At 45.9% G+C, this 115,343-nt stretch carries 99 protein-coding genes (1 of these 99 running past the window's edge); 56 read left to right on the top strand and 43 right to left on the bottom strand.

Translation table 11 applies throughout. From position 1 onward, the window contains the following. On the bottom strand, positions 1 to 805 hold the 5' portion of the coding sequence (locus E2R66_RS14915; RefSeq protein WP_133231985.1) for a helix-turn-helix transcriptional regulator. The gene continues 137 nt to the left of window position 1, outside the view; 805 of the gene's 942 nt are visible here — the first part of the coding sequence; it begins with the start codon at positions 803 to 805; the stop codon falls past the left edge of the window. 53 nt (positions 806 to 858) lie between these two features. Between E2R66_RS14915 and E2R66_RS14910 the strand changes: the two genes are divergently transcribed. The 3 genes from E2R66_RS14910 to E2R66_RS14900 all read left to right on the top strand — a co-directional run bounded on the left by E2R66_RS14910 (position 859) and on the right by E2R66_RS14900 (position 3,375). Then, a complete protein-coding gene (locus E2R66_RS14910; protein WP_133231987.1) occupies positions 859 to 1,095 on the top strand; it encodes a putative signal transducing protein in 237 nt (78 codons plus the stop codon). A gap of 396 nt (positions 1,096 to 1,491) precedes the next feature. Then, entirely contained in the window at positions 1,492 to 2,526 is a 1,035-nt protein-coding gene (locus tag E2R66_RS14905) for a N(4)-(beta-N-acetylglucosaminyl)-L-asparaginase (RefSeq protein ID WP_133231989.1), read from the top strand. 105 nt (positions 2,527 to 2,631) lie between these two features. Next, entirely contained in the window at positions 2,632 to 3,375 is a 744-nt protein-coding gene (locus E2R66_RS14900; RefSeq protein WP_133231991.1) for a copper homeostasis protein CutC, read from the top strand. Between the two features lie 236 nt (positions 3,376 to 3,611). Here E2R66_RS14900 and E2R66_RS14895 read toward each other — a convergent pair whose 3' ends face one another. Further along, the gene (locus E2R66_RS14895) at positions 3,612 to 6,437 is read right to left on the bottom strand and encodes a TolB family protein (protein ID WP_133231993.1); all 2,826 of its coding nucleotides are present in this window, start codon (positions 6,435 to 6,437) and stop codon (positions 3,612 to 3,614) included. A gap of 180 nt (positions 6,438 to 6,617) precedes the next feature. Between E2R66_RS14895 and hscA the strand changes: the two genes are divergently transcribed. The 10 genes from hscA (at position 6,618) to E2R66_RS14845 (ending at position 20,039) form a co-directional block, all read left to right on the top strand. Next, on the top strand, positions 6,618 to 8,474 hold the full coding sequence (gene hscA / locus E2R66_RS14890) for a Fe-S protein assembly chaperone HscA (protein ID WP_133231995.1): 1,857 nt from the start codon (positions 6,618 to 6,620) through the stop codon (positions 8,472 to 8,474). 365 nt (positions 8,475 to 8,839) lie between these two features. Beyond that, positions 8,840 to 9,841 (top strand): hypothetical protein, encoded by a 1,002-nt coding sequence (locus E2R66_RS14885; RefSeq protein ID WP_133231997.1) that lies wholly within the window; start codon positions 8,840 to 8,842, stop codon positions 9,839 to 9,841. Positions 9,842 to 10,378: 537 nt separating this feature from the next. Then, positions 10,379 to 12,472 (top strand): HEPN domain-containing protein, encoded by a 2,094-nt coding sequence (locus E2R66_RS14880; RefSeq protein ID WP_133231999.1) that lies wholly within the window; start codon positions 10,379 to 10,381, stop codon positions 12,470 to 12,472. After that, positions 12,469 to 13,260, top strand: a complete 792-nt coding sequence (gene cobA / locus E2R66_RS14875) for a uroporphyrinogen-III C-methyltransferase (protein WP_133232001.1) — start codon at positions 12,469 to 12,471, stop codon at positions 13,258 to 13,260. Before E2R66_RS14880 ends, cobA begins: the two co-directional genes overlap by 4 nt. Then, positions 13,238 to 14,749: a TSUP family transporter gene (locus E2R66_RS14870; RefSeq protein WP_133232003.1), complete on the top strand. Its 1,512-nt coding sequence runs from the start codon at positions 13,238 to 13,240 to the stop codon at positions 14,747 to 14,749. Before cobA ends, E2R66_RS14870 begins: the two co-directional genes overlap by 23 nt. Then, a complete protein-coding gene (locus tag E2R66_RS14865) occupies positions 14,750 to 15,469 on the top strand; it encodes a phosphoadenylyl-sulfate reductase (RefSeq protein ID WP_394347191.1) in 720 nt (239 codons plus the stop codon). Next, positions 15,466 to 16,371, top strand: a complete 906-nt coding sequence (cysD, locus tag E2R66_RS14860; RefSeq protein ID WP_133232005.1) for a sulfate adenylyltransferase subunit CysD — start codon at positions 15,466 to 15,468, stop codon at positions 16,369 to 16,371. Before E2R66_RS14865 ends, cysD begins: the two co-directional genes overlap by 4 nt. Positions 16,372 to 16,584: 213 nt before the next feature. Continuing rightward, positions 16,585 to 17,835 carry a sulfate adenylyltransferase subunit 1 gene (locus tag E2R66_RS14855; protein WP_133232007.1) on the top strand — a complete coding sequence of 417 codons (1,251 nt, stop codon included), beginning with the start codon at positions 16,585 to 16,587 and terminating at the stop codon, positions 17,833 to 17,835. A gap of 334 nt (positions 17,836 to 18,169) precedes the next feature. Next, positions 18,170 to 19,219 (top strand): hypothetical protein, encoded by a 1,050-nt coding sequence (locus E2R66_RS14850; protein WP_133232009.1) that lies wholly within the window; start codon positions 18,170 to 18,172, stop codon positions 19,217 to 19,219. Positions 19,220 to 19,343: 124 nt separating this feature from the next. After that, positions 19,344 to 20,039, top strand: a complete 696-nt coding sequence (locus E2R66_RS14845; RefSeq protein WP_133232011.1) for an adenylate/guanylate cyclase domain-containing protein — start codon at positions 19,344 to 19,346, stop codon at positions 20,037 to 20,039. An 89-nt stretch (positions 20,040 to 20,128) separates the two neighbouring features. On the opposite strand, the gene E2R66_RS14840 is transcribed toward E2R66_RS14845, so the two are convergent. Beyond that, the gene (locus E2R66_RS14840) at positions 20,129 to 20,365 is read right to left on the bottom strand and encodes a hypothetical protein (RefSeq protein WP_133232013.1); all 237 of its coding nucleotides are present in this window, start codon (positions 20,363 to 20,365) and stop codon (positions 20,129 to 20,131) included. A 166-nt stretch (positions 20,366 to 20,531) separates the two neighbouring features. On the opposite strand from E2R66_RS14840, the gene E2R66_RS14835 reads away from it, so the two are divergent. Continuing rightward, entirely contained in the window at positions 20,532 to 22,634 is a 2,103-nt protein-coding gene (locus tag E2R66_RS14835) for a tetratricopeptide repeat-containing sensor histidine kinase (protein ID WP_158288418.1), read from the top strand. Positions 22,635 to 22,655: 21 nt separating this feature from the next. Here E2R66_RS14835 and E2R66_RS14830 read toward each other — a convergent pair whose 3' ends face one another. After that, positions 22,656 to 24,005 carry a PhoH family protein gene (locus tag E2R66_RS14830; protein ID WP_133232017.1) on the bottom strand — a complete coding sequence of 450 codons (1,350 nt, stop codon included), beginning with the start codon at positions 24,003 to 24,005 and terminating at the stop codon, positions 22,656 to 22,658. 258 nt (positions 24,006 to 24,263) lie between these two features. Here E2R66_RS14830 and E2R66_RS14825 point away from each other — a divergent pair, with 258 nt between their 5' ends. The 12 genes from E2R66_RS14825 (at position 24,264) to E2R66_RS14770 (ending at position 38,616) form a co-directional block, all read left to right on the top strand. Beyond that, positions 24,264 to 25,844, top strand: coding sequence for a GxGYxYP domain-containing protein (locus E2R66_RS14825; RefSeq protein WP_133232019.1), 1,581 nt, complete (start codon positions 24,264 to 24,266; stop codon positions 25,842 to 25,844). A gap of 157 nt (positions 25,845 to 26,001) precedes the next feature. Continuing rightward, the gene (locus E2R66_RS14820) at positions 26,002 to 27,129 is read left to right on the top strand and encodes an FIST signal transduction protein (protein WP_133232021.1); all 1,128 of its coding nucleotides are present in this window, start codon (positions 26,002 to 26,004) and stop codon (positions 27,127 to 27,129) included. Between the two features lie 16 nt (positions 27,130 to 27,145). Next, positions 27,146 to 28,672 carry an ATP-binding protein gene (locus E2R66_RS14815; RefSeq protein ID WP_133232023.1) on the top strand — a complete coding sequence of 509 codons (1,527 nt, stop codon included), beginning with the start codon at positions 27,146 to 27,148 and terminating at the stop codon, positions 28,670 to 28,672. Positions 28,673 to 28,865: 193 nt separating this feature from the next. Next, entirely contained in the window at positions 28,866 to 29,537 is a 672-nt protein-coding gene (locus tag E2R66_RS14810; protein ID WP_133232025.1) for a Type 1 glutamine amidotransferase-like domain-containing protein, read from the top strand. Between the two features lie 114 nt (positions 29,538 to 29,651). Further along, a complete protein-coding gene (locus E2R66_RS14805) occupies positions 29,652 to 30,470 on the top strand; it encodes a helix-turn-helix domain-containing protein (RefSeq protein WP_133232027.1) in 819 nt (272 codons plus the stop codon). Positions 30,471 to 30,507: 37 nt separating this feature from the next. Further along, positions 30,508 to 31,662: an FAD-dependent oxidoreductase gene (locus E2R66_RS14800; RefSeq protein WP_317130779.1), complete on the top strand. Its 1,155-nt coding sequence runs from the start codon at positions 30,508 to 30,510 to the stop codon at positions 31,660 to 31,662. 89 nt (positions 31,663 to 31,751) lie between these two features. Further along, positions 31,752 to 33,095 carry a BamA/TamA family outer membrane protein gene (locus E2R66_RS14795; protein WP_240049327.1) on the top strand — a complete coding sequence of 448 codons (1,344 nt, stop codon included), beginning with the start codon at positions 31,752 to 31,754 and terminating at the stop codon, positions 33,093 to 33,095. Positions 33,096 to 33,199: 104 nt separating this feature from the next. Beyond that, positions 33,200 to 34,501, top strand: a complete 1,302-nt coding sequence (locus tag E2R66_RS14790; RefSeq protein WP_133232029.1) for a DEAD/DEAH box helicase — start codon at positions 33,200 to 33,202, stop codon at positions 34,499 to 34,501. 232 nt (positions 34,502 to 34,733) lie between these two features. Further along, the gene (locus E2R66_RS14785; RefSeq protein WP_133232031.1) at positions 34,734 to 35,261 is read left to right on the top strand and encodes a DinB family protein; all 528 of its coding nucleotides are present in this window, start codon (positions 34,734 to 34,736) and stop codon (positions 35,259 to 35,261) included. Positions 35,262 to 35,448: 187 nt separating this feature from the next. Next, positions 35,449 to 35,805 carry a BlaI/MecI/CopY family transcriptional regulator gene (locus tag E2R66_RS14780; protein WP_133232033.1) on the top strand — a complete coding sequence of 119 codons (357 nt, stop codon included), beginning with the start codon at positions 35,449 to 35,451 and terminating at the stop codon, positions 35,803 to 35,805. A gap of 11 nt (positions 35,806 to 35,816) precedes the next feature. Further along, positions 35,817 to 38,075 carry a M56 family metallopeptidase gene (locus E2R66_RS14775; protein ID WP_133232035.1) on the top strand — a complete coding sequence of 753 codons (2,259 nt, stop codon included), beginning with the start codon at positions 35,817 to 35,819 and terminating at the stop codon, positions 38,073 to 38,075. A gap of 202 nt (positions 38,076 to 38,277) precedes the next feature. Continuing rightward, a complete protein-coding gene (locus E2R66_RS14770; protein WP_133232037.1) occupies positions 38,278 to 38,616 on the top strand; it encodes a hypothetical protein in 339 nt (112 codons plus the stop codon). Between the two features lie 102 nt (positions 38,617 to 38,718). Here E2R66_RS14770 and E2R66_RS14765 read toward each other — a convergent pair whose 3' ends face one another. Genes E2R66_RS14765 through E2R66_RS28365 form a run of 5 tightly spaced genes read right to left on the bottom strand, consistent with a single transcriptional unit; the run spans position 38,719 to position 43,678 of the window. Then, positions 38,719 to 39,324: a DUF4199 domain-containing protein gene (locus E2R66_RS14765; protein WP_133232039.1), complete on the bottom strand. Its 606-nt coding sequence runs from the start codon at positions 39,322 to 39,324 to the stop codon at positions 38,719 to 38,721. Between the two features lie 24 nt (positions 39,325 to 39,348). Continuing rightward, on the bottom strand, positions 39,349 to 40,020 hold the full coding sequence (locus E2R66_RS14760; RefSeq protein WP_133232041.1) for a hypothetical protein: 672 nt from the start codon (positions 40,018 to 40,020) through the stop codon (positions 39,349 to 39,351). Positions 40,021 to 40,022: 2 nt separating this feature from the next. Then, positions 40,023 to 41,282 (bottom strand): dihydroorotase, encoded by a 1,260-nt coding sequence (locus E2R66_RS14755; protein ID WP_192901977.1) that lies wholly within the window; start codon positions 41,280 to 41,282, stop codon positions 40,023 to 40,025. 28 nt (positions 41,283 to 41,310) lie between these two features. Further along, positions 41,311 to 43,359, bottom strand: a complete 2,049-nt coding sequence (locus E2R66_RS14750) for a BatA domain-containing protein (protein ID WP_133232045.1) — start codon at positions 43,357 to 43,359, stop codon at positions 41,311 to 41,313. A gap of 7 nt (positions 43,360 to 43,366) precedes the next feature. Further along, positions 43,367 to 43,678: a hypothetical protein gene (locus tag E2R66_RS28365; protein ID WP_158288417.1), complete on the bottom strand. Its 312-nt coding sequence runs from the start codon at positions 43,676 to 43,678 to the stop codon at positions 43,367 to 43,369. Between the two features lie 89 nt (positions 43,679 to 43,767). Here E2R66_RS28365 and E2R66_RS14740 point away from each other — a divergent pair, with 89 nt between their 5' ends. The 3 genes from E2R66_RS14740 (at position 43,768) to bioD (ending at position 45,937) form a co-directional block, all read left to right on the top strand. Beyond that, the gene (locus E2R66_RS14740; RefSeq protein ID WP_133232049.1) at positions 43,768 to 44,130 is read left to right on the top strand and encodes a Spy/CpxP family protein refolding chaperone; all 363 of its coding nucleotides are present in this window, start codon (positions 43,768 to 43,770) and stop codon (positions 44,128 to 44,130) included. A gap of 72 nt (positions 44,131 to 44,202) precedes the next feature. Beyond that, positions 44,203 to 45,333: an aminotransferase class I/II-fold pyridoxal phosphate-dependent enzyme gene (locus tag E2R66_RS14735; protein ID WP_240049326.1), complete on the top strand. Its 1,131-nt coding sequence runs from the start codon at positions 44,203 to 44,205 to the stop codon at positions 45,331 to 45,333. Then, a complete protein-coding gene (gene bioD, locus E2R66_RS14730; protein ID WP_133232051.1) occupies positions 45,323 to 45,937 on the top strand; it encodes a dethiobiotin synthase in 615 nt (204 codons plus the stop codon). Before E2R66_RS14735 ends, bioD begins: the two co-directional genes overlap by 11 nt. A 58-nt stretch (positions 45,938 to 45,995) precedes the next feature. Here the strand turns inward: bioD and E2R66_RS14725 are convergent, their stop codons facing one another. The 3 genes from E2R66_RS14725 to E2R66_RS14715 form a co-directional block, all read right to left on the bottom strand. Next, complete coding sequence (locus E2R66_RS14725) at positions 45,996 to 46,814, bottom strand: sterol desaturase family protein (RefSeq protein WP_133232053.1); 819 nt, start codon at positions 46,812 to 46,814, stop codon at positions 45,996 to 45,998. 64 nt (positions 46,815 to 46,878) lie between these two features. Then, on the bottom strand, positions 46,879 to 47,472 hold the full coding sequence (locus E2R66_RS14720) for a Crp/Fnr family transcriptional regulator (RefSeq protein WP_133232055.1): 594 nt from the start codon (positions 47,470 to 47,472) through the stop codon (positions 46,879 to 46,881). Positions 47,473 to 47,491: 19 nt separating this feature from the next. After that, positions 47,492 to 48,160, bottom strand: coding sequence for a hypothetical protein (locus E2R66_RS14715; RefSeq protein WP_133232057.1), 669 nt, complete (start codon positions 48,158 to 48,160; stop codon positions 47,492 to 47,494). A 127-nt stretch (positions 48,161 to 48,287) separates the two neighbouring features. On the opposite strand from E2R66_RS14715, the gene E2R66_RS14710 reads away from it, so the two are divergent. Then, the gene (locus E2R66_RS14710) at positions 48,288 to 49,178 is read left to right on the top strand and encodes a 3-hydroxybutyryl-CoA dehydrogenase (protein WP_133232059.1); all 891 of its coding nucleotides are present in this window, start codon (positions 48,288 to 48,290) and stop codon (positions 49,176 to 49,178) included. A 121-nt stretch (positions 49,179 to 49,299) separates the two neighbouring features. Next, complete coding sequence (locus E2R66_RS14705) at positions 49,300 to 49,593, top strand: YXWGXW repeat-containing protein (RefSeq protein ID WP_133232061.1); 294 nt, start codon at positions 49,300 to 49,302, stop codon at positions 49,591 to 49,593. 123 nt (positions 49,594 to 49,716) lie between these two features. Here the strand turns inward: E2R66_RS14705 and argS are convergent, their stop codons facing one another. Further along, positions 49,717 to 51,486, bottom strand: coding sequence for an arginine--tRNA ligase (argS, locus tag E2R66_RS14700; RefSeq protein ID WP_133232063.1), 1,770 nt, complete (start codon positions 51,484 to 51,486; stop codon positions 49,717 to 49,719). Positions 51,487 to 51,629: 143 nt separating this feature from the next. On the opposite strand from argS, the gene E2R66_RS14695 reads away from it, so the two are divergent. The 4 genes from E2R66_RS14695 (at position 51,630) to ctlX (ending at position 55,030) form a co-directional block, all read left to right on the top strand. Next, positions 51,630 to 53,075: an arginine deiminase family protein gene (locus tag E2R66_RS14695; protein ID WP_133232065.1), complete on the top strand. Its 1,446-nt coding sequence runs from the start codon at positions 51,630 to 51,632 to the stop codon at positions 53,073 to 53,075. Between the two features lie 90 nt (positions 53,076 to 53,165). After that, positions 53,166 to 53,789 (top strand): DUF2975 domain-containing protein, encoded by a 624-nt coding sequence (locus tag E2R66_RS14690; protein WP_133232067.1) that lies wholly within the window; start codon positions 53,166 to 53,168, stop codon positions 53,787 to 53,789. After that, entirely contained in the window at positions 53,789 to 54,001 is a 213-nt protein-coding gene (locus E2R66_RS14685; protein WP_133232069.1) for a helix-turn-helix domain-containing protein, read from the top strand. Before E2R66_RS14690 ends, E2R66_RS14685 begins: the two co-directional genes overlap by 1 nt. A 138-nt stretch (positions 54,002 to 54,139) precedes the next feature. Beyond that, positions 54,140 to 55,030 carry a citrulline utilization hydrolase CtlX gene (ctlX, locus tag E2R66_RS14680; protein ID WP_240049325.1) on the top strand — a complete coding sequence of 297 codons (891 nt, stop codon included), beginning with the start codon at positions 54,140 to 54,142 and terminating at the stop codon, positions 55,028 to 55,030. 26 nt (positions 55,031 to 55,056) lie between these two features. Here ctlX and E2R66_RS14675 read toward each other — a convergent pair whose 3' ends face one another. Both E2R66_RS14675 and E2R66_RS14670 read right to left on the bottom strand, forming a co-directional pair. Beyond that, positions 55,057 to 56,142, bottom strand: a complete 1,086-nt coding sequence (locus E2R66_RS14675; protein WP_133232073.1) for a DNA topoisomerase IB — start codon at positions 56,140 to 56,142, stop codon at positions 55,057 to 55,059. 134 nt (positions 56,143 to 56,276) lie between these two features. Continuing rightward, positions 56,277 to 57,281 carry a threonine aldolase family protein gene (locus E2R66_RS14670; RefSeq protein ID WP_317130778.1) on the bottom strand — a complete coding sequence of 335 codons (1,005 nt, stop codon included), beginning with the start codon at positions 57,279 to 57,281 and terminating at the stop codon, positions 56,277 to 56,279. 41 nt (positions 57,282 to 57,322) lie between these two features. Here E2R66_RS14670 and E2R66_RS14665 point away from each other — a divergent pair, with 41 nt between their 5' ends. The 4 genes from E2R66_RS14665 (at position 57,323) to E2R66_RS14650 (ending at position 60,161) form a co-directional block, all read left to right on the top strand. After that, positions 57,323 to 57,895 carry a hypothetical protein gene (locus E2R66_RS14665; RefSeq protein ID WP_133232075.1) on the top strand — a complete coding sequence of 191 codons (573 nt, stop codon included), beginning with the start codon at positions 57,323 to 57,325 and terminating at the stop codon, positions 57,893 to 57,895. Between the two features lie 129 nt (positions 57,896 to 58,024). After that, positions 58,025 to 58,777, top strand: a complete 753-nt coding sequence (locus tag E2R66_RS14660) for a hypothetical protein (RefSeq protein ID WP_133232077.1) — start codon at positions 58,025 to 58,027, stop codon at positions 58,775 to 58,777. A 32-nt stretch (positions 58,778 to 58,809) separates the two neighbouring features. Then, positions 58,810 to 59,520 carry a hypothetical protein gene (locus tag E2R66_RS14655; protein ID WP_133232079.1) on the top strand — a complete coding sequence of 237 codons (711 nt, stop codon included), beginning with the start codon at positions 58,810 to 58,812 and terminating at the stop codon, positions 59,518 to 59,520. Positions 59,521 to 59,630: 110 nt separating this feature from the next. Then, positions 59,631 to 60,161, top strand: coding sequence for a 5' nucleotidase, NT5C type (locus E2R66_RS14650; protein ID WP_133232081.1), 531 nt, complete (start codon positions 59,631 to 59,633; stop codon positions 60,159 to 60,161). Between the two features lie 168 nt (positions 60,162 to 60,329). Here E2R66_RS14650 and E2R66_RS14645 read toward each other — a convergent pair whose 3' ends face one another. The 4 genes from E2R66_RS14645 to E2R66_RS14630 all read right to left on the bottom strand — a co-directional run bounded on the left by E2R66_RS14645 (position 60,330) and on the right by E2R66_RS14630 (position 63,270). Further along, a complete protein-coding gene (locus E2R66_RS14645) occupies positions 60,330 to 60,743 on the bottom strand; it encodes a VOC family protein (RefSeq protein WP_133232083.1) in 414 nt (137 codons plus the stop codon). 225 nt (positions 60,744 to 60,968) lie between these two features. After that, entirely contained in the window at positions 60,969 to 61,400 is a 432-nt protein-coding gene (locus E2R66_RS14640) for a helix-turn-helix domain-containing protein (RefSeq protein WP_204985932.1), read from the bottom strand. Between the two features lie 32 nt (positions 61,401 to 61,432). Next, positions 61,433 to 62,293, bottom strand: a complete 861-nt coding sequence (locus E2R66_RS14635) for an alpha/beta fold hydrolase (RefSeq protein ID WP_133232085.1) — start codon at positions 62,291 to 62,293, stop codon at positions 61,433 to 61,435. A 44-nt stretch (positions 62,294 to 62,337) separates the two neighbouring features. After that, positions 62,338 to 63,270, bottom strand: a complete 933-nt coding sequence (locus E2R66_RS14630) for a cation diffusion facilitator family transporter (RefSeq protein ID WP_133232087.1) — start codon at positions 63,268 to 63,270, stop codon at positions 62,338 to 62,340. Between the two features lie 339 nt (positions 63,271 to 63,609). Here E2R66_RS14630 and E2R66_RS14625 point away from each other — a divergent pair, with 339 nt between their 5' ends. After that, positions 63,610 to 66,504, top strand: coding sequence for an alpha/beta hydrolase family protein (locus tag E2R66_RS14625; RefSeq protein WP_133232089.1), 2,895 nt, complete (start codon positions 63,610 to 63,612; stop codon positions 66,502 to 66,504). Between the two features lie 53 nt (positions 66,505 to 66,557). Here the strand turns inward: E2R66_RS14625 and gpmA are convergent, their stop codons facing one another. After that, positions 66,558 to 67,247, bottom strand: a complete 690-nt coding sequence (gene gpmA, locus E2R66_RS14620) for a 2,3-diphosphoglycerate-dependent phosphoglycerate mutase (protein WP_133232091.1) — start codon at positions 67,245 to 67,247, stop codon at positions 66,558 to 66,560. 106 nt (positions 67,248 to 67,353) lie between these two features. Here gpmA and E2R66_RS14615 point away from each other — a divergent pair, with 106 nt between their 5' ends. The 3 genes from E2R66_RS14615 to E2R66_RS14605 all read left to right on the top strand — a co-directional run bounded on the left by E2R66_RS14615 (position 67,354) and on the right by E2R66_RS14605 (position 74,324). Next, positions 67,354 to 67,947, top strand: a complete 594-nt coding sequence (locus tag E2R66_RS14615) for an acetate uptake transporter (RefSeq protein ID WP_133232093.1) — start codon at positions 67,354 to 67,356, stop codon at positions 67,945 to 67,947. Positions 67,948 to 68,110: 163 nt separating this feature from the next. Continuing rightward, complete coding sequence (locus E2R66_RS14610) at positions 68,111 to 68,494, top strand: SRPBCC domain-containing protein (RefSeq protein ID WP_133232095.1); 384 nt, start codon at positions 68,111 to 68,113, stop codon at positions 68,492 to 68,494. Positions 68,495 to 68,708: 214 nt separating this feature from the next. Then, entirely contained in the window at positions 68,709 to 74,324 is a 5,616-nt protein-coding gene (locus E2R66_RS14605) for an alpha-2-macroglobulin family protein (protein WP_133232097.1), read from the top strand. 273 nt (positions 74,325 to 74,597) lie between these two features. Here E2R66_RS14605 and E2R66_RS14600 read toward each other — a convergent pair whose 3' ends face one another. After that, positions 74,598 to 75,068: an Lrp/AsnC family transcriptional regulator gene (locus E2R66_RS14600; protein ID WP_133232099.1), complete on the bottom strand. Its 471-nt coding sequence runs from the start codon at positions 75,066 to 75,068 to the stop codon at positions 74,598 to 74,600. 129 nt (positions 75,069 to 75,197) lie between these two features. Here E2R66_RS14600 and E2R66_RS14595 point away from each other — a divergent pair, with 129 nt between their 5' ends. The 5 genes from E2R66_RS14595 to E2R66_RS14575 all read left to right on the top strand — a co-directional run bounded on the left by E2R66_RS14595 (position 75,198) and on the right by E2R66_RS14575 (position 79,766). Beyond that, positions 75,198 to 75,848, top strand: a complete 651-nt coding sequence (locus E2R66_RS14595; protein WP_133232101.1) for a metal-dependent transcriptional regulator — start codon at positions 75,198 to 75,200, stop codon at positions 75,846 to 75,848. After that, entirely contained in the window at positions 75,845 to 77,758 is a 1,914-nt protein-coding gene (locus E2R66_RS14590; RefSeq protein ID WP_133232103.1) for an Nramp family divalent metal transporter, read from the top strand. The genes E2R66_RS14595 and E2R66_RS14590 overlap by 4 nt, the downstream gene beginning before the upstream one ends. A gap of 19 nt (positions 77,759 to 77,777) precedes the next feature. Next, positions 77,778 to 78,227, top strand: a complete 450-nt coding sequence (gene smpB / locus E2R66_RS14585; protein WP_133232105.1) for an SsrA-binding protein SmpB — start codon at positions 77,778 to 77,780, stop codon at positions 78,225 to 78,227. Between the two features lie 209 nt (positions 78,228 to 78,436). Next, positions 78,437 to 78,670 carry a hypothetical protein gene (locus E2R66_RS14580; RefSeq protein WP_133232107.1) on the top strand — a complete coding sequence of 78 codons (234 nt, stop codon included), beginning with the start codon at positions 78,437 to 78,439 and terminating at the stop codon, positions 78,668 to 78,670. 454 nt (positions 78,671 to 79,124) lie between these two features. Then, positions 79,125 to 79,766: a hypothetical protein gene (locus E2R66_RS14575; RefSeq protein ID WP_133232109.1), complete on the top strand. Its 642-nt coding sequence runs from the start codon at positions 79,125 to 79,127 to the stop codon at positions 79,764 to 79,766. A gap of 242 nt (positions 79,767 to 80,008) precedes the next feature. Here the strand turns inward: E2R66_RS14575 and E2R66_RS14570 are convergent, their stop codons facing one another. The 9 genes from E2R66_RS14570 to E2R66_RS14530 all read right to left on the bottom strand — a co-directional run bounded on the left by E2R66_RS14570 (position 80,009) and on the right by E2R66_RS14530 (position 92,949). Beyond that, positions 80,009 to 82,603, bottom strand: coding sequence for an MGH1-like glycoside hydrolase domain-containing protein (locus E2R66_RS14570; RefSeq protein ID WP_133232111.1), 2,595 nt, complete (start codon positions 82,601 to 82,603; stop codon positions 80,009 to 80,011). Positions 82,604 to 82,612: 9 nt separating this feature from the next. Then, complete coding sequence (locus E2R66_RS14565) at positions 82,613 to 83,692, bottom strand: dipeptidase (RefSeq protein WP_262710302.1); 1,080 nt, start codon at positions 83,690 to 83,692, stop codon at positions 82,613 to 82,615. A 57-nt stretch (positions 83,693 to 83,749) separates the two neighbouring features. Next, positions 83,750 to 84,862 carry a D-TA family PLP-dependent enzyme gene (locus E2R66_RS14560; RefSeq protein WP_133232113.1) on the bottom strand — a complete coding sequence of 371 codons (1,113 nt, stop codon included), beginning with the start codon at positions 84,860 to 84,862 and terminating at the stop codon, positions 83,750 to 83,752. A 9-nt stretch (positions 84,863 to 84,871) separates the two neighbouring features. Then, complete coding sequence (locus tag E2R66_RS14555; protein WP_133232115.1) at positions 84,872 to 85,339, bottom strand: RidA family protein; 468 nt, start codon at positions 85,337 to 85,339, stop codon at positions 84,872 to 84,874. A gap of 163 nt (positions 85,340 to 85,502) precedes the next feature. Then, on the bottom strand, positions 85,503 to 86,117 hold the full coding sequence (locus E2R66_RS14550; protein WP_133232117.1) for a TetR/AcrR family transcriptional regulator: 615 nt from the start codon (positions 86,115 to 86,117) through the stop codon (positions 85,503 to 85,505). A gap of 190 nt (positions 86,118 to 86,307) precedes the next feature. After that, the gene (locus E2R66_RS14545) at positions 86,308 to 89,739 is read right to left on the bottom strand and encodes an efflux RND transporter permease subunit (RefSeq protein WP_133232119.1); all 3,432 of its coding nucleotides are present in this window, start codon (positions 89,737 to 89,739) and stop codon (positions 86,308 to 86,310) included. 27 nt (positions 89,740 to 89,766) lie between these two features. After that, on the bottom strand, positions 89,767 to 90,873 hold the full coding sequence (locus E2R66_RS14540) for an efflux RND transporter periplasmic adaptor subunit (RefSeq protein WP_133232121.1): 1,107 nt from the start codon (positions 90,871 to 90,873) through the stop codon (positions 89,767 to 89,769). A 32-nt stretch (positions 90,874 to 90,905) separates the two neighbouring features. Beyond that, positions 90,906 to 92,237 (bottom strand): TolC family protein, encoded by a 1,332-nt coding sequence (locus E2R66_RS14535; protein WP_133232123.1) that lies wholly within the window; start codon positions 92,235 to 92,237, stop codon positions 90,906 to 90,908. A 97-nt stretch (positions 92,238 to 92,334) separates the two neighbouring features. Then, positions 92,335 to 92,949, bottom strand: coding sequence for a TetR/AcrR family transcriptional regulator (locus tag E2R66_RS14530; protein WP_133232125.1), 615 nt, complete (start codon positions 92,947 to 92,949; stop codon positions 92,335 to 92,337). Between the two features lie 130 nt (positions 92,950 to 93,079). Here E2R66_RS14530 and purB point away from each other — a divergent pair, with 130 nt between their 5' ends. Beyond that, positions 93,080 to 94,423 (top strand): adenylosuccinate lyase, encoded by a 1,344-nt coding sequence (purB, locus tag E2R66_RS14525; protein WP_133232127.1) that lies wholly within the window; start codon positions 93,080 to 93,082, stop codon positions 94,421 to 94,423. Between the two features lie 120 nt (positions 94,424 to 94,543). Beyond that, complete coding sequence (locus tag E2R66_RS14520) at positions 94,544 to 95,095, top strand: NifU family protein (RefSeq protein WP_133232129.1); 552 nt, start codon at positions 94,544 to 94,546, stop codon at positions 95,093 to 95,095. A gap of 148 nt (positions 95,096 to 95,243) precedes the next feature. On the opposite strand, the gene E2R66_RS14515 is transcribed toward E2R66_RS14520, so the two are convergent. The 9 genes from E2R66_RS14515 to ppk1 form a co-directional block, all read right to left on the bottom strand. After that, positions 95,244 to 96,032: an inositol monophosphatase family protein gene (locus E2R66_RS14515; protein WP_133232131.1), complete on the bottom strand. Its 789-nt coding sequence runs from the start codon at positions 96,030 to 96,032 to the stop codon at positions 95,244 to 95,246. Next, positions 95,998 to 96,501 (bottom strand): GtrA family protein, encoded by a 504-nt coding sequence (locus tag E2R66_RS14510; RefSeq protein ID WP_133232133.1) that lies wholly within the window; start codon positions 96,499 to 96,501, stop codon positions 95,998 to 96,000. Before E2R66_RS14510 ends, E2R66_RS14515 begins: the two co-directional genes overlap by 35 nt. After that, positions 96,494 to 97,675 carry a prolipoprotein diacylglyceryl transferase gene (locus E2R66_RS14505; protein WP_133232135.1) on the bottom strand — a complete coding sequence of 394 codons (1,182 nt, stop codon included), beginning with the start codon at positions 97,673 to 97,675 and terminating at the stop codon, positions 96,494 to 96,496. Before E2R66_RS14505 ends, E2R66_RS14510 begins: the two co-directional genes overlap by 8 nt. A 32-nt stretch (positions 97,676 to 97,707) precedes the next feature. Beyond that, a complete protein-coding gene (gene mtaB / locus E2R66_RS14500; protein WP_133232137.1) occupies positions 97,708 to 99,027 on the bottom strand; it encodes a tRNA (N(6)-L-threonylcarbamoyladenosine(37)-C(2))-methylthiotransferase MtaB in 1,320 nt (439 codons plus the stop codon). Positions 99,028 to 99,121: 94 nt separating this feature from the next. Beyond that, positions 99,122 to 100,507 (bottom strand): S41 family peptidase, encoded by a 1,386-nt coding sequence (locus E2R66_RS14495; RefSeq protein WP_133232139.1) that lies wholly within the window; start codon positions 100,505 to 100,507, stop codon positions 99,122 to 99,124. A gap of 188 nt (positions 100,508 to 100,695) precedes the next feature. Continuing rightward, positions 100,696 to 101,187 carry a DUF6265 family protein gene (locus E2R66_RS14490; protein ID WP_133232141.1) on the bottom strand — a complete coding sequence of 164 codons (492 nt, stop codon included), beginning with the start codon at positions 101,185 to 101,187 and terminating at the stop codon, positions 100,696 to 100,698. A gap of 57 nt (positions 101,188 to 101,244) precedes the next feature. After that, a complete protein-coding gene (locus tag E2R66_RS14485) occupies positions 101,245 to 101,811 on the bottom strand; it encodes a UbiX family flavin prenyltransferase (RefSeq protein ID WP_133232143.1) in 567 nt (188 codons plus the stop codon). Between the two features lie 160 nt (positions 101,812 to 101,971). Next, positions 101,972 to 102,859 (bottom strand): Ppx/GppA phosphatase family protein, encoded by an 888-nt coding sequence (locus tag E2R66_RS14480; protein ID WP_133232145.1) that lies wholly within the window; start codon positions 102,857 to 102,859, stop codon positions 101,972 to 101,974. Further along, a complete protein-coding gene (gene ppk1, locus E2R66_RS14475) occupies positions 102,856 to 104,910 on the bottom strand; it encodes a polyphosphate kinase 1 (RefSeq protein WP_133232147.1) in 2,055 nt (684 codons plus the stop codon). Before ppk1 ends, E2R66_RS14480 begins: the two co-directional genes overlap by 4 nt. A gap of 139 nt (positions 104,911 to 105,049) precedes the next feature. Here ppk1 and E2R66_RS14470 point away from each other — a divergent pair, with 139 nt between their 5' ends. After that, complete coding sequence (locus E2R66_RS14470; RefSeq protein ID WP_133232149.1) at positions 105,050 to 105,541, top strand: YajQ family cyclic di-GMP-binding protein; 492 nt, start codon at positions 105,050 to 105,052, stop codon at positions 105,539 to 105,541. 228 nt (positions 105,542 to 105,769) lie between these two features. On the opposite strand, the gene E2R66_RS14465 is transcribed toward E2R66_RS14470, so the two are convergent. After that, a complete protein-coding gene (locus E2R66_RS14465; RefSeq protein WP_133232151.1) occupies positions 105,770 to 106,207 on the bottom strand; it encodes an Hsp20/alpha crystallin family protein in 438 nt (145 codons plus the stop codon). 169 nt (positions 106,208 to 106,376) lie between these two features. On the opposite strand from E2R66_RS14465, the gene E2R66_RS14460 reads away from it, so the two are divergent. The 3 genes from E2R66_RS14460 to E2R66_RS14450 are packed head-to-tail and all read left to right on the top strand — an operon-like array spanning position 106,377 to position 107,854. Next, entirely contained in the window at positions 106,377 to 106,883 is a 507-nt protein-coding gene (locus tag E2R66_RS14460) for a hypothetical protein (RefSeq protein WP_133232153.1), read from the top strand. Between the two features lie 33 nt (positions 106,884 to 106,916). Then, complete coding sequence (locus E2R66_RS14455) at positions 106,917 to 107,363, top strand: acyl-CoA thioesterase (protein WP_133232155.1); 447 nt, start codon at positions 106,917 to 106,919, stop codon at positions 107,361 to 107,363. A 5-nt stretch (positions 107,364 to 107,368) separates the two neighbouring features. Beyond that, entirely contained in the window at positions 107,369 to 107,854 is a 486-nt protein-coding gene (locus E2R66_RS14450; RefSeq protein WP_133232157.1) for a hypothetical protein, read from the top strand. A gap of 62 nt (positions 107,855 to 107,916) precedes the next feature. On the opposite strand, the gene E2R66_RS14445 is transcribed toward E2R66_RS14450, so the two are convergent. After that, positions 107,917 to 109,314: an FAD-binding oxidoreductase gene (locus E2R66_RS14445; RefSeq protein WP_133232159.1), complete on the bottom strand. Its 1,398-nt coding sequence runs from the start codon at positions 109,312 to 109,314 to the stop codon at positions 107,917 to 107,919. Further along, on the bottom strand, positions 109,304 to 109,681 hold the full coding sequence (gene folB, locus E2R66_RS14440) for a dihydroneopterin aldolase (protein WP_133232161.1): 378 nt from the start codon (positions 109,679 to 109,681) through the stop codon (positions 109,304 to 109,306). The genes E2R66_RS14445 and folB overlap by 11 nt, the downstream gene beginning before the upstream one ends. Before the next feature lie 395 nt (positions 109,682 to 110,076). Here folB and E2R66_RS14435 point away from each other — a divergent pair, with 395 nt between their 5' ends. Next, a complete protein-coding gene (locus E2R66_RS14435; RefSeq protein ID WP_133232187.1) occupies positions 110,077 to 111,258 on the top strand; it encodes an acyl-CoA dehydrogenase family protein in 1,182 nt (393 codons plus the stop codon). A gap of 81 nt (positions 111,259 to 111,339) precedes the next feature. Further along, positions 111,340 to 113,478 carry a tetratricopeptide repeat-containing sensor histidine kinase gene (locus tag E2R66_RS14430; RefSeq protein ID WP_133232163.1) on the top strand — a complete coding sequence of 713 codons (2,139 nt, stop codon included), beginning with the start codon at positions 111,340 to 111,342 and terminating at the stop codon, positions 113,476 to 113,478. Here the strand turns inward: E2R66_RS14430 and E2R66_RS14425 are convergent. Further along, positions 113,446 to 114,798, bottom strand: coding sequence for a GH1 family beta-glucosidase (locus tag E2R66_RS14425; protein ID WP_133232165.1), 1,353 nt, complete (start codon positions 114,796 to 114,798; stop codon positions 113,446 to 113,448). The genes E2R66_RS14430 and E2R66_RS14425 overlap by 33 nt on opposite strands. Between the last annotated feature and the right edge of the window lie 545 nt (positions 114,799 to 115,343).

Raw genomic sequence — 115,343 nt, 5'->3', positions numbered from 1 at the left:
TTTCTAACTGGGTTGGTAACTGCACTTCAGAAACAAAACCGTTGTAATATTTCTGGTCGGAAATAAACCGTACAATAGCATTATCCACCCTGATTACAATCGTTTCGAGTTTATGCTCGTAAGCGGTTTGAGCGATATAGGCTTTTAATGTAGGGTGCTTGCCTTCAAAGGTGTGCCCGGTTTCGACAAGGGAACGAATACGGTCGGTACGAAAATCACGGTAGTCCCGTCGCATCCGGCAATAAGCTATCATGTGCCAGTAGCTGTCCAAATAAAATACGCCAACGGGTTCAATGTCGCGCTTGGTTTTTTCCTGGCTATAACCCGCCATGTAATTTATACAAAGCACTTTTTTATGCGCGATAGCGTTGAGGATGGGCTGCAAATGATCGTTATTATTGATGCGCCGTTGGGTTTGACTTTTAAGTACTTCTATACTGTCGTCCATGCTTTCCAACAGGTCCTTTTCGGCTGTTTTCAATATAGCACGCACCTTATACATAGCCGATTTATGCTGCGCGGCAGTAGAAGCATCGGTCATCTTCTCCACAAATTTTTCGGCCGTCAGAAACGCCGTGGCTTCTTCGCGGGTAAACATAATGGGTGGCAGTCGATAACCATCTACAAGGGAATAGCCCACTCCTGCCTCGCCGATAACCGGGATACCTGCTTCTTCCAGCGAGCGCACATCACGGTAAACCGTACGCAGACTGATGCCGAATCGCTCCGCAATATCGCTGGCCTTTACCACCCTGCGCGATTGCAGTTGGATGAGTATTGCGGAGATACGGTCGATACGGTTCATACCTCAAAATAAACTAAATTAAACTAATTTGCGCCAAACAGAGTTTAATAATTATGAGCGACAACGATAAAATCATCACTTTCGAGAGCTATTACGACCCCATGCTGGCACACATTATCCAAACACGGCTGGAAGACAGCGGCATCTCCTGTTTTATTGCCGACGAAAACACCATCGGCGCGCAGCCTTTTTACAACCAGGCGATAGGTGGCATCAAGATAAAGATATTTGAGCGCGATCTGGAACGTGCCCGCGAGATACTGGCGGAGGATAATGAATTGGAGGAGTAAGTTGAAAAGTTAGATGTTTAAAAGACTGAAAATTGAAGACCGGAAGCTTAAGCTAAAGATATCGTATTAAAAACCTTATTCCCCATGGACAGAAAGTGATATTGGATGCAATGGTTTTTTGCGCAAATATAACACTCAGCAACAACACTGATGGTGACACCATTTTGACACCATTTTGAAATTTTCAAACAACTGATTAGGAACACATTAACAGTGTTCACGGTGTTCACACTGCGCCGCGTGAACACTTAATTAACACTTTTGGCGGTTTGCTTTCCCGACTTTTAGGTTAGGCTTTGAACCCCAAGCCTCAAAAGGCAGTGACATAAACCTGACTTCTGTATCAAAACCGATACAAAAGCAGGTATTTTTTCCTGATTATTATATATTAGCCGTATGATTGATCGCCGTAAATTCCTTAAAGCAACCGCCGCAAGCGCTTCATTAGCAGCATTATCTCAATACAGTTTAGCAACGCCAGCAACCAATAAGGTAAGCGAAGCCGCAGCCGGTGGCTTCCCCATTGTAATTTCTACCTGGGATTTTGGGATTGCTGCTAACAAAGAAGCCTGGAAAACCCTTGCGGCGGGCGGTCGTGCGCTTGATGCTGTAGAGGCCGGCGTGAAAATACCCGAGGCCGACATGAAGAATCACACTGTTGGCCGCGCCGGCTATCCCGACCGAGACGGGCATGTTACCCTGGATGCCTGCATAATGGACGAGTTTGGCAACTGTGGCTCGGTAGCCGCGATGGAAGACATTGCACACCCTATCTCGGTAGCACGCCTGGTGATGGAAAAAACCCCGCACGTGATGCTGGTTGGCGATGGCGCAAGCCAGTTTGCCGTAGAGCAGGGCTTTAAACGAGAGAAATTGCTCACCGCGGAGTCGGAAAAGGAATGGAAGAAATGGCTGGTAAAAGCTGAATATTCGCCAAAAATGAATATAGAGAACGACCAGCACCGGCCCGGCGGCAAATACAACCACGATACTATAGGTATGCTGGCTTTGGATGCCAAGGGTAACATCAGTGGTGCCTGCACCACCAGTGGCATGGCCTTTAAACTGCATGGCCGCGTAGGCGACAGCCCCATCATAGGCGCGGGCTTATATGTAGATAACGAGGTGGGCGGTGCCACATCAACCGGCGTTGGCGAGGAAGTGATACGCAACGTAGGTAGCTTTTTGGTGGTAGAGCTCATGCGCCAGGGCCTTTCGCCAGAGGACGCCTGTAAAGAGGCAGTTAACCGTATTATCCGCAAAAAACCAGAGACTGCAAAGAAAATACAAGTGGGCTTTTTGGCCATCAACAAAAAAGGTGAATACGGCGCATATGCTATACAAGAGGGTTTCTCTTTCGCCGTATGCAACGCCGATAAACAAGACCTGCTTATCCCCGGCAAAAGTTTTTATAAGGACGATAAGAAATAAAGTCCATAGTCCATTGACCATATTCCATGGAAAAAACTGTGTTTTGCCATGGTCTATCGACTATAGACGATGGACTTAAATATCCTAAACTAAATTTCTACAGACATGGTAACACTTGAAGTTTGCTCCAATTCGGTCACATCAGCATTAGCGGCCCAGGAAGGCGGTGCGGTACGGGTGGAGCTTTGCGAGAACCTTGCCGAGGGCGGCACTACCCCGTCTTACGGGCAGTTGCTACTAGCCCGCAAACTTTTACATATCCAACTTTTTGTGCTGATACGCCCACGAAGCGGAGATTTTTTGTACTCCGAACTGGAATACGAGGTGATTAAAGCCGATGTGCGCAATTGCATAGAAGCGGGAGCCGACGGCATTGTGATAGGCATCCTGAACGCGGATGGTACCATAGATAAACCCCGTTGCCTGGAGTTGGTGCGCATGGCAAAGCAATTCGGGCTGGCCGTAACGTTCCATCGGGCTTTCGATATGTGTGCCGACTTGTATCAGTCTCTGGAAGATATTATAGAATTAGGCTGCGATCGTATCCTCACCTCGGGAGGCAAAAGTACGGCCATGGAGGGCGCAAGCACGCTCAACCACTTGGTAGAGAAAGCTGCGGGCCGCATAGCCATTATGGCCGGAAGCGGCGTTAACCCAAATAACGTTGCCGATCTGGTGCATTTTACCAGCGTTACCGAGGTACATTCGTCCGCCCGTATCCACGTGCCCGGCAAAATGGAATACCATAACGACCATATCCTGCTAAGTAATGGCATGAAAGACGAGTATGGACTGGATATGACCGGTGTAGAAGTGGTGAAAAGCATTATTGCTGCGGCGAATAGTTAATAAAGAATCTCCATTGCGAGAAGCAGCTCAGGGCATGCGCTGTGGGGCTACAAGGCTATCTTCGGCAAGCCGGTCGGACTTGCATACGGCTCTCCCGCTGATGATTGCCGCGCTATCGCTTATAATGACGTGGTTTTAAGTTATTGATTATCAGTATACATTTTTACGCGTCATAACCTTTTTTTTCAGGGTTACCCCCTGATGGATACTCGCAAAGACGAGGTGGCGATCACTCCCTAAAATATACTTACCGGCAATACCAACTCTATCCTATTCTTTCCATTTCCTCCGAACTGGTCATCATCCAATAAATAACTGTACCTGACGCCGAACGATATGGCCGCCTGGTTGAATATCTTCCCATCGAAAAACAAAGCTGCCCCGACCGAGCGAAAATTGGCGTTGAAAAGTTTACCGTTGAGCAGGAAGCTGCCGTCGGTGGCGTGGGTATGATCGTAAAACAGGTAGCCACGCACGCGCAGCAGATAAGCCAGGTTGCCGAAACCCGCATCCGGGTAAGCTATGGGGAAATGGTAGCTTACACCATACTTCTGCATCTTATCCAAACTTTCGGCGGTATAGCCTTTGGAGAACGGAAAATCATTGGAGAAGCCGATGCTATTATCTTTTCCTTTTTGCTGATAAGCGCCGCTGATAACCAGGCTATGATTAACAGACAGGCCAGGGAAGTAGAGTGAACCTGTACCCAGAAACTGCGTTGCGCTTAGCCCCGCTATGGCTGTTTTATAATTTAGGCTGAAGCTTTGCGCCAGACGGGGGTTTATCTGTTGTTTGGCTTGTTGTATCTGGTTACTGAAGCTAATGTAGTTATTGAGATAAGTGTAGTGCCTGTCGGCGAACTGGCTGCGGAACGCCTCCTGGAATCGGCGCTGGCTATAGTACACATCGCTGCCGAAATTTAAGAAGGTAGATGTTTTGCCGCCGGTGAAATCAAGTGGCACTTCCAGCCCGGCATGCAGGTCGGTTTCATTAAAATAAACCTTGTTGCCTTTAGAGAAGCCTCGCCTATCGAACGTATAATTGGCCCCTGCGGAAATATAAGGGAAAAGCGCGCCGTAAACGCCGGTGTAACCAATGCGTTTATAACCCTCATCGCGGTTGTAATTAAAGGAGAGCCGCGATTGGAAGGTATTCAGCACGTTCTCTCCCGCCAACTCCAACGAGTAGTTGGGGTCGTTGATATTAGGGAAAACACTATGGAAATTGAACAACCCATGAGCTTTGCTGTATTTGGTAATGGAGAGTTGTGTATTAGGTACGGACGACGAGAGGTTAGCGGCGGAATCCAGGCTTAATATGCTGATGCCGATATTGGATAAGGGTTCCGCCTTGCTCAATGGCGTTTCATTGAAGTCATTTTCCGACAACGTACCCTCCATGATATTATAACCATAGGGAGTAAAACCGACCCAAGCCAACTTTGAATTGATTACAGCGGGTTGGTATGAGCCTATTACCGCACTCCTATTCCCTTCGCTGGTATCCTTCAGAAAAACCTGGCCGGTTTTTAGCGAGAGTACAAATAGCTTATCATAGGCACCCGTAGTTTTGCTAAAAATCACTCTGCCATTTCCGACTGCAATAAAACCTATAGGTTCAAAACCAAAGGGGGTAAAATATTTAACGACGCTGGTTTTTATGTCAACCGATGCCAGTGCCATCTGCCCTTTTCCATTCCTTACTGCAGAAACTATTTGATCATCAGCATAAAATTCAGGATACGTGTAAAATAAATTGTCGGGATTGGGAATTGCGGTTAATAGCTTCCCGCTTTCAGCATCTAATAAATGCAGCGCATTTTTGCCGGATGGCTCTACATCAACTGCTACAATACTTTTGCCATCATTACTAAAAGCAGGCGAAAAGTACTTGGTTTTGCGGGTGATGCGTCGTTCCTTGTGGGTATTAATGTCCAGTACGACCAACTCATTGTAATTGCGATATCCCCAACGCGCATCTGGCCGGTAGGACGCATAAACCACTTTGCTATCATGGTAGGTAAAGTAGTTATCGGTAGTGATATCCTGTACGGCAATAGCCTTATCTTTTCCTTTACTTCGGATAACAAACTCGGGAATGTGGTTGTATGCTGTTTTTAAATAAATGAGGGTACTGTCGTTTATATAAGCCGGATACTCCTCATGAGCAACGAAGTGCCGACGCAGGTTGTCATCGATAACCTGGTCGTTACCAAACTGTTTGCTAAATTGTTTAAATGCGCTATCTCTGAATACCTTATAGGTTTTCCCCGAGTATTTTTTTATCGCATTCTGAAATGGATAAAACCCCGTTTTAAATGCCGCCGCATCATGCGTAACCTTTTCCCAAAAATCGCTGCCGTACTTTTCGCGGCCATAGGCTACCATCATATAGCCAAGGGGGTAATGGTCGGGCACGAAATCTACGTACGAGCCATTGCGCAACTTCATCCAGCTATAATTTTTGCCGGCTGCCCAAAGCGCTCGGAAACCATTGAAAAAATACGGCAGCCTGCCCCTGCCCTGCGGGCTTACCAGGGTTTCGTTGTAAACAGCATCACCCTCAAAGAACCAATTCGGCACAGACAAATCATTCCCCAACGCCTGCCCACCCTCGCCGAAAAATACACGCAACACATGCGAAAGCCCCACGTTGAAATTATTATACTGCTGCACATGCCTGAATTCGTGGATGGCCAGTTGCCCCGGCCAGTACAAACTGCCGATCTCAAAACTATTCTGTGATGGCATCAAATAAAATTCGCTACGGAAAGGCGCAAGCCCCACATAGGCGTTAGATATGGTGGTTTGGTTTTGCAGCACAATGCTGATTTGCTTCTGCCTGAAACCGATGCTGGGTTTTATCTTCGGGTTGATGTATTGGATGATGTTCGCCACTTGCAAAGCCGCAGAATCCATTCCTTCGGGGAAAATCACTTTGGTTGCCGGGGTGTTTACCTGCCTCCATTTAATAGATGGCGGGTTGCCCCCGAATTGCTGAGCCATTGCGGAAGTAGCAGTGATGAGCAGCATTAGCAGCGTTTGGCAGAAGCGGTTTCTCATTGGGGTGAAAGTAAATATTCTCAATCAATTTGTCCGAATCAGAATTCACAGAATTATAAAATTAACAGAATGCAGGGCGGCTTTGTCAATTCTGAAAATTCCATAATTCTGTAAATTCTGATTCAGATGACATTCATGGGTTTAAAACCACGTACATTTGCCCTTTGTTACCGATACATCATGGCTAAAGTTTCTATCAACCTGGCAACAGGTTCTATACAAAAAGAAGATATCATCGTAGGGATTGACCTGGGTACCACCAACTCGCTGGTCGCCTTTATAGACCCGGACAAGAACCCGAAAGTAATTAACGATACCGGTAAGGGTGTTTTAGTGCCTTCGGTAGTGCATTTTGGCCCAACGGGCGATATCACGGTAGGCAACGAAGCCAAGGAACACCTGATAACCGACCCACAGAATACGGTTTTTTCGGTAAAACGTTTGCTTGGCCGCTCCTATGCAGATGTAAAGGACTACCAGAATTTCTTTTCCTACAAAATCATCGACGATGATACCGAAAGCCTCGTAAAAATAAAAGTAGGCGATAAGTTCTATACGCCTATTGAACTATCTGGCCTGATACTGAAAGAATTAAAAGACCGTGCAGAGCATGCGCTCAAAACGCCGGTTAACCGGGCAGTAATTACGGTACCAGCTTACTTTAACGATTCGCAGCGGCAGGCAACAAGGGATGCAGGTAAACTGGCTGGCCTTGATGTTTTACGCATTGTAAACGAACCTACTGCAGCAAGCCTGGCCTACGGTATAGGCCTCGATCCGGAAGAAACCAAAACTGTTGCGGTGTACGATTTGGGCGGCGGCACTTTCGATGTATCGATATTACAGATACAAAACGGCATCTTCGAGGTGCTATCTACTAATGGCGATACCTTTTTAGGCGGCGACGATTTCGACCGCACTATTGCCGATTTCTGGATAGAAAAGAACAATATAAATAAAGCCGAACTGGCTGAAAACCGCGAGCTTACCCAACAACTTCGACTGAAAGCCGAAGAAGCCAAAAAGGCATTTGCGCACCAAAGCCTTTTCAACGAAAAGATAGGCGACATTTGGTGCACTATAGACCGTAACACCTTCGAAGAACTGATATTGCCCAAAGTGCAGCAAACCATTACCGCTTGCCAAAATGCATTGAACGACGCCAAACTTACGGTTGCTGATATTGACGAGGTAATCATGGTGGGCGGCAGTACCCGTACCGCTTTGGTGAAGAAAATGGTAGCTGAATTCTTCGGTCGCCCCGTGCACGATGATGTAAACCCCGACGAGGTAGTTGCCCTTGGCGCAGCTATACAAGCCGATGTTTTGGCCGGCAACCGCAGCGATATTCTACTGCTTGATGTTACTCCGCTGTCGCTTGGTATAGAAACCATGGGCGGGTTGATGGATACCATTATCCCCCGCAACTCAAAAATACCAACCAAGGCAGGTAGGCAATACACGACGAGCAAGGATGGGCAGGTGAACATGAAAATTGCCGTTTACCAGGGCGAGCGCGACCTGATCAAAGAGAACCGCAAGCTAGCCGAATTCGAATTGAAAGGCATACCCGCTATGCCAGCCGGCTTCCCCAAAGTAGATATCAACTTCATTTTGAATGCCGATGGTATTTTGAAAGTGCAGGCCATAGAGCTGCGCAGCGGTGTTAAGCAGGAAGTAGAAGTAAAACCAGCCTACGGCATAAACGACGAACTGGTGGAGAAAATGCTGATGGACAGCATCACGAACGCCAAAGACGACGTAGCCGCCCGTATGCTGATAGAAGCCAAAACCGAAGGAGAGCAAATGGTTTATACCGTGGAGCGTTTCCTGGAGAAAAACGGAAACTTGTTAGATGAAGCCGAAATTGCCCAAACCAAACAATACCTTACCAACCTACAGGTATCATTAGGTACCGAAGATAAGGACCTGATACACGCCAAAATAGATGAGTTAAATAACTTTACCCGCCCCTTTGCCGAGCGCGTGATGGATATCGCCATAGGCACCGCCATGCGCGGGAAGAGCGTGGAGTAAGCCACAGGTGTTCCACTTTGAATGCGGAACACTTATTTTTAAATTAGTGCTGATTATCAAATGGTTACATTTTTAGTGAAACACTTTGGCATACCCGATAAACTTTAGGTAAAGCACACAATTACCTTAATGTTAACAATTTAAATAAACTCTGCTAAAACAAGCGGAACACTTTTTTTTAACAAAAGTGAAACACCTTTAGGGCATAATCCGTCGATGGGTTTAAGTATCCGACATCCTTAAATTAAGTCCATGCTATGTCAGTATCTTTATAGCCAAAAATCGTCGTAAATCTTCAAAATATTGCCGAGTTTACGCAAACCTAATGCTATATTGCGTGTTGATTATACCCAAAGCAAACACATTTGAAAAACATCTTCCGCCTGCTGCTTGTTATTTTCGCCGCCTCCATCACCACCACATCTGCGCAAGTCACCGTTAAAGATACTACCCTAAAAGTGGCCGTTAAAGACACCACCTTAAAACCCACCCTGGATACCGCCCGCTACGATTCGTTGATGGCCCGCATGGGTAATGGCGATAAACGCTGGCCTGTTAAAAATGCGCCTTACCCCCGCCCCGGTGCCATATTGCCCTTTAACCGTATCGTAGCCTACTACGGCAATATGTACTCCAAAAACATGGGTGTGCTGGGCCAATATGAACCCGTTGAAATGCGCCGTAGACTAATGGCTGAAGTAAAAGCATGGCAAGCTGCTGATACGCTTACCCCAGTGATACCAGCCCTGCATTATATATGCGTAACCGCACAGGCCGATGCCGGTGCCAATAAATTATACAATTTACGCATGCCTTTTAGCCAGATTGATAAAGCAATAGAAATGGCTAAGCCGATAAATGCATTGGTGTTTTTGGATATACAGGTTGGCTACAGCACGGTACAAACCGAACTGCCCCGCCTGGAAAAATATTTGAAAATGCCCAACGTACACTTCGGTATCGACCCTGAGTTTTCGATGAAAGAGGGCAGCGTGCCGGGCAAACGCATCGGCACTTTTGATGCGGCTGACATTAACTACGTGAGCGATTACCTGAGCAAGCTTTGCATTAAATACAACCTGCCGCCCAAAATATTCGTGGTGCATCGTTTTACCAAGCGCATGGTGACCAACTACCAGGATATCAAGCTACGCGATAACGTACAATTCGTAATGGATATGGATGGCTGGGGCCCGCCCGAACTCAAGAAAGGCACTTACAAATACTTCGTGCAGGGCGAACCGGTACAATTCACCGGCTTTAAGCTGTTTTACAAAAACGATATCAAAAATGCACCGAACCGCATGCTTACCCCAAAAGAAGTGCTTAGCCTGAAACCGGCACCGCTTTATATACAGTATCAATAATAACAGCTATTGAGCCGAATTGAGTGAACACAAATTTTCACCAATTGAGACGAATTTCACGAATTCACTCCACTACGTCCTTGCGAAGCCGAAGCGGAGGAACGTGCGCGGGAGGCTGTGGCAATCATCGGCAAGCAGAGCCGCTGTGCAAATCCGACCTTCATACCGATGATTGCCGCGCTATCGCTTATAATGACGCGGCTGTAAGTTATTGATAATCAATATACTTTTTTTCGCGTCATCGCATTTTTTTCCAGGGCACCCCCTGGTGGATACTCGCAAGGACGCAGTGGTAAGCTCGGATGGTCATCACAAAATCAAATGCTCACTTTTTTCAAATAAATTCTACTATTCCCCTATACTATATATATATTTGGGCTATCGAAATGATGAATACAAATACTACATACCAAATCAACCACAATTATTGCTGTATGCAAGGCGATAATTTGTGGAGGTAAGGTTGTAGAAATAAGCATACATGCCTCTTCAGCCACAGCGAAGGGGCTTTTTTATACTAAAACTAAATTAAATACTATGCAGAGCTTCAGGACTGAACTGGAGAATCCCATCGTGGAACAGGATATTATCGACCTGGAAAGGAAGATACGCGCGTTCCGCGAGGGTAAGATACACGATGAGAAGTTCCGCAGCCTGCGTTTAGCGCGCGGTGTATATGGCCAGCGTCAGCCGGGCGTGCAGATGGTGCGCATCAAATTACCTTTCGGTAAAGTCACTTTTAAGCAGCTATTGAAGATTGCCGATATATCTGACGAATACGGAAGCGGCAACCTGCACCTCACCACCCGCCAGGATATACAGATACATTACGTTAGCCTCGACCGTACCCCACAACTATGGGCCGAGTTGGAGCGCGACGATATCACCCTGCGCGAAGCCTGCGGTAACACCGTAAGGAACGTAACCTCATCCCCTACTTCGGGCATCGACCCAAAGGAACCGTTTGATGTTTCGCCTTATGCTGATGCGATGTTCCGGTACTTTTTAAGGAACCCCATCTGCCAGGAAATGGGCCGCAAATTCAAGATATCGTTCTCTGCAAACGACGATGATACTGCATTCTCTTACATCCACGATCTAGGCTTTATCCCAAAAATAAACGCGAACGGTGAACGGGGTTTTAAAGTGATGCTTGGCGGCGGGCTTGGCGCGCAGCCTTTACTGGCTAGTCCGGTTGAAGATTTCCTGCCCGAAGATCAGCTGATACCTTATACCGAAGCCATCATCCGCGTGTTCGACCGCCATGGCGAGCGCAATAACCGCAACAAGGCCCGGTTAAAATATTTAATTCAAAAAATTGGTTTAGAGGAAGTGCTGCGCTTGGCTAAAGAAGAACGCACCGCTATCAAGGTTAAAACTTACGCAATCAACCGCGATGCCGTCCCCACACCGGTACTGCCCGAAACTAGCGAATATCCTGCGATAGAGATTGCCAATCCGTTCCGCTATGAGCAATGGCTGACTACCAACGTATTCGAACAGAAACAAAAAGGTTTCTTTGGCGTGTATATTAAAGTGCCGGTTGGCGATATCCCTACAGATGTTGCACGTAAACTGGTTGATGCCATCCGCCCTTATGTTGGCGATGAGATACGCATCACCCAAAACCAGGGCTTGTTGCTTAAATTCGTCCGTAAAGAAGCTTTGCCTGCATTGTACCAAGGCCTTAACGCGCTTGATTTTGCCGCGCCTGGCTTTGATACCCTGGCCGATGTAACCACCTGCCCCGGCACCGATACCTGCAACCTGGGTATCAGCAACAGTATGACCATGGCTAAGGTGCTGGAAGATGTAATTTACAACGAATACGAAGATTTTATCTACAATAAAGAAATCAAGATAAAAATAAGCGGCTGTATGAATAGCTGCGGCCAGCATGGTTTGGCGCATATAGGCTTCCACGGTAGTTCGTTAAAGGCGGGTGCCAGGGTATTGCCGTCGGTACAGGTAATGCTGGGTGGTGGCACGGTTGGCAACGGCGAAGGTCGCGCTGCAGACAGGGTTATCAAGGTCCCTTCAAAACGTGCAACGCATGCTTTGCGTGCCGTGCTAGACGACTATAAAGCATTTGCAGAGGAAAACGAAACCTACCACGCTTACTACGACCGGCAGGGCAAGGATTACTTTTACCGCCTATTAAAACCACTTGCCGATTTAACCACCCTTACCGACGATGAATTTGTTGACTGGGGCCACCAGGAAACATACGTAAGCGCCATTGGTGTAGGTGAATGCGCCGGGGTGATCATCGATTTGGTTGCCACTTTACTCTTCGAGAGCGAAGAAAAATTGGGCTGGGCAAACGGCTCGTATGCCAAAGGCTTGTGGAGTGATGCTATTTATCACTCCTACAACACCATGATTAGCGCGGCTAAGGCTTTACTGCTGGATAAAGGCGTAAACAGCAGCACACAAACAGGCATCATCAAAGAATTTGATAACAATTATGTAGCCACCGGCGAGTTTACCTTAGCGGGTACCTTTAACGACCTGGTGCTGCAAATAAACAAAAACGAACCGTCAGAAGCATTCGCGACAGCTTACAAACAGCAGGCTACAGCATTTTTGCAATCGGTAAAAGATAAAAGAGAGGCAGTATTGCAATCATGATACAAACGCAAACAAAAACAACTGTAAAAGAGCCACGCGTTACCTTAGTGGGCGCAGGCCCCGGCGATGCCGAACTCATTACGATAAAAGGCATCAAAGCCCTGCAAACTGCCGATGTGGTTTTGTACGATGCACTGGTGAATGAAGAACTATTAGAGTTTGCCCCTGAGCACGCCACCAAAGTGTACGTAGGCAAACGCAGCGGCGACCATTCCTTTTCGCAGGAGAACATCAATAAACTGATGATCGACTACGCCTTGAACTATGGCCATGTTGTCCGCTTAAAAGGCGGCGACCCATTCGTATTCGGTCGCGGGTACGAGGAATTAGATCATGCTGCAGATTACAGCATCCCGGCACAGGTTATCCCGGGGATATCCAGTTCCATAGGTGTACCGGGCTTGCAAGGCATACCTGTAACACACCGTGGCTTAAGCGAAAGCTTTTGGGTAGTAACAGGCACTACCAGCGATGGTAAGGTATCTGCGGACTTGTACGCTGCCGCTAAAACCAATGCTACTGTAGTTGTATTGATGGGCATACACAAACTTGCCCAAATTGCAGAGATATTTAAGGCCGAAGGCAAACACAGGCTGCCCGTTGCCGTGATACAAAGCGGTACAACTGATAACGAAAAAGTAGTGGTAGGTACCGTGAACACCATTGTGGAAGCAGCCGAAGATAACGGCATCACCTCCCCTGCCTTAATTGTTTTTGGCGAAGTGGTTTCCTTACATCCAAAGTTTCAGCCCATCAGGGAATTTTATGACATCGTTGCCCAGGAATAATCATATAACGGACGTTCCGCCGCAAAAATCTGAGGGAAATCAATTGTTCCCTGTGTTTTTAAAGCTGAATAACCTGCATACCGTGCTTGTTGGCGGTGGCAATGTTGGCCTGGAAAAGCTAACAGCCATGCTGAACAATAGCCACGATGCGGCAGTAACCGTTATTGCAAAAACTTTTCTGCCCCAGGTAGAGGCGCTGGCAGCCGGCACACCAAAGCTCACCTTGGTGCAAAAAGCATTTGTAGATACTGATTTGGACAATGCCGACCTGGTTATTGCCGCAACCGATGATGTAGAGCTTAATGCTTATATCCGCCAGTCGGCACACGATCGTAAGCTGCTGATCAACGTGGCCGATAAGCCGGATCTCTGCGATTTTTATCTCGGCTCCATCGTGCAAAAAGGCGATTTGAAGATCGGCATTTCTACCAACGGTAAATCGCCAACAGTAGCCAAACGCCTTAAGGAAGTTTTTAGCGAGGCATTGCCCGATGAATTGGATACTACCCTACAGCAGATGAGCCAGATAAGGAACAAACTATCCGGAGATTTTGCTTATAAAGTAGAGGAACTAAACCGGGTAACCGCAATTTTGGTAGGCGGCAAAAAACCGCCCAGCTTTAACGCTATAAAATTGGTAGTTTGGAGCGCTTTTGTAGCTTTCCTTGCAATCACTATCACTTCACTTTGGTTTAGAGAACCGGCCTTCCAATCGTTTGTAACTAACGTTAACCCGCAATTCTATTACTTTTTAGGCGCAGGTTTTGTCTTTGCTTTGATTGATGGCGCAATAGGCATGTCGTACGGGGTTACTTCTACAACGTTTTCCCTTTCTATGGGCATCCCCCCAGCTTCGGCAAGTATGGGCGTGCATTTATCAGAGATACTAAGCAACGGCATTGCCGGGTGGATGCACTACCGTATGGGTAATGTAAACTGGAAGCTGTTTAAACTGCTCCTTATACCCGGCATCGTGGGTGCCGCCACGGGTGCTTACCTGGTATCATCATTAGAACATTACAGCGTTTATACCAAGCCACTGGTATCGCTTTATACCTTAATATTGGGCTTTGTTATCCTGTCTAAAGCCATCAATATTAACCGTAAACGCACCACTGCCAAAATAAAACGCATACCGCTGCTTGGCTTGGGTGGTGGTTTTATCGATGCCGTTGGCGGCGGAGGCTGGGGCTCTATTGTATTATCCACACTGATAGCAGGTGGCCGACACCCGCGTTTTTCATTAGGCACAGTAAAGCTTTCGCGCTTTTTTATTGCGCTGGTTAGCTCTGCTACTTTTATATTGATGCTTAATGGGAAACATTGGGAGGCAGTGGCAGGACTTGTTATAGGCAGTGCGTTGGCATCACCGGTCGCAGCCCGAATTTCTAACAAAATATCAGCAAAAGCTATTATGTTCGCTGTAGCAGTAATTGTTATTTTAATAAGCCTGCGCAGCGTTGGTTTATTTATATTTAAGTTAATTTAAGTGTCAGATACTAATTACATATCGCAATTGATTGTTGGGCAGCAGCCTGTAGACGCATTACGTGCTTTAGCGGCAGAGTTTCCCGGCGAAATCGTATTTTCTACCAGCTTTGGTTGGGAAGACCAGGTGATTACGCACATGATATTCGCCAATGATATCCCCATTAAAGTTTTCACGCTGGAAACAGGCCGCTTGTTCCCCGAAACTTATTATGTTTGGAACCGAACAATGGAAATTTACGGTAAACCCATCCACGCCTATTACCCCGAGCATACCGCTTTGGAAGCCATGGTAAACACCAAGGGCCCAAACAGCTTCTATGAATCGGTAGAGAACCGTAAGCAATGCTGCGGTATCCGCAAGATAGAGCCATTGCACCGCGCCGTTGCGGGTAATAAACTTTGGGTAACCGGTATCCGTGCAGACCAAAGTGCCAACCGTGAAGACATGAATAATGTGGAGTGGGATAATGGTAATAACCTGTTTAAGTACCACCCCATCTTCAGTTGGACTTTAGACGACGTAAAAGTATACATTAAACAATACAATATACCCTACAATACACTGCACGACAGGGGTTTCCCCAGCATTGGCTGTGCGCCATGCACCCGCGCCGTACAACCCGGAGAGGATTTCAGGGCCGGGCGCTGGTGGTGGGAAGACCAAAGTAAAAAAGAATGCGGCCTGCATGCAGTTGAACTAAATGATTTAAAGGAATGAGCAAATACCGGTTAGATTACCTGGACGAGTTAGAGGCTGAGGCCATATATATTTTGCGCGAAGTAGCCGGGCAGTTCGAGAAGCCTGCGTTATTATTTTCGGGCGGTAAGGATTCCATTACCCTGGTACATTTGGCTTTAAAGGCCTTTCGCCCGGGCAAGTTCCCTTTCCCGCTGGTGCATATAGATACCGGGCACAATTTTGAGGAAACCATTACTTACCGCGATGATATGATAGCCCGCATAGGCGAAAAACTCATCGTGGGCCATGTACAGGATAGCATTGACGAGGGCAAGGTGATAGAGCAGAAAGGCAAAAATGCCAGCAGGAACGCTTTGCAAACCGTTACACTTTTAGATACCATTGCCAAACACCAGTTTGATGCGTGTATAGGCGGTGCCCGCCGCGATGAGGAAAAGGCCCGCGCTAAAGAACGCATCTTTTCGGTTCGCGACGAATTTGGCCAATGGGACCCTAAACGCCAGCGCCCCGAGCTTTGGAACATTTATAACGGCAAAATACACAAGGGTGAAAACGTACGCGTGTTCCCGATAAGCAACTGGACAGAGCTGGACGTTTGGAACTACATCCGCCGCGAAAATATCGCGCTACCAACGATATATTTTGCACACCAGCGCGATTGCATCACCCGCAACGGCCAGCTGATGGCTGCATCGCCATTTTTAAATATGGATGCAGATGATAAGATAGAAAATAAAAACGTACGCTTCCGCACCGTGGGCGACATGACCTGCACCGCGGCTGTAGAATCATACGCTTTTGAAATAGACGATATTATTGATGAAATAGCATCCTCTAAAATAAGCGAACGCGGCGCCCGCATGGACGATAAAGTAAGCGAAGCCGCCATGGAAGAGCGTAAAAAAGGGGGATATTTTTGATGTCGGAATCCGGATTTTGGATTTCGGATTGGAAACATCCGGAGAAATAGCGGTGGGTTTGAAACCGGTCGCTATGGAAGAAAACAAAAAACCAAGTCATGCTGCAGCTCACCCTCTTTGCGAAGCAGAGAGGGTCGGTCAGCGATAGCGTAGCCGGGGTGAGTAAAATATACGACAAGCAATTAGGAGTTAGATAATTCCGAAATATAGAACATGGACATTTTAAAATTTATAACTGCAGGCAGTGTAGACGATGGCAAGAGCACATTGATTGGCCGCCTGCTGTACGATAGTGAGGCCATATTGGTTGACCAGTTGGAAGCCCTCCACGCATCAAACCGTAAAAACGACGATGGCAGCATCGACCTTGCCATCCTTACCGACGGACTTAAAGCCGAACGCGAGCAGGGCATTACCATTGATGTGGCCTACAAATACTTCGAAACGGATAAACGCAAATTCATTATTGCCGATGCGCCGGGGCATATCCAGTACACCCGCAACATGGTTACCGGCGCCAGTAACGCAGGTTTGGCTATTATTTTAATAGATGCACGTAAAGGGGTTATCGAGCAAACTACCCGTCACTCCTTTTTGGTGTCGCTACTGCAGATACAGCAGGTAGTAGTTGCCGTAAACAAAATGGATATGGTTGATTACAACGAAGATGTATTCAACAAAATAGTTGCCGATTACAAAGTGCTGGCCGGTAAAGTTGGGTTAAAAAATATTACCTACATCCCCGTAAGCGCATTAAAAGGCGATAACATTGTGTACCCATCTGCAAAAATAAGCTGGTACACCGGCGATAGCTTACTTACCCATTTAGAAAATGTGGAACTGGAGATAGACGATGCTTCGGCACATGCACGCCTGCCTGTACAGTGGGTGGTACGCCCGCAGACAGATGAGCTGCACGATTATCGTGGCTACGCTGGCCGCGTAAGCAGCGGTTCTTTTAAAGTGAACGATAAAGTAACTGTATTGCCTTCGGGCTTTAGCTCCACCATATCTAAAATAGAATTTTACGATAAAGAGCTTAAAGAAGCACTGGCAGGCAAATCGGTAACGGTACACCTGGCAGATAATATCGATATCAGCCGTGGCGACATCATCGTTAACAGCGCAGGACAGCCACAGCTATCGAACCTGATAGAAGCCGACCTTTGCTGGATGGACACCCGCCCGTTGGATACCACGCTCACCTACCTGGTGCAGCACAACACCAAAACCATCCGCTGCAAAATAAGCGAGGTGCTTTATAAAGTGAACATCAACACGCTCGAGAAAGATTACGATGAAGATTTCAAGCTGAACGACATCGGCCGCATCGTTATCAAAACCGCCGAGCCTTTAGCCTTCGACCCTTACCAGATCAACAAAGCCAACGGTGGCGCTATCATCATCGATAGCCGCACCAATGTTACCGTGGGCGCGCTGATGCTAAGGCAGGCCGTAGATTAAATATAATTGACCAATTATATGCTGTTAAAGTGAGCAGTAAAACCCTGCGCGAGGTGCAACTCGTGCGGGGTTTGTTGTTTTTAGGCACCTCTCTCCCCCTGTCATATTGAACAGAGGAACGAGGGAGTTGTGTTGTTAGACACGCAAAGCGGATTTGCATAGCAAAATTGCAAGGCGCGCTTTGCATAACCAACGAGTTTTCTCTTTCGCCCATTCGCGTTCGCCCCTCCCGCCGCTCTATCGTGACAAAATTTTATATTTAGGCAGCTCTGGTGCTTCAGTTGATGCGCTATCTTCCGAAGGAAAAAATTACCTTTGCCCCAACCTTATTGTAATGAAAAAAACAATACTCGCCATAGCTTTTACACTTTCGCTTTCGAACATTTTTGCACAAAGCAAAGTAGATTTCAAACCTACATTGTCGCCAACAAAAGTCGAACATAGTTTATATAGTTTGATAGCCTTGATAGATGCACGCAGTGATATCCGGCACTTAGGCGTCGTACACACTGGTATTTCAAACGCGTCTTCAATGGTTGTGTCGCCTAACACCTTATCGACTGACGTACAAAATATCTTCAATTCGCTGATTGGTACCGATGCAGATCATGCAAAATTGTTTTTATATCTGCGGCAATTTAATTATGCCGAGATCACCGGTGGCGTAAATGAGGCAGGTTATTGCGTTATAAAAGCAGAAATGTTCGCTAGAACTAATCACTACATAGAAAACATTAATACATTGGACACGCTCATTTATCTAAACTCCAAATTAGATGTAACCAACAGACTGCTCCGCACCGGCAGTGAAATATTTACAGCGTTTATCCGCTCCACCTTGCTGTTAGCACCGGTTTCGGGAGGACGGGTTTATACCGACCGTGATCTTGCACACATAGACAGCATTGAAAAAATACCGCTGAAACTGTACAACACCAATACCTACACTAACGGTGTGTACTTAAGCTATAAAGCCTTCAAAAACCAGCTCCCCGATAAAGAAATTACGGTGCTGGGTAATCATGTTATAGAAGGAAATGTGCAGGCGCCCGACGAAAAGGGGAAATTAAGGGATGTTAAACTAAAGAAAATATATGCTATAGTGTACAATGGCACTCCCTACATCGCTACCGACTACGGCTTTTACCCGCTAACCAAAGTTAATGGAGAATTTAAATTCACCGGAATTGCGTATGCGCACACCAACCCCGTTGATCTAATAGTTGATAGTACCGTTACGGGAGTTGCAAGCAACCTTGCTATAGGTTTTGGTAACGAGCTTACTTATGAAATGATGATCGATCATCAGAACGGACACTTCATCAAACTAAAAGAAATACCCCAGCCAAAGACTACCGGCGGCGGCAATGACGGTTGGGATTGATACTAACCAATCTATCGTTCGTAGTCCTCTTATTGTCATCAAATCATCAGCAAATAAAAAACTGAACATTTTTTGAAATGTTCGGCGCTATTGGTCGTCTGATAGGTAATAAACATACCTACTCGTGAAAAACAATAACCTCACCCACAACACACTGTTGCCGGCCATAGCTACGGCAATACCATATGAAGAAAAGGAACTGGCCATACTGTTCCTCGATATCCGCAACTTTACCGGCTTAATGGTATCGCAGCCCGAGCAGCACATTATCCAGATAGTACGCCGCTTGTTCACCGCATTTAACCAAATTATCAAAAGCTTTAGCGGCAAGGTGATAGAAACCGCCGGCGACAGCCTGTACGCGGTATTCGGTTTGCAGGATGGCCTTCCCGAGGCCGTGAATAATGCCTATCTGGCAACCAAAGCCATGTTCCGCACGGTGGGCCTGTTCAACGATTCGTACGCTGTCGACACCGAAAACGCTCCGCTTGAAATGGGTGCTGGCTTACACGCAGGTCGTGTTTTTATAGATGAATTCTCGCTGGAGGGTACACCTCAACTGGCGGTAATGGGCCTACCGGTAAACATTACAGCAAGGCTACAGGCAAAAACACGGGAATTGAACAATGATTTGCTCATTTCGGAATACGCTTACCACTTTTTAAACGAGCCGGAAACGACTGCAGGCGTGCAAACGGTTACATTGCAGGGCATAGCGCAGGGGCAGCAGATACGCCTTGCGGGTGGCCCTTACTACGTGCCCAAAGCACTGGCCGAGCCCGATTTGCACATGAGCTACTTGCTGGCCATATCGGGCTAAAGGTGTGCAGGATACAAATATTATTTTATTATTGTAGCTTCGACAGAACTTTCCCAAAGGAAAGATAATAGTCCTTTGGGAAGGTTGTTTTAAAATGCAATGTTCCGTTTATAAATAATCTTATCGATGGTGCTGCCGATAACCTGTAGAACCTCTTCTTCCAGGAAATCTTCGTTGCGCTGCATCCACTCGCTGCCGAGCTTGAACAACATGGCTACCCGCCCGTCCTTAAACCTCACGTGCCACACCTGCCACGATTTAAAATAAGCGCTGGTGATGTTTACCAAATGCGCTTTGCCGTCTGTTAATTTAATCTTGTAATCCATTTTGGGGTCAGTGCTTTTAATTTTTAGATGTGCTATAAATACGGCAAAATAAGCTGCCTTATTGCGCCATCAAATGTTAAATTTAACCCCGAATTTGTTAATTATTTATGCATCAGCAGGTTTCATTAATGACAAAGAAAAAAAATTATCGATAACCTTAATTTATTTGGCCAAACAAAATAAGAGTACTATCTTTTCAAGCTGGTACTATACCCCTGATTTGTTTATGGCTTATAAAACGGCTTACCCCATTTTTGCAAAAAATAGCTCGTTGCTGGTATGCACGCTACTTTTGTTACTGCAAGCCTGCAAGAAACACCCGGATACCCCCAACGCAACCATAAAGCGACAGATCGACATTGCCGATAGCCTTTATATTGCCGACAAAAGCGATGATGCCAAAGTGCTTTTGGCCAAATTGCGCGCCAGAATTAACCCGGCCGACCCATCGATAAGCCTTTACTATTGCCAATGGACGCAGTATTACCATAGCAACCCGGCGGTAATGAATGCTTATGCCGATAGTGCCATTGCGTATTTTGACTACGGCAGCCGCAAAACCGACTATCCGGACGCTTACTTCAAAACCTTATTGACAAAAGGCGATGCCTGCCTAAAGGCTGCAAAATACATCCTCGCACTGCGATATTACTATCGTGCACGCGATATACTGCCCGGCACCAGTTGCGATAATAGCAACCTGGCCAGCAAAATAGGCGGCATTTATTACGACCAGCGCAAGTATTTGCTGGCCGCCCGCTATTTCGCCGATAGCTATAACGTGCTTGCAAACTGCAACGAAAAGCTTACACAGCAAAAATTATTCTTTTTAAAACAGGGGGCCCTAAACAATTCAGGCTTTTCCTACGAACTCGCGGGCAAGCTGGATAGCGCTGAATACTATTACCTGGCCGATCTGAAGCTGATAAAGGCCACAGATAGCCTTAAGCTTATATCTAAATACTATACCGATGGTGCACTGGAGATTGCCTACGATAACCTCGGCGGCCTTAACATAAAAAAAGGCAATTTTACTCTTGCCGAAGAATACCTTGATAAATGTATGGCCATCAGTATGGACGACCGGCACAGCGGGGTACGCATACCACCCCTGCTTAAGTTGACACAGGTGTACTTAAAAAAAGGAGAGTACCAGAAAGCGGGCGATGCCTTAAAACGCAGCAAGTACTTGCTCGATAGTTATTTTTCGGCCAATTCTGGTTCATTGCCCAAATGGACGCTGCTATATGCCGAATACCTGAGCTTAACCGGTAAACCGGCTGAGGCGTATCGTTATCAAACTGATTATAGCCGTCTGAAAGATTCGGCCGACAACAACTCTTCCGATCTTTACCGGCTGGATGTGGAACGGGAACTAAACACCCTGCAACAGGAGCAATCGCTTGTGGTGTTAAAGCAGAAAAACAACCTTAAAAAGCTGTACCTGCTGGGCATAGGTGTGGTAGCCATGTTATCAGTGGTAATTATAGTGCTTGCTTACCGTAGCCTAAACAGAAGCCGGCAGGCAAATATAAACGCAGCACTGCAAAACAGTCGGTTACAGGCTAGCCTTGCGCAGGTAGAACTTTTAAATACCAACTATATACGCGTAATGCGTGTAATGGCGCACGACCTGCGTAACCCATTATCGGGCATCATGGGCCTTACGGCTATGATACGCGAGGAAGAAAGCAACCTGAACGAAGAAAACCGGCATCTGCTTAAGCTGATCGAAAGCACCAGTAAAAGCTCGCTGGAGATGATAAACGAGTTGTTGGAATCTGGCCTTGCCGATCACAATAATACGCTGGAAACGCAGCTGCAGGATGTAAGGGCTCTTTTATTCGATTCGGTGGAGTTGTTGCAGTTTAAAGCAAACGAAAAGCAGCAATACATTCGTTTCGATAGCGTAGACGAGGAGATAGTTGCTCCCATCAACCGAGAAAGCATCTGGAGGGTATTCAACAACCTTATTATCAATGCCATCAAATTCAGCCATGAAGGTACTGAAATAAGCGTAGATATCGTAGGCAAGGCAAACACCGTCCTCATCACCGTAACCGATAACGGCATAGGTATCCCGGAACGGGATAAAGACACCATTTTCGAAATGTTTACGCCCGCTAAAAAAACAGGTACGCGCGGCGAGCAGCCCTTCGGACTGGGTTTATCAATCTCCAAAAAAATTATAGAAGCCCATGGCGGTCGCATTTGGTTCAAAAGCAGGCCAGATAAGGGAACCGTGTTTTACGTGGAATTGCCACGGTAAACTCTTTCAGGCACTTACCTGTTATAACAACTCCGTAGCCAAATTAGCCAGTTCGCTACGCTCGCCTTTTTGCAGGGTGATATGCGCGTATAGCGGGTGCCCTTTGGCTTTATCTATCAGGTACGATAGGCCATTACTTTCGGCATCCAGGTATGGGGTATCTATCTGATAAATATCACCCGTAAAAACAAATTTGCTGTTCTCCCCTGCCCTCGAAATGATGGTTTTCACCTCGTGTGGGGTAAGGTTCTGGGCTTCATCTACAATAAAAAATATCTTGGCCAGCGTGCGCCCACGGATAAATGCCAGCGGGGTGATGGATATCTTATCGTTGGCAACCAGTTCGTCTATCTTGCCCTGCATCTTTTCATCGTCGGCAAATTGGTCTTTAATAAACTTCAGGTTATCCCATATCGGTGCCATATATGGGTCAATCTTCGATTTAATGTCGCCGGGCAAAAAGCCAATGTCCTTATTGCTTAGAGGCACTATAGGGCGGGTAACGAATATCTGGCGATAATGCTTGCGTTGCTCCAGCGCGCTGGCCAGGGCTAAAAGGGTTTTACCCGTGCCGGCATTGCCTTGTATGGTCACAAGCTTAATATCGGGATGCAGCAGGGCATGTATGGCGAAAGCCTGCTCCAGGTTGCGCGGGTGGATATTCAAAACAGGCTGCTCGGTCACCTTTTCTATCCGGTTGCTTTGCTTATTGTAGAAAGCAGATGCGGTTGCGTTTTTGCTGTTCAGTACAAAAAACTGGTTGCTTTGGGCCTTTATCTCCATATCCTCTGCGGGGATGGTATCGTTTTTATTGAGGCGGGCAATGAGCTTTTCGGTTACCTTGTTCAGCACGGTTTTGCCACTGTACAACTCTTCCAGGTTTTTCACCTTGCCCGTTTCGTAATCTTCGGCATACAGGTTTAAGGCCTTAGCTTTTAGGCGAAGGCAAATGTCTTTAGATACCAGTATCACCTTTTTATCCGGGTTCTCAAATTGCACACCAAGCGCCGCGTTCAATATGCGATGGTCAGTCTTTTCAGAGCCAAAAACCTCTTCGGCATCTGCGCTGCTGTTCTTTACGTCCATGATCACCTTAAAGCTACCCTTGCTTTTACCGTTCAAGGGCATCCACTGATTGATGAGTTGATTTTTGGAGATATCGTCCATCAGGCGGATAAAGCTGCGCGCCTCAAAGTTGCGCGTATCGTTGCCGCTTTTCATGTTGTCCAATTCTTCCAGCACCTGTATGGGTATGGCCACATCATGTTCCTGAAAGTTCTCGAAAGCGTTGTGATCGTATAGGATAACTGATGTATCCAGCACAAATATCTTCTTTTTCCGATCGGCCTTGTCTGTAATATCCTTATTCATCAATGGCTAAATTAATGATTTTGACGGATAAAAGACCAGGCTGCTACATGGTGCGCGCAAATGGTTGCGGAAAAAGCTCTTGTAGGGTGAGGACAAAATCGATATTTTTTATTCACTACGCGTTTCCTCTGCAGTTTAAATGCTTTAAACAAGGCCTTGATAGAAATATCAGGGCTTTGCTATTTTTCAACCTTTTTCAAATCGATAGAAAACAATAAACGTTAACCCTATATTTAACAGTTAATATAACCTATTAAAATGCGTAAGATCCACGCCGTTTGCGTTCTTTTATTCTGCTTATTTGTCACGCCATCCATGGCCCAAATCAAATGGCCGCCGGGTCAGCTGCTGCCATCTTTCCCCGCGTCGGCGCAGGTTCAGGATTTGATCATGTTGCGAGATAGCTCCCCTTACGCTTCAGCAGAAATGTACCTGTTCGCGTCATTAAAGGGTGTGGTAAACCGCAAACAGCCGCGTATCTTTTCCTATGAAGGTGATGCTTTGGCCGAAGGGCCGTATACCTGGCTCAAGTCATTGGGTTTTAAGTGGACTGAACCTACAGACAAATGGGACCTGATCACCAAATACCGGAGCAAAATCTCGGGGTTGATTGTTTATGATCCTGCGCAAGTGCATACCATAAACCTGGCCACAGTACTTGCAAAAAGCAAAGGCGCATTAATTGCCTCGCCCCTATTGCTATCTAAGCTAACGGCTGCTCCCTATAATATGCATGTGTTAGTTGATTTGCGGGGAAAATTCAGCAGTAAGCTGGCTGTTTACCAATCGCTGTATGATACCTATTGGCCCACTCTTGACCATCGATTATTAATTGGGTTAAATCCGGCTGTGCATAAAGCGGCCCTTCGCGAATATGCAGTAGCGCTGGGCGCTGCAGTAATTTGGCTGGATCCTAAAATAGCTGGCGAAAGCGAATTGCTGGACAAGTTCCTGTCTTCGTTGTCGCCCGGTGCAACCTTTATGGGCTGGTGGCCCGAGGAAGCGCCCGGCATAGAGCGGGCATCAAAGTATGGTATTGCAACAATTGCCAGCGATTGGAGCACCAACCTGACGGTGCATAGCGGTACATCCAGAATAGTCCATATCAAACCAATCCCGCCAAAACCGGCTCTTAAAAACAATATCTACGTTGCATTTATATTAAGCGACGGAGACAATTTGCAATTTATTGAGCATGCCATGCGTAAACTGTGGGATAACCCTGACAAGGGTGCTGTTCCGATGGGATGGACCGTTTCACCAGCCATGCTGGATGCCATGCCTGGCGCGCTTAACTACTTTTATCAAACTGCTACCAATAATGACAATCTCATTTCCGGGCCATCGGGCTACGGTTATACTTATCCAAATAACTGGACGGATGAAAGTTTACTGAAACAATTCGTTGCCAAAACCCAGGACTATAATAACCGTGCTGGTTTACGGGTAATCACCATCTGGAACACGATTACCGGCGGCATTAACCCTAACGTTGGGAAGATTTATGCCGCTGAAGCAAAATCCTTGCTTGGCCTAACTGCCCAAAATACCGGAGGCGGGCTCACTATTTATAATGACAGCTTACCGGGCATGGCACTTTCCTGCAACTACTGTACAAACGAACAGGCCATGAAAGACCATATTGCCCGTGCAGCCGCAGGTTGGGATAAAACTTCACCCCGTTTCGTGATTATACAGGCGCAGCCCTGGCAGGGTGTAACGCCAACAAGTTTTAAAAATGTGGCTAATTCGCTAAACGAAGATTATTTTGTCGTTCGCCCCGATCATCTATTTCAACTTATTCGCGAAGCGAAGGGTATTGCCATTAATCCGCAGTAGTAATACGCCAGCCTGTAACAATAAAGACAGCTTAGCTATATATTATTATATGTATCTTTTTAGTAAATTAATACCAAAATCGTAATATTTGAATATATTTAGACGATAAATATTTGCGCTACCCTGGAGCAAATGCTATTGACTAAAAACCCGAGTAATGAAAACACAACAGCACCATTTTGTAAATGATAGGTGGGTGGATATGCCATCAGGCCTCGTCCCGGAAAAATCCCAATTAGTATTGGTATTTGGCTCACCGGCAGTTATATCCCACCCGGAAATTCTTAGCCACCTGCGGTCAATCTATTTGAACTCGGATATTGTGTTTTCGTCAACGGCAGGGGAAATACTTGGCGAAGGCGTTTACGATGATAGCGCGGTTGCCACGGCAATAGAATTTGAAAAAACCAGGATTAAAAGTATCAAAACCAATATCAAACACCATGCTAATAGTTTTGATACGGGCCTGTTTTTAATGCAGCAGCTCTCTGCAGATGACTTGAACTGCGTGTTTGTGATATCCGACGGTACTTTTATTAACGGCAGCGAATTGGTTAGCGGGCTTAATAAGGATAATAAGCACCAGGTACCTGTTACCGGCGGTTTGGCAGGGGATGCTGCACGTTTCGAAAAAACGCTTACCGGTTTAAACGAAGCACCGGCGCAAGGCAACGTTATAGCCATCGGTTTTTATGGCGGCGACATCCGCATAGGCCATGGCTCGGTTGGCGGTTGGGACGAATTCGGCCCGGAACGCACCATCACCAGGTCGAATCAAAACATATTGTTTGAAATTGATAACAAAAATGCACTTGATCTTTACAAAGAGTACCTGGGCGATTACGTAGATGAGCTACCTGGGTCCGCATTGCTGTTCCCGCTTTCCTTACGTCATAACGATGGGCACAACGTAGTGCGCACCATATTGAACATAAACGAAGAACAAAAATCAATGACCTTTGCAGGCAACCTGCCCGAGGGAAGTAAGGTAAGGTTGATGAAGGCCAACTTCGATAAAATAATTGAAGCATCGTCAAAAGCGGCCAACTTCGCCGGTATTGAAGCAAGCACACCCGATCTGGCCGTGCTGATCAGTTGTGTGGGCCGTAAACTCATCCTTCAGGAAAGGACGTTTGAAGAGCTTGAAGCCGCCAAAGAGATACTGGGCGATGCTGCGGCAATCACCGGTTTTTACAGTTACGGCGAGATCTCTCCTTTCAACGATAGCGTACAGTGCGAATTGCACAATCAAACCATGACCATTACTACATTCACCGAGCTATAGCGTATAAAACCCAGGTATGGAATATCATTACATTTTAAGTAAGCAGATAAAAAAACTTATTCCCGACAATTACCTGGAGGACCCGGTATTGAAAAGCTTCCTGGAAACGGTAAGCAATTCTTACGCCTCGTTCGAAAAAACAAAAAAGCTATCGGAGCATGCCTTTGCGGTAAGTGAGCGCGAATATCAGGAGGTAAATAATTACCTGCATAAGGAGAATGAGATCAAGAAAAAATCAATCTCCGAGGTAAAAAAAGCGATTGCATCGTTGTCACCAGAAACAGCTACAGACACGCACCACAGCGATGACGACCTGATTACGATCATCAAGTTTTTGCAGAAACAAATAGAAAAAGCAAAAGAACTGGAAACTCAGTTGATTATTTCGAAAGATATAGCCGAAAAGGCGGCGTTAACCAAGGCACAGTTTTTATCAACCATGAGCCATGAGATACGCACCCCAATGAACGCGGTTATCGGGTTTACGCATCTGCTGCTGCAATTACAGCCCCGGGCCGATCAGATGGAATATCTCAACTTATTGAAATTTTCCGCTGAAAACTTATTAGTGCTGATCAACGACATATTGGATTTCAGCAAAATTGAAGCGGGCAAGGTTGAATTTGAAGAGGCCGATTTTAGCATTAAAGATCTGGTAAGCAACATCCGCCTGGCGCTATTGCAAAAAGCGCTTGAAAAAAACATCCTGATTAAACTGCTGATAGATCAGGAACTGCCCAACGCCATTAAAGGCGACCCGGTAAGGCTTGGCCAAATCTTAACCAACCTCATTAGCAATGCCGTTAAATTCACTAAAGAAGGTAAGGTAACCATTACGGCGTTCCTGAATAAACGCAACGACGAGCATACCGTTATCGACTTTGAAATAATGGATACCGGCATAGGCATCCCGCCCGAAAAGATTGATAATATCTTTGACAGCTTTACGCAGGCCAGTTCAGACACTACCCGCAAATTTGGCGGCACCGGCTTAGGCCTTACCATTACCAAAAAGCTGCTGGAATTGATGGGAAGCGAAATAAAGGTTACGAGTACGGTGGGCAGAGGGTCTACCTTTTTCTTCAGCATTAAAATGAAGAATAGCGACAAAGAATTCGCCTTGAATCCTGTTAAGGAAAGTGGTTTTGAAGTAAAAAGCCTTAAAGGCGTAAAGCTGCTTATAGCCGAAGACAACCAGATAAACGTAATACTTGCCAAACAATATATGAAGCTTTGGGATGTGGATTGCGATGTTGCCGAGAATGGCGAGATAGCCTTAACGCTGGTGCAAACCAATGCATATGATATGGTGCTGATGGATTTGCAGATGCCCGAAATGGATGGCTACCAAACCACTATTGCCATACGCAATTTGCCCGATGAGCGATATAAAAATCTACCAATTATAGCACTTACGGCATCGGCTATGCTGGATATTAAGGACCAGGCCTTTATAGTAGGCATGAACGATTACATCAGCAAACCATTTAATCCGGACGACCTTCATCGTAAAATATCGCAATACGCCAAAGTAGGGAACTAACGGGAGTTGTTCTATCAATCAGTCGGGAGTGCTTATTTTAGCAATAAGCACGCGGTAGCTATATTTGACATACTGATTTTGTGAGCTGGATTTTTATGGAGCCGCAGTTAACGTCAGTTGTCTCAATTCTACCTATCTTATGGCACAATTGCCCATAACTTTGGTTTAGTTAATCCGCTATCTTTGGGTCAGTATGAAACTGCTACTTACTTCTGTCGGCATCAGCAACAAAAGTATCCATAGCGCATTGGTAGCGTTGCTGGGCAAACCAATTGACCAAGCAAGCGCGCTTTTCATCCCTACGGCCATATACGGCATAGCGGGTGGGGCACAAATTATCCAAAAGGTAATTTGCGGCATCCTGGGCGATCCTTTTTGTCAATTGGGTTGGAAATCACTGGGCGTGCTGGAGTTAACTGCTCTGCCAAGTATCAAACAGGAGCTTTGGCTACCTATGCTGCAGGAAACCGATGCCCTCCTTGTTGGCGGTGGCGATTGTCAGTACTTATGCTATTGGCTGCATCAGTGCGGCCTGGCCGATTTGTTGCCCATGTTATTGCAAAAGCTGGTTTATGTAGGCCTTAGTGCAGGTAGCATGATCATGACAAGTTACGGAACCACCTACGGCAATCATACCGTACCTGCCGACAGCGATAAATCGCTCAACCTGCTTAATTTTGCCATCCATCCGCATTTAGATCATGAATGGTTCCCTAACAACTCCCTGGCCAATATCCAAAAACTGGCCGCTACCTTACCCATGCCATCTTACGCCATTGATGATCAAACCGCCATTATGGTAATTGATGGTGCAGTGGAGGTCATTTCAGAAGGGAATTGGAAATTGTTTGCTCCCGAGGTTTAGGATATCAATTATGACCATAAAAAGGTGAACGAATCATCTTTTATCATGTTAATCAGGTAGGCTTCGCATCGTATTTTTTTTATCTCAGCTGGTGCAAATTCCCTACCTTTAACTATGCAGCACCAGGAATTCGAACCGCCACCGGAACTTAGTGAAGCAATCAAATGTTTTTGGCACAACAAAGGCTATTTTGATCAGCAACCAACAAACTTTGAAGTAATACCCGATGGCTACGCCGAAATAATATTCCATTTTGGAAACGGATGCAGCATCCTAAAAAACGGCACATTGCACCCATTGCCTTCACCATTTATGATGGGCTTACTTAATGCTCCGGTTGTTTTTTATACGCAGGGGCTGTTACAGATAATCGGTATCAGGTGCTACCCATGGGCTGTGTTCGATTTGCTTGGCCTAAAGGCGAGTAACCATGGCTTGCAAACGTTTGAACACTCCATCGCTCAACTAAACCCTACATTAAAAGCTTGTATTGATGCCGGCGAAATACATGAAGCCACAGAAATGGTAAAGAAGTATTTCCTTGATGCCCAACCGGAGATTCAGCCAAACAGCATGTTAGCCAAAGCAGGACTTGCCATGCGACAGGCAAACGGCAGCTTGCCCGTAAGCCAGGTTGCGGAGGCGGCGCATGCCACGGTGCGCACGCTGGAGCGGGGTTTTAAACAATCATCAGGCCATACGGTTAAAGATGTATCGGCGCTTATCCGCTTCGAGCAGGTGCGGAACCATTTATGGCTTTACCCAAAAGCAAACCTCGCCGGCCTGGCACATGAGCTGGGTTATACAGATCAATCGCACCTGAGCCGGGAATTTAAACGCTACAGCGGCACTACACCGGCGGCCTTTGCCAGGAACACCCAGAAAAGCAAACAAGCCCTCGGTAGCGATTTTGTCGCATTTGTACAAGCCTAAGGCCCAGGCATGCTGCACCTTTGCGTATCAATCTGTAATGAACATGCTGATACGCAACAAACAAATAGCCATTGTAGGCGCAGGCCCCGCCGGCTTAACCTTAGCACGACTTTTACAACTTAAGGGTGCAAACGTTAAAGTTTACGAAAGGGATCTGAATAAAGATGCCCGGGTGCAGGGCTCCCCGCTGGATATGCACGAAGGGTCGGGACTGGCAGCACTGCGCAGCGCAGGTCTTTTAAACCAGTTTTATGCCAACGTGCACATCGGTGCCGACAAAAAAATCATCGTTGACGAGCGTGGTAAAATTCACTTCAGCGACCATGATTGCGAAACTACGGAAATGCCCTACCGCCCGGAGATAGACCGTGGTACCTTGAGGAAGGTCTTATTGGAATCCTTAAAGCCGGAAACCCTTGTATGGGATAGCCAATTCATTTCCATGGAAAAACAAGACGACGGATGGCTGCTGCACTTCAGGAACGGAACCCGTGCTTACGCTGATTTGGTGGTTGCCTGCGATGGGGCTAACTCCAGGATACGCCCTTACGTTACCGATATCAAGGCCCTGTATTCTGGCATTACCATGGTAGAACTGAATGTCAATAACGCGAAGGATAACATCCCTGTCATCTACAAATTGCTCAATGGTGGCAAGGTTATGGCTTTCGGCCACGGGAAATGCGTCCTCGGCGGGCAAAAAGGCACCGGGAATATGGGCTTTTACCTAAGCTTAAAAGTTGATGAAGACAGGGCCAGGGGCAACAACGCAGATTATGCAGACAATGCTCATCTATTGGCTTGGTTTAAACATAAATACGCAGGCTGGGCCGACATTTGGGACGAGATCATCAAAAATGCCGCCATACCAATCATCCCCCGACCTATTTATTACATGCCTTTAAATCAAACATGGGGTGCGCAGGCAAATGTAACCCTGCTGGGCGATGCCGCGCATGTAATGCCCCCCTTTGCCGGAGAAGGTGCCAACATGGCTATGCTGGATGCACTGGAACTGAGCGAATGTATCACCTCAGATAAATTTGGAACCTTACAGGAAGCTATCGTAGCTTATGAAACAGCGATGTGTGAAAGGGCTGCGGTAGCCACCTGGCAGTCGCTCGAAAATGGAGAACGGATGCACAGCGCTGGAGCATTGGCAAAAATGCTGGGTACTTTTGACGGGAAATAGGCTTCTGGTTCCTATTCAAAACATTTTGGTGCTTTTGTGGGTTTAAAAATGGCCAGCTGGATTACAGCAGCCTTTTAAATTGCGCCGATTTGAAAAATCAACATACCAATACCTGCCGATACATTGCCTCAGTACTATTCTCTGTACTATTTTTAAGTTTTTGTAATGCCGCGTTAGCACAGGTGCAACCTACCCCTGCCGATACGGTAAAAAGCGCAAAGATGAAATCGCTACAGCTAAAGCAGCAAACTAACCTGCAAGAGGCTGAACTGGCCCGGCAGTATGATATCGCTGATTTGTTTAAAGATATTTTCCACCCAAAGCGTAAGCCCGATAGCGTATTCAAGAAACCATCGGGCATAACCATTATACCCAACATCGCCTCCAACCCCAGTATCGGCTCGCAGATCGGTATCAAGGCCGTTGCAGGTCGCAAGTTTGGCAACGACCCGAACACCTTGCTTTCCGTAGCAGCTACCTCTGCGTCTATCACCACCAAGGGCATCATCTACTTTTACATCAATCATAACATCTACACGCCCGGCAACGCATGGAATTTCCAGGGTAGCCTGGTCGTAGCCAAAACCGTTTCGCCAGATTTTGGACTGGGCATAGCCGAGCCCAATAATGGCAGTGCCGACGATCAAACACTGGCCAATGCAGCGCGTAAAGGCCGGGCGCTGCATTCGCTCTATTTCAACCTGCGCGAGAAAGTTTACAAAGAGGTGCAGAAGAATTTATTTGTGGGTGCAGGGGTATCATTCGATATCCGCAGTAAAATAGAAGACAAAAACTCTGCTGGTGCCACGCCTTACAGCATCTATAACGAACGACATGGTTTCGATAACGACCATTACCGGTCAAACGGCTTGCTCTTTAACGTGCAGTACACCACGCGCGATAACCAAAACCGCGCTTACAAAGGCATTTATGCCGATGCAGGCTTCCGCATCAACCAAACCTGGATGGCCAGTTCTAAAAACTCGGTACAATTCATTACAGATTTCAGGAAGTACTTCAGCCTATCCTCCAGCCACCCCGAACACGTTATTGCGCTCTGGAACTGGGGTTCGTATTTAATCAGTGGGAACGTACCCTACCTCGAACTGGCCGGCACGGCTAAGGACGGCGCATTCCGCAGCGGGCGGGGTTATGTTACACAGTATTTTAAGGGAACCCAATACAATTATTCAGAGGCCGAATACCGTTTCCCGATAACACGCAATAAATTCCTTAGTGGCGTTGCATTTTTCAACCTGCAAACCGCAAACGATGAGGCGGGTACTCAAATCTTCAAAGTTTGGCAGCCCGGCGCAGGCGGTGGTTTACGTGTGTTGTTCAACAAAGCTACCCGCACCAATTTATGCCTTGATTACGCCTGGGGCAAATATGGCGCAAGAGGTTTCTTCCTTGGCCTGAACGAGGCCTTTTAAACCACTTTCAAAACGAGGTAAAGGTCTAATCAGCAAACGTAAAAGCACATCATGGCCACACCCCGCCCATTTAGCGTATCTTTGCCGTTCTTTCAGTTACCCATATGATACAGCAAGCGCTCCAGAATCTTCAGATAGAAACCCTAAACCCCATGCAAGTGGCCGCCATAGCTGCCGCCGAAAAAGGCGACGTGATATTATTGTCGCCCACTGGCTCGGGTAAAACGCTTGGGTTTTTGTTGCCATTGCTGGGCTTGCTGGATGCTAAAGTATCTACCGTACAAGTGCTCATATTGGTACCATCGCGCGAATTGGCTTTACAGATAGAGCAGGTTTTCCGCAGCATGGGCAGTGGATTTAAGGTAAATTGTTGCTACGGAGGCCACCCCGTACGCACAGAGGTAAAAAACCTTTCGCAGCCACCTGCAGTTTTAGTTGGCACGCCGGGCCGTATTGGTCACCACCTGCGCCGCGAAAGTTTTAGTACGGATACCATCACCACGCTTATTTTAGATGAATTCGATAAAGCGCTGGAATTTGGTTTCCAGGAAGACATGAGCTATATCATAGGCCAACTGAGGAGCGTAAGGAAACGCATCCTCACCTCGGCCACGCAGATGGACGAGATACCGCGATTCACGGGTATCAACAAACCCATCAGGCTTGACTATCTCGACAACACCACCGCCGTGCCTAATTTGGTGCAAAAAATAGTGATAGCCGAACCTGCCGATCGGTTAGAAGCCTTGTTTGCGCTCATCTGCAAAATTGGTGATAAGCCAACGTTAGTGTTCTGTAACCACCGCGAGGCCGTAGAACGCATCAGCGATACGCTTTGGGATAATGGCCTGCCCAACGATATCTTCCATGGCGGCATGGAGCAGGACGACCGCGAACGTGCCTTGATCAAATTTCGCAACGGCAGCCATCGCATCCTCATCACTACCGATCTTGCCTCGCGCGGGTTGGATATACCGGAGATTGAGCATGTGATACATTACCAGTTGCCCCATACCGAAGAAGCCTTTACCCACCGCAACGGCCGCACCGCACGCATGCATGCTAAAGGCACCTCTTACCTGTTGTTATCGCCCGGCGAACAGCCCGCTTACCTTAAAGGCGTACCAGACACTGAAGATCTATCAGGAGAGATCGTTATCCCGCCGCCCTCGCCATGGACAACCCTTTACCTGGCTGCCGGCAAAAAGGATAAGGTAAACAAGGTAGATATCGTAGGCCTACTCCTAAAAAAAGGCGAACTGGATAAGGATGACCTCGGCCTCATCGAAGTTTTAGATTTCTCATCCTACGCTGCCGTAAAACGCGTACGTGCCGAACGGGTGGTGGCGTTAGTAAAAAACGAAAAGATAAAGGGTAAGAAAGTTAAAATTGAAATATCGAAGTAAGGCCGCGCTCAAACGCGCAGCCCTCCTCCAATAAATCATGCGATATGGTTTAGGTTGAACTATTTTGAAGTTCAACCATAGGATGCAGCAACCTATGGAATTCCATAAATTATTTTCATTTTTTTTGCAAAGTCTGATCGCATCGCAGACAATAAATAACCAAATGTTAATATTGATATCCGCTTGTTTCTCGCAAATAAACCTATATTAGTCTGACTAAATTAAAACCATCATGAAGAAATTATCACTATTGCTTACGGTAATCATATTTACCTGTACAGCCGCCATTGCGCAAATTACCCGCGAACAAACCATTGTCGAGTGGACCCGCGCCAAAGCTTACACCAAAGCATACCTGGATGCCATGCCTGCCGACGGCTTCGCCTTTAAGGCAACGCCGGAAACCCGCACCTTTGCCCAGCAAATGCTCCACCTGGCCGATGCCAATTACTTCTTTTTAACCACCGCAAGCGGTAAAGATAGCCCGCTTGGCAAAGATGTATCAGTGGAAAAAACCATAGCCCAAACTAAGGAAGCCACCACCAAAGCGGTTTTGGATAGCTACGATTTTGCCATAGCAACCATAAAAGGCATGACGGATGCGCAAATGACCGAAGAGGTGACCATGCGCGGCACCATGAAAGCATCGCGTGGTTTGCTGTTGGCCAAAGCTTTCGAGCACCAAACGCACCACCGTGGCCAAACCACCATCTACATCCGTTTAAAAGGCGTTACCCCTCCGCCCGAAATGCTTTTCTAATCGATAAAAAAATAGCTATAAGCATGCTGCTTCGGGATAACCGGAGCAGCATTTTTTGTTTTAAGGCGGTTTACATTTTGCCGCTCCTTTATAAGTAAATGTTTTAAGGCATATTAATTGTTAAAATTTGTTAATTCATTTGGTTTATTACGAAATAATCGTAGATTTACGAAACAATCGTAGAAAGATGGAGAAATTATCACAACAGGAAGAAGAAGCCATGCAGGCGGCCTGGCAGTCGGGAGCGGGTTTTATAAGGGATTTTTTAGAATTGCTCAACGAGCCTAAGCCCCCCTACACTACCTTGGCATCAACCGTAAAAAACCTGGAGAATAAAGGTTTTTTAAAGAGCGAGAAATTTGGCAACTCGTACCGCTACACACCGGCCATAAAAGAGGAAGAATACAAGAAACGCTTCATGAGCGGGTTCGTGAGCGATTACTTCCAAAACTCGTATAAGGACCTGGTTACCTTTTTTGCCAACGACAAAAAGATAAGCGCCAGCGACCTTAAAGAAATCATCAAACTGATAGAAAAACCTTAAAACCTATTGCGATGCCCACCTTATTTGTTTTTTTATTTAAAGTGAACATGGCCCTGCTGCTGTTTTGCGCAGGCTATTACCTGGTGCTGCGCCACCTTACTTTTTATACGCTCAACAGGGTTTATCTGATAACAGCTATCATCTTCGCCAGCATTTACCCTAAGATAGACCTTACGGCTTTTGCGCAACGACACGAGAATATTGCCCTGCCAGTACAAACCGTAATGCTTAACTGGCAGGCACCGGCAGCAAAACTGGTAAAACCCCTCTCGCAACCCGATTACTGGCAGTGGGCAGCTATTGCTTTCTGGGCGGGTGCGGCACTGCTAGGCATACGTTTATTTGTGCAGTTGTTCTCCTTGGTTAAGCTCCACCGCCGGTCCACCGCAGCCAGTATCATGAACCATGATGTGCGGCTCATCAGCGGCGAGGCAGCGCCTTTCTCTTTCTGGCGCAGTATATACGTAAACCCGGCAAACCATTCGGCCTCCGACCTGAAAGCCATCCTGCTGCACGAACAGGTGCATGTAAACGGCTGGCATACGCTGGATATTTTACTGGCCGAGCTCAGCAGCATTTTCTACTGGTTTAACCCAGGAGTATGGCTCATGAAAAAGGCCGTGCGCGAAAACATAGAGTTTATTACGGATCGTAAGATACTTAACAAAGGCATCGATACCAAAGCTTACCAATACAGCCTGGTGAATGTAAGCTTCAACAGCAGCACGCCGGGCATTGTAAATCACTTTAATATCTCAACCATCAAAAAACGGATAATCATGATGAACGCAAAAAGATCTTCGAGGGTAAACCTTACCCGCTACGCATTTATAGTGCCCGCCGTGGCATTGCTACTGGTGTTCAGTTTCTCTAATGCAGCTACTGTAAAAAAGAATAGGGAGAAAGCGTATAGGGCAATCAGTACAACCATCTCCGCAAATTTTAAAGGTATCGATTTGAAATCAGTTGTACCGGATTTACTGGCCGACAACTCCAAGAAAATCTTTGGGGCAGATGACTCAGATACTTCGGCAATAGATGCTTCTGATGGATATATCTTTTATGTAAATGGTGTAAAAAGCGATAGCAACGGGCCACAATTTTCCAGCAATACAGAAAGCCTGTATTTTTTGAACGCCGCGAACGCCAAAAAATATTTCCATGCCGGCGATGGAAAACAAAACGTTGCTTTTGCTTTCACACCTAACTCTGCTAAAGGAAAAGTAATGAAAGATAAAATTGAGCAACTGATTGCAGAGCATAAAATTGCACGTAACCAACTTAACCCGAAAGCACTGGCTAAGATTAATGATAGGATTGCTGAATTTGATGCCGATCAAATAGACGTGAGAGAAAATTTCACCTCTACTCCCAACAAAGAAAACTACAGTGCGCTTGTTCGGGATACCTCCCAAAAGTTCAAGATGGTTTATACTGTAAACAACATCAGCCTGCTTGATTCATTGAACTACGTGCTGAACGGCAAAAAAATTACGATAGATGAGTTCAATAAGATAGATCCAAACAAAATCGTATCGGTAACCATCGTAAGTGCCGAGGCTGCCAAAACTATACTGAACGATTTCGAAAACATGCATTTTAAGCCCAATAGCAAGATACTTCTTGTTGCCACCAGCGACTCTGACAAAGGCAGGCAACTGGCAGATCGGTTGAATGAGGTAAGGGTAACAGGCATTATCGTGAACGGCAAGCCCATAAAGCTGAACAGCGATTTGAGGTCGCATCAAATCGACTCCGTAGTTATTGCAGTGACAGGCAAACCCAGCAAAAAACTAGCCCGGGTAATCATCAGTGGAAGCGACAATATGGTATATGGCGGACTTTCGCCACGCGAAATAGATTCGGTTACTGTGCTAAAAGGCGGCGGTACATTAAAGCTCGATCAGTTGACCGGAAATGCTGCTACCCTAAATAACGTGCAGGTGAGGGCGCTAACCCTCAAATCGGCAGATGTGAACCAAAAATTAAACAATGTACAATTATATGGTCGCACTATTGCCAGGAGCCCGGATGTAGCCGAGGTGCGTACCCTACAAGGCAATATATTCTATAGCGATAAAAATATCAGCCGTATATCAGATAAACTCATTATTATAGATGGTAAGGAAGCTACAGAAAAAGACCTTAAAAAGTTATCCGCCTTCGATATCGACAGGATGAGCACATCATCAGATGCCGACACCGTAAAAAAGTACGGCAGCAAAGCTAAATATGGGGTAGTTTATATCTTCACTAAAAAAGCCAAATAGTTTAAACAGTTGTATCGTTAATTAGCAGCGGGCCGGGCAATATTGATTTGCCCGGCCCGCTGTTTTATTTTTATACGGATGTGTAGTATAAATAAGGCGATAGACGGAATAGTTTTGCGCATTTTATGCAGGAAATGTACATGGCAAGGATTTTGATATACAGGTAATGACCTAAAAGATTTATTTAACTAAACACCAAACTATGTCTATCTCAGCATACCAAAACCCCGCCGATGTTCAACTAACGGTTGTTAACGCCCAAAAAAGCGTAACCGAAAACACCAATAGCAAACTGGCATCGTCGAAGATATTCGGTATATCGTTTACTTACCAGCAAAAAGCTTACCGCACTAAGGTAATGAAAGTGCTTTACGCCGGTAAAGAAGCCATGTATAAAGTAGTAATGCCCGGCAGCCTGAACGAGGGAACCAGCAACCACTGGCTACAACGTCATGGAAATAACTGGGCCATAGTACTTGGCCAGGATATGGATGCCAAACTGCTTAAGGTTGTTGGCACCGCTATCGATTGCCTGGAGTAACAAACCAATTCACATCCCCAAAAAAATCAATCATAAACAAACAGGCCCCGGAAAATCCGGGGCCTGTTTGTTTAGCTTTTTATCGTAAAGTGCCTATTAAATTTATGATACCGTTGCGTCTATCCCATCAGCATCGTTAAGATATAAAGGACGATCTTTCTTAAAGATGGCGGCAAATATCAGCGCGAAGACAAATACGAAGATAATGCCGATTACAACGGATTGGATTTGCTTGCCAACGGTAATATTTTTTTGATCTTCAAACTGCTGATGCACTTTTTCCATTTGCTTATCTATAGCGGTTTGGTCTGCATTACTTTTCTCCAACATACTCGTAGTTACGTTTACCATTGCTGTCTCCATTTTATCAACCATATTCGGCTCGATAATTTTGGCAAACAGCACGCTGCTAATGATATAACTTACCAGGTAAGCTGCAAAAAACATAATAAAAATGCCGGTTACCGCTTGCTTAAAATCCCAATAGCCGCCAATGTTTTTGCGTAAGTCGCTACAGAAGAGTACGGAGATAACTACTGGGATTACTACAGAAAGCAATACTGGCCCAAGAATTACCAACATCATAGATGTGGCCATGGTTGTCATGAAATAAAAAGAAATAATACCAAGCACGCCTAGTATTAATCCTAAAATCAGACCTTTTTTAAGGCTCTGACTTTTTAGTTGTTTGTCAAATTCTTCGCTCATGATGGTTAAGGGTTTTATGGTTTTTTATGAATTAAAGCTTATTAAAATAGCCAATACCGCCATGTCGAAAGCTGGTGCGACGGCATTATCCGCGATATTTTTCTCCTCGGCTGCATCAAGCTCCGGGTTTTGGAAAAAGCAAATCATAGGGTAAAACAACTCTTTCAGTTCCGAGTCTTCGTCTAGCGTATCGGCCACTTTTGCAATCTCGGCGGCGGGGCTTTCTATCAGAATCTGGTTGGCAATTACCGGTTCGTAAATGCGGTACTCATCCTGAAACTCATCTTCATCTACCAGTAAAAACTCTTTCAGGTAATCGTCAAGTTCAGGGTCTATCCCTTCGTCTTCGCATTCGTTCAGGTACAGCAGCAGGTTAAGCAGCTCAGTGCCCCTATCCAGCGTTTGCTCTTCTATCTCCTCCCATTCGGGGGTATCCAGGTAATCGTCTTCCAGCTTCTTTACATCTTCGCTAAAAAAGTTCACCATAAGCAGGTCGAAGAATACTTCGTGCAATTCTTCCAACTTTGGGTTATCGTTGAAAAGCTCGTCGAGCGCATCAACTTTTTTCATGAAATCATCGTCCGAAGAAAAAAGGGCTTCGAATTTAGCGTTGAGGGCAACAGCGTCAAAGCCATCATAGGTAGTAAAGGCCTGTAACGCGCCACTAAGGGCTTTGCTTACTTTCGGGTCAGTCATGGTTAATTAGAGTAAATTATTTGGTGATTATTACAGGTCAACAAAACTTTTCCTTTTAAGTTCTGCCCCAGAAAAGGTGAATTAAAACTTTTAGAAAGATTACTGTCTCTTGAGTATGTCCATTCGCCACCTGCATCCAGCAAAACCAGGTTGGCCGGTTGCCCCTCAGCAAATGCGGGTACGTCTAAATTCAATACCCTACGCGGGTTAATGGATAGTTTCTCAACGATAAGCTCAATAGACAAGCCTGCTTTAACCGCCAGCGAAAAGGCCGTTTGCAGGCCAATGATGCCGTATTCGGCAACCTCAAACTCTACATCCTTAAACTCTATTTCGTGCGGGGTGTGCTGGGTTACCAGTGCATCAATAGTGCCGTCTTTAAGCCCGGCTATCAGTGCATCCACGTCGGCCTGGGTGCGCAGGGGTGGCTTTACTTTATACAGGCTGTCGAAACCCATCAGGGCTTCGTCGGTCAATACGATATTGTGGATAGCCGTATCGCAGGTTACCTTAAGGCCGCGTTTTTTTGCTTCGCGGATAAGCTCTACCGAGCGAGCCGTAGATACGGTGGTAAAATGTATGTCGGTACCTGAGTCTTCGGCCAGGTAAATGTCTCTTGCCACCATCAGTTCTTCGGCCAGCGATGGCAGGCCTTTCATGCCCAGCATGGTGCTTACTACACCCTCGTTCATTTTGGCTTTGCCGGCTATAAATGCATCCTCGGCATAAGAGATTACTTTGGCACCGAAACCCTGCACGTATAATAACGCACGTTCCATCAAACCAGCATCCTGCACGGGGCAGTTGCCATCGGTAAAAGCCTTTGCGCCGCTCTTGAACATATCGTACATTTCTGATAGATCTTTTCCCTCCCGTTTGTTGGAGATGGTGCCCAGTGGGTATATATCTACCAAATTACCTTTAGCACGATTGAGCAGGTATTCTACTTCGGCCTTAGAGTGTACCGGTGGATGCGTATTAGGCATTAAAGCTATGCCGGTAAAGCCACCAGCTGCTGCTGCGGCTGTACCCGTTTGCAGGTCTTCCTTGGTTTCGAGGCCCAGTTCGCCCACGTTGCAATTCAAATCAAAGAAGCCGGGAGCGAGGTACTTGCCTGTGGCATCAATACTGTCAGTATCATCTACAGAGATAGATGCCGCTATTTGGCTAATGAGGCCGTCTTTAATTAAAATATCGGCAACCTGGTTATGGAACGGAGAATCGGGATGGACAACAGTGGCAGATTTGATAAGCAAATTCATTATCGCTGTTTATGGTGGGTTTTTAAGATTATCCGGCTTGCTGCACTATGCCCGTACCAGTTTTATAGAACCTGATGAGCAATATTTCGGCCGCCAGAAATATCAAGGCCAAAATTATACAAAGTTTCCATAATTGCAGGCCCGAATTTTCGGCAGTATTGATATTATTCACGTTAAAATTTTCGCCATCGGTAACCGCGCCGTTTTGCGGGAATAAATTGGCCAAATCGCCCTTACTAAGGTACCGGAGGTCAGATTCGCTGTGGTTATCGTTAAAAGCCAGTACAGCGGCGGTGCTGTCTTGCTTTTTAAGCTCGTAAATACCGGTTTGGCTAAGCTGGCCCGGCAGGTAAAGCATAGTACTCCCCTCCTGCTGCCGTACATCGGGTATAACAGATTCGCTACCTTTCACCAATTTTACCTGCTGCTTTTCGGTAGCCTGCAGTGGTACCGTTTCTATGGCCTGGTTGCTGCCGAGCGTGTATGATAGCGGCTGGTCGTGCCCGCTTAGCAAAGCAATCCTGAATACCGTTGGCACAAACAGGGCGTGCAGCGGCAAATTACTAAAATCCTCATGAAGTGGAACGGCAGAAAGATATAACCTGCCCTTACCCAAACTGTAACCCTCCCAAAGCGACTGGCCCGCTTGCAAGTTCATCAGGCTTTCGGCTGGTTTGGTGGCACCGCTTAAAGCGTAATATTTTTTCACCTGCGGTAGATCCGGGTTTTGCGGAAAGGACTCGAAGATATTTTTGAACACTTCGCTTTGCAGGTTTAGGTTAGTAACCTTTGTTGCTTCGTTAATCGTTTTGCCAGGGTAAGCAGCGCCCATCGGTTGTAAAAAGGCCTGGTAACTAACTATTTCGGTTTCGATAGACGGAAATACCATCAGTGTACCACCTTTGCTTACATAGGCTTTTAATTGTTGTGCCAGGCCGGTAGATACATTGTCGATATCGCTCATTACGATGAGCGGGTAGGTGCCCAGCGATGCATAATCTACATTACCATCCTGCGTGCGGGTAACAGCAAAAAAAGTATCCGCGCCGAAAACAGCGTTGAGGTACTTGTTTGGCGTTCCCCCGTCTACCAGTAGCACCTTTAGTTTACTGCTCACGTTGAAGCTGAAGTAAAAGCTATTATCAAAAGTGATGGGATTGTCCTGTAGTTGTAACTCTCCGCGTTGCCAACCTGCCTGCAGTCCCGAGAACGCGAGGGTATCGGTTTGATACGTGTTGGCGGCAATTGTAAAGCTGCCAAGCGATTTTTGCTCGCCGTTTATCAAAAGCTTCAGAGGTATTTTCTCCGCCGTTTTGCCGGCGTAGTTCCTTAACCTAACTATAAGTTTTTCGCTTTCGCCCGGGCGATGCGTGGCATTAAGCAGCCAAACCGAATCAACCGCTACGTTGGGCAATTCGTTGGCTTTTAGCTGGATGAAGTTTACCGTAACATCTTTATTTGCGGTATCGCCGACATCCGCCATATTTTTCTGGAAATCGGAGATGATATAGAGTCGCTTTAACGCGCCCGGTTGCATATCCAGCAGGCTCTGCTGACGGGTAATGACCTGGCTAAGGCGGCGGCTTTGTGCGCTTATCCTAAGGGCATCTACAGCATCGTTGAATTCATCGCGGTTAAGCAGCCGTTGGTGTTGCCCTTCAAAATCCTGGCTAAGCAATTGGAAACGGTCGTTCACTGAATAGGCGGAGGCGATTTGCTTGGCTTTTTGCTTTGCCTCATCCAAAAGGCTACCCTCGCGGTTGAGGGTTTGCATGGAGTATGAATTATCTACGAAAATACTCACCAGCTGTTGTTTACCGGCATCTGCTGCATCCTTTCCCGGGATAAATGGCCTCGCGAACGCAAATACCAGGAAGACCAGGGCGAGCATACGGGCAGCCAGTATGAGCCGCTCTTTGATGTTACGGCGCGAAGCCTGTTGCTCCTGAACTTCTTTAAGGAACTGCACATTACTGAAGTACACTTTTTTGTAACGCCTGAAATTGAACAGGTGCACCACTACGGGTATAGCTAGGGTGAGCAGCGCAAACAGGAAAGCCGGATACAAAAAGTGCATGTATGCCTCAGATTGGATGTACTACAAATCTGCGAAAATAAATTGGATGTGCAGGTAAGATAGATGTGCAGATATGCGGATGTGCAAGCGTGCAGATGAAGAAAGATTTTCTCAAGCCTCCAAGCTTTTTAACCCTTCCAACTTTTCCAACGTCTCTAACTTTTCTAACCCTTCCAACTTTTCTAACCCTTCCAACTTTTCCAACCCTTCCAACTTTTCCAACCTCTCTAACTTTTCCAACCTCTCTAACTTTTCCAACCTCTCTAACTTCTCTAACCCTTCCAACTAATTTTGTAACAAGTTCGACACCATGCCTCACAAACGGCAACAATTAAGTTACACGTATTTCGTTTAAACTATTGGTGAGTATCTTTATCCAAACATCAATTAAAAACTAAAAATTCAAAAATGAAAAAGATCATGTTGATTTGCTGTTTCGTTATTGGGATAGCAACTGTAAGCCATGCGCAGGGCGGTGGTATGAGGATGAGTGCTGCTGACAGGGTTAAGGCGATGAAAGAATCGTTAAAATTAACCGACGACCAGGTTACTAAAATTACCGCCATTTACGAGGCGCAAACCAAACAGGTTGACAGTTTGCGTAACGCAGGTGCCGATAGATCTGCAATGCGCCCGGTAATGCAGGCTACTAATGAGAAAGTTAAAGCTGTGCTTACAGCCGAGCAAGCCACAGCATGGCAAAAACAAATGGACGAAATGCGCGCCCGCATGCAACAAGGCGGCGGTGGTGGCACTCCACCACGGAAATAATTCCCTACCAGGAAAAATAACGAAGCGGCGATGAGCCGCTTTTTTTATTTTTGACCCTTATTTGAGCAAGATTTGAAAGCGGCAGAAGAATTCATCAGGATGAAATTGGGCGAACGGAACACCTCTGGCATATTGCGTACGCTAAAGCCGGAAAACGATCTGATAGATTTTTGCAGCAACGATTACCTTGGGTTTGCCCGGTCGGCCACACTAAAACAGCGTATCGCAAAAGAAATCGCGAGCTATCCTCATAGTTTAAATGGCTCTACGGGCTCACGGCTGTTGTCGGGTAATTTAAGCTATGCCGAAGAGTTGGAGAAAAATATCGCCGGTTTCCACCAAGCCGAAGCGGGGCTATTATTCAATTCGGGGTATGATGCCAATATTGGGCTATTCTCCTCCCTCCCGCAAAAAGGCGATACCATCATCCACGACGAACTGATACACGCCTCCATCATTGATGGTGCAAGGCTGAGCCACGCCAACCGCTATACATTCCGCCATAATGATTTAGAGAGCCTGGAGGGCAAGCTAAAGCAGGCCAAGGGCAATTGCTATGTAGTGATAGAGAGCGTTTACTCCATGGATGGCGATACCCCTCCCATCAAACAGATATTGGAAATGACCGAGCGTTATAGCGCGAGTTTGATTGTAGACGAAGCACATGCTGTTGGCCTCTCCCCTGCCGGATCGATAGCCGAAATGGGGCTACAACGCCGCGTTTTTGCCCGCATTGTAACTTTTGGCAAGGCATTGGGTTGCCACGGCGCAATAGTACTGGGAAGCTCTGGGCTAAGGGAATACCTGATTAACTTTGCCCGTTCATTCATCTACACTACGGCAACATCGTTCCACCAACTGGCATCGGTAAAAATGGCTTATGAGTTATTGGCGGTTGCGGGTAACGAAATAGCCACGCTCCATCAAAACATCGTATATTTTAAAGAAAACATCGCATCGAACTCCCGATTCTCACTATTGCCAAGTAACAGCGCAATACAATGCATCGTATTAAATAGTAACGATAATTCTAGGCAGGCAGCCGCAGCCTTGCAAAGCGCCGGCTTAGATGTGCGCGCTATTTTAAGCCCTACTGTAGCTACGGGCGCAGAACGCATCCGTATATGCATGCACACATTCAATACTTTAGATGAATTGACCCTTTTGACATCAACCATAAACAGCATAACATATGCCCGATAAACCTCTATTCATTACCGGCATTGGCACTGGCATTGGCAAAACGCTGGTGGCGGCCATTGTGGTAGCAAAACTAAAAGCCGATTACTGGAAACCCATCCAGTCCGGCGATTTGCACAGTACCGATACCATGCTGGTGCATAGCTTGGTATCGAATAATCAAACTGTTTTCCACCCCGAGGCTTACCGGCTTACGCAGCCTTATTCGCCCCATAAATCGGCAAAGCTGGATGGCATTACTATCGATTTTAAAAGCATAATCGCGCCCGCTACCGATAATCTGTTGGTTATTGAAGGTGCAGGCGGGCTAATGGTGCCTTTGAACAACGAGTATTTGATTGTGGACCTGATTGCACAGCTTGATGCCGAAGCCATATTGGTATCGCAGAATTATCTGGGCAGCATCAATCATACGCTGTTATCTGTAGCTATGTTGAAACAGCGGGGAATAGCTATCAAAGGCATTATTTTCAATGGCGAAACCGATGCCTCGTCAGAGGAATATATACTCGCCTATACGGGCGTGCCACTTTTAGGTAAGATACCAGTTTTGCCCGAGATAAACCCGTTAAGCGTTGCTAAGGCTGTTGGATACCTTAATTTTTGAGAAAGAAGAATATCGAATGATGAACTCCGAATTTCGAATGATGAAGTTTCTGCCTTCATTATTCGAAATTCAGCATTGGTTGTTCGACATTTTCTTGCTTGCCAGGCTGTTTCTTTCCGAAGCGGCTGGCTTGAAGGCGATCGTATTCCTTTACATAATCAGGGTGCTCGGTGCCCATCATTCTGTCCCATACCCTAAAGTACAGGCCGTAATTGCCTTTAAATTTACTATGGTGTATATTGTGATGCACAGATGTATTGACGATTTGGAACAGGAACGAACCCCGCAACCATTTAGGAGCTACCTCGTACCCTAAATGCCCGTAAACGTTGATTACGAAACCGACTATCGTAAACCATACGATGACTACCGGATGGATGGGCATAACCAGCACGATGACGAGAAGCGCTGCACCCTCCGTCCATGCTTCTATAAAATGAAATGAGTACGATGCCCAAGGTGAAGGGTTTGTGCTTTGATGATGCTTTACATGGGCATACTTGAACAGCCTTTTATGGTGTAGCAGGCGATGCATCCAGTAAAAGTAGGTATCGTGTATCACCAGGCTCAACACCAGGCTAACGGGGAGGTACCACAGCGGAAAATCGGTAAAGGAATCGTAAAGCTGCGTGTATTTACGCAGCGGTGTAAATAATATAAGTTGGGCTATAACCGCAAAAACAGCCGAGGTTTGTACAGAGTGCAATATTTCGCGCTTAAAATCGGCGGTGCTTGCCGTACGGGTTTGTATTTTACCTTTAGCGTACCATTTGGCAATCAGTTTATAAAATACCAGGAAGGGTATGCCTGCCAATACGAAATAACGGATGGCCGTTATGCTGAAGAGGGTAAACAAGGAATGCAATATCTTTTCCATAGGACTTGTATTTATAAACCAAAGTTAGCGCAGCACGCCCTGTCGAAAAATTAACAAAAGATAATTACCGTTTCCCCTGCGTGGAAATACGTTTGCGGATACGGCTCAGAGATACCGGGGTGATGCCTAACAAAGTGGCCAGGTATTTATCGGGCACGCGGTTTACGATATCGGCTTTCTCTCGTATAAGTTGCAGGTACCGTTCCTCGGGCGATAACAGGATGAACGATTCTACCCGGGCCATAGACTCGGCCAACATGCCCCGTAAGAAAGATGCCTGGGTTGAGGATAGCCTAGGGTTGTTGTTTAATACAGGTAATGCTTTTTCATAGTCTACCTCCATCAGTACGGTATCCTCCAGCGCCTGGTAAATAAAGCGCGAAGGGCGCTGATGTATGATGGCATCGTGCGATGCAATGAACTTGCCCTCCCACTGCAACAACAACGTAAATTCGTCGCCGTTTTCTTTCAGATAATAAGCACGGATCAGTCCCTTGCGTATGTAAGCGAGTTTTTGATGGGTAGCTCCCTCAGCAATATAGATATCGCCGGCGGCCAGCTTACGGGTATGCGCCAGCTTGAATATATCATAGATATCCATGGGGTTGAGCCCTTTGAATACAGAAAGATAAAAGCTTATTTCTTCGGCATTGAGCATCTTATTGTGTACCGATTACTTATAGGGTGTTGTAATAATCTACCAGTTTGCCCAGTTGGGTATCGCTTTTAAAATTTATCTTGTTAACATTGAGGTAAGTATCCAAAGCAGATTGCTTATCGGCAAGTGCAGCCAGTAGCGATTTTCTATCAGCTTTTACAACCGTTGCTTTTCCATCGATAACGAGATAGTACTTTGTTTTCTCGATAAAGGTACGTTCTTTCGTTGCCGAGCCTATGGGTTGTTGTTCGAAGATGATTTTGTTATTCCTTTTAAGCAATTGCGCTTTACCATCGCTCAATACTTCCAGGAATGCCGTGGGTGCTATACCATCGATATTTTTAAAGCCGCTTTTAAAATGCCGCGTTGCGCCGGCCACTAAATTAAGCGAAAACTCCTGCACCGGCACTACAAACTCCAGTTCCTGACCGGTAGCGTTATCTTTGAACGATATCACATCGTTCACTAAATTAAGCTTAAGCAGCATGGGTTCTTTATTGCTCACGCCGTTGGTTAGCGTTACATTGCCGGTTTGCCAATCTTCATAAAGATAGGGCGTACCTTCCATATTGGTGTAGTCTATCAACATTACCGGCTTGGAATCGGTGTAGAGCTTAAACTGCGCTTTTAGGGGCAAGACCGAAGCCATCAGGCAAAAATAGGCAGCCAGGATTCTCAGCGTTTTCATAGGTTTTTGAAGAAAGAGTTAGATACCAGGGTTTTGATTGCGAAGCTGTTAAATTATACAATAATTAACGCTCAATCAAATTGAATTATTGCTAATATAGCCCCCGCAACAACAATGCATACCTGACATGAAAAATATTACTGTAATAGGCTCGGGCACTATGGGTAACGGTATTGCCCACACCTTTGCGCAAAATGGCTTCAACGTGTCGCTGGTGGATATCAGCAACGAAGCCTTGCAAAAGGCCCTGCAAACCATTGCTGCCAACCTGGATAGGCAGTTAAAAAAGGGCACTATAGATGAGGCTGCCAAAGCGGCCACCTTGGCCAATATAAAAATATATACCGATGCTTACGCGGGTGCTTCCGATGCTGATTTAGTAGTAGAGGCCGCCACCGAAAACCGGGAAATTAAACTAAAGCTTTTTAAAGAGCTTAGCGACCTGTGCAAGCCCGAAGCGATACTGGCATCCAATACTTCTTCTATCTCTATCACAGAAATAGCCGCCACCACCAACCGGCCCGATAGGGTAATAGGCATGCACTTTATGAACCCTGTGCCCGTGATGAAATTGGTAGAGGTAATACGCGGCTACTCCACTACCGATGAGGTGACCAACAGCATTATGGAGCTATCCACCCGCTTGGGCAAATCGCCGGTGGAAGTGAACGATTACCCCGGCTTTGTGGCTAACCGTATTTTGATGCCGATGATCAACGAAGCTATTTACACCCTGTATGAATGCGTGGCGGGCGTTGCCGAAATTGATGCCGTAATGAAGCTGGGCATGGCCCACCTAATGGGCCCCCTACAACTGGCCGATTTTATAGGGCTCGATGTTTGCCTGGCCATACTCAATGTGTTGCACAAGGGTTTCGGCAACCCTAAATATGCGCCCTGTCCGTTGTTGGTCAATATGGTAATGGCCGGGCAACTCGGCGTAAAATCGGGCGCAGGGTTTTATCAGTACGCGGCGGGGAGTAAGGATTTGGTAGTGGCGAAGAAATTCTGGAATTAGAAACAAGAAGGCGAGACCTAAGAAGCAAGATAATCTCTTGGCTCTTGCTTCTTGCTGTCTTGCATCCCTGTTAAACTTTTGGCTTGCTCATCTGTCTATATTACTTTAAAAAATACTACAGATGAAAACAATATCAAAATTGGGAATCATGTGCGCTTTAGCAGGCTCGGTGTTCCTTTCATCATGCGCCAGTGAGGCTTATATTGCTGAACGACCCTCAGAGCCGGTTTATGTCAGGCCGGTAGCACCTTATGCCAATGCTTATTGGGTACCCGGCGAATGGGTTTGGCGAGGAAATCGCTACGTTTACCGCAATGGCTATTACGCCCGCCCGCGTGCCAGGCGTGTTTACGTAGAAGGCGCCTGGATACATACCAACCGCGGATACGTTTGGAAAAGGGGATACTGGCGGTAATTCAGTTTGCAGTAGGCGGTTCGCAGTTAGCAGCAGTGCATAATTTCATTAGTTTGCAGTGGGCAATTTGTAGTCGGAAGTAAAAAAACTGCAAACTGCCCACTGTTAACCGCAAACTGAAAACTACATCCTTTCCGGCACATCAATACCCAACAGGTTCATGCCTTTGCTGATGACCTTTGCTGATGCAGCAGATAGTTGCAGGCGGAATTGTTTCTGGTTTTCTTCCTCCGCAAGCATAATGGGCTTTTCGTGATAGAACCGAGTATAAATTTTTGCGAGATCGTAAATGTAGTTGGCTATAATTGCCGGACTAAAGCTGGCGGCGGCGTCGCTAATCGTTTGTGGGTATTTATTTAATGTTACAATCAACTCACGTTCCAGCTCATCCAATTCGGTGGTTTCGCTTTTGCTTTCTGTTGGATTATACCCCGCTTTTTTCAAAACCGATTTAATTCTCGCATGCGTGAATTGTATATAAGGCCCTGTGTGACCTTGAAAATCTATCGACTCTTTCGGATCAAACAGCAGGCGTTTCTTCGGATCCACCTTCAGCAGGAAGTATTTGAGCGCACCCATACCAATGGTGCGGTACAGCTTATTTTTATCCTCCTCGCTAAAGCCATCAACCTTGCCCATGGCTTCGGTGGTTTCGGCGGCGGTATTGAACATATCGGCCATCAGGTCGTCGGCATCTACCACCGTACCCTCGCGCGATTTCATCTTACCCGATGGCAAATCTACCATCCCGTAGCTTAAGTGGTATAGTCCCCTAGCCCACTCTTTGCCCAGCTTTTGCAGGATGAGGAACAGCACCTTAAAGTGATAGTCCTGCTCATTACCCACCACGTAGATGGATTCGTCCATTTTATAATCACCATATTTCAATTGAGCAGTACCCAAATCCTGGGTGATATACACCGAAGTTCCATCGGCGCGTAGCACCAGTTTCTGGTCGAGGCCATCTGCGGTAAGGTCAATCCAAACAGAACCATCATCTTTCCTGAAGAAAACGCCCTTTTCCAGCCCTTCCTCGATGATATCCTTTCCTAATAGATAGGTATTGCTTTCGTAGTAGTACTTATCAAACTCAACGCCCAGAGTTTTGTAGGTTTCGGCAAAGCCTGCGTACACCCATCCGTTCATGGTTTTCCACAGGTTGATGGTGTCCTCATCCCCTGCTTCCCATTTTTGGAGCATCAGTTGGGCTTCTTTTATCAGCGGAGCGTTCTTTTTGGCCTCTTCTTCAGTTTGTCCCTCTTCTACCAGTTCCAGTATCTGTTGCTTGTAGGCCTTATCGAACCAAACGTAATATTTACCGGCCAGGTGGTCACCTTTAAGGCCCGAGCTTTCTGGCGTTTCGCCCTCGCCGAATTCGCGCCAGGCCAGCATACTTTTACAGATGTGGATACCCCTGTCGTTCACCAGGTTGGTTTTGATTACCTCGTAACCTGCGGCAGCCAAAATCTGCGCGACCGAGAAGCCTAACAGGTTATTACGGATATGCCCCAAATGCAAAGGCTTATTGGTATTAGGCGAGGAATATTCCACCATCACTTTTTTGCCATTGGGTTTACCTACGGCAAAATCATCAGCCAATATTTCATCATGCAGCTTGCCCAGCCAAAAGCTATCGGCAAAGGATATATTTAAAAAGCCTTTGATCACGTTGAACGCAGAAATTTCGGGAACGTTATTTTGCAGGTATTCGCCAATTTCGGTACCGGTTTGCTCTGGACCTTTGCGCGAAAGTTTGGTATATGGGAAGGTAACCAGCGTTACCTGGCCTTCGAATTCTTTACGTGTTTCCTGTAAATTGATATCCTTGGCAGCGATATCGGTTTGGTATAATTCTTTTATGGCCTTAACAACGGCCTCGATAATAAAATCCATCGGGCAAAATTAGCAATTATAGTCCATAGACGATAGTCCATAGCCCATAGTATTTTCTGGTCTGTTAATGAAATACGGCTATGCACCATGGTCTATGGACTATCGACTTAAATTCTATAGCTTTGCTATTCTTACAACTTTCTATGACATTAAATACCGATAATTTCAAGCTCGATGTAACTTCCGAAATTGGCAACCTCCGCGTTTTATTGGTCCATAGCCCCGATAGCGGCCTGGGCAAAGTGGTACCCTCTAAAGCACAGGACTGGCTTTTTGAAGACATTGTGCACCTGGATACCATGCGCGGCGGCGAATACGATTACTATATCAAACTGCTGATGTACTTTCTGGATCCGGATAAAATCAAAGGCAAACTTAGCGAAATAGATAACCCCGAAAACAAACGCAACTTCTTCAAACCCGACAACGCCGGTTTCCATAACTCTGGCAAAGTAGTGGAGATACAAACCTTGCTCAGCGATATCCTCGAGCAAAAAGATATCCGTAAAAAACTCGTGGCAGCAGTTTGCGCCATTGAAGGCGTAACATACCGCCTGCAACTTCAACTAATAGATATTGAACCAGTTGAACTGGCCAAGATATTTATCTCAGGTTCGTTGACGGATGAACAGATGATCTTTGCCCCTATCCCCAATATGATATTTACACGGGATATCGGTATCGCCATCAATAAGCACATGTTGCTGAACAAACCTGCTAAAAAGGCCCGCGCCCGCGAAACCCTGTTGGCGCGCTATATATTCTTCAACCACCCTTTGTTCGAAGGTTACCACAACAACATTTTGGAGATACCCGATACCGTGCAGCACTTCCTTCGCCCAGGCGAGGAGCAAGAAAGCAAAACCACCCTCGAAGGAGGCGACGTAATGATGGTTGCCCCTAATCACTTGCTTATCGGCTGGAGCGAGCGCACATCCGTTAGCGGTGCCAACGAAGCAATTAAACTACTGTTCGACAACGACGTGGTAGAGAAAGTCACCATCGTAAAAATACCGCACAAGCGCGATTATATGCATATCGATACCGTTTTCACGCAGGTGAAACGCAATGTTTGGGTGTTGCTGCGCTCGCTTACCATTACCGAAACATTGCAGGAAGACGCCGACGCGGTTGGCTGGTTTGCCGACAAAAAGAACAAAGATAAACCCGAGCTGGTGCAGTTTCGCAAGGGCAAAAAACCAAAGACATTTGCCACGCTGGAGGCACTGTTGGACAACATCAGCCAGAAAGATTTGCATAGCGAGGAGCCAACGCGCTTTATCTACTCGGGGAACGATGTATTCCCCTATGACGCCCGCGAGCAATGGACCGACAGTTGCAACCTGCTAGCTCTTAAAGAAGGCGTAGTTTTAGGCTACGACCGTAACGACAAAACTGTTGAGGCTTTTAAACAAAGCGGTTTTACAATAATCAAAGTGCAGGAGTTGCTCCAGAAATTCGAAGACGGCAAGTTGGACCCGCAACAAATGACCGATACGCTGATCCTGATGCCTTCCGCCGAGCTTTCCCGCGCACGCGGTGGTTTTCACTGCATGAGTATGCCGCTGCAAAGAGATAGAGTGATTTAGTTAAAACAAAGATTATTTTATGTTTTACATAAAATAATCTTTGTTTTATGTATATTGTTTATATGTTTGTGCCATTAAACCAATACAAACATGAAAACAACATCCTGGCTTTTAACAACCATTCGGGTTATACTGAACATTTTATGGCGTGCCGGATTGGTGCTGGCAGTAATTGCCTTTTGCTTCCTCACTGTAAAATTCTTTACAGATGATTCGGCGTTTTTTTCGGCAAGGGTTAAATATCCGCTTCAGGAATCGATAGCCGTGTTGAAGGCTGCAACGCCGGATGCCAAAAATGTCACCTTGGCAATTGAGGAAGGCTCGATAAGGATGGACTTGAAAAATACACCCGGCAACATCACACTCGCTTATTTCTTTTTTGTTTCCCTGGAGGTTTTGGCCCTCGTGATAATTTACCAGCTTCGGAAGTTTTTTAACACCATTAAGCAAGGCATCCCTTTTAATTATGACAACATCCGCCGTTTGCGGATAACGGCTTTATGCTTTGCGCTGGTTACCGGCCTGAATATCCTATTCGGCTTGAGCACTTCGTATATCCTGCACCACCAGGTTAGCAATTTCGATGGGATGCACTATCAGGTGGTATGGTCGGAAAGTTTTACGGGGTTAGCTTTAGGCGCGGTAATTTATATCATGGCCGATGTCTTCCGCTACGGATTCGAACTTAAAAAAGAGATTGGAGAGTTTGTGTAATGGCTATCATCGTAAACCTGGATGTAGAAATGGCGAAGAACAAGATGTCGCTAAAAGAGCTCGCCGAGCGGCTCGACATCAGCATGACCAACCTCTCCCTGCTCAAAACGGGCAAAGTAAAGGGCGTACGTTTCGACACGCTGGAAGCCATTTGCAGAGAATTGAATTGCAAACCGGGGGATATATTGGATTATAAGGCAGATGTTGTCTGAATCAGAATTCCCAGAATTTAAGAATGAACAGAATTTTGTTCATTGGCTAATCCCTATATTGCATTTTTATTTACATTCTGAAAATTCAACCATTCTGTAAAATCTGATTCTGACATGCAATCGACTAACAATATCCTCATGATCCGCCCAGTTAATTTCGGGTTCAACGCGCAAACGGCCGAGAGCAACGCTTTCCAGATAAAACAGGCCGACCAGCAGGCTGTGCAGCAAAAAGCACAGCAGGAGTTCGATGGTTTTGTAAGCACACTATGCGAAAACGGCATTAACGTAACTGTAATTGAAGATACGCCTGAGCCACACACCCCCGATTCTATATTTCCGAATAACTGGGTAAGTTTCCATGATACTGGTGATATATTCCTGTACCCTATGCAGGCTGTGAATCGCCGGCTGGAGCGCCGCGAGGATATCATCAGCCAATTGGAAGATAACTTTGCAGCAAAACACATCATCGACTTGAGCCGCTACGAAGCCAAAAACCAATTTTTAGAGGGCACCGGCAGCATGGTGTTAGATCGCGAAAATAAAATCGCCTACGCTTGCCTTTCCCCCCGCACCGATGCCGAAGTATTAAAGGCTTTTTGCGATTACACCGGCTACAGAGCCGTCACATTCGATGCCTTCGACCAGCAAGGCAAGGCCATTTATCATACCAATGTGCTCATGTGCGTGGGCAGTGCTTTCGCCGTAATTTGTTTGGATAGCATTACCGATCTGTACCAAAAGCTTGCAGTTATTCAATCACTAAAATCCACAGGGAAACAGGTTATCGAAATCAATTTTGAGCAGATGAATAAATTCGCGGGAAATATGCTGGAGGTAAAAAACAATGTGGGCGAAACGCTCATCGTGATGTCGCAAACGGCTTACACTTCCTTAACCGATGCGCAACGCAATACCCTGTCGGTATTTGGCAAACTGGTTTACGCAGACATCAACACCATAGAAACAAACGGCGGCGGCAGCGCAAGATGCATGATGGCCGAGGTGCATTTGGAGCAACTATAACCGCAAAGTGGTCCATCCGAAACTTATTAACTCGCCTCGGCGAGTTTTTCGTTTTCAAGCAGTTTTAATAATGCCTTTTCGGCGATATTCAACTCGGCCGATTTTATATCCTGCTTCTCGTCGAGCGCGCTGATGTATTTAAAAATGGTGCCTTCTTCATAGCTTTTTATTACCGTGGGGTGCACATAATATTTTTTGCAAACCGTACGGGTATTGCCCAGGTTTATGGCAACTTCGTCCAGCACGCTTACTATTTTTTTACGGCACTCGGTTACGTTATCGAATTCGCCCGCCTGCTTAAAGGCATATAGTGCGCTCACGCTACCCGCCCAGGTGCGGAAATCCTTAGCGGTAAAGTCCTCGCCGGTTATCTCCTTGAGGTAAGTATTCACGTCGCCCGAGTCAACGGTGCAGCAGCTGCCGTCTTCATTGTAATATTGGAACAACTCGCGGCCTGGTATATCGCGACATTGCTTAACCAAATTGGCAAGCTTTCTACTCTGCAGGGCTACCTTGTGGAACACCCCTTTCTTACCCTTAAACTCAAAGTTCATGCGCGTGCCTTCAATCCTTACATGCTTATTCATCAGGGTAGTAAGGCCAAAGGAACCGTATAATTTTTTATAAGATTCGTTCCCTACCCTTATGCTGGTCAGTTCCATTAACCTAACCACCAAAGCTACTACCTTCTCGTGGTCGAGGTTGCGGCGGTCAAGGTCATGGTCAACCTGTTGGCGTATAGCTGGCAGGTGCGCCGCAAAGGTTTGCATGCGGTGATATTTAGATTGATTGCGTATTTTATTCCAATACGGATGGTAACGGTATTGCTTGCGACCGGCAGCGTCGGTACCTGTAAACTGTAGGTGACCGTTCTCATATGGCGATATCCAAACATTGGTATAAGCAGGCGGTATTACCAACCGCGTAAAGCGGGTTACCATCTCTTTATCCTTCACCAATTGGCCTTCAGCATCGTAATAACGCCAACCTTTACCCGATTTTTTGCGCGTGTACCCCGGCGTAGCATCTGATACATAACGAAGACCCACGGCTTTTGCTGTAACCTTTGGGTCGCGGCCAATTTTTTCGAGTTTTTTTACAAGGCGGTTCATTGGTATAGAACACACCGGGGCAGGATAAGTTTCAAGTCGGAAGTCCAGCCCCCTCTAAATCTCCCCCGGAAGGGGAGATTTTTAATCCTTCAACAATATCTATGCCCTCCCTTCCGGGGAGGGTTGGGTGGGGCTTATAGTGATTTCACCACATACTCCACCTGCTCGGGGTGAATATCCAGGTGCGTTACAAAACGTATGCGGTGCGTATCGGTACTGGCAGCCTTAATGCCTTTGGCTTCCAATCGTGATAGAACCACATTAGCCGGTTCTACAGTATCGAATAAAATAATATTGGTTTCTACAGGTAGCACATCAGTCACCCAGCTTTGTTTGGCCAATTCAATAGCCACTATTTGTGCGTGCTGATGGTCAATTTTTAATCGTTCCACATGATGGTCAAGCGCGTAGATACCGGCAGCTGCCAAAAAGCCGGCCTGGCGCATGCCCCCGCCTAATACCTTGCGTATGCGGCGGGCATATTTGATGGTTGCTTTATCGGCTAACAGCACCGAACCTACCGGCGCGCCCAAACCTTTAGAAAGGCATACCGATATACCGTCGAAATAAGTGCCATAATCTACCGCCTTATCACCCGTATGCGCAAGCGCGTTGAAGATGCGTGCGCCGTCCAGGTGTAGCTTAAGCCCCCGGGCCTTGCATAGCCCGGCAATAGGTTTAATGTGCTCCAGGGTATAGCAACTGCCGCCGCCTTTGTTTACGGTGTTCTCCAGCACCACCAGGCTGGTGTGCGGGTAGTGTATATTTTCGGCATTTATCTCGGGGGCAATCATTTCGGCCGTAAGTATGCCACGATAACCATTGAGCAAACGCGTAGATACGCCCGAATTGAAGGCAATACCCCCACCCTCGTAACGGTACACATGCGCGGTTTGGTCGGCAATTAGTTCGTCCAGCGGCTGGGTAAAGCATTTGATGGCAATCTGGTTGGTCATGGTGCCGCTTGGGCAGTAGATGGCTGCTTCCATTCCGAACATGGCTGCGGCTTTTTCTTCCAGCGCGTTTACGGTTTCGTCCTCGCCGAACACATCGTCGCCCACTTTGGCGCTCCACATGGCTTCAAGCATGCCTGGGGTTGGTTTGGTTACGGTATCGCTGCGTAAATCAACAGTCATCATATATCAAAATCCTTTATATTTGGTTCAAATATCTAAATCTTATGCGAAGAATTTTACTCTTATTGTTTATTTCGGGCTTGTGGTTTTCGGCTTCCGCCCAAATGGGAGAATGGACCGCCGGCTGTTATTATCTTTTAGACAGCAGCAAAGTTTGCGGCATTATTAAATGGAACGAAGGCGATAATATCCAATTTAAGACTACTGATACAGCAGGGAAAGTAAAGATTAAGACAACAGATTTAAAAGCATTTGTAATTAAAGCAGATAGCTTTGTAATATCACATAACCCTGATTTGCGCAAATATCCGGTGTTAATGGTTACAATAAATACCCCTCTTAAATTATACATGAATTTAATAGAAGTTACATCCGCGTCGGGCTTTGGCGGCTATAGCTCGGGATACGCCCCACGCTATTTTTACGGCTCTAATCCAAACGATATAAAGAAGATAAGCAGGAAAAACTTTATCGAAATAATGACCCAAATATTGGCTGGCAACGAATTCTTCGTGGAAGCAATTAAGGATGGACGATATAGTTATGATTTCATGGGGGAGCTTTTATTGGCTTACGATACGGCCAAGCAAAGAGGATTATTAAACAATGCCAAATGATTATGTGATTTATTTATTCGTGACATATAACTGTTGGCGTGCTGATTTATCTATCGGAATTAACGGAAGTAATGAAATTTAAATCAACGGTTTTAAGAAATGCGCAATAATAAAATATATACATTAATATTGGCGATTCTCCTTATATCCTGTAATAGCTTATATGCCCAAATATGGCAACCCGGTTATTATACCGATGTAAGCGGTGTTAAATATTACGGCATCATCCGCCCATGCCCCGGAGGTAAGGGCCCGTTTCCGGGCGAGGGCTACATCGAGTTTAAAGACTCGGAAAAGGGGGAGGTTATGCCTTTAACCACACGTGACGTGAAATGGTTCGTAGCCGGCCAGGATAGTTTCGTGGTAGCTAAACAACCGGCCAAAGGCAAGTGGAGCAGCAACCCAACCGATTTTCTACGCGTGGTGATGAATGAAGAGGTTAAAGTTTACGCACTTCGAGTGGCCGATGGCAAACCCGCAACCTACAAAGGCAGTGGCCATACCCGCAAAACTACTACTGCCGAAAGGTTGATTTTTGGAGGGCTCTCCGCCGATAGGAATAGCGCGATTGCCCAAAATCCAACTGTTACTAAAGACGGCTTATATAAAGGAGCAGCTAATTATACGTTACCGGTATTTCCGGCGGTTTTATCTTCGGGCCCTTCAAACCGTGGCAGCAGTTACAACAAATGGTATTACTACGGCAACAGCCCCAATGAAATGCAGTACGTAACCGACGATAATTTCCAGGCAATGATAGCCCTTGTGATGCAGGCACAGCCTAAGCTTGTTGAATATATTAAAGCCAATCCTTTCGGGCTGGACAATATTGAACAGCTTATTACGTATTTTTACAAAACGAAAGCCGAGGGGAAATTTTAACCCGGCTTTTTAGGCAAACAAGAAAATTAACAATGTATTCTTTAAAAAAATATATTTCCCTCGCGGCAGTTATTCTTTTAACAAACCTAAGCGCTTTTGCCCAAAAATGGCAGCCCGGCTATTTTATCGATGTAAAAGGCGTGCGGTACGATGGTTTCATCATCCCCAACCCTGCCGGTACCGGCCCCATCAAAAATGAGGGCTTCATAGAATTTAAGGATGCCGACAAGTCCACCCCCTACAAACTCAGCACCAGCGATTTGCAGGCGTATGTGGTTGGCAAAGACAGCTTCGTAGTGGCCCACGCTCCCGGCAACGAAACCTGGGCCAAAAAGGAGCTCGATTTCGTCCGCGTTGTAGTAAACGAAGAAACTAAAATATACGCCACGCGTGGCGCAGGTAGTGGCAGCGGTACAGGTAAAAAGGTATCATTTGCGCCTAGTTTGGGCCTTAGTACGGGCGGCGGCGGTTACGGCGGTGGCCTTGGCGGAGGCGTAGGTATCAATATTGGCGGAGGTGGCGGTGGCGGCAAAGGCGATAAATCGCAGCTAAGCTATTATTACGGCACCAATACGGCTACCATGAGGCACCTTACCGAAGATAACTTTGTAGACGTAATGAGCGAAGTAATGGGCGATGAACCGGAAGTGGTGGAGCAACTGCGGGCAGGGCGTTTCGGCTTGCGCAACATGGATAAACTGGTTGATTATTTTAACAAAGTAAAGGCTAGTCATAAGCAGTGAGTGGTGAATAGAGATTGGTGAGTAGTTTTTAAAATCCTTTGCTCATCAAATAAAAAAGAGTGAACCAAATTTGTCAACTTTTAAAAAGTTGACAAATCCCCCCCCGAAACATGAAAAAATCGATAGCGATAGATATGGACGGCGTTATTGCCGATGTAGACCAGCATTTTTTAAACCTTTACCATAGCGAATACGGCGTGCTTTTTACCAAGGACGATATAGCCGGCAAAACCGAGGAAACCTTGTTTCCTGAGGCCGGGGCAGCCCGCAAATTCGCTTTTACGCCGGGTTTTTTCTTAACCGCACCTGTGATGGAGGGCGCTGTGGAGGCAGTAAAAAAACTGATGGAAACCTATGAGGTGTACATTGTTTCGGCGGCGATGGAGTTCCCGCTTAGCCTTACCGAAAAACACGAATGGCTAAGGCTCAACTTCCCATTTATTAGTTGGCGCAATATTGTTTTCTGCGGCGATAAAAGCATTATCAACACCGATTACATGATTGATGACCACCTCAAAAACCTCGACAATTTTAAAGGCAAAACCCTCATGTTTCACTCCTTCCACAACGTGAATTATAACCACCACCAAAGGGTGAATAACTGGGATGAGGTGATAAAATTATTAGTAGAAGAGGCATAATTTGCGATTTAACCACAAAGAACACAGAGGGAAAAACACAAAGGGAACAAAGCCATAGTAGCTGGTTAACAGTCATTAAATTAAAAAACTGCTGCTTTTATTTTTTTTCTTTGTGCCCTTTGCGAATATACGCCTTGCAAATCTTTGCGTACTTTGTGGTTAAAAAAGCTATTTTGCTTTCTCCCCCAACGAAAACCAGTTCCCCGAGTCATCTTTAAACAGGGCCTCAAAGCCATAGAACTCTTTGGTGGGCACTTTAGTAAATTCCACGCCTTTTGCCTTTAGTTCTTCGTAGGTGGCCAGCAAATCGTTGCATTCGAATACGCCGAAACCGAAAGTGCCTTTGCTCACCAGATCACGCATTTGGGTGGCAGCTTCCTGCTTAAACATCATGCCCTCGCTGATGGCCATCAGCGTAATTTCCAGATCAGGTTGTTCGGGCGGGCAAACGGTGAGCCAACGCATGCCGGGACCCATGCTGGCATCGGTATGCACCTTAAAACCCAGTTTGTTTACATAAAAATCGTAAGCGCTGTCCTGGTCGAGCACGAAGATGCTCACGTGGTTAAGTTTGGTAATCATATGGTTATTTGTTTATGGGGTAAAGATGAGGTAAGACGACGAGATTGGGTTATCGAAAATTGCGAAGTTTTTGCGTTGGGGAAAGGCGGCCGTCATTCTGAACTTGTTTCAGAACCCCATCATAAAAGTGGCCACTTAGCTAAGCCGCTTTGCATGACGGCGACCTGCCGTGTGGGGTCCCGAAATAAATTCGGGATGACGATTTATTTATACAAAGCCAATCGATTATACCCACCCGTTCATCTCCGCAAAGCAATTGGGTATAAAATTCAACGGAGCTTTTTTGATTTCGGCATCACGCTTCAGTTCTGCCTGTTGCCATGCCGATGGCGATTGCTTTACCAACCGTTTAAATAATGCCGAAAACGAACTCAGGCTATCAAAACCGATGGTGTAGCAGGCATCAGTCACCGGCATACCACTTTTCAGCAGCCGCTGCGCATTGGTAATACGTACCGCAATCAGATACTGATGCGGCGTTTTGCCATAGGTGGACTTAAACAGGCGGATGAAGTGGAATTTGGAAAAATAGGCCTCGTCGGCAATATCATCTAAATTCAAGGGTTGATGATAATGGGTATCTATAAACAACTTGGCCTGCACCACGCGCCGGTAGAGATACATTTTGGGGTAAAGCGCATCGGCTTGCATGTTCATCTATCAAATTTACCCAAAGGGATTGAATGCGACTATTCTAAAATTGCGTTTATTTTGGCTATGATCAAAGCGATCACCTCCGGCGATTTGATGATGCGCTCGTGCCCTGCACCTGGAAAGTTTTGGCTCTGGATAAAGGGGCGTTTCTCCAAAAAATCGTGCATAAAGGGATAGGGCGAAATCAAATCGACATCATCATACAGCAGCAGATGCGCTAATTCCGCATCGAACTGGTAAAATTTATCCAAATCGTAATCAGATGCCGGGCGACCTACCAGCTCGGTAAAGCTTTCCAGGTAAGCTTGTTGCCATGCAGGGGCAACACCAACGGCTGTCATGCTGTTTTCGAAATTTTCTTTCAGGCGGATTAGCGGGGTTATACTGATAAGAAGATGGGGCCTTGCAGCAAAGCTATTTAAAGCCACCGTGTTGGCCATGCCGCCCATCGAGTGGCCTATCAGCACATCCGGCATACCATATTCGGCAATAACCGCTTCTGCCGCTCCGGAAAACAAAGCCCCGTTTGATAATTCGGCTTCCGAACTGCCGTTGCCGGGCACGTCGAAAGCAATAATGTTGGTATCGGGTATCTCACGAAGGGCTGCAATCAGCTCCATAAAATCTGCCGCTTTGGAGCCCCAGCCGTGCGTTATCATAATGGTGCGCCCACCACTACCCCATATAAACCCGTTAAAGGTTAAATCGGTATGGGTAAAATGCTCATCGTAAGTGCTGAGGGTAAATCGCTCTGCTTCATCCAGCATTTGTTGCTGCAGCAAGCGCAGGGGCATTTTTGGCGAGTAGCAGATGAGCTGCCAAAGCAGGTCGATATATGCGGGGTCGGTATCGTTGGCAGCTTTTACCTGTGCTAGAATCTGTTTTAGTTTTTTCATCGGATGGATGTGCTGTAAAGCAAAGCTATAGAATTACCCGCAGCTTAGTAGCTTTCGTCGTTCCATAAAACGTGGTGCTCCAGGCTTTCAGGCTGTATCACCACAAAACGCACAAATTTAAACTCGGCCTTCACCTGGTCGCGGATGCGATCGATAGCCACATTGATATCCGATGTATCCATCTTTTCGTTAAAAGCCACAATGAGCATCAGCAGCACTTCTGATGGCGATTGATAGGTAGATAGGATATGCATCACCTTAACCACATCCTGGTCGTTTTCTACGATGCGGCAAATCTTATCCCGCGTTTGGGTAGATACCCCCTCGCCCATCAGCAGGCTGCGGCTCTCCCGCGCTAAAATGGCCGATACCACAATCAATATCAGCCCCACCAGCAGCGATGCCACGCCATCGATATAAGGCTGGTTGAAACGGTGGCTGAGGTAAACACATATCATCACCACGAATAAGCCGGCAACCGCCGCCGCATCCTCAAACAAAACCAAAAAGCTGGACGGGTCTTTGCTTCTTACCACCGCTTGCCAGAACGGTCTATCGCCACGAACCTGGTTAAACTGCTTTACAGCAACAATGAGCGAGGCTCCCTCGAACACGATTGAGAGCGACAGCACCCAGTAATTGATGGTTGGGTCGCCCAATGCTTCGGGCTTGATGATGTGGGCGATGCCCTGATAGATTGAAACGCCCCCACCCAGACCGAAAATCATGATAGACACAATGAAGGACCAAAAGTAAAGCTCTTTGCCGTATCCAAAGGGGTGGGTAGCATCAGGCAGTTTTTTACTCCGTGCTAAACCTAGCAGCAGGAACAATTCGTTAACCGTATCTACCAACGAGTGCACTCCCTCGGACACCATGGCGGCGCTATTGCTGATGCCGCCCGCTACAAACTTGGTTACAGCAATAAGCAGGTTTGCCGCAAGCGCGGCGTAAATGGATGTTTTAGATGAAGCCATAATCTGGCTGTATAATGAGCCAAACGGTCGATTGTTTTACAGTGATGAATTTTATATGATGTCCGCGTCGAGAGTCGACTCAATCCCTGCCCTCATCTCTGCTACGCAAAGAAGGGGAGACATTGGGGCTTTTTTCTTTTTTTTCCTTCTCCTTACCCTCTTTGCGAAGCAGAGAGTCGACGCACGGAGTGCCGACGGGGTGAGTCAATTATGCGAGCGATAAGAAACAGGTTCAGAGGCCCGAACAATCAAAAGACACAGTAAGCTAAACTGTAACTTTTTCATTTCAAAAGGTCGGTCGCACCTAAATTTTAGCATCTTTAAGGTTTACCGTCTGTTATGAAAAAAACACTACTCCCCGCCTTGCTCTTACTGGTCTGCATCAACACATTTGCGCAAAAAAATTCTAAAAAACCGCTCGACCAATCGGTTTACGATGGCTGGCAAAGTATCAGCAACCCATTAATTAGCAACGATGGTAAATGGGTGCTTTACGTAGTAAAACCGCAGGAGGGCGATGCCAACCTGGTACTTACAGATGCCAAAAACAAAAAGCCTTTTGCTGTGCCCCGTGCAGATACCGCCCGCTTTACGGCCGACTCTAAATACGCTGTGTTTATGATCCGCCCGTTTTTTAAAGACATCCGCCAGGCAAAAATAAAAAAGAAGAAACCCAACGAATTCCCTAAGGATACACTGGGCATTACCTTAACAGGCAGTGGCACAGTAGATAAAATACCGGCGATCCGCTCGTTTAAGATAGCGGAGAAAGCCTCGGTTATCGCCTACCTCTCCCCCGCCGACACGGTTAAGGCACCAGCGGCGGGCGACACTTCAAAAAAAGCCGTAGCTACCACCATTGCTCCGCCTGTGAAGGATGGCGCCGAACTCACCCTAAGGCAACTGCTTACCGGCAAAACACGCACTTTTAAATACGTAAGCGATTATATCTTGAGCAAAGACGGAAAACTACTGGCGTTTTCGGTAACGGCACCCAAGAAACCTAAGCATGCCAATACCGGAGAGTTTTTATATGATATTGAAAAGCAGATGCCTGTAAAGCCAAAAAAATCTAAAGATATAGTGTCAGGCCTATTTGTTTATGATATTGAAAAGGATAGCCTGAAGGTCGTAAGCACCGGGCGAGGTAATTACCGTAACCTGGCCTTTGACGATGCCGGGAAACAACTGGCCTTCACTGCAGAAAAGAACCCCGAAAAAGCGCAGGTAAAACCCTTTAAGCTTTACTATTACAACAGTGCAAAAGATAGCGCGGATGTTATTGCTACAGGGGGAACAAAAGGTATGCCGGCCAACTGGTCCACAAGCGGCGATGGCCGTGTATTTTTCAGCAAGGATGGCACTAACCTGTTCTTCGGCACCGCCCCCATCCCTAAGCCTGCCGATACCACCCTGGTAGATTTTGAAACCGCCAGGCTGGATATATGGAACTATAAAGACGATTACCTGCAGCCCTACCAACTAAAAAACCTGCAGCGCGAACTGAAGCGCAGCTACCTCGCGGTTATCCGCCCCGGCGTAGGTGAACAGAAGTTAGTCCAGCTGGGCGACGAGAACATACGCGACGTAGCGCTGCCTGATAATAACAACGGCGACTATGTATTGGGCCTTGCAGATACCGGCGCGCGGGTACAATCACAATGGGAAGGCGGCTCGCAGCAGGAAGCCTTTCTCATCAACACTAAAACCGGCGAACATATCCGCATCAATGCCCGCGCAAAGGCCAGTTACCGCATATCTCCCGCAGGGAAATACGTTGCTTGGTTCGATTCTAAAACACAAAACTGGTATTCTTACACCATCGCCAACGGCAAAAAACTGAATTTAACGGCTGCAACGGGTGTAAAAATGGGCGACGAAGAAAACGACGTACCCGATGACCCCGGCGCTTACGGTATTGCAGGGTGGGAGAAAGACGACAAGACCGTGCTGATATACGATCGGTACGATATCTGGAGCATAGACCCTGCTTCGGGCCACGCGGTTAGCCTCACTAACAATTTCGGTCGCCACAATAAGATAACCTTCCGCTATAGGCCTACAGACAGCGAAGAGAAATTCATCGACCCGAAGAAACCGATTTGGCTCATCGCCCAAAACGAAGAGGATAAACATTGGGGCTATTACACCAAAACGCTCGGCACGCCCGGCGACCCTAAAAAAATCATTGTAGCACCCATGAGCTACAGCAGCCTGCAAAAAGCCAAAAATACAGATGTATTTATTTATACTAAAGCCAGTTACACGCAGTCGCCGGACTTATATATTTCGGGGGATTTACTGAAAGAAACCAAACTAAGCACCATTAACCCGCAGCAGGCTAATTACAACTGGGGTACGGCAGAGCTTGTGCGCTGGACCACGCCAAAAGGCTTTAAATCAAAAGGCATCCTATACAAGCCGGAAGATTTTGACCCCAATAAAAAGTACCCCATGATTGCCTACTTCTACGAGAAACTGAGCGATGGGCTTTACGCCTACCAGGCCCCTGCCCCTACGCCATCACGCTTGCCCATATCGTGGTTCGTAAGCAACGGCTATCTGGTTTTTGCGCCGGATATCAGCTATATAAACGGGCATCCCGGCGCATCGGCGGTAGAATTCGTAAACTCCGGCGTGGAGGCTTTAAAGAAAAACAGCTGGGTTGATGGCGCTCACATCGGCATACAGGGCCAAAGCTGGGGCGGCTACCAGGTGGCCTACCTTATTACCCAAACCAATATGTACGCCGCTGCTTGGGCAGGCGCACCGGTTGCCAACATGACCTCGGCCTACGGCGGCATCCGCTGGGAAAGCGGTGTAAACCGCCAGTTCCAGTACGAAAAAACGCAGAGCCGTATCGGTGCAACGCTTTGGGAAAAACCCGAACTATATATCGAGAACTCACCTCTCTTCCAATTCCCCAAAGTACAAACTCCGGTGGTGATCATGAGCAACGATGCTGATGGCGCGGTGCCTTGGTACCAGGGTATAGAAATGTTCACCGCATTGCGCAGGCTTAACAAACCCGTGTGGCTGCTGCAATACAATGATGAGGCGCATAACCTGGTAAAACGCCAGAACCGCAAAGACATCAGCATCCGCGAAGCGCAGTTCTTCGGCCATTTCCTTAAAGGCGAACCCCTGCCTGTTTGGCTGGATAAAGGCGTGCCTGCCGTAAATAAGGGTAAGGATTGGGGATTGGAATTGGCCCCTCCCAACCCTGCCCAGTAGGGAGGGCTATATTAAAAGTCTCCCCTTCCGGGGGAGATTTAGAGGGGGCTGGCTTACTCCAAATAATAATGCCTTATCTGGTTCAGCCTATCATCCAGCTCATACACCCACGGTGTGGCGGTAGGAATATCCAGTTTGGCCACTTCCTCATCGCTTAAGTTATCTATATATTGTATAAGCGCCCGCAGGCTGTTGCCGTGCGCGCAGATGACCACCTTTTTACCATCGCGGATGGCGGGCACGATGGATTCGTGCCAAAAGGGCAATGCCCGCGTCATGGTTTCGCTCAGGTTTTCGGTGAGCGGTAGTTCGCGGTAAGTAAGGTCGTTATAGCGCAGGTAATTGCCCGGGAAACGCTCGTCCTGCTCGGTTATGGCCGGCGGATGTTCTTTGGGGTCGCGGCGCCATTTGTGTACCTGTTCCTCACCATATTTGGCAACGGTTTCGTCTTTATTGAGGCCCTGCAGTGCGCCATAAAAGCGTTCATTCAACCGCCAGGATTTATGTACGGGTATCCACAGATGGTCAAGCTCTTCCAACACAAAATGCATGGTTTTGATGGAGCGTTTCAGCACCGATGTAAAGCCTATATCGAAGGTGTACCCATGTTTGGCCAGCAACTGACCGGCACGTTTGGATTGTTCTGCTCCCTCTTCAGACAAGTCTACATCCGTCCACCCGGTAAAACGGTTCTCTTTGTTCCAAACACTTTCGCCATGGCGAATCAACACGAGTTTCTGCATAATGCTAAGTTAACGGGCAATGGGCAATTGAGTTTAATAATAATTGCTATTTAGGTGTAAATAAATTAGCTTGCATGCATAAACCAAATTTAAAACCTTTTAGCACATGATCCCAACTACTCCTGTTGTTGTGAAGGATGGCATAGCCAACCCTGCACCACTTGGCCTTTGCGCCTTCGGTATGACCACCGTATTATTGAATATCCACAATGCCGGCTTTTATGAAATGAATACCATGATATTAGGCATGGGCATATTTTACGGCGGACTGGCGCAGGTTATCGCCGGCGTAATCGAAGCCAAAAAGAACAATACGTTCGGCCTAACGGCTTTTACCTCCTACGGCTTTTTCTGGCTATCGCTGGTAGGCCTCATCGTGATGCCTAAACTGGGCTGGGGAACCAAACCAACCGAAGGTGCTATGGTTGCCTACCTTAGCATCTGGGGTTTCTTTACCTTTTGCCTGTTCTTCGGCACATTGAAACTGAACCGCGCCTTGCAATTTGTCTTCGCATCACTCACGGTGTTGTTCGCACTACTGGCCATAGGCGATGCTACGGGCAACAAAGACATCACCAAGCTTGCCGGTTACGAAGGCATCATTTGCGGGTTATCTGCCATTTACACCGGCATCGCCGGGGTGTTAAATGAGGTTTACGGTCGGGTGGTGTTACCAATAGGATCGGTAGAGAGTAAATAGCATTTGGGCGTAATTTTTTTCTGAACTCGAATTATAGGGAATTCATAAAATGGGCAGAATGCGTTATTTATTCGCGTTTTATTCTGCATATTCTTTAAATTCCTTAAAATTCGAGTTCAGACAATAAGCTATTCCTGTTATTTTTTCTTCCTAACTTGCACCCGTGAAAGACCTCAAAAAATACTACGTAATCCCGGCCACGCCAGAGGAGCTATATATGGCGCTTACCAACCCCATCACCATCCAATTGTGGACTGGCGAAGAAGCCGAAATGTCAACCATCCCCGGTTCGGAGTTTTCCATGTGGGAAGGCAGCATCGTAGGCAAAAACCTGGAGTTTGAGGAAAACAAAAAGATCGTACAGCAATGGTATTTCGACGGGCAGTCCGATGAATCTATCGTCACCATAAAACTGCACGCCGATAAGCACGGCACCTCGGTAGAGCTACGCCATACCAATATCCCCGATAGCGACTTCTACGACATCTCTGAAGGCTGGAATGAGGCCTACTTCGGCAGTTTGGTGGATTTCTTTTCGGAAGGATAAGCAGGAATTACTCTTTAAACCCTTATCGTCATACCGCGTGTAAAGAGCACAAAAAACGCTCTCGTTTGCCTGCCCGTAGCAGCGTAAATTTCTGGCTGTAAGCCACCGTAAGGCAATTTTTTCTCAATTCCACTTCACGAAAATATTTATTCAATAACTCAATATTTATTCGATAAAAGTTACCTAAATTCATGGAAAATAACGCGCCTATTCCATGAACTACATTTACAACCTTTTCCGTTCGCGAAGAGGGCCGGCCATTGTGGCTGCAACACTGATCCTTATCGCCATAAGTATTTCTCTCATCCGTGCCAACAACCGTAAGAAGGGCGGCGCAGAGTTCAGCCGATATATAGAATCGTACACTACAGGGGTAATTTCCAAGCAAAGTAGTATACGCATCAAGCTGGCCGGCGAGGTGCAGGTAACGCATACACGCGGCGAAGAGCTAAGCGACGATATATTTGAATTTTCTCCGTCTATCAAAGGAAAGGCTTATTGGATAGACGAGCGCACCATCGAGTTCCGCCCCGAAGGCAAACTCGATCCGGATAAAAAATACGATGCACAGTTCAAATTGGGCAAATTGATAAAAGTAGATGGCGAATTCGAACACTTTAAGTTCGATTTTCAAACTATCAGGCCCGATTTTAGTGTAACCTTTGCAGGTTTAACCAGTGCCACCAACAGCTCTTCCGATATGATGAAGCTTGCCGGCTGCATTCAAACCGCCGATGTTGAGAACCAGGAAAAGATAGAAAAAATACTCACGGCCAGTTATGATAGCCCGGTAACGTTAACGTGGCAGCATAATCCGGCCAACAAATTACACCGGTTCACCATCAACGGAATTAAACGCGCTGCTATTTCCGCCCCCATCAAGGTTAACTGGGATGGCAGCGGGTTGGATATTGAAAAAAACGGTGATCAAAGCTTTGATGTACCGGCAATTGGCGATTTTAAGGTATTAGATATAAAAGCCGTGCAGGATAACGACCAGTACGTAGCCGTGCAGTTTTCAGACCCGATAATGGTTGGACAGGAACTGAGCGGGCTGATCACCATTGCCGGCGTAAACGAACCTGCTTATACGATAGACGGCAGCGTGATAAAAGTTTACGCACCCGAAAGACTTGAAGGTAATTTTGGCATAGTGGTGAACGAGGGCGTAGAAAGCGTATTCCACAAAAAGATAAATAAAAGCTATACAGCCAATGTGTTCTTCGAGAACCGCCTGCCTGCGGTAACCATCCCTGGCAAAGGCGTTATCCTGCCCGATTCGGGTAAATTAATGATGCCATTCGAGGCCGTTAACCTGAAGGCGGTAGATGTAAGTATCATCAAAATTTATGAGAATAACGTGCCGCAATATTTCCAGGGTAACGGGTTTGATGGCGGCAACGAGCTAAGGCAGGTGGGCAAACCTATCCTACAGAAAACGATCAGCCTTACCGCTGATAAAGGCCTCAACCTCCACAAAAAGAACCGCTTTATGTTGGATGTGGATAGGCTTTTCCGTGCCGAACCGGGCGCTATTTACCGGGTGGTGATCGGTTTCAGGCAGGAATACTCGCTGTACAATTGCAAAGCGGGCAGCCCCGTAGCACTAAAAGGCGATGATGAAGAAAGCGACGGCGACGAATACTATAACGAATATGGCGGCAACACCAACAATGTAAGCGACGAGGATGACGATTTTTGGGCGAGGTATGATAATTATTATCCGGAAGGTTACGATTGGCAAAAACGTGCCGACCCTTGCGATAATTCCTACTTTACTAAAGACCGCTGGGCCATCCGCAATATTATTGCCTCCAATATTGGCCTCATTGTAAAGCGCGGAAGCGATAACAACATCACTATTGCGGTAACCAATATTTTAACGGCAGAGCCGATGAAAGGCGTAGACCTGGAGTTGCTGGATTACCAGAAACAGGTGATAAGCAAAGTGACATCGGATGGTGATGGCATGGCCAAACTGGAGGTGAAACGCAAGCCTTACCTGCTGGTTGCCAAACACGGCAAGGAACGTGGCTACTTGAAGCTGGATGATGGTAGCTCGCTGCCGCTTTCCCGCTTTAACGTTGGTGGCGAACAAGTACAAAACGGGCTGAAAGGTTTTATTTATGGCGAACGTGGCGTATGGCGCCCCGGCGATTCGATATTCACCACCTTTATTTTGGAGGATAAGCTGAAGACACTTCCTGCCGACCACCCGGTGGAGTTTGAACTGTACAACCCTAACGGGCAGCTTTATAAAAAACTTACCCGTACAAACGCCATAGACGGTTTCTACAGCTTCCATACCGCTACCGAGACCACCTCGCCCACCGGCAACTGGTCGGCGCGGATAAAGGTTGGTGGTGCCACCTTCGAAAAGAAGATAAAGGTAGAAACCATTATGCCAAACCGAATGAAGCTTAAACTGGATTTTGGCGCGGCAACGGAGTTAACCAAGGGCAGCGGCGCAAACGGCAAGCTGAGTGCACAATGGCTGTTTGGCGGCGCGGCGCAAAATTTAAAGACCAAGGTTGATGCCTTCCTGTCTTCTAAACAAACAAAGTTTGCAGGCTTTGAAGGTTACGAATTTGACGACCCTACCCTCGCCTTCAACACCCAAACACAAACCGTTTTCAATGGCAGGCTGAACGAGAACGGCCTGGCAGATGTGAATACCGATATCAATGTAGACAAGCAGGCACCGGGCCAGTTACGCGCCAACTTTGTGGTAAAAGTGTTTGAACCAGGTGGCAACTTTAGCTTGCAGCAAACCGCAATGGATTATAATGTTTACGCTGGTTACGTAGGGCTAAAAACGCCCAAGGGCAGCGAACTATCGGGTATGCTGGTTACCGATAAAAACCACGATATTGAGATAGCCGATGTAGATACCAAGGGAAAATTGTTTACCGGCACCCGTACCGTAGAGCTGGAGCTCTACAAAATACAATGGCGCTGGTGGTGGGACGAAACGGGCGACGAGATGAGTAACTTTACACAGGATAAGTATAATAAGCTCATCAAAACCGGCACAGTCACCCTTAATAACGGGCGTGGTAAATACACGCTCCGCATCCCGCAGGCCGACTGGGGGCGTTACCTCATCCGCATAAAAGACCCGGAAACCGGGCACTCTACGGGTAAAATCATGTACGTGGATTGGCCAAACTGGTCTGAACGCTTACAGAACACCGCACCAACCGAGGCTGCAATGCTCTCCTTCACCTCTGATAAAACCAATTATAAAGTTGGCGAGGAAGCTACGCTTACCATCCCAACCGGTGGCGACGGACATGCACTCATCAGCTTTGAAAATGGCAGCAAAGTTTTAAAAACCATCTGGATCGATACCAAAAAGGGCGAAACCCGCTACACCTTTAAAGTAGATGAGGCCATGGCACCAAACGTTTTTGTAAACGTAACCCTGCTGCAGCGCCACTCGCAAACCAAAAACGATTTGCCTATACGCATGTATGGCGCTATCCCGCTAAACGTGGATAACCCCGAAACAATACTGAAGCCAGTCATTACCATGCCGGATAAGATCCGCCCGGAAACGCAATCGGCCATCACGGTATCCGAAGCAAACGGAAAGGCAATGACCTATACCATAGCCATTGTTGATGAAGGCCTGCTGGATATCACCAACTATAAAACGCCCGATCCGCATGAGGCGTTTTATGCACACGAAGCCCTCGGCGTAAAAACCTGGGATTTATTTGATTATGTTATCGGCGCATTTGGCGGGGGTTTAGAGCGCATCCTGAGTATCGGAGGCGATGGCACCGGCGGTGTGAATAAAAAAGTAACCGTGAACCGCTTTAAACCGGTGGTGAAATTCCTGGGGCCATTCAGTTTGGATAAAGGCCAAAGCCAAACTACTAAATTTACGCTGCCGCAATACGTTGGATCGGTAAAAGCAATGGTTATTGCCGGCCACAATGGCGCGTATGGCATTGCCGAAAAAGCAGTGGCTGTAAAGAAACCGTTGATGATACTTGCTACCATACCAAGGGTGCTGGGACCATCAGAAAAAGTACAGCTGCCTGTTACGGTATTTGCCATGGAGAATAACATTAAACAGGTAACGGTGCAGGTGCAGTCCAACGTGTTCAGCAATTTGGCAGGCAAAAATACCAAGATTATAAACTTTTCCAAGCCGGGCGACCAGCTGGTAACATTTGATTTGGATGTGAAGGATTTTGTTGGCATCGGTAAGGTGAAGATCACGGCAAAATCGGGCGGCGAAAGCACAGCATACGATGTGGAGTTGAACCTACGCAATCCTAACCCGCCGGTAACGCGCGTGCTGGAGAAAGAGTTAAAACCGGGCGAAAGCTGGGCAACACCTTACACGTCAATAGGTATAAACGGCACTAACAAGGCAACGCTGGAAGTTGCCAGCATCCCGCCGCTTAACCTGGGTAAACGATTGGAGTACCTCATCACCTATCCACATGGCTGTGTGGAGCAAACTACTTCTTCAGGTTTTCCGCAATTGTATTTAAGCCAGCTGCTTGATCTCTCTTCGCGCCAAAAAGCGGAAACCGACCGAAACATAAAAATGACTATTAACCGTTTAAACGGCTTTAGAGCACCGAGTGGCGGTTTAACCTACTGGCCGGGTTACGGCGGTGAGGCCGATGAATGGGGAACCAATTACGCCGGCCATTTCTTATTGGCAGCACAAGCAAAAGGCTATAGTTTGCCTGCGGGTTTAATGAACGACTGGAAACGTTACCAAAAACAGAAAGCGGTAAACTGGTCGCCCGACCCGCGGACAAACATCCATGGCTATTATTATACCGACCTGGTGCAAGCTTACCGCCTGTTCCTGCTGGCACTATCGGGTTCGCCGGAATTAGGTGCAATGAACCGCCTGAAAGAATACCAGTACATTAGCGTAGAAGCACGCTGGCGCTTAGCCGCCGCTTATAAACTTGCCGGGCAACCAGAGGTTGGCTTACGGATAATCAGCGGTTTACCAACCAACATTGCACCTTACAACGCTATGTACGGCACCTATGGCTCTGACGTACGCGATGAAGCCATGATATTGGAAACCCTTACCCTGCTGGGGCAACGCCAGAAAGCTGCGCCATTGCTGCGAACCATTGCATCGAGGCTTTCAACTGATAGCTGGTATAGTACCCAAACTACAGCCTACTCATTGGTAGCCATAGCCGAATACTGCGGGCAGAACAAACCCGGCGGAAAACTGCAATTCAACTACCAGGCAAATAGTACAACGGCTAGTGTCAATTCCGCATCCTATATATGGCAATCAGGCCTGGCAGCTAACGGTGGCAGCGTAACCATGAAGAATAATGGTACAAACCGCCTATACGTAAGATTGATACAGCAAGGGCAACCATCATCGGGGCAGGACATAAAAACCTATATAAACCCGGATGTGCTACAGATGCGCATTGCTTACACTACACTCGGTGGCAAACCAATTAACCCTGCAACCCTCAAACAGGGAACCGATTTTGTGGCACAGGTGAATATCAAAAACCCCGGCAAGCGCGGCCGCTACGATAATATGGCACTCACGCAGATATTCCCTTCGGGTTGGGAGATATTGAACACCCGTATGTTGAATAACGACGAGGCGTTTAAATCGTCGCCTTCTGATTATCGCGACATACGCGACGACCGGGTGAATACTTATTTCAGTTTAACCGAGGGAACGGAAGTAACCTACTACGTAATGCTAAATGCGGCCTACGCCGGTAAATATTACCTACCTGCGGCCTACTGTGAAGCCATGTACAACCACGATATAAATGCGTTGCTGAAAGGGCAATGGGTTGAGGTGGTGAAATAAACCGGTATTAAACGGATTTTCCGGATTTTGAATAGAGCTGTAATCATAGCGATGGGCTCAACCCATCGCTATTTTGTATGCCGAAATCCGCTCCTTATAACTATGGGCACAGTGCACCTTCCTTGACACGCAATAATGCTGTGCGTTAAAACGCAAAACGCCCCTCAAGCTTTGCTTGAGGGGCGTTTTGTATAGCTGCAATCTGTGTATCCATCTCGCATGCGTGCTTTTTTCATCTGAAATCTGCACATACGCAATCTGCACATCTGTAGCCTAGTATTCCAGCGGCACTATCGGCTCTTTTTTGCTGGTGCTCATGATCATCATGGTTTGGAATGTTTTTACCACCGTAATTCGGCTGATTTTATCCATAATGAGGCGTTCGTACGATTTAATGTCGCGAACGTAAACCTTCAGCAGAAAATCGCATTGGCCGGTTACGTGGTGGCACTCGGTAACTTCCTTAATGGTTTGTATCTCATCCAAAAAGGTTTGGATGGTGTTTTTCTGGTGAAAATCTAAGGATATCTGTATAAACGTCTTGATGCCAAGACCCAGCTTCTCCTCATCTACCAAAGCATGATAGCTTTTGATGTATTCCGCGTTCTCCAGTTTGCGCACGCGCTCCAGGGTGGGTGCCGGTGAAAGCCCTATTTCGGTGGATAGCTGCAGGTTGGTTATGCGGCCATTTTCCTGTAATATCTTGAGTATTTGGAGGTCTATCTTATCTAATTCAGCTGCCATGGTACATGCAAATATAAAATAATCTGTAGCACGCAAAATATAATTCCACATAAATATCGTGTAACCAAACAAATAAAAAAATAAAGTCACTTTTTAGACAAGTCTAAAAATAATATTATATTTGGCTAAATGAATACATTAGCCGAAGAGAATTATTTGAAAGCCATATACAAACTGGCTGTGCTTAGCGCAAACGTAAGCACCAACCAGATAGCGGCTTCGCTGGAGACCAAAGCTTCCTCGGTTACCGATATGCTGCGCAAATTATCGGATAAACAACTCATTAACTACACCCGCTACCAGGGTGTTAGCCTCACAGGCGCGGGCGAAAAGGTGGCTATTAACATCATCCGCAAGCACCGTCTTTGGGAATACTTTTTGGTAGAGAAGCTAAATTTTAAATGGGACGAGGTACACGCCATGGCCGAAGAAATGGAGCATATCTCATCGAATGAACTGATAGACCGGCTGGATGAATTCATGGGCTTCCCCAAACGCGACCCGCACGGCGACCCGATACCCGATTGTAACGGAAATTTTAAAACCAACGATCTTAAACCAATTTCGGCTCTCGCTGTTAGTGCCGGGGGTATCATCTCAGGCGTTCGGGACCACTCCGTGGCTTTCCTGCAATACCTGGATAAGCAGGGCCTGATAATTGGAAAAAAAATAATGGTGAAAGAAATCATCAGTTACGATAACACGGTAGTATTACAAATGGATAGTAAAGTTTTACAGATAAGCCGCGAAGTGGCCAATAACCTTTTGATAGCAATATGAGTAAGAGCCATACCGAAAGCGGCAATTCTTTGGGCAATGTTCATGGCTCGGTAAACCCCGAAAACTTAACCGGCTGGCGTAAACTAATGGCTTTTTTAGGCCCGGCTTACCTGGTAAGCGTTGGGTATATGGATCCCGGGAATTGGGCAACAGATTTGGCTGGTGGCAGCGCATTCGGCTATAAACTTATCTGGGTGCTATTCGCATCAAACCTCATCGCCCTTCTACTTCAATCGCTGGCGGCAAGGCTTGGTATAGTACGCGGGCTGGATCTGGCCCAGGCCTCTAAAAATGCCTACCCAAGGTTTGTAAACTTTTGGTTGTATATATTGGCTCAAATTGCCATTATAGCCTGCGACCTGGCCGAAATAATCGGTATGGCAATCGGATTAAAGTTATTGTTCCATCTGCCGCTAATATGGGGCGTATCCTTAACAATTACGGATACCGTACTCATGCTGTATCTGATGAATAAAGGTATGCGTAAACTGGAGGGCTTTATTATTTCGATGATATTTATCATCGGGATATCGTTCCTGGTAGAAATGTTTATCGTAGGGCCGGAGGTTGTTGATATTGCAAAAGGCTTTATACCTAACAATTTATTTAAAAACGACAAGGTTAGCCAGCAGATGCTGTATATAGCCATTGGCATTATTGGTGCCACAGTAATGCCGCATAATTTGTACCTGCATTCGTCGCTGGTGCAAACCCGCAAAATAAGCCGCACAAAAGAAGGCTTTAAATCAGCAATTAGGTTTAATCTTTTTGATACGGTAATAGCGCTTAACCTGGCTTTTTTTGTGAACGCAGCCATCCTGATTCTTGCCGCTACAGCATTTTTCAAAAACGGATACTTCGAGGTTGCCGAGATACAAGATGCTTATAAGCTATTGGAACATATCTTTGGTAAAATTGCGCCCGTGCTTTTCGCTGTTGCGCTTATTGCCTCGGGGCAAAGCTCTACTATTACCGGTACACTTGCCGGCCAAATCATTATGGAAGGCCACATCAACCTGCGTATAGAGCCTTGGTTAAGGCGCTTGCTTACCCGCGTATTGGCCATTGTTCCTGCGGTTTTTACAATCTTATATTTAGGTGAAGATGCTTTGGGCAGCCTGATCATCCTTAGTCAGGTGGTATTGAGCCTGCAATTGGGTTTTGCGGTTATCCCGCTCATCCACTTTACGTCTGACAAAAAACGAATGGGCGACTTTGTCATCAGTCTGAAAGTGAAAATACTGGCCTGGGCAAGCGCAATATTAATTGTTGGGCTTAACGCTAAGCTCGTTTATGATCAGGTTGGCGATTGGCTGGCGGAAAGTAAAAGCGCCGATATTTACATCTATATTTTTGTAGTACCGATAGTGATAGGGATTGCCCTGCTACTTTTATACGTTTTCCTTCGCCCGCTGCTTTATAAGCACAACGACCAGCCCGCCTTTGTACCCCACGGTATTGCAGCCGCGCTTGATAATTTGGAGCCGGTACAATACAACCATATTGCCGTAACTATCGATTTTTCGAAAAACGACCAGGACTGCATACGCCATGCTTTAATGCAAGGGGGCAAAAAAGCCAGATACAGCTTGATACATGTAGTTGAAACGGCAGGCGCAAGATATTACGGCAAGCAGGTAATGGACAACGAAACCCAAAGCGATGTAAATAATTTGGATAAGTATGTTGATGCTTTAACCAAACTCAACTATACTGCCGAGGCGCGCATAGGCTACGGCGGGCCTGCTGCAGCGATTGCCGAAATTGTGAACACGGAAGGAATAGATTTCATTGTGATGGGTTCACACGGGCATAAAGCGCTTAAGGACCTAATTTTCGGCACCACCGTAGACAGCGTGCGACATAAGGTGAACGTGCCGGTACTGGTTGTTAAACCAGCCGCAAAATAATTCGCATATTTGCACCGTAATGAAGCAGGACATCTATATCAAGAATAAAAAGGCATACTTTGAATACCATATACTGGATAAGTATGTGGCAGGCATACAATTGCTGGGCACCGAGATAAAATCTATCCGCGAGGGCAAAGCCAACGTGAACGATGCCTTTTGCACCTTTATTGGCAACCAGCTTTATATACGCAACCTGCATATCTCCGAATATTCGTTCGGCTCGTTCTATAACCATGAAGCCAAACGCGACCGCGTATTGCTGCTCAACAAAAAGGAACTCAAAAAACTGCTCACCCGCGGCGAAGAGAAGGGGCTCACTATAGTCCCCCTGGCCATGTTCATTAGCGAGCGCGGCTTCGCCAAAGTAGAGATAGCCCTGGCACAAGGTAAAAAGACTTTCGATAAGCGCGAAACCATGAAAGAGCGCGATACTAAGATTGAGATGGATAGAGCGCTGAAAAGGTAAATGCTGCCCACTTCGCCCCAATGATTAGCAGGGGACCTTTTGATCTACCATCCTGCGAAAACTATAAGGTGTCAATATTGCCCTCATGCTTCAGCTACCCGGCACCACGTAGCTGAAATTTTCTTTGTTGAGATTTAGCTGGATGATTTAAGCTCAGCATCGCATAAGGTTTTTACTTTAAATACTCTTATGGTATATTTAATAAAATTATGACCATGGTAATCGCCGAAATAAAACTTCCCGAAAAAGATGCGGAAATGATATTGAAAGTAATATCAAAATTAGGTGGCAAAATCAAATTGATTGAGCCTGCTAACCCTAAATTATCGCCCGCTGCAAAAAAGATGAAAAAGGATTTGGAAGCGGCTTTTAAAGAGGTTAAACTGCACCAGGAAGGAAAAATCAAGTTGAAAACACTGGCAGAAGTTTTAGATGAACTTTAATTATTCATTACCAATAAAACAGCCGTCATGCCGATTCATTTCGGTACCCCACACGGCAGGATGCCGTCATACAAGGCGAGTTAACAAAGTGGCTACTTTTATGATAGGGTTCTGACCCAAATTCAGAATGACGTTTTTTGCAATTTACTCATCCAGCCCCCCAATAATACAAACAATTGGCAATCAACCCCGTATAGCCGGATATTAAGAGGTATCCAACCAGTTAATTTCCGGAAGAGGAAATAATAGTTTTATGTCTACGATCGTTGCTCCTCTTACCATTACTAAGATGGCATAAGGAGAGGGATTCGTCTTCCCAAGCTCCAAAGGAGCTAGCAGAGTTTCAATCTGCCGTATCCAGCCGCTCTACCATCCTCGAATATTTTTAATTAAATTCAAGGATGAATCTAACATAGGAATTTTGGTTTGATATTGGGAAGGGTATCTTTGATGTATGAATCAAGAGACTAATAAAGCATTCAATACTTTACGTAAGCCATCAAAGGAGAATTTTGATGAAATATTTGAAAACTACTCAATCGTTTTTGAAAATCAAATGGATTCTATTAGGCAGGAAATCGCTGTTTGTATAATCAATGAACTTCACCACGCTGCAATTATGCTAACCAGCCATTTGCTTGAAAAATTTCTTAGAGACGTAATTGTGATAGAAGAATCAGGAATAAAAACAATGATTCCTGAAAATCAGAATAAAATCAAAGCGGCTTATAAAAAAAGAAACAGCAGTACCTTAGATAATCTTAACGATGAGGCACTCAAACTAAAAATAATTTCGGAAACTCAGCATCAACAAATCAAGGACTATATACAGACAATAAGAAATCCATATAGTCATGGGTCTTCGTTTCAAATTCTAAAGAATGTGAAGCCAATAAAAACATTGACAGGCAGTTTTTCAAAGGGAATCAGTCATGAAATGATAGATACGCAGGTTAACAGCTATCTTCCGCTACAATCTCTTTTTCATGATTTTCAGGCTAAGAAGGATTCAATAAAATATTTTAAGTTCATTGATAGCATTCTTTTTTCATTTTATAAAGAGAAAAATGGTCAAGTGTATAAGCGTCAATTTTGACTATACATATATCTACTAGAGTAGTTTTTTGGAGACCTCTGAAAATTCTCTATTATGTATGTGTAAAATTGCCTGAAATTAATGCATGCGAAAAAACCCACTAATTGGGCGAATTCTTTGTTGAAGATTGCGAATCAATCTCCATCATTTTCTGCCTCATGTTCGCCAGGCTTGTTAAATCGTACATAAGTTAATAGACAATAGTCGCTCTTTCCACCCAAAAGCTACCTTAATTTCCCCCCTCAATGATATAAACAATTCGCAATCAATCCCGTCCAGCCGGTTTGGTGAGACGCGCCTTTACCGCTGCCGTTGTCGCCATCGAAGTATTCATGGTAAAGGATATGGTCTTTAAAGTGCTCGTCGGTTTGTAGCTTTTCGTAATCGCCGAATACCGCGCGGCGGCCTTTGTCATCCCTAAGGAAAATTGCGGAGATGCGGCGGTAAATTTCGTTGGCTACTTCTTTCAGGTTCATCATGTTGCCGCTGCCCGTTGGGCATTCCACCTTAAAATCGTCGCCGTAGTAATCGTAAAAAGTGTTCAGGCTATCTATAATAAGGTAATTCATAGGTACCCAAATAGGGCCACGCCAGTTGCTGTTGCCACCAAACATGCCGCTATCACTCTCGGCAGGCAAATATTTTATACTGAAGTTATTGCCATAGATATTTACGCTGTAAGGATTATCCAGGTGGTACTTGGAAAGCGACCGGATGCCGTACTCGCTCAGAAACTCTTGCTCATCCAGCATATAACGTAACAAGCTCTTCATGCGGTAGCCGCGCAAAAGGCTAATGAGGTGGGTACCCCCTGCCCTAACTTCGGTCCAGCGCGATACCAGTGAAGCCAGGTCGGGCCGGTTGGCGATGAACCACGCCATACGGCCCTTAAAAATGGGGTTGTCGGCAATGGCTGCTTCATCCAGCACTTCAGCGGCAAATAGGGGTATCAGCCCTACTATGCTGCGCACGCGCATTTTCTCAGCACTTCCATCTGGCAGGCGCAGCTGGTCGTAAAAAAAGCCGTCCGCTTCGTCCCAAAGGCCGGTGTTATCCGTCCCCAAGGTCGACATGGCACCCGCTATGTAAATAAAATGCTCGAAATATTTAGAGGCGATATCCTCGTAAGCCTTGTTGGTGGCAGCCAGTTCAGCAGCTATGCGCAACAGGTTGAGCGAATACATGGCCATCCAACTGGTGCCATCTACCTGCTCCAGGTGCGTACCATCGCCGAAGCGCGTATTGCGGTCGAACACGCCGATGTTATCCAACCCTAAAAAGCCGCCTTCGAAGATGTTATTGCCGGCCTCGTCTTTACGGTTTACCCACCAGGTAAAGTTGAGCATCAGCTTATGGAAGATGCGCTCCAGAAAAAACGTGTCGCCCTCGCCGGTGGCGGCTTTATCCAGGAGGTATATTTTCCAGGTAGCCATGGCCAAAACGGGCGGGTTGGTATCACTAAAATCCCACTCGTAGGCGGGCAGCTGCCCGTTGGGGTGCATATACCAGTCTTTGGTAAGCAGCGTAAGCTGGTTTTTGGCGAAGGGCATATCCACGCTGGCCAGCGGAATGCAATGAAAGGCCAGGTCCCACGCGGCAAACCAGGGGAACTCCCATTTATCGGGCATGGAGATAATATCGCCACGGTTATTGAATTGCGGCCATTTATGGTTGCGCCCGGTTAAACGCTGTGCGGATGGCAGGGGCTGTGCCGGATCGCCGTGCAGCCACTGATGTATATCGTAGTAGTAGAACTGTTTGTTCCACAGCATACCGGCAAAGGCCTGCCGCTGCACGCGGGCCTTATCTTCGTTGGCTATTGGCTGCAGGTTGGTATAAAATTTATCTGCATCGGCTTTGCGGGTGTTAAATAGCTCGTCGATGCCGTCTAAGCCGTTAACTACATCGTCCGAAAGCCGCATTTGGATGGTGTAACTTCCTTTAGCGGGGATGGTTATATCGTAGTTGGCCGCTGCCTTGGTGCCGGTTTTATCCGGATTGATGCTTTGCGCACCGTGGACGAGATAATCGTTTATGCCGTCTTTATAAAAACGCTTACCATCATCAAAATGGTTAAAGCGTAAGGTATTGGTTTCGTTATTGCAGAACAGCAGTTCGGGCGAACCATCAGCAATCAAGTGCATTTCGCCCAATTCCGCGTGATTGAGTTTGATTTGGTTACCCGAGATGGCCGACATCACCGGAACATTGCTATCGTAGCCCAGCGTCCAGGTGTTGCGGAACCAAAGGGTGGGCAATACATTCAGGCTGGCCTCCTTATCGCTGCGGTTATGAATGGTTATCCTGATGCCGATATCCTCCTGCGCGGCTTTGGCGTATTCAACAAAAACGTCAAAATATTCATTATTGTTGAAGATGCCGGTATCGGTGAGTTCAAATTCAGGATCGTTACGTCCGCACTTGCGGTTTTCTTCAACAAGGGTATTATATGGAAATTGCTGCTGCGGATACTTATACAGCATTTTCATGTAGGAATGTGTGGGCGTGCTATCCAGGTAATAGTAAAGTTCCTTTACATCCTCGCCATGGTTGCCTTCGCTGTTGTTCAGGCCAAAATAACGTTCCTTGATGATAGTATCTTTCTTGTTCCACAGGGCAATGGCGAAACAGAGGTGCTGGTCGCGGTCGCAGATACCGGCTATGCCCTCTTCACCCCAGCGGTAGGCCTTGCTGCGGGCCATATCATGGGTAACGTAGTTCCAGGCATCGCCGTTGGCGCTGTAATCCTCGCGCACGGTTCCCCATTGACGATCACTTACGTAAGGCCCCCATTTTTTCCAACCTGTTTCTTTTAACCTCGCCTGCTCTTCGTTCATATCGCTATTTTATTTCCACGCTTTCCTTAAAAACCTCAGCCAGTTGCCATGCATCATGTTATTGATATCCAAATCGGTGTAGCCACGTTTTCTCAATAAATCGGGCACCTTCTGCAAATCGGCAATGGTTTCCAAATCATAAGGGCATTGCTCTTTGCCAAAGGCTCCATCCAGATCTGTACCCATACCTACATGCAGAGCGTTACCTGCTATTTGGCAAATGTGGTCGATATGGTCAACCATTACTTCCATGCTGCAGTTCATACCTACAGGGGTAGATTGCCCCCTCACCCATCCGGGCACCATCATCCAGGCATCTAAAGCTGCGCCTATTACAGTGCCGCGTGCTATCAGCGCTTTTATCATTTCGTCACTATACTGGCGGTTATGGTTCACCAGCGCGCGGCAATTGTTGTGGCTGGCCCAAACATGGCCGTTAAAGTTATCCAGGGCCTGCCAAAAGGCATCATCGCACAAATGGGTGGCATCCAGTATCACATTCAGCCGCTCCATCTCTCTCAAAAGTTCGAGGCCGTTCGCCCCCATCGTGCCGGTAGCATCGGTACCGTTGGCATATCTGCCCGGACCGTAATGTGCAGGACCTACAGCGCGCAGGCCGTTGGTGTGTGCCTTTTCGAGGTAACTTACGTCAACAAAAGAATCTGCACCTTCTAAACTTAAGATATAACCGACAGGTTTTTTAAGGTTGTCCTCCGTATTGCCCCAAAGTGTTAAATGGTTTTCTAATGTGGCGAGGTTGTTTATCTGCACCATCTCGCCCATGTCTTCCATGGCCTTATACCAGGCCAGTTGCCCCTGTGTTTGTGCCCAGGCCTGCTGCGGCGAATGCCAGCCCGGCAATTGGTTGTCTGGTGCAACATATCGGCCTATCTGCGTAGCTACCACCAGGCCGATGTTTCCCTTGCGCAGTTCGGGGAGAGATACTACACCTAAACCCCTGTCTGGTTTATCCGTTAAGCCTGCCTCGCGGGCATTGATGGCTGCAATCGGCTGCGTTAAATCGCGGTTCCATTCCAGCGCATTCATGCTGAGGTCGAGGTGGGCATCTATTATGAGTTTTGATTTCACCGATTATTGAATTGATTACACCGATGTAGGATAATTTAACCGAATGCTTCAAATTATCTATATCGTAATTTTCCTGTCTCTTGCAACATTCATCCACTCCCCTGTTATTTGCTGGTTTTCGATGGTGATTGCCCGCTCGTATAAAGCAACCGTAGGGCAAATATGGTAGGGCAAGCCGTACAAAATATCGCCTACTTTAAAGTGGTGGTTCGGGCCTGCATCGGCAACTAAATGCTCTTCGCTGTGGCCTGTAAATTTCAGTTCGGGGGCGTTGAGGAAATAGATACGCTTACTCAGTTCATTTTCTGCCGATACCGATTTATGGCCAACATCTATGCAAAGTTTAGTCTCATTCGGTAATGATACCACCCTTGCTATTACCAGGGCCGCCGTTTGGAAAGCCTGCTCTGTAAATGCCAACTCATATCCCCTGTCCCAATAAGCAAAGGTACCGGGGCTGCACTCTAAATTTTCTCTTTGGGCTATGATGGGGAACGTTGGCGAACCACCGGCAATGATTACCGGCATAGGGTAACCCTCGTCGTATATCATCTGCGCAAGCTCCAGCACCGGCTCGATTGATTCGTCTGATCGTTGCTGCCTTACTGCGTAATCCGCATCGTGGATATGCCCGTCGTAAGCATGCAGCCCTTTCAGAACGATGCCCTGCATTTCGGCACATGCCTGGTACAGTTCTAAAGCATCGGCAGGTATAATGCCTGTGCGGTTCATACCGTTGTTAAGGTCGATGTAAACAGGGATTGTGATATCCTCTTTTACCGCCGCCTCGGCTATTGCACTTGCGGTGCCAACGTTATCAACGAGGCACGAGAACACGGTATCCGGATACGCCTTTATCAGCTTGATAAACCTTGCCAGCTTAGGTCCGTTTGGCTGATAGGCTAGCAAAGCATCCATAGCCTTGCACATGCCCAGCATCTCGGCCTCGGCTATGGTGGCGCATTTGAATTTACCGATGCCGGCATGCAACATCAATTCTGTAACGTGCGGGCTTTTATGGGTTTTTACGTGTGGGCGCAGGCGGTTAACATCGGCTACCATCGTTTTAACCAGGTCGATATTATATTTTACCCTATCGGGATAAACCACCAAAGCGGGGGTATCCAGTTTATCTGCGTTGTTGATAAGGTACCAGGTATCTGCGGGCATGGCTATATTTTAATCTTCCAGCTCGAATAAAGCCTCAATCTCTACCGGGATATTATCCGGCAAGGAACTCATGCCCACTGCGCTACGCACGCCTATACCGTTGTCTTCGCCCCAAACACTGGCAAACAGTTCGCTTGCGCCGTTGATGATGAAGGGGTGCTTTTCAAAATCGGGCGTGCAGTTTACCATGCCCAGTACTTTTATCACACGTTTTATCTTATCCAAACTACCTACTTTAGCTTTGATGGTAGCTAAAATTGCCAGGCCTACCTGCCTTGCGGCAAGCTTGCCTTCTTCGGCAGTCATATCCTGCCCTATGCGGCCTATAATGAGGCTACCATCGCTCTTAACCGTTCCGTGGCCCGATACATAAAGGTATTTACCATCAATTAAACAAGGTTTGTACACGCCCAGCGGTTTGGGCGCGGGAGGCAAAATAAGGCGTAATGCTGTAAAGTTTTGTTCTGCGTTGATCATGGCGTAAAACTATTATATAATTATGGCTTTTTTAATGACAAAAATCATAAAGGATTTGTAAATGACGAAGCATAGCTACCCTAACAAACATCGGATTTTATGCTGCATTATTAATAATGTTTTACGAGTGGGTGCGGGTAAGGCCGCAATTTAGGATCAGTGCTTACCGAAGGCCTTTTATGAAGATATCAATCAGCAAAAGGCGTTTGGCGTGTATCTCGTCCAGGTGTTCTTTGCGGGGGAAAGCGGTCTTTTTTTGCTGCATAGCACCGACTTTAATACCATGCAAAGCATCTAAAAACACGTCAACTATTTCGGCGGGATTGTCAACAGGCTGGATATGGCCCTTGACAATTTCTGCCCCGATAGCGTTGGTGAGCAGCGTAGTTTCGGCAGCGCGTATCTGGTCAACTATGGCCCATATGGTATCGGGCAGGTTTTGTTCATTAAGCCTTACAAAATCAAAGAAGTTATAGTTGGCCACCATAAAATGATGATGGGTGTTTACCTGAAACAGGAAAGCATCGCGCAGACCGGTAAAGTTATCTACATTATCCTGCAGCAGCTTAAGGTAATCATTAGCCAGCTTACGCATTACTGCCATATAAAGCTCGCTCTTATCAGGGAAGTAGTAATACAGCAGGGCTTTTGACATAGAAAGATCGCCCGCTATTTCGTTCATGGTGGTTTTTGAATAACCATAATGCAGAAACCGCTGATACGATGCCTCTAAAATCCTCTCCCGTTTGATATCCTGATTGTCTACGCCTGCACTCATCTATTACTTACCTTGCTATTAATCAATTTGAATTCCTGACTTATTTAACAAAAATATCAAATTTTCAGTCGAATAGCTTTAAGGCCGTCTAAAAGATGATATTCAAATGTTAAAACGACACTAATTCTACAAAAAAAGGCCGCACAGTACTAAGCTATGCGGCCTTGGGTTAAAATTTTAGGATACCAGCTTATGCGCCTGCGTCGGCAGCCAATAGCTTTTCTCTTTCAGCATCTTTCTTCGCGCTTTGGTCGCCAAAAAAGTAGTTCTTCATGTTTACGCGAATGATGTACATACATGGCACCAGTATCAACGTAATCACCGTAGCAAAGCCCAGTCCGAAGATCATCGTCCACGCCAACGGGCCCCAGAATGCCACGTTATCGCCACCGAAGTGGATATGCGGTTCGAAGTGGGTGAACAGCCCTACGAAGTCGATATTGAAGCCTACCGCCAAAGGTATCAAGCCTAAAATCGCAGCTGTTGCCGTAAGCAATACCGGTGTCATACGGGTGTGGCCCGCTTCTACCACGGCATCATGCAGGCTGGTGCCCTGTTCAATCAGCATATCGGTAAACTCTACCAGCAAGATACCGTTACGGACCACCACCCCGGCAAGGGCAATGATACCTACGCCTGTCATTACGATGGCCATAGTCATCCCGAAGATACTAACCCCAAGCAACACGCCGATGATACTAAAGAAGATCTCGCTGATGATGATGAATGTTTTCCCTATAGAGTTGAATTGTATCATCAGGATGATCAATATCAACCCGAAAGAAGTGGCCATTGCACCGCCCAGGAATATTACAGCTTCCATTTGATCTTCCTGACCGCCGCCCTGGCGGATGATGATATCATCCGGGTGTTTAAAATTATCCAGTGCCTTTAAAATACTGGCATTTACATCATTAGGGTTATTCGGCTTAATAACGTTTGACCCTAATGTGAGTACCCTGCGCGATTGTTTACGTTTGATGTTACTGTAAGTGTCGGTGTACCTTACATCTGTAAATGCAGAGATAGGCACCTGGCGAATAGCACCGCCTGTTGCCAGATCGCGATAGGTGATCTTCAAATTTCGTATCTCATCTATATTGCTCCGCTGACTTTCCAAGGCACGCACCTGTATTTTGTAATCGTCTTCTTTAGTATTACGGAAGTTGGCAGCAGGCGCACCAAAAATGGCGGTCTGCAGGTTATCTGTTATTGTTTTGGTGGAGATACCCTCACGGTTAGCGCGTTCTCTGTCAATATCAAAAACAATTTCAGGTTTGTCGTTCTGCACGTCGGCAATTAAGTTTTCAATACCCGCTATGTTCTGCTTAGCCAGGTAAACTTTTAACCTGTTGCTGGTTTTCACCAATGAATCAAGGTTGTCGCCAATTAATTCAATCGCAATATCTTTCTGTACCGGCGGGCCGCTATTTTCCTGTACCACAGATATTTTGGTACCAGGCACACCTTGCACGGCACCGCGTATCTTTTTAAGTATGGCTTTGGTATCCTTACCATTACGTTTGCCAAATTCAACAAACGCAACGGTAACTTTACCCTTGTTTTGGTAATCGCCCTGGTCCTCATCGGTTGGGTCGCTTACGCCTTTGGTTACGTTTGATATAACCGACGAAACGATATCCTTATCCGGTTCTACAATTTCGGCCACACGTTTCTCAATCTTTTTGGTAACCTCATTTGTTGTAGCCTGGTCGGTACCTATGGGCATGGTGATGTATACATAGGCAAAGTTAGGATCGCCGGCCGGGAAAAACTCGGGCGTTTTGCCCAGGAAATGATTGATCACCAGTGCCAATACGAACAGTACCATTGTGCCCGACAATACGGTTAGCGGTCGCTTTACTGCGCGTTCCAGCCATTTGGCATACCAGGCCTGGAATTTTGGCCATGCTTTGTTCTGGAATCTATCTATCACCCGCAGCAATACGAAATGATTTAACAGGTATAATACAATAAACAGCACCATAAGGTTGCCAATACCGATATTTATAAAATAACCAATTGCAGCTGCTATCACCATAAAAATAAGCGCTCTTTTAGTTTTCCTGTCAAATTTGGGATTATCATGTTCGCCTTCATGGTGTGGTTTCATAAAATCAACCGCAAATACCGGGTTCATAATATAAGCCACTACTAACGATGCCAATAAAGTAATGATAAGTGTTATAGGCAGGAAGAACATAAAATGCCCTATCAAACTGTTCCAAAACGCAAGTGGTATAAATGGAGCCAGCGTAGTCATGGTACCCGAGAACACTGGTAGGAATACCTCACCAGCGGCCATTTTAGCGGCTTCTTTAATAGGCACTTTTCCGTTAGCAAAAATACGGTGCGTGTTTTCTATTACCACAATGGCATCATCTACCACAATACCCAGCGCCAGCAGGAAGGAGAACAATACGATCATGTTGAGCGTAAAGCCTATGGCAGGCATAATCAGGAACGCGATAAAGCAGGATAATGGAACCGAAAGTGCCACAAATATGGCATTGGTGGTACCCATAAAAAACATCAGGATAACGGTAACCAGTAAAAACCCGATGATAATGGTGTTGATCAAATCGTTAAGCGTTGTACGTGTTTTGTCTGACTGATCGCCGGTAACGGTGATGGCCAAACCTTTGGGGAACACTGTTTTTTGCTTTAGTTTTATCAGTTCGTTTATTTTGTCTGAAGCCTGTATCAAATTTTCGCCGGCACGTTTGCTTACGTTTAGCGTAATTACATTTTTAAAGTTTGCACTGTTGGGTGTTTTTAAACGCGCGTAGCTTTCCTGCTCCAAAAAAGAGTCTTTCACGTCGGCAATATCGCGCAGGTAAACCGCTTTACCGCCAGGGTTACGTATCACCATGGCTTTCACCTGGTCGGCATCCTTAAAATCCTGCTTAATATCTATGCTTCGGCGTACACCATCAGTTTTAATGGTACCGGCAGATGACAGAATATTTTCATTACCAACAGCCAAAATAATATCGCTAAAGCTAATCTGCGCAGCGGCCATTTTGTTCAGGTCAACATTCACCTGTATTTCGGGCGTTAGCGCACCAACTTCATCAACTTTTGAAATCTCCTTGTAGCTTTCTATTTCATCCTTTAAAAGGTCGGCATATTCTTTCAGGCGTTTCAGGTCGTAATTTCCCGATACGTTAATGTAAAGAATAGGCAAATCGGCCACGTTGATATCAGAGATCACCGATTCCTTAAGGTTCTGATCACCCTGTGGCAGATCTTGTTTGGCTTTATCTACCGCATCCTTAACATCAATTTTTGCATCTTTAATATCAATATTCGCCTGAAATTCGGCAGTAATGATAGACACATTTTGTACCGAGTTAGAGGTAACCTTTTTTAAACCTTTTAACGATTTCAGTTTCTTTTCTATTTGCCTGGTAACCAGGTTCTCCACGTTTTGTGGCGACTGCCCCAAAAATGTAGTGGTAACAAACACTTTTGATTGTGCTATATCCGGAAAGTTTTCCTTAGGCAAGGTGTTATAACTAATCAGCCCAAGCACCGTAATCAAAAATATGAGTACGTAAATGGCTGTTTTATTATCGATGGCCCAACTTGAGGGCGCGAATTCTTTCTTAACGTCTTTCATAATTAAAAGATCAGATTTTTTTACAAATTAGTAACCAGACTGCGTAGCTTTAACCTTGTCGCCATCCTCTATATCGGCGGCACCTTCGGTTATAAGCTGTTCCCCTGCCTTCAGGCCCGATAATATTTCGGTCTGGCCGCCATAGGTAACCCCTAATTTTACATTCTTTTGTTTGGCTATACCGCCTTCATTTACAAAAACATAATCACCTGTTTCTGAACGCTGTACAGCCTTAACCGGTATCACTACAGCATTGGCTTTAGTGTAGTTGGCAATTTTAATAATGGCAGTCATGTTAGGGCGTAGCGATGCGCGCTGCGGTAATTTAATTTCAACCGCAAAACTGCGCGAGGTTGGGTCGATAGCTTTTGCAGCGAATGTAACGGTGGTTGTTAACGAGTCTTTAGCATCGGGCACCAATATTTGCACCTGGTTACCGGTGTTTACACTTCCCGAGTAAGACTCAGGTACGTCGGCCTTAATTTTTAATACATCAGCATTTACTATACGTATGCCGTTGCCTGGCTGCCCCGGCTGTACGGCCTGGCCCAGTTTAAGGTCCATTTGATCAACTGTTCCGCTTATTGGCGATACGATACGGTACAGGTTAGCCTGCGAACGCAATGCGGCCAATGATTTCTGACCAGCCTTGTAGTTGGCCTGAGCCTGCAAAAACTGCACTTCGGTACCAATTTTTTGATCCCAAAGATTTTTCTGACGCTCATAAACTGTTTTAGCCAAATCAAGATTCGCCTCGGTTTGTGCAATTTGCTGCTGCAATACACTGTTATCCAATTGGGCAAGCACCTGGCCTTTACCTACATGCTGCCCTACCTTTACGTACAGTGCCGTAATAGTGCCGGGCGACTGAGAAAAGGCAGTTGTGTTATCCTGCGCATCAATTTTACCTTGTATCTGCACGTAATTGGTAAACGTTGAGGTCTTAATTTCAAGCGCGCCCACTTCAACCGCTTTTGTGGAATCTACTGTGCCAACTTCACTTTGCAGTTTGGTAATCTTGGCATTAATTTCTTGCTGCTGTTTCTGCAGGTCGGCCAGTTCGGCCTTTTTATCTTTTGGTTTTGAGCATGCTGCTATTAACAGTATGGCTGATATGTATAATAATTTTTTCATGTTTATGAGGAGTGTGTATGTGAGTTTTTTGTTTATTGAATGCGTCCGTAAGCTTTATCAAGATCTACTTTGCTCACCAGCGCATCGTAAAGGGCCTGTATATATTGGTTATCGGCAGTTTCAAGCGCGGTTTGCGCCTGGGTAACTTCTATGCTGCTGCCTACCCCTTGCTGGTATTTTATTTTGGAAACGCGTAGTACCTCCCGGGCGAGTTCCTGATTACGTTTTTGGTTACCAAGGCTTTGCAAACCGTTAAAATAAACAATGTTAGCCTGTTGCACCTGTAAGCTCAAAGCATTTTTAAGGTTATTTAAATCGTTCTGATTTTTTTGAACTACAATTTGAGATTGCCTTAATATCGCGGTTTTCATGCCACCGCTAAAGATCGGGATGTTTAATGTTAGCCCTATATAAGTTGAAGGGAAGCTTTGGTTGTACAGTTTGCTGAATTCGTTGTTTTGATATAGTATAGATGAGTTTGCGTTGAACGACAGCGTTGGTAAAAAAGCTGCCTTTTTTCGCCTTACATCAAATTGGTTAATTTTCATTGCAGTTTCGCTCAGACTGTATTCTATCCGGTTTTTGTATGCGGTACTATCACCATTGAGGTTTGCCGCATTGCTGTCTAAAGTTATATCGGCCAATTTGTCCTTTAAGGTAAGGTTATATTCTATCGGCATGCCCATCTGAAATTTTAACAGCGCATAATTTAACCCGAGCAGCCTCAATGTATTTTCGCGCGTGGTGGTTAAATTATTGTATTGTACCGTAATACGGTCAACATCAATTTTCTCAACAAAACCCTGTTTATTTTGGGCTACGGTTTGGTCAAGTTGTTGTTTCAATTGATTAATATTAGCATCCAGTAATTTAACCTGCTCATCGCTCACCAATACCTGGTAATACGCTTTGGTTACGTTTGTATTGGTAGCAATTTTAGAGCGGGTTAAACTTTTGTTTGACAATTCGCGATAGGTGCTACGCGCCTTCAGGCCGATGAAGAAACTACCATCAAACAGTAACTGGCTTAACGATAAGCCTGCGTTGTTGCTATACTTTTGGTAAATACTTACAGATTGATAACCGCCCTTACCATCGGGAAACAAGATGGTAGGTATCTTTAAATAATCCTGAAAAGTGACCTGTCCGCTGATTTGTGGCAACCCAGTTGCAACGATCTGTTTAATGGTATTTTCGGCGTTCTGAACATCCAGCCTGCTGTTTTTTACAGAGTCCTGATGCTCATAGGCGTAGTTAACAGCATCCTGAACGGTAAAGCTATAGGTTTGAGGTACCGGCTGCGTTTGCGCAAAGCCTTTGAGGCCGGCCGCAGCGCAAAGCATTATGAGTAGTAATCGTTTCATGTTGGTGTACATTATATATGATGGATTTTGGTGTGTTTATTTTGCTTGCTGCAAAAAGACGATTTGTATTGACAACCGTATGTCAGCAGCTTTTTTATTATTTGTTTGCATTTTGTTGTTTGTACTTATCCAGTACTTCGTGTCCTTTTATGGTACAAATACCATAGTTAAAGTGTTCCAGCAATTGCAACTGTACCTTCCAGCTATTGAAAAGCGCTACCGGGAAAATGGCCGTATTAAAGCCCATCTCTACCTGGTTTACGCGCATGGTTGCCAGTATTTTTACGTCTATGTCGTCGCGGATGAAGCCTTGCTCCATGCCTTTATTTAAAAGTTCCACCAGTTTATTGATAATAACCCCCGCTTTAAAATTCTGGAACTCCCGCCACGCGTCAGGATGGTACTTCTGCATATCGTGAAACACGATGGGGTTGATCCGCGAAAAAATATCTTCAGAGCATTTCATCATGTTGATCATCTCCTCAATAACATTATCTGAGTTTTCGATGATCTCGTTCATCTGCCGCTCGTCTTCCTTCAACCGGCTCTTAACCAGTTCTACCACCAACTCGTTCTTATCCCCAAAAAAATGATATATCGTTTTCTTCGACATGCCCAAATGCCGGGCTATATCGTCCATGGTTACGCTTTTGATACCTGCCTGCAAAAACAGCTCGAGCGCGCCGTTTATAATTCGTTCTTCCTGACTCATTGACTTTACTAGTCAAAACTATGGAAACATTTTTAGATTTCAAAGTTTCCATCGTAAATTACCTTTGGCTGACAAAGCATCCTTAAACCGCCTATAATTTCAAATTGTTATCTTTGCAAAAAACTAACACATGGAATTGAATTCCCTTACCGCCATATCCCCTATCGACGGGCGTTACCGTAATGCCACAGCAGAATTAGCCGCCTATTTTTCGGAGTTTGCCTTAATCAAATACCGGGTACTTGTAGAAATAGAATACTTCCTGGCCCTGCACGCATTGCCTGTACCGCAATTAGAACTTTTTGACGGCACGCAAAGCGAAAAGTTACGCGATATCTACAGGAATTTTAGCGAAGCCGATGCCGCCGAGATAAAAGATATCGAAAAAACCACTAACCACGATGTAAAGGCCGTGGAATACTTCATCAAGAAGAAATTCGATGCGCTGGGTTTGAAGGAATTTAAGGAGTTTATCCATTTCGGCCTTACCTCTCAGGATATCAATAATACCGCCATCCCCTATTCGTTCAAGGCGGCTATACACGATGTTTATACCCCTGCCTTACACCAACTTATCGATCTGCTAAGACACTACGCAGCAGAATGGGCACACATACCCATGCTGGCACACACGCATGGTCAACCTGCTTCACCAACCCGTTTGGGTAAAGAGCTGGAGGTTTATGTAGAGCGTTTGATAAACCAGCTGCATTTGCTGCGCGATGTGCCTTATTCGGCCAAATTTGGCGGTGCTACCGGTAATTTCAATGCGCATAAAGTGGCGTACCCAAATACCGACTGGAAAGCCTTCGGTAACCATTTCGTTAACGACGTATTGGGCCTATACCGTTCGCAGTTTACTACGCAAATAGAACATTACGACAATTTTGCGGCGCAGTGCGATGCCTTAAAACGCATCAACAACATCCTGATAGATTTGGACCGTGATATATGGACCTATATATCTATGAACTACTTCAAACAAAAAATTAAAGCGGGTGAGGTAGGCTCATCGGCTATGCCGCATAAAGTAAACCCGATTGATTTTGAGAACAGCGAGGGCAACTTAGGCATAGCTAACGCGATGTTCGAACATTTGGCTGCCAAATTGCCCATCTCCCGCTTGCAGCGCGATTTGACCGATTCTACCGTACTCCGCAACATCGGCGTGCCTGTGGCGCATACACTTATCGCCTTTAAATCAACCATCAAAGGCTTAAATAAATTATTGCTGAACGAGGCCGCTATCAATGCCCACCTGGAAGCTAACTGGGCTGTCGTAGCCGAGGCTATCCAAACCATCCTGCGCCGCGAAGGATATCCAAACCCATACGAAGCTTTAAAAGAGCTTACCCGCACCAATACGCAGGTAAATGCCCAAACCATTGCAGCGTTTGTAGATACTTTAGAAGTGAGCGCAAGTGTTAAGGAAGAGTTGAAAGCGATAACGCCACAAAACTATACCGGAATATGAAGCCCCCCAGGCCCCTGAAGGGGGAGTAGGAGACTGTCAGTGTCGCGTAAAACTAAGTTGTAAATGAAGCAGCATTCAAAAACCTCATTACATTTGCTATCTTAATAAATTAGTACATCCATGAATATCAACGTATATACCGAATCTACCCCGAACCCGGCAACAATGAAGTTTATTGTAAACAAGTTGCTGATAAACGGCAGCGTGGATTACGCCACCCGTGATAGTGCCGAAAAATCACCTTTCGCAAAAGAGCTATATAAATTCTCATTCGTAAACGGCGTATTTTTCGCCAGCAACTTCGTAACCGTTACCAAAACCGAAGGCAGCGAATGGAACGATATTGAGCCTATACTGAAAGAATTCGTAAAAGGCGCGGTGGAATCTGAACTGAAAGTACAATTGGTTGAGCAAACCGGCGAAGTAGAATTCGAAGGCACCGAAACCGAGATAAAAATACAGCAGATTTTGAACGATTATGTTCGCCCGGCAGTTGAGCAAGATGGCGGCGCTATCAGCTACCGCTCGTTTGATGCAGGCATAGTTACCGTAGAACTTCGTGGCTCTTGCAGCGGTTGCCCATCATCAACAGTAACACTTAAAGCAGGTATAGAAAACCTGTTGAAACGTATGGTACCAGAGGTAACCGAAGTGGTTTCTGAAGCGCTGTAAGGATTACACCGATTATTGGATGATTACGCCGATTGTGATTTGATTACACCAATATAACCGAAACGCCGATTTGAAGATGATTCAAATCGGCGTTTTAGTTTCTATCCTATCGGTGGAATAAATCCCCAATCGGTAAAATCGCAGAAAATCAAAAATACTTCTGAATATACTCAAGCATCTCTCCTGTTATCTTGCCATTGGTAGCCAAAACTTCCCGGGTTTTTAGTACTTCATCGCCACCTTTAAAGTTTACGACTTGTCCCCCGGCTTGTTTTAGAATTACGATGCCGCCTGCTACATCCCATTCGTTAAGGTTGTATTCATAGTACGCATCAAAGCGACCGCTTGCGGTATAACAAAGGTCAACAGCGGCAGAACCAAGGCGGCGCAGACCATGGCAATTACGCATCAGTTCGGTAAATAGTTCGATATAGGCAGCCTGTTTGCTAAAATCGTAATAAGGAAAACCCGTTGCTATAAGGCTATCGGCTACCGTAGGCTTATTGCTTACTTTTATCTCTTTGCCGTTTAAATAGGCAGGCGAATCGTTATGGGCATAAAAGCATTCGTCCTGGCAAATCTCGTAAACAACGCCTAATACCAGCTCGTCATTCTTTTTTAAGCCGATACTTACCGAGTACGAAGGCAGTCCGTGAATAAAGTTGGTGGTACCATCTAACGGGTCGATAACCCAGTTGTAGGTTTCCCCTATTTTGGTGGTGGTTTTTTCTTCGGTAATGAAGCCCGCCTCGGGTAATATTTTCTCCAAACCGGCAACAATCTTTTGCTCAGCGGTTTTATCTACGTAGGATACCAGGTCGTTTAGCCCTTTGTATTCTATCTTATCTGCGTCAAAAGTTAATCTTTCCTGGCGGATGAACTGCCCGGCAATTTTGGCAACCTCAGTTACCTGGCTGATGATGGGGTTGAGTGTCATGATGATCTGATTGGGGTTGATGTGGACGTAGTGATAAACTGAACGAAAACACTTTATGAACAAAATAGCTGGCAACAAATAAGCTTAATGCCGCGCCAATGCGGGCATAGGGCGGATAAATATTCATTTGCTGTATCAAAACTTTCAATGCACCCAGGTTGGCAAAAAAACCAATAAAGGCCACGGTTACAAACCTGATAAACTGTTTAGTTGGTGATGATTTAGATTGGCTAAAAACGAGATAGCGGGTCATGAAGAAATTGACGGTAACGCCTAAAGCATAGGATATAGCCAGCGATACCGAAGAATTACGTAACGCAACTCCGAATATGACGTACATATTTTCAGTAAACAGGTAATGGAAAAGCAGGTAAAAGGCAGCCATGTCTACCGCGAAGCCTGCGCTCGCAGATAACAGGAACCTGATGATGTGGCTTTTAGTTATTTTGAGCCACAAGCGTTTAGCCATTTGCTACCGGCGTTTTTTGATAACGGGCATTTCCGAAATAAATCAGCGCTGCGCCACCCAAAACCATAATCAGCGATATCATTTCGGCTTGGGTAAAGTGTATGCCCGCAACTACGTATTTGGTATTTACACGTATCAACTCTATCAGAAAACGCTCAATGCCGGCTAATATCATGTACACACCAAACAACACACCCGGTGCTTTTACGCGGTGTCGTATCTTCCAGATAAAGAAGAAAAGCAACAAGCAAATAACCGATTCATAAAAAGAAGTAGGGTAAACAGCATCCCTAAGTTCGTAGCAGAATTTACCAACGCAATCGGGCATGTGCACCATCAATGGGTCGGTTGGGTTACCGTTAACATTATGCGGAAACTTAAACGCCCACATCCAATCAGGCGCCCAGCTTAGCCAGCCCGGTTTTGGCGCCGGGTTGGGTATGCCCCAATCTCCATCGCCCGACATTTGGCAACCTATGCGACCTACAGCATAGGCCAACATCATGCCTGCTGCGCCAATATCCAGCATATCCAGCGGCTTTACGCCGTTCTTGTGTGCAATGTAAAGCACAGCTGCGCCGCCGCAAATTAAACCGCCATAAAAGGTAAGACCGCTAAAACCTATAAGCATCGCCACGGGGTCGCGCATAAACTCGTCCCAATTCTCGAGCGCATTAAATAATTTAGCACCTGCAAACCCAAATACAGCGGCCCAAAGCAATATACTGCCCATCAATTCGTGCGGGTGTACGGTAACACGGCGCAACTCCGGTTTTGGCAATTCCTGCTTCTTGGCCTCATAGTAAGCCCAGTATGCAAATACTGCCGCGAATAGGATGCCGCCAACCCAATTACCTTTTAGAGACAACAGGAAATCCTGAGGGTTATCGATAAGGGCAGAGTAGTTCAGTACAGAATCTACCACCTTAAAGCCGAAAATAAAGCCGAACACTGCGTTACCGGCCAACTCGCCAACAGAAGCGGGCTTGCCTACCATAACATCCTTTTCGGTACCTTTTATGTATCCTGCGACTTCCTTTCGTTTAAACTCCTGAGAGAATGCCCAATAGGCAGCCATAAAGGCCAGCGCCACAAAAAAACCGAACGTTTGTATAGGCAAAGGGATGTTTAGTCCGGTAAAGTACTGTATGAGGTAAGATATAGTTGGAAACATCTATAGGTATTTTCTGGGGACGAATATAGGCTTTAATGTACTAATATTTCGTCGCTTTCTGTTATTTCAACATCACCATCGGGTGAAATTTGGGTTAAGCGTACAGCCCTAAGTTCGTTAACCAGAATGGGATCGTACTTGGTTTTTACTTTAACGTAGTTGCGGGTAAAGCCGTGCATAAAGCCGTCTTTTATATCGCCTTCAAACAAAACCTCGTCAGTTTTCCCTAGTTGGCCTTCGTAAAAAGCGCGGCGCTTTTTGTCGCTGAGGATATGTAACATCTTACTCCTGTCTGCACGGGCGGAACCGGGCACAACGCCTTTCATTTCGGCAGCCGGGGTATTTTCGCGTTCGGAGTATGTGAACACATGCAGATAAGAAATATCCAGTCCGTTCAAAAAGTTGTAGGTATCTATAAAATCCTCGCGTGTTTCGCCGGGGAAACCAACGATAACGTCAACACCGATGCAGCAATGCGGCATCACTTGTTTTATCTTCTCAATGCGGCTAACATAAAGCTCGCGCTTATAGCGGCGGCGCATCAGTCCCAGTATTTTGTTAGATCCCGATTGCAGCGGGATATGAAAATGCGGCACAAATCTTTTTGAGGTGGCTACGAATTCGATGATCTCATCGCTCAACAAGTTTGGCTCTATAGAAGATATGCGGATGCGTTCAATGCCCTCTACCTCATCCAGGGCCTTTACCAGATCGAAGAATTTATCTTCGCGCTGGCCGTTACGGATGCCGAAATCGCCCAGGTTTACGCCGGTAAGCACGATTTCTTTTACGCCGGATACAGCAATCTCGCGGGCCTGGGCCACTACATTCTCAATGGTATCGCTGCGACTTGCCCCACGGGCCAGCGGTATGGTACAAAACGTGCAGGAGTAATCGCAGCCATCCTGCACCTTAAGGAAGGTACGGGTACGGTCGCCGTACGAAAATGAGGGCACGAATTCGTTCGCCTCGCTAACCGGCTGGTTATATACTAAGGTCTTGGGGTTCTTGGTGAGATCGGTAAGATATTCTACTATCCTGAACTTCTCGGCTGCGCCCAAAACCATGTCCACGCCGGGAATTTCGGCAATCTCTGCAGGTTTCAACTGGGCGTAGCAACCAACGATAGTAACGTAGGCATTTGGGGAAATCTTAAGCGCTTCCTTTACGATCTTCTTGCATTTTTTATCCGCATTATCGGTAACGGAGCAGGTGTTTATCACAAACACATCAGGCGTATTGCTAAACTCCACCGTTTCGAACCCGGCTTGAGTAAACAAGCGACCAATCGAAGACGTTTCCGAGTAATTTAGCTTACAGCCAAGCGTATAAAATGCGACTTTCTTATTCATTTTCAGCCCGCAAAGATAAGGCTTTTGGAGAATAGTTGATTAAGTGAGTGGTGAGTAGTTATTAACCGCAATGTAAAAACTATCAGCTTCTACCCTATTTTGTTTTCTTTTTCATTTCTTTCAAGGCAGCCTGTAGCACTGTATCCGTCCCGGCAATTACATCGCTTGGGTTGCGTGGTATCTCAATATCAGGTATCACCCCTATGCCTACAAAGTCGCGGCCATCGGGGTAGGTGTCGCGCTTGGTGCAGATACGGCCATCAGTAAGTCCCGGTAAACTGATTGGCAGTGGCTGGCCTGTGCTGCCGTAAGTACGCTGGCCCATGGTGGTGGCGCGGCCCTTAAGGTCGTCAAGGATGATCAGGAAATCTTCTGCGGCAGATGCCGTGTTGTTGCCGGTAAGTACGATAAGCGGAGCGGTTATCTTTTTTTCTTTTACATCGTTATCAAAACGCATGGTGTCGCCCTGGTACCAGTAATCGCCTTTATAAGAGTCCAGCGCTTTCTTTTGCCATGCGGTTAAGGGCTTGCCCGATTTATCTTTAGACTGGTAATAGCCCCATGCTTTAAACGAGGATAAATTATCGCGGGTTCTCCAGGCCGAACCCACCAACATGGGTTTATCAGTAAAGTACTTCAATATCTCTGCTCCTACGCCGGTATCGCCGCCGCCATTGTCGCGTAAGTCTAATATCACACCTTTGCAGGCATATAGCTGCGGCACGATGCTCTTGAAAGCGCTATCAATAGCTTCATCGCCGAAAGTATTGAGCTTTACGTAGCCAATGCCTTCGATTACTTTAAAATCCATCATCTTCCAGGGCGTGGTGCCGTTGCGCCTTACCCACTTGGTGCCATAGGTATGGAACTGATAATCATAAGGAATTACTTTGCCTTGCGGGGTTTTCAGCTTGAGGTGGAACAGTTTTGTAGAATCGGTACCGTAAAACATCATGGCAGCTGCGGTATTCCAAAGCACGTGCTCGGTTGATGAACTGATGTACGGTATCAGTTCTTTTTCGGCATACGCTTTCGCAGGTACACCATTTACGCTGATTACCTCCGAGCCCAGCGGCACCATGTCTTTATATTGAATGGGGATATCCGTAACGATAAACTTCTTGTCGAAATTTTCGATATAGATCCATTTATACCGGGATTTATGGGTGAGCAGCTTCTCTGGAAAGCCGATGCCGGTATGCCCATCTTTTAGCAAAGCGCAAAACTTTTGCATCAGCATGTAATACTCCCAGGTATTTTTGGTGGCGATAATTTTGGGGATATAAGCGCGGTAAGTGCTGTCCCAGTTTACTTTGGCGTGGTCAAAATAGGCGAAATTCGCGCTCACTTCCGACCAAAACTTGCTCAATCCATACAATTTATCTTCGGTAGAAAGGTTAGCAACGGTATCAATCTGCGCATACGCCGTACGGCAGCAAAGGGCACAGGCCAATAAAATAAGGCAGTAGGTTTTTTTCATGAGATTTGGCAGATGTTTAAACCAAATTTAAACAAATCCCACAAAAAATCTATATGTAAATGAGATTATTGATACGGGCGTAGCGTTTACCCAAAACAATGTCTTTTTTTGCAGTCCGCTGTGAGTATCCTTAAAAAAATGCTTAAAATCCTCTTTATTAATCCGTAATACAACTGTGCTGTTAGCAATTACTTGCTAAGTGAATAGTTAAATATGTCTTTCTTCCAGGTGCCCTTTTTATCTTTCTCGTCGAGGATACAATCTAATTTCACGGTACTTACACGGCGATAAGTAATGCGCACGGTTTTATCAACCGACTCAAATACCACCTCGTTTTTAGTGATCTTAATTGCCGGCATTAAATACGGTTTATCTTTTTCTTCCCAACCTATACTGCCCTTATTGAAATGGCGTAGCTTCATCACCGGCATACTCTCCGAAGCTTCGATTACCATAAACTCATAGAAAACTACTTTACCATCTTTTACGCATCTAAAAGTGCTTACCATGTTATCGCCCATTGGAGCCCCCCAAAACTCTTCCATATCGCCCCATTCGTGCTTGAGTGTCCATTTACCGGCCATAAAAGCAAGATCTTTTACGCTTGCTTTTTTAGTTTGTGCAAAGCCAACTGAAATAATAAAAAAGCCAAAAAGCAGCAATGAAAGCGTTTTCTTCATAAGGGAAATAAACATGTAAACTTCGAATCCTAAAAAAGGCAATTTAATAAAAATCGATCAAATCCCGTCCCATCTGTAACTTTCATCCTCCAGCCCAATCAAGTCTATCACACGGCTTACCACCGTCATGGCCAATTCTTCTATCGTTTTGGGCTTGCTGTAATACGATGGTATGGCCGGACAAATGATACCGCCAGCCTCGGTTACCGTTTGCATATTGCGGATGTGGATAAGATTGAGCGGCGTATCGCGTGCTACGAGTATAAGTTTGCGGCGTTCTTTAAGCACCACGTCGGCAGCGCGGGTTATCAGGTCATCAGATATTCCGGAGGCTATCCTGCCCAATGTCCCCATTGAACAAGGCACAATAACCATAGTATCGAACTTAGCCGAACCTGATGCAAATGGTGCCATGAAATCTTTTTTGGCGTAAAATTTAAAAGGATAGCTGCTGTAAGCTTTGTTATCCAGTTCAAACACCCACACTTGTTTAGCATTATCAGACATCACCACGGCAACCTCTGCCAACTGAGCTTGCAGCGTTTGCAATTTATCCAATAAAAGCTTGGCGTAAATGGCTCCGCTTGCGCCGGTTACGGCCACTACGATTTTTCTTTTTGTCATCTTCGGCAGTAAAGATACGTAACAGAAAAGCAAGGGGCACAAAAAAGGGTCGAAAACAAGTTTCCGACCCTACATCTACCTATGAAAAACATGCCCTTTGAGCGGGCATGACAAATATACTAACAGTTTTGTAATTAGTAAACAATTTATTAAAATAATTTTAATGCCTCGGACCGAGGTTTTTTTCTATTAGTGTTTGAATGATGCCATCAACCATACCTACCGTTGGCACATACATGCTTTTGATATTGGCGCATTTTAAAACCGTAAGGTATATTTCGCAGGCTGGGATAATTACATCGGCCCTATCCTGGTTTAAGCCTAAAACGTTTATACGCTCTTTCATCGAAAACGAATCGAGGTAATTGTATAGCGATTTTAATTTAACATACGTCAACGGGGCGTTATCCTTCTCGTTGGACAGCTTGTAAAGCTTGTTAATGTTACCACCCGTACCTATCCCGAAAATACTCTTGAGCTGGCGCGTATGCTCCCGGATGAAATCCTTCATCTCGTTCCAGGTTTCTTCCTTATCCTGGTTATCGAGGATGCGGATAGTACCAAGGTTGAAGGATTGCGATGCCAACAACTTGCCTCGTGAAAAAAGCGAAAGCTCGGTACTGCCACCGCCCACATCTATGTAAAGATAATTCTTGTCTTTATCGATATCTATTTCCGCATGGCTGGCATAGATAATTTGGGCCTCATTTTGGCCGTGTACAATTTGCAGGTCAATTCCTGCTTCTGTTTTTATGCGTGCAACAACTTCCTGCCCGTTATCAGCTTCGCGCATGGCCGATGTGGCGCAAGCCATATAATCAGTCACTTTAAAAACATCCATCAGGTTGCGGAAAGCCTGCATGGATTTTACCAGATCGTCGGCCTTTTTATCAGAGATGTGCTTGTTTAAGAAAGCGTCGTCGCCAAGCCTTACGGGTACGCGCACCAGTGTGTTCTTCTTGAACGAAATGGATCCGTTATTTTCTATAATATTGGCAATAAGTAACCTAACGGCGTTAGAGCCTACATCAATGGCGGCGTATCTCAATTTGTGGTGTTTTTATTTTTAAGGTATGAGTAAATATCTATTTGTGCGCGGGTGAGTGCGTCGGCTTTGGTTTTGTGGTATTTATTTACGCTGCTCCCGGTAATTTCACGTGCCTTGGTATTATCGCGCAGCTGTATATCAATAATGTCGCGTATTTCTTTGCGCAGGTTGTCGTCATAAATGGGGAAACCCACCTCAACCCTATTCTCTATGTTTCGGGTCATGAAATCGGCCGATGTTAGGTACATCAGTTCGTTGCCGCCATTGCCGTAAATGTGCACACGGGCATGCTCCAGGTATTTATCAACGATGCTGATCACTTCGATGTTCTCGCTGAAGCCTTTTATGCCGGGTATCAGGCAGCACATGCCGCGAATGATCATCTTTATCTTAACCCCTGCGTTACTGGCCTGGTATAGCTTGGCTATCATCTGCTCATCGGCCAGGCTATTCATCTTGAATATCATGTACGCCTTTTTGCCTGCCTTGGCTAGTTTTATCTCATTATCTATGAGTTTGTAAATGGCCGGCCGCGAATCTATCGGCGATACGATGAGGTGCTTTAAATCTTTGGGCAACGTAAGCTTTATCAACGCTTTAAATACGCTCACCAAATCACCGGTCAATCGTTTATCGGCGGTGAGTAGCGTATGATCGGCGTAGATCCTTGCAGTTTTCTCGTTAAAGTTACCGGTAGAGAGGCAGGCATAATAAGCTGGTTTGCTTTTCTCCACACGCATAACCAGGCATATTTTAGAGTGCACTTTATAGCCATCTATACCATAAAGTACGTTTACACCCTCTTCTTCCAGCCTGTTGCTCCAGTAGATATTGTTCTGCTCGTCGAACCGGGCACGCAGTTCAACCAAACAATTAACCTTTTTCCCGTTTTTGGCGGCGTTGATAAGCGCGTAGATGATCTTAGAGTTCTCGGCCAGGCGATAAACCGTTATGCTGATCTCTTTTACCTTGGGGTCTATAGCTGCCTCGCGCAAAAAGTGTATCACATAATCGAACGATTCGTAAGGCGTACTGATAAGGTAATCACGTTTGGCAATAAGCTCCATCAGGCTTTTGCCGAACGATAGCCCCTTTAGCGGCAGGGCGCGGGTTTTGCTATATTCCAGCTCAGGCCGGCCCACGTTGGGGAAGCTGATGAAATTCTTGAAATTTTGGTAACGGCTGCCGGGAATCAGGTTCTCGCCCTGCAAACGCATTTTTTTCACGAGGTAGCCCAGCATATCGGGGGGCATCTCCGTATCGAACACTAAGCGCATGGGTTTGCCTTTGCGGCGCTTTAAAAGACTTTTAGCCAGGGAATCTATAAACTTTTCGCTCACCTCCTTGTCCAGGTCCAGCTCTGCATCGCGGGTGAGCTGTATGGAGTAGGCCTCTATGCTATCATGCTCAAATATGAAGAAGATATCCTCCAGACTGTAGCGGATGATATCATCCAGCAGGATAATGAATTTAAGCTTATTGGTCTCGGGTAGTACTAAAAAACGCGAAAGGCTATCGGGTATCTCTATAAGCGCGTAGCGGAATTTTTTTCCTTTGGTTAGTTTTACGAAGAAGTATATCGCGCGGTCGCGCAGCTCCGGCAAGGGTAGCTCGTCATCCAACATGATAGGCACCAGTGTAGATAAAAGCCGCTCACGGAAAAAATCCTTCACAAACTCACCCCGGGTTACGTTCAATTGCTTATCGTTCAGCAGGAATATCTTTTCCTCGGCCAGTTCTTTTACAATGATGTTCTCGTACAGGTTGTTGAATTTCTTCTCCTGCTTCACCACGATATTCTTGATCTGGTTGAGCAGTTTTTTGGGGTTGTAGCCTAATATTTCCTTCGCTTTTTCGTTGAGGTTGGCCAGGCGGCTTAAAGTGGCTACGCGTACGCGGTAAAACTCGTCCAGATTACTGCTGAAGATGGCTAAAAACTTCACACGTTCTATAAGCGGCACGGTGGGGTCTGCCGCTTCCTGCAAAACCCGGTCGTTAAAGTATAGCCAGCTTATTTCCCTGTTTAATAACGGAATGTTTTTAGTATCCATAAAGCACAAATCTGCCTTTTTATTTGTTAAGATAATATTAAATAATTGTAATAGATACAAAGCAGGTAAACCAAATATCTGCATTATAGTTTATAGCTTATGCAAATGTTACTTAGCTTTGCATTTTAAAATAACCATTATGCCTTCATTTGATATAGTAAGCAAGATAGACGGACAAACGCTGGATAACGCCATCAACACCGCCAAGAAAGAAATTTTGAACCGTTATGATTTTAACGGCAGCAAAAGCACCATAGACCTGGATAAGAAAACAAACGAGGTAACCATTGTAACCGAGGATGATATGCGCGTAAAGGCTATAGAGGATGCCATTATCAGCCGCATGTCTAAACAAGGGCTCGACCCAAAAGCCCTCGATTTTGGCAAAGAGGTTTACGCATCGGGAAACATGATACGCAAAGAGATAAAAATAAAAGAAGGCATCGATAAAGAAGCGGCAAAAAAAATCGTCAAGAAGATAAAAGACAGCAAGCTGAAGGTTGAAGCCAGCATCCAAAACGATCAGGTGCGCGTTACCGCCAAAAAGATAGACGACCTGCAAGCCGTTATAAGCCTGTGCCGCACCGAAGATTTCGGCCAGCCGCTACAGTATATTAATATGCGGGCGTAGCCCGCTCTAAATCTCCCCCGGAAGGGGAGACTTTTTATTTTCTTAAAGCCCTCCCTTCCGGGGAGGGTTGGGTGGGGCTAAAAAAAGACCGCTACATTGCTGAGCGGCCTTTTCAACTAAACCAAACTTATGAAAACACTCTTTGGCCTCACCCCAGCCCTCTCCAAGGGAGAGGGAGCAATAGCTTTTTAAAGTCCTCTCCTTTGGAGAGGATTTAGGTGAGGCTTTTTATTTTATGGCTATTTCCCTTGATTGGAATTTAGCTTCTTCCCTTTTAGCAACGGTCAATTTTAAAATACCATCAGTATAGTCTGCTTCGATTTTTGCATAATCAGCACTGTCGGGCAAGGTGAATGAGCGCACGAAAGAGCTGTAGCTGTATTCGCGTTTGCTGTATTTCTTCACTTCTTGGCCGCTTTCAGTTTTCTTTTCTGCCGAAATGCTCAGCACGTTTTTATCCAGGTTAATTTTAAAATCTTCTTTCTTTAAGCCGGGTACTGCCAGTTCTATGTGGAATTCGCTGTCGTTTTCGGCAATGTTAACAGCCGGTACGCGGGCAACCAATTTGTCGCTCAAAAACGAATCGTTTACGATAGAATCGAATACATCGTTAAAGAATGGGTTAGCGTTAGCTTTTAGTCCGTTGTTGAATTTTACTAATGTCATTTTTATATCCTCCTGAGTTTTTGTTTTTGTTTAACTTCGTTGAAGATTTATCAACTGTTATACCAACAGGTAAAACGAAGCACCCACAAGACACAATGTCTGCAAAATAAAAAAAACAGCAGACAAAATGTCTTATTAGCCATTTAACCGAATTGCAACCGCTGACAAAATGATTAGCAAAGAACAATTAGAAGCAACTTACGCCACCTTGCCCACTAATAAACTACTGGCAATGATGGATAACACAGCGGATTATACCGAATTGGCGATTGTTGTTGCATCTGCAGAGTTGGCTAAAAGGAATGTGGGCGAAGCGGAGAAAGCCCAATATGAGCAGGAGCAATTAGAGAAAGCAGATATATTTATACAGAAAGTACTATTTGACGAGCTATCTCTTTTGCAAAAAAACCTATTTTACTTCTTATGGTTTCCCATCCTGAATTTTGCTTTCAAAATGAACTTTAGGCAAGATGGCTATTTACTTAAACTAAAACAGGCTAATTACTATTCACTTGTCGGCTTTATTTTCTTTATGCTCGCGGGTATTCTTGAGCCTGTTTTAAATATTTCCGACTTTGTAGCGTTAAGCGTTTGGATATTGGGTTTTGTAGTAGCCTACTTCTTCGATCAGCGTTTTAACAAACAGCGCATCGTGAGGATACTGCAGCAGGTGTAAATAACAAATAAGAAGAAGAGCAAACCACTAATAATGGCTGAAAAACTAACCGATTACAAGTACAAAACCGATATAGCTATCCGCTTCTCGGACATCGACAGCGTGGGGCACGTCAACAATGCCGTGTACCTTACCTATTTTGAGGTGGCCCGTTTTAACTACTGGCGCGATGTTGCCCACTGGAATTTAAAGGAAACCTGGATAATTGTTGGCCGGTCGGAGATCAATTATCTCAAACCCGTTACCATAGATGACAAGCTGGTTTGCTACGTACGCGTAACCCGCATAGGCAACAGCAGCTTTGATGTGATGCATGTATTGACCAAACACACCGAAAAAGGCGAAGAAATTTGCACCACCTGCAAAACGGTGTGCATCAGTTATGATTATACGGCGGGGAAATCTACCTCCATACCACGGGAGGGCCGGCAGAAGATGATTGATTATGACGAGCCGAGGCTGATATTGAACACGAATTAAGACCAATGCTTCTATCAAAAGAAATAGTGGATAATGTATTGCATTTACATATAAATGAAAAACTTATCTATAAAAGGTGGCTTGATAACAGTGAAGAGAAAGTGATTGACTTCATTGCTTACAACAAATACAAAAACGCTAGCTATCAAGACTTAGAATATAAAAATCTGAGAGACCTATTGTGCGTTCGGGCAATGTTAAAACTTAAAAGCACTGAAGAGGGCGGTAGAAAAACCGGATTCAGCAGTGGGTACCGGCCAAATCATGTGTTTGAATATTTAAATGGCCGTCTTTTGCAGACCTATATCGGCGAAATCGTTTTTGAAGGCTACAATTTATTTATGCCGGCCGATGAGAAAGAAGTTATTGTTCGGTTCATATTAAACCAAAGATTTGACCATTATATAAATGTCGGCCGAAAATGGTGGATACACGAAGCCGGGCTACAAATTGGGGAAGCTGAAATCCTCGAAATATTGCCTTCCACTTAATAGCTATTCAGGCTTAGCCGATAATTATTCATCTGCACATCTGAAATCTAAAATCTGCACATCTAAAATATTTTGCCGGGATTCAAAATCCCATTTGGATCGAATACTGCTTTTATCCCTTTCCACAAAGCGAAATGCATTGGCGTGTATTTCAGCGGCATAAATTCTTTTTGCACCACCCCTATCCCATGTTCGCCGGAGATGGTGCCGCCAAGGTTAACGGTTAATTCAAAAATTTCGGTTATACCGGCTTTTAATTTGTTATTCCAGTCCTCATCGCTCATGCCGGCTTTGATAATATTTACGTGCAGATTACCGTCGCCACAATGGCCGTAGCAAACCGACGAAAAACCATACCTGCTGCCAATTTCCTTAATGCCATTAATCAGCTTAGGCAAAGCCGCCCGGGGCACTACGGTATCTTCTTCCTTATAAACAGAATTCGATTTCACGGATACCGCCATGGTACGGCGTATGCGCCATAGCTCCTCTTTCTGTGCCGAGGTGTCGGCAAAGAGTACGTCGCGGCAGTTATGGGCCTCTAAAACTTCGTTTATCTTTTCGCAATCGGCAAATATCACATCCTGATTGGTACCGTCGGCTTCTATCAACAAAAAGGCTTCTGCCCCATCCTGCAGGTCGAAAGCCAGGCCGTCGTGTTCTATCACCCACTCTATGCCCTTCCGCTCCATAAACTCCAGCGCAGAAGGCACCACCCCCGCCCTGAAAATCGCCGACACAGCCGCGCAGGCATCCTCATTGGTCTTAAACGAAGCCAGCATCAGCACGTCCAGCGTTGGCCGGGGTATCAGTTTCACTACTATCTTGGTAACAATGGCCAACGTACCCTCGCTGCCAATAAGCAATTGGGTTAAGTTATAACCGGAGGCATACTTAAGCGTATTTGCACCCGTCCAAATGATTTCGCCGTTGGGCAGCACGGCCTCCATATTCAGTACATACTCGCGGATGGTGCCGTATTTAACCACCCTGGGGCCGCCGCTACAATTGGCCACGTTGCCGCCTATAAAGCAGCTACCTTTGCTGGCCGGATCAACCGGGTAAAGCAGGCCTTTCTCGGCAACGGCATTCATGAATATTTCGGTAATAACGCCCGGCTCAACAGTAGCCTGTAGGTTTTGCTCGTCTATTTCCAAAATCTGGTTAAAGCGCTCCATAGATATCATCAGGCCGCCATTAATAGCCAGCGCGCCACCTGCCAGGCCTGTTCCTGCTCCTCGTGGGGTAACCGGGATAAGGTTTTCATTGCAAAATTTCATTAACGCGGCCACCTGCTGCGTATCTTTTGGTTTGGCCACAACTTCCGGGTAATATACCAGATCCTCTGTTTCATCGTGGCTGTAATCTGCTATGGCTGCGTCATTGTTCAAAACAGCATCGGCACCAACAATTTCGGTTATAGCGGAAAGCAACTCCGCGGTTATCTTATTAAAGGCCATGCTTTACTTTATCTTTATTGTAACTGATACTTACTACCGAATGCTGCACGGGGCCGCCCAGTGGCGGATGTGCTTTTTTAATAGTTACCGAGGCCAACCTTACGTAAGGATATTTAGCAGCAATACCATCAATAACACCCTGCGCAACGGTTTCGATGAGTTTACGGGTATGCTGCATTTCGATTTTAGCAATCTGATATAGTTCTTCGTAGTTAACCGTATTGGCAATTTTATCATCGTTAAAGTCGTATGCATTCTCAAACACCACCTCAATATCTACCACGAAACGGGTACCTAATAATTGCTCTTCCGCGTAAAATCCATGGTATGCAAAAAATTCCGCACCCTGTAAAGCCACTTTTACCATAAGCCAAAAGTAGTGGATTATTTGACAAAAATTAGTTTAATACAAAAGTGCAGGGGGAGATTATTTCTCGCAAAGGCGCCAAGCCGCAAAGGTTTTTAAGGATAGGTATTATCATATTCGTTAAGATTTCCGCCAATGGTTAAGCTTAAATTCGTGCTTTTTCTTTCTTTGCGCCTTCGCGCCTTTGCGAGACAAACAATAATCTACGCTTTTAAATCCTGTTTAATCCCGCCATCCATTAATCCTGTAAAAAAACTTCACCATTAAAATCTATGTTTAAATCGTTTAAACCTACTTTTCGTTAAAAAGTGCCTCCATTCTATCAAAAACAACGATTTTGAAATCCTTTAATCGCTAAATCGTGTTTATATTTGAACAACCAATATGATAACACCATGGCTAAAACCGACCTGTACGAAGCACCCGACTACTACCAGATAGACGAATTTTTATCAGAAGAGCATAAACTTATTCGCCAAAGTGTGCGCGATTGGGTGAAGAAAGAAGTAAGCCCAATAATAGAGGATTATGCCCAAAGGGCCGAGTTCCCTAAACAGCTTTTGAAAGGCCTGGCAGAGGTCGGCGCATTCGGCCCAACCATCCCGGTGGAGTACGGCGGCTTGGGGCTTGATTACATGGCTTACGGCATTATTATGCAGGAGATAGAACGCGGCGACTCGGGCATACGCTCCACCGCATCGGTACAAGGTTCGTTGGTCATGTACCCCATCAACGCCTACGGTTCCGAAGAACAAAAACACAAATACCTACCCAAACTGGCATCAGGTGAACTGATGGGATGCTTTGGTTTAACCGAGCCTGACCACGGCAGCAACCCGGGCGGCATGACCACCAATATAAAAGACAAGGGCGACCATTACCTGCTCAATGGCGCCAAAATGTGGATATCTAACTCTCCTTTTGCCGATATTGCTATTGTATGGGCAAAGGACGAGGAAGGTAAGATACGTGGCCTGATTGTAGAAAGGGGAATGGAAGGCTTCAGCACTCCTGAAACCCACAACAAATGGAGCCTGCGTGCATCTGCCACAGGCGAGCTGGTGTTCGACAACGTAAAAGTGCCTAAAGAGAACCTGTTGCCCAATGTAAGCGGCTTAAAGGGGCCACTGGGTTGCTTAAACCAGGCGCGTTACGGCATTGCCTGGGGCGCACTGGGCGCTGCGATGGATTGTTACGATACTGCCTTGCGCTATGCTAAAGAACGTGTACAATTTGGCAGGCCGATAGCCGGTTTTCAGCTTCAGCAGAAAAAACTTGCCGAAATGATAACCGAAATAACCAAAGGGCAATTATTGGTTTGGCGGCTGGCAACTTTAAAAAATGAGGGCCGCGCTACGCCTGCGCAAATATCTATGGCTAAGCGTAACAGTGTAGAAACAGCAATAACCATTGCCCGCGAAGCAAGGCAAATGCTTGGTGGTATGGGTATTACAGGCGAATACCCAATAATGCGCCATATGATGAACCTTGAGTCGGTAATTACGTATGAAGGCACGCACGACATACACTTATTGATAACGGGTATGGACATTACCGGCGAGAACGCATTTAGTTGATAAAATAAGGTTTCTTTATAGCTTAAATGTTTACGCGAATATTATATTTGTTGTCGGAGTTTTAATCTTCCCCAAATATTGATGCACCGAATTCATTCTTCAGGCAGCAAATTATCAAGATCGCACTGGTGGCTTTGCTTGCTATTGCCTATAATTTCGGCTTGCGGGCAAAAAAAAACTACCGATACCGGCAACTATTCTGAAGAATACTTAACTATACAGAAACAGGCTGATAAAATTTGGGGACTTAACAACAGCGCAGCGGCCGTGCATTATATGGATTCGGCATTCCGCAAACTGCCCAATGCCACCATCAACGATAAATTCCGTTTTTACGCGTTCCACTACGTGCACTATCAAAAACTGGTACACGATTATAAAACCAGCCTGCTATATGCCGATAGCATGATTGCTTTAGCCAAAAAGAGCGTTACGCCCAAGCAGTATTCAACCAATTATCCCGAAGCTAATTTTGCCCTTGGCGATGCCTATTTTGAACTGAAGCAATTCAATGATGCTTATCAGGCCTACTACGAAGGCTACATTACCGGCAAAAGCTACCTCAATACCGCCGCCCAGGCAGATTATACCTATCGCATGGGTATGATCATGTATCAAAAGGCGCAATACAAGCTAGCTGCAAATTACTTTAAAGACAGTTACAGGCAAAGCAGTGTTGATAGCTACACGCTCAATAAAGATTTTGTGAGTTTTTACCGCCGCCAGGAGCTATTAGATAACATCGGCCTCAGCTATCGGCACAATAACGAGAATGATACCGCAATAGTTTATTTCGATAAAGCCTTGAAGTATATTGGCGAAAACGCCTTAAATTTCCCCGACAAGAAATTACATATCGATATGGCGCGAGGTGTGGCTTATGGCAACAAAGCAGAGGTTTACATACAGAACAACCAGGACCAGCAAGCCATTGCGTTACTTAAAAAAAGCATCGCCATAAACCTGCAGCCTGGTTTCGATAACAGAGATGCCCAATTCTCAGAAGTAAAACTGGGTAATTTATACCTAAAGGCAAATCAAACTGATTCTCTTGCCTTGCTGCTGCATGATTTGCGCAGCCAGCTCGATACTACTAAAAACCCCGATGCTGAAGCAGATTACAACCGCCTGATAGGAAACTACTATCAAAAAAAGAATGACTTAAGCCAGGCTATAAGCCATATACAACGCTATAACTTCCTTAAAGATTCAATAGCTAAGACAGCGAGCCTGCTAATGGAAAGCGATATAAACCAGCAGCTGGCCAATTACGAGAAACAGCACGAAATAGATCTGTTAAGTAACGACAACAAGTTGCAGGTAATTTATATTTATGCTGTTACGCTGGTGGCCGTACTTACAGCAATCATTATGTTTTTGGTATTCCGCAACTGGCGGCGATCAAAGAAAGATGTGCTCACCGTAAACATCCTGAACCAGCAAATAAACGAGCAGAACCATGTGCTGGAAAACACGCTTACCGAACTCAACAACAGCAGCAAGGAGAAAGACCGCATACTGCGCACTGTTGCGCACGATTTGCGCAACCCTATTGGCGGCATAGCCTCGCTAACTGGCATGATGGCCGAGGACGATTATACCGAAGAACAAAAGGAACTGATAAACCTGGTAAGAGAAACATCAGTAAATTCGCTGGAACTCATCAACGAGATACTGGAGGCAACCAACATGCAATCGGTGAAGCTTAATCTGGAACCCGTAGAGATAAACTCACTGGTAAACAACAGCGTGGAGCTACTGCGTTTTAAGGCCGCCGAAAAAGGTCAGAAAGTATTATTAGAAACACCCGATAAGCAACAGGAGCTAATGGTAAGCCGCGAAAAAATATGGCGTGTTATCAGCAACCTGATCAGTAACGCCATCAAATTTAGTCCAACGGGCGAAACCATTGCGGTAAAAGTGGCCAACTGTGATGATTCGGTGGTGATTTCCGTAAAAGATAACGGTATTGGCATCCCGGAAAAATTGCGGAACGAAGTATTCAATATGTTCACCAGCGCGCAACGGCCTGGTACCGATGGGGAGAAATCCTTTGGTTTGGGCTTATCTATATGCAGGCAAATTGTAGAGAAGCACCATGGCAAAATATGGTTCGAGAGCAGCGATGGCCGCGGTACTACATTCTTTGTAAGCCTGCCTGTGCAGCCGTCAGATATCGCAAGCAGCTCACCTCAAAAAGTTAGCGTACCAGTGGCCTGAGGCTTTTACAATACGTTTTTGCGTAACAAAATCAACATGTATCAGCCCAAACCTTGGATGATACCCCTCTGCCCATTCAAAATTATCGGTTAGCGTCCACACAAAATAACCTTCCAGCCGGCAACCTTCCTGCTTTGCCTTTAGCACCTGTTGCAGATGCGTTTGCAGATAATTTACGCGTTTCGGATCGTGCACAGCATCGCCCTCTACAATATCAGGGAAAGCCGCCCCGTTTTCGGTAACAATGATCTTCTTAACCTGCGGGTAGCTGTTGAATTTATGAATCATCTGGTAAATAGCAGGCGGGTGTACCTCCCATTTCATAGCAGTGAGCTCCACCTTACGGTTCTCAGCCTTAACCAGCCGGGCGCCAATGTATGGCGTAAAAAAGGAATATTTTACAATTTCGCGGGTATAATTCTGCAAGCCTATAAAATCAAAATCGTAATGCAGGTTGTCCTCATCGCCGGGTTTGAAATACTTTTGAATACCTTTCAAAGCCGAAACCTCCGTAGGATAGCCAAGGCCTAATATGGGCTCTAAAAACAAGCGGTTGATTAGCGCATCGGCACGCTTTGCGGCAGCAACATCGCGCGGTTTATCAGAATATGGTTCGATATATGAGCAAGAGAAAGTGGTACCCATATGCGCATGTGGCAAAGCTTTCCTTAGCGTTTTGGCACCCGCCACCAGGCTAAGCACCACATGATGTACCGCAGGCAAAAAGTTGCGTAGCCCCATCCGCCCGGGAGCATGTATGCCCAAAAAGTAACCTGCGCCTGTAAATACCGCCGGCTCGTTCATCACCATCCAGTTTTTCACCCGGCTGCCAAAGGCATCTGCGCAAATCTGCACAAAGTTGGTAAACCAACCAATGATGTCGCGGTTGGTCCAGCCGCCTTTATCTTCCAGCGCCTGGGGCAAGTCCCAATGGTAAATGGTTAGCCAGGGTTCAACGCCTTGTTGCAGGCAATAATCAATAACGTTATGGTAGTGGTCTATCCCGGCCTGGTTTACTTCGCCTGTACCTTGCGGCAATATGCGCGACCACGCAATAGAGAACCTGAAGTTGGGTATGTTTAACTTTTTTACCAGGTCGATATCCTGGCGGTAGTTGAGGTAAAAATCGCATGCTTGTGTATGCGTATCACCATTGAGTATCTTACCTTTTTTGGCGGTAAAAGTATCCCAGATAGATACACCTTTGCCATCAGCATCGCAGGATCCTTCTGTTTGAAGTGCAGCAGTAGAAACACCCCAGGCAAAATCCGGGCCGAATTGTTTTTTATCGAGTTGAATTACAGAACGTTCAGATGCCATTAATTTGAGCTTGTACAATGCCCAAAATGTACATTATAATTGTATATACGAAACGCTTTCGTAAAAATTAATGCTTGAACGATGAACGCATGCTTTTCAGGAAAAGGTATTCGCGTATATCGTTGATAAAGCCGGTGAGTTTGCTAAAGAGTTTCATAATGCTTTGCTTTAATTTTTATATTAGCAAGGTAAGGCAACCATGTGTGCTTAACGTGTTGTTTGTGTTATGATTAAGTTAACATCCATTTCAGGGGAGAGGAGCAGGATTATGTAGAGGTGCACTGAGATTTTTATTGAGTGAACACGAATTCCTCGAATTACGCTCAATTGGCACAAAACAAGTTTGTAATCGTAACCCACTTCCGCAGCTAAAAACTCGTTTTCTAAAAATTAGCAGAATTCGTCTCAATTAGTAGAATTCGTGTTTATAGAATAAGGCGTTTAAGCAACCCATGATTTTTGCAGAAATATTGGTCCGGCCGCAATCATCGTCTTGACAAGGTTATGAAACATATTGTCAGGATACTTAAGCCTGTTGAACCGGT

It is taken from the genome of Mucilaginibacter psychrotolerans (assembly GCF_004519315.1).
In the GTDB taxonomy this organism is placed as follows: Bacteria; Bacteroidota; Bacteroidia; order Sphingobacteriales; family Sphingobacteriaceae; genus Mucilaginibacter; species Mucilaginibacter psychrotolerans.
The sequence above is the reverse complement of the archived record's forward strand: the minus strand, read 5'-3'. Positions and strand labels throughout refer to the sequence as shown.

Bases quoted from the DNA above. Each gene is read 5' to 3' on its own strand.
- E2R66_RS14910 (WP_133231987.1), top strand. From the start codon at position 859: ATGAGCGACAACGATAAAATCATCACTTTCGAGAGCTATTACGACCCC.
- E2R66_RS14905 (WP_133231989.1), top strand. From the start codon at position 1,492: ATGATTGATCGCCGTAAATTCCTTAAAGCAACCGCCGCAAGCGCTTCA.
- E2R66_RS14900 (WP_133231991.1), top strand. From the start codon at position 2,632: ATGGTAACACTTGAAGTTTGCTCCAATTCGGTCACATCAGCATTAGCG.
- E2R66_RS14895 (WP_133231993.1), bottom strand. From the start codon at position 6,437: ATGAGAAACCGCTTCTGCCAAACGCTGCTAATGCTGCTCATCACTGCT.
- hscA (WP_133231995.1), top strand. From the start codon at position 6,618: ATGGCTAAAGTTTCTATCAACCTGGCAACAGGTTCTATACAAAAAGAA.
- E2R66_RS14880 (WP_133231999.1), top strand. From the start codon at position 10,379: ATGCAGAGCTTCAGGACTGAACTGGAGAATCCCATCGTGGAACAGGAT.
- cobA (WP_133232001.1), top strand. From the start codon at position 12,469: ATGATACAAACGCAAACAAAAACAACTGTAAAAGAGCCACGCGTTACC.
- E2R66_RS14870 (WP_133232003.1), top strand. From the start codon at position 13,238: ATGACATCGTTGCCCAGGAATAATCATATAACGGACGTTCCGCCGCAA.
- cysD (WP_133232005.1), top strand. From the start codon at position 15,466: ATGAGCAAATACCGGTTAGATTACCTGGACGAGTTAGAGGCTGAGGCC.
- E2R66_RS14855 (WP_133232007.1), top strand. From the start codon at position 16,585: ATGGACATTTTAAAATTTATAACTGCAGGCAGTGTAGACGATGGCAAG.
- E2R66_RS14850 (WP_133232009.1), top strand. From the start codon at position 18,170: ATGAAAAAAACAATACTCGCCATAGCTTTTACACTTTCGCTTTCGAAC.
- E2R66_RS14840 (WP_133232013.1), bottom strand. From the start codon at position 20,365: ATGGATTACAAGATTAAATTAACAGACGGCAAAGCGCATTTGGTAAAC.
- E2R66_RS14830 (WP_133232017.1), bottom strand. From the start codon at position 24,005: ATGAATAAGGATATTACAGACAAGGCCGATCGGAAAAAGAAGATATTT.
- E2R66_RS14825 (WP_133232019.1), top strand. From the start codon at position 24,264: ATGCGTAAGATCCACGCCGTTTGCGTTCTTTTATTCTGCTTATTTGTC.
- E2R66_RS14820 (WP_133232021.1), top strand. From the start codon at position 26,002: ATGAAAACACAACAGCACCATTTTGTAAATGATAGGTGGGTGGATATG.
- E2R66_RS14815 (WP_133232023.1), top strand. From the start codon at position 27,146: ATGGAATATCATTACATTTTAAGTAAGCAGATAAAAAAACTTATTCCC.
- E2R66_RS14810 (WP_133232025.1), top strand. From the start codon at position 28,866: ATGAAACTGCTACTTACTTCTGTCGGCATCAGCAACAAAAGTATCCAT.
- E2R66_RS14805 (WP_133232027.1), top strand. From the start codon at position 29,652: ATGCAGCACCAGGAATTCGAACCGCCACCGGAACTTAGTGAAGCAATC.
- E2R66_RS14800 (WP_317130779.1), top strand. From the start codon at position 30,508: ATGAACATGCTGATACGCAACAAACAAATAGCCATTGTAGGCGCAGGC.
- E2R66_RS14790 (WP_133232029.1), top strand. From the start codon at position 33,200: ATGATACAGCAAGCGCTCCAGAATCTTCAGATAGAAACCCTAAACCCC.
- E2R66_RS14785 (WP_133232031.1), top strand. From the start codon at position 34,734: ATGAAGAAATTATCACTATTGCTTACGGTAATCATATTTACCTGTACA.
- E2R66_RS14780 (WP_133232033.1), top strand. From the start codon at position 35,449: ATGGAGAAATTATCACAACAGGAAGAAGAAGCCATGCAGGCGGCCTGG.
- E2R66_RS14775 (WP_133232035.1), top strand. From the start codon at position 35,817: ATGCCCACCTTATTTGTTTTTTTATTTAAAGTGAACATGGCCCTGCTG.
- E2R66_RS14770 (WP_133232037.1), top strand. From the start codon at position 38,278: ATGTCTATCTCAGCATACCAAAACCCCGCCGATGTTCAACTAACGGTT.
- E2R66_RS14765 (WP_133232039.1), bottom strand. From the start codon at position 39,324: ATGAGCGAAGAATTTGACAAACAACTAAAAAGTCAGAGCCTTAAAAAA.
- E2R66_RS14760 (WP_133232041.1), bottom strand. From the start codon at position 40,020: ATGACTGACCCGAAAGTAAGCAAAGCCCTTAGTGGCGCGTTACAGGCC.
- E2R66_RS14755 (WP_192901977.1), bottom strand. From the start codon at position 41,282: ATGAATTTGCTTATCAAATCTGCCACTGTTGTCCATCCCGATTCTCCG.
- E2R66_RS14750 (WP_133232045.1), bottom strand. From the start codon at position 43,359: ATGCACTTTTTGTATCCGGCTTTCCTGTTTGCGCTGCTCACCCTAGCT.
- E2R66_RS14740 (WP_133232049.1), top strand. From the start codon at position 43,768: ATGAAAAAGATCATGTTGATTTGCTGTTTCGTTATTGGGATAGCAACT.
- bioD (WP_133232051.1), top strand. From the start codon at position 45,323: ATGCCCGATAAACCTCTATTCATTACCGGCATTGGCACTGGCATTGGC.
- E2R66_RS14725 (WP_133232053.1), bottom strand. From the start codon at position 46,814: ATGGAAAAGATATTGCATTCCTTGTTTACCCTCTTCAGCATAACGGCC.
- E2R66_RS14720 (WP_133232055.1), bottom strand. From the start codon at position 47,472: ATGCTCAATGCCGAAGAAATAAGCTTTTATCTTTCTGTATTCAAAGGG.
- E2R66_RS14715 (WP_133232057.1), bottom strand. From the start codon at position 48,160: ATGAAAACGCTGAGAATCCTGGCTGCCTATTTTTGCCTGATGGCTTCG.
- E2R66_RS14710 (WP_133232059.1), top strand. From the start codon at position 48,288: ATGAAAAATATTACTGTAATAGGCTCGGGCACTATGGGTAACGGTATT.
- E2R66_RS14705 (WP_133232061.1), top strand. From the start codon at position 49,300: ATGAAAACAATATCAAAATTGGGAATCATGTGCGCTTTAGCAGGCTCG.
- argS (WP_133232063.1), bottom strand. From the start codon at position 51,486: ATGGATTTTATTATCGAGGCCGTTGTTAAGGCCATAAAAGAATTATAC.
- E2R66_RS14695 (WP_133232065.1), top strand. From the start codon at position 51,630: ATGACATTAAATACCGATAATTTCAAGCTCGATGTAACTTCCGAAATT.
- E2R66_RS14690 (WP_133232067.1), top strand. From the start codon at position 53,166: ATGAAAACAACATCCTGGCTTTTAACAACCATTCGGGTTATACTGAAC.
- E2R66_RS14685 (WP_133232069.1), top strand. From the start codon at position 53,789: ATGGCTATCATCGTAAACCTGGATGTAGAAATGGCGAAGAACAAGATG.
- ctlX (WP_240049325.1), top strand. From the start codon at position 54,140: ATGATCCGCCCAGTTAATTTCGGGTTCAACGCGCAAACGGCCGAGAGC.
- E2R66_RS14675 (WP_133232073.1), bottom strand. From the start codon at position 56,142: ATGAACCGCCTTGTAAAAAAACTCGAAAAAATTGGCCGCGACCCAAAG.
- E2R66_RS14670 (WP_317130778.1), bottom strand. From the start codon at position 57,281: ATGATGACTGTTGATTTACGCAGCGATACCGTAACCAAACCAACCCCA.
- E2R66_RS14665 (WP_133232075.1), top strand. From the start codon at position 57,323: ATGCGAAGAATTTTACTCTTATTGTTTATTTCGGGCTTGTGGTTTTCG.
- E2R66_RS14655 (WP_133232079.1), top strand. From the start codon at position 58,810: ATGTATTCTTTAAAAAAATATATTTCCCTCGCGGCAGTTATTCTTTTA.
- E2R66_RS14650 (WP_133232081.1), top strand. From the start codon at position 59,631: ATGAAAAAATCGATAGCGATAGATATGGACGGCGTTATTGCCGATGTA.
- E2R66_RS14645 (WP_133232083.1), bottom strand. From the start codon at position 60,743: ATGATTACCAAACTTAACCACGTGAGCATCTTCGTGCTCGACCAGGAC.
- E2R66_RS14640 (WP_204985932.1), bottom strand. From the start codon at position 61,400: ATGAACATGCAAGCCGATGCGCTTTACCCCAAAATGTATCTCTACCGG.
- E2R66_RS14635 (WP_133232085.1), bottom strand. From the start codon at position 62,293: ATGAAAAAACTAAAACAGATTCTAGCACAGGTAAAAGCTGCCAACGAT.
- E2R66_RS14630 (WP_133232087.1), bottom strand. From the start codon at position 63,270: ATGGCTTCATCTAAAACATCCATTTACGCCGCGCTTGCGGCAAACCTG.
- E2R66_RS14625 (WP_133232089.1), top strand. From the start codon at position 63,610: ATGAAAAAAACACTACTCCCCGCCTTGCTCTTACTGGTCTGCATCAAC.
- gpmA (WP_133232091.1), bottom strand. From the start codon at position 67,247: ATGCAGAAACTCGTGTTGATTCGCCATGGCGAAAGTGTTTGGAACAAA.
- E2R66_RS14615 (WP_133232093.1), top strand. From the start codon at position 67,354: ATGATCCCAACTACTCCTGTTGTTGTGAAGGATGGCATAGCCAACCCT.
- E2R66_RS14605 (WP_133232097.1), top strand. From the start codon at position 68,709: ATGAACTACATTTACAACCTTTTCCGTTCGCGAAGAGGGCCGGCCATT.
- E2R66_RS14600 (WP_133232099.1), bottom strand. From the start codon at position 75,068: ATGGCAGCTGAATTAGATAAGATAGACCTCCAAATACTCAAGATATTA.
- E2R66_RS14595 (WP_133232101.1), top strand. From the start codon at position 75,198: ATGAATACATTAGCCGAAGAGAATTATTTGAAAGCCATATACAAACTG.
- E2R66_RS14590 (WP_133232103.1), top strand. From the start codon at position 75,845: ATGAGTAAGAGCCATACCGAAAGCGGCAATTCTTTGGGCAATGTTCAT.
- smpB (WP_133232105.1), top strand. From the start codon at position 77,778: ATGAAGCAGGACATCTATATCAAGAATAAAAAGGCATACTTTGAATAC.
- E2R66_RS14580 (WP_133232107.1), top strand. From the start codon at position 78,437: ATGACCATGGTAATCGCCGAAATAAAACTTCCCGAAAAAGATGCGGAA.
- E2R66_RS14575 (WP_133232109.1), top strand. From the start codon at position 79,125: ATGAATCAAGAGACTAATAAAGCATTCAATACTTTACGTAAGCCATCA.
- E2R66_RS14570 (WP_133232111.1), bottom strand. From the start codon at position 82,603: ATGAACGAAGAGCAGGCGAGGTTAAAAGAAACAGGTTGGAAAAAATGG.
- E2R66_RS14560 (WP_133232113.1), bottom strand. From the start codon at position 84,862: ATGCCCGCAGATACCTGGTACCTTATCAACAACGCAGATAAACTGGAT.
- E2R66_RS14555 (WP_133232115.1), bottom strand. From the start codon at position 85,339: ATGATCAACGCAGAACAAAACTTTACAGCATTACGCCTTATTTTGCCT.
- E2R66_RS14550 (WP_133232117.1), bottom strand. From the start codon at position 86,117: ATGAGTGCAGGCGTAGACAATCAGGATATCAAACGGGAGAGGATTTTA.
- E2R66_RS14545 (WP_133232119.1), bottom strand. From the start codon at position 89,739: ATGAAAGACGTTAAGAAAGAATTCGCGCCCTCAAGTTGGGCCATCGAT.
- E2R66_RS14540 (WP_133232121.1), bottom strand. From the start codon at position 90,873: ATGAAAAAATTATTATACATATCAGCCATACTGTTAATAGCAGCATGC.
- E2R66_RS14535 (WP_133232123.1), bottom strand. From the start codon at position 92,237: ATGAAACGATTACTACTCATAATGCTTTGCGCTGCGGCCGGCCTCAAA.
- E2R66_RS14530 (WP_133232125.1), bottom strand. From the start codon at position 92,949: ATGAGTCAGGAAGAACGAATTATAAACGGCGCGCTCGAGCTGTTTTTG.
- purB (WP_133232127.1), top strand. From the start codon at position 93,080: ATGGAATTGAATTCCCTTACCGCCATATCCCCTATCGACGGGCGTTAC.
- E2R66_RS14520 (WP_133232129.1), top strand. From the start codon at position 94,544: ATGAATATCAACGTATATACCGAATCTACCCCGAACCCGGCAACAATG.
- E2R66_RS14515 (WP_133232131.1), bottom strand. From the start codon at position 96,032: ATGACACTCAACCCCATCATCAGCCAGGTAACTGAGGTTGCCAAAATT.
- E2R66_RS14510 (WP_133232133.1), bottom strand. From the start codon at position 96,501: ATGGCTAAACGCTTGTGGCTCAAAATAACTAAAAGCCACATCATCAGG.
- E2R66_RS14505 (WP_133232135.1), bottom strand. From the start codon at position 97,675: ATGTTTCCAACTATATCTTACCTCATACAGTACTTTACCGGACTAAAC.
- mtaB (WP_133232137.1), bottom strand. From the start codon at position 99,027: ATGAATAAGAAAGTCGCATTTTATACGCTTGGCTGTAAGCTAAATTAC.
- E2R66_RS14495 (WP_133232139.1), bottom strand. From the start codon at position 100,507: ATGAAAAAAACCTACTGCCTTATTTTATTGGCCTGTGCCCTTTGCTGC.
- E2R66_RS14490 (WP_133232141.1), bottom strand. From the start codon at position 101,187: ATGAAGAAAACGCTTTCATTGCTGCTTTTTGGCTTTTTTATTATTTCA.
- E2R66_RS14485 (WP_133232143.1), bottom strand. From the start codon at position 101,811: ATGACAAAAAGAAAAATCGTAGTGGCCGTAACCGGCGCAAGCGGAGCC.
- ppk1 (WP_133232147.1), bottom strand. From the start codon at position 104,910: ATGGATACTAAAAACATTCCGTTATTAAACAGGGAAATAAGCTGGCTA.
- E2R66_RS14470 (WP_133232149.1), top strand. From the start codon at position 105,050: ATGCCTTCATTTGATATAGTAAGCAAGATAGACGGACAAACGCTGGAT.
- E2R66_RS14465 (WP_133232151.1), bottom strand. From the start codon at position 106,207: ATGACATTAGTAAAATTCAACAACGGACTAAAAGCTAACGCTAACCCA.
- E2R66_RS14460 (WP_133232153.1), top strand. From the start codon at position 106,377: ATGATTAGCAAAGAACAATTAGAAGCAACTTACGCCACCTTGCCCACT.
- E2R66_RS14455 (WP_133232155.1), top strand. From the start codon at position 106,917: ATGGCTGAAAAACTAACCGATTACAAGTACAAAACCGATATAGCTATC.
- E2R66_RS14450 (WP_133232157.1), top strand. From the start codon at position 107,369: ATGCTTCTATCAAAAGAAATAGTGGATAATGTATTGCATTTACATATA.
- E2R66_RS14445 (WP_133232159.1), bottom strand. From the start codon at position 109,314: ATGGCCTTTAATAAGATAACCGCGGAGTTGCTTTCCGCTATAACCGAA.
- folB (WP_133232161.1), bottom strand. From the start codon at position 109,681: ATGGTAAAAGTGGCTTTACAGGGTGCGGAATTTTTTGCATACCATGGA.
- E2R66_RS14435 (WP_133232187.1), top strand. From the start codon at position 110,077: ATGGCTAAAACCGACCTGTACGAAGCACCCGACTACTACCAGATAGAC.
- E2R66_RS14430 (WP_133232163.1), top strand. From the start codon at position 111,340: ATGCACCGAATTCATTCTTCAGGCAGCAAATTATCAAGATCGCACTGG.
- E2R66_RS14425 (WP_133232165.1), bottom strand. From the start codon at position 114,798: ATGGCATCTGAACGTTCTGTAATTCAACTCGATAAAAAACAATTCGGC.